Origin of the sequence: Paenibacillus xylanexedens (assembly GCF_001908275.1) — a bacterium.
In the GTDB taxonomy this organism is placed as follows: Bacteria; Bacillota; Bacilli; order Paenibacillales; family Paenibacillaceae; genus Paenibacillus; species Paenibacillus xylanexedens_A.
Genome location: NZ_CP018620.1, coordinates 6745489 through 6860831, shown reverse-complemented (window position 1 = coordinate 6860831; position 115343 = coordinate 6745489). Strand labels below are relative to the sequence as shown.

At 47.3% G+C, this 115343-nt stretch carries 91 protein-coding genes, 1 pseudogene and 1 riboswitch (2 of these 93 only partly in view); of the genes and pseudogenes, 67 read left to right on the top strand and 25 right to left on the bottom strand.

The genetic code is table 11. From position 1 onward, the window contains the following. A protein-coding gene (locus tag BS614_RS29915; protein WP_074096548.1) for a non-ribosomal peptide synthetase crosses the window boundary here: on the top strand, window positions 1-16735 show its 3' portion. The gene continues 2168 nt to the left of window position 1, outside the view; 16735 of the gene's 18903 nt are visible here — the last part of the coding sequence; the start codon falls outside the window, past its left edge; its stop codon occupies window positions 16733-16735. A gap of 112 nt (window positions 16736-16847) precedes the next feature. On the opposite strand, the gene BS614_RS29910 is transcribed toward BS614_RS29915, so the two are convergent. Beyond that, on the bottom strand, window positions 16848-17522 hold the full coding sequence (locus BS614_RS29910) for a VOC family protein (RefSeq protein ID WP_074096547.1): 675 nt from the start codon (window positions 17520-17522) through the stop codon (window positions 16848-16850). Between the two features lie 21 nt (window positions 17523-17543). Then, window positions 17544-18425 carry a LysR family transcriptional regulator gene (locus BS614_RS29905; RefSeq protein WP_083684888.1) on the bottom strand — a complete coding sequence of 294 codons (882 nt, stop codon included), beginning with the start codon at window positions 18423-18425 and terminating at the stop codon, window positions 17544-17546. 168 nt (window positions 18426-18593) lie between these two features. On the opposite strand from BS614_RS29905, the gene BS614_RS29900 reads away from it, so the two are divergent. Next, on the top strand, window positions 18594-19775 hold the full coding sequence (locus BS614_RS29900; RefSeq protein ID WP_074096546.1) for an MFS transporter: 1182 nt from the start codon (window positions 18594-18596) through the stop codon (window positions 19773-19775). Window positions 19776-19813: 38 nt separating this feature from the next. On the opposite strand, the gene BS614_RS29895 is transcribed toward BS614_RS29900, so the two are convergent. After that, window positions 19814-20782 carry a helix-turn-helix transcriptional regulator gene (locus tag BS614_RS29895; RefSeq protein WP_074096545.1) on the bottom strand — a complete coding sequence of 323 codons (969 nt, stop codon included), beginning with the start codon at window positions 20780-20782 and terminating at the stop codon, window positions 19814-19816. An 87-nt stretch (window positions 20783-20869) separates the two neighbouring features. Between BS614_RS29895 and BS614_RS29890 the strand changes: the two genes are divergently transcribed. The 8 genes from BS614_RS29890 (at window position 20870) to mmuM (ending at window position 30383) form a co-directional block, all read left to right on the top strand. Continuing rightward, complete coding sequence (locus tag BS614_RS29890; protein ID WP_074096544.1) at window positions 20870-21313, top strand: VOC family protein; 444 nt, start codon at window positions 20870-20872, stop codon at window positions 21311-21313. 229 nt (window positions 21314-21542) lie between these two features. Beyond that, window positions 21543-22067, top strand: coding sequence for a VOC family protein (locus tag BS614_RS29885; protein ID WP_210436956.1), 525 nt, complete (start codon window positions 21543-21545; stop codon window positions 22065-22067). 471 nt (window positions 22068-22538) lie between these two features. After that, on the top strand, window positions 22539-23459 hold the full coding sequence (locus tag BS614_RS29880) for a methyl-accepting chemotaxis protein (RefSeq protein WP_244898234.1): 921 nt from the start codon (window positions 22539-22541) through the stop codon (window positions 23457-23459). Between the two features lie 151 nt (window positions 23460-23610). After that, window positions 23611-25323 (top strand): spore germination protein, encoded by a 1713-nt coding sequence (locus tag BS614_RS29875; protein ID WP_074096543.1) that lies wholly within the window; start codon window positions 23611-23613, stop codon window positions 25321-25323. A gap of 38 nt (window positions 25324-25361) precedes the next feature. Next, window positions 25362-26462 (top strand): spore germination protein, encoded by a 1101-nt coding sequence (locus BS614_RS29870; protein ID WP_074096542.1) that lies wholly within the window; start codon window positions 25362-25364, stop codon window positions 26460-26462. Beyond that, window positions 26459-27661, top strand: a complete 1203-nt coding sequence (locus BS614_RS29865; RefSeq protein WP_084174841.1) for a Ger(x)C family spore germination protein — start codon at window positions 26459-26461, stop codon at window positions 27659-27661. The genes BS614_RS29870 and BS614_RS29865 overlap by 4 nt, the downstream gene beginning before the upstream one ends. Window positions 27662-27731: 70 nt before the next feature. Beyond that, a riboswitch (SAM riboswitch) is annotated at window positions 27732-27833 on the top strand. Window positions 27834-27925: 92 nt separating this feature from the next. After that, window positions 27926-29338 carry an S-methylmethionine permease gene (mmuP, locus tag BS614_RS29860; protein WP_074096541.1) on the top strand — a complete coding sequence of 471 codons (1413 nt, stop codon included), beginning with the start codon at window positions 27926-27928 and terminating at the stop codon, window positions 29336-29338. Beyond that, window positions 29316-30383: a homocysteine S-methyltransferase gene (gene mmuM / locus BS614_RS29855; RefSeq protein ID WP_074096540.1), complete on the top strand. Its 1068-nt coding sequence runs from the start codon at window positions 29316-29318 to the stop codon at window positions 30381-30383. Before mmuP ends, mmuM begins: the two co-directional genes overlap by 23 nt. Before the next feature lie 83 nt (window positions 30384-30466). Here mmuM and BS614_RS29850 read toward each other — a convergent pair whose 3' ends face one another. From BS614_RS29850 to BS614_RS29835, 4 genes are all read right to left on the bottom strand, one after another. Next, window positions 30467-32869, bottom strand: a complete 2403-nt coding sequence (locus tag BS614_RS29850; protein WP_074096539.1) for an ABC transporter permease — start codon at window positions 32867-32869, stop codon at window positions 30467-30469. A gap of 2 nt (window positions 32870-32871) precedes the next feature. Next, the gene (locus BS614_RS29845; RefSeq protein ID WP_074096538.1) at window positions 32872-33630 is read right to left on the bottom strand and encodes an ABC transporter ATP-binding protein; all 759 of its coding nucleotides are present in this window, start codon (window positions 33628-33630) and stop codon (window positions 32872-32874) included. 103 nt (window positions 33631-33733) lie between these two features. Further along, complete coding sequence (locus tag BS614_RS29840) at window positions 33734-35176, bottom strand: sensor histidine kinase (protein ID WP_074096537.1); 1443 nt, start codon at window positions 35174-35176, stop codon at window positions 33734-33736. 20 nt (window positions 35177-35196) lie between these two features. Beyond that, window positions 35197-35895: a response regulator transcription factor gene (locus BS614_RS29835; RefSeq protein ID WP_047841644.1), complete on the bottom strand. Its 699-nt coding sequence runs from the start codon at window positions 35893-35895 to the stop codon at window positions 35197-35199. 410 nt (window positions 35896-36305) lie between these two features. Here BS614_RS29835 and BS614_RS29830 point away from each other — a divergent pair, with 410 nt between their 5' ends. Genes BS614_RS29830 through BS614_RS29815 form a run of 4 tightly spaced genes read left to right on the top strand, consistent with a single transcriptional unit; the run spans window position 36306 to window position 40058 of the window. Next, window positions 36306-37148, top strand: a complete 843-nt coding sequence (locus BS614_RS29830; RefSeq protein ID WP_074096536.1) for a transporter substrate-binding domain-containing protein — start codon at window positions 36306-36308, stop codon at window positions 37146-37148. A 14-nt stretch (window positions 37149-37162) separates the two neighbouring features. After that, a complete protein-coding gene (locus tag BS614_RS29825) occupies window positions 37163-38497 on the top strand; it encodes a CapA family protein (protein ID WP_074096535.1) in 1335 nt (444 codons plus the stop codon). Between the two features lie 50 nt (window positions 38498-38547). Next, window positions 38548-39306: an amino acid ABC transporter permease gene (locus BS614_RS29820; protein WP_074096534.1), complete on the top strand. Its 759-nt coding sequence runs from the start codon at window positions 38548-38550 to the stop codon at window positions 39304-39306. After that, entirely contained in the window at window positions 39306-40058 is a 753-nt protein-coding gene (locus tag BS614_RS29815; protein WP_074096533.1) for an amino acid ABC transporter ATP-binding protein, read from the top strand. Before BS614_RS29820 ends, BS614_RS29815 begins: the two co-directional genes overlap by 1 nt. Window positions 40059-40236: 178 nt before the next feature. Here the strand turns inward: BS614_RS29815 and BS614_RS29810 are convergent, their stop codons facing one another. Next, a complete protein-coding gene (locus BS614_RS29810; RefSeq protein ID WP_074096532.1) occupies window positions 40237-41067 on the bottom strand; it encodes a helix-turn-helix domain-containing protein in 831 nt (276 codons plus the stop codon). A 413-nt stretch (window positions 41068-41480) separates the two neighbouring features. Here BS614_RS29810 and BS614_RS29805 point away from each other — a divergent pair, with 413 nt between their 5' ends. Together BS614_RS29805 and BS614_RS29800 are read left to right on the top strand one after the other, a co-directional pair. Next, window positions 41481-42257: a sugar phosphate isomerase/epimerase family protein gene (locus BS614_RS29805; protein WP_074096531.1), complete on the top strand. Its 777-nt coding sequence runs from the start codon at window positions 41481-41483 to the stop codon at window positions 42255-42257. 55 nt (window positions 42258-42312) lie between these two features. After that, window positions 42313-43332: a Gfo/Idh/MocA family protein gene (locus tag BS614_RS29800; protein WP_036668128.1), complete on the top strand. Its 1020-nt coding sequence runs from the start codon at window positions 42313-42315 to the stop codon at window positions 43330-43332. A gap of 269 nt (window positions 43333-43601) precedes the next feature. On the opposite strand, the gene BS614_RS29795 is transcribed toward BS614_RS29800, so the two are convergent. Both BS614_RS29795 and BS614_RS29790 read right to left on the bottom strand, forming a co-directional pair. Then, window positions 43602-44549, bottom strand: coding sequence for an aldo/keto reductase (locus BS614_RS29795; RefSeq protein WP_074096530.1), 948 nt, complete (start codon window positions 44547-44549; stop codon window positions 43602-43604). Between the two features lie 20 nt (window positions 44550-44569). Further along, window positions 44570-45574 carry a Gfo/Idh/MocA family protein gene (locus BS614_RS29790; protein WP_074096529.1) on the bottom strand — a complete coding sequence of 335 codons (1005 nt, stop codon included), beginning with the start codon at window positions 45572-45574 and terminating at the stop codon, window positions 44570-44572. A gap of 118 nt (window positions 45575-45692) precedes the next feature. Here BS614_RS29790 and BS614_RS29785 point away from each other — a divergent pair, with 118 nt between their 5' ends. The 3 genes from BS614_RS29785 to BS614_RS29775 all read left to right on the top strand — a co-directional run bounded on the left by BS614_RS29785 (window position 45693) and on the right by BS614_RS29775 (window position 47707). Further along, the gene (locus tag BS614_RS29785) at window positions 45693-46532 is read left to right on the top strand and encodes an AraC family transcriptional regulator (protein ID WP_074096528.1); all 840 of its coding nucleotides are present in this window, start codon (window positions 45693-45695) and stop codon (window positions 46530-46532) included. A gap of 106 nt (window positions 46533-46638) precedes the next feature. Then, on the top strand, window positions 46639-47046 hold the full coding sequence (locus BS614_RS29780) for an RrF2 family transcriptional regulator (RefSeq protein WP_074096527.1): 408 nt from the start codon (window positions 46639-46641) through the stop codon (window positions 47044-47046). A 211-nt stretch (window positions 47047-47257) separates the two neighbouring features. Next, entirely contained in the window at window positions 47258-47707 is a 450-nt protein-coding gene (locus BS614_RS29775; protein WP_074096526.1) for a nuclear transport factor 2 family protein, read from the top strand. Between the two features lie 202 nt (window positions 47708-47909). Here the strand turns inward: BS614_RS29775 and BS614_RS29770 are convergent, their stop codons facing one another. Continuing rightward, window positions 47910-49289, bottom strand: coding sequence for an MFS transporter (locus tag BS614_RS29770; RefSeq protein WP_074096525.1), 1380 nt, complete (start codon window positions 49287-49289; stop codon window positions 47910-47912). A gap of 205 nt (window positions 49290-49494) precedes the next feature. Between BS614_RS29770 and BS614_RS29765 the strand changes: the two genes are divergently transcribed. The 5 genes from BS614_RS29765 to BS614_RS29745 all read left to right on the top strand — a co-directional run bounded on the left by BS614_RS29765 (window position 49495) and on the right by BS614_RS29745 (window position 53334). After that, a complete protein-coding gene (locus BS614_RS29765) occupies window positions 49495-49818 on the top strand; it encodes an ArsR/SmtB family transcription factor (protein WP_036606795.1) in 324 nt (107 codons plus the stop codon). Between the two features lie 249 nt (window positions 49819-50067). After that, the gene (locus BS614_RS32290) at window positions 50068-50256 is read left to right on the top strand and encodes a hypothetical protein (RefSeq protein WP_074096524.1); all 189 of its coding nucleotides are present in this window, start codon (window positions 50068-50070) and stop codon (window positions 50254-50256) included. Window positions 50257-50339: 83 nt separating this feature from the next. After that, window positions 50340-51260 (top strand): helix-turn-helix transcriptional regulator, encoded by a 921-nt coding sequence (locus BS614_RS29755; RefSeq protein ID WP_074096523.1) that lies wholly within the window; start codon window positions 50340-50342, stop codon window positions 51258-51260. Window positions 51261-51288: 28 nt separating this feature from the next. Further along, window positions 51289-52287, top strand: coding sequence for a hypothetical protein (locus BS614_RS29750; protein ID WP_244898233.1), 999 nt, complete (start codon window positions 51289-51291; stop codon window positions 52285-52287). Between the two features lie 27 nt (window positions 52288-52314). Further along, on the top strand, window positions 52315-53334 hold the full coding sequence (locus BS614_RS29745) for a hypothetical protein (RefSeq protein WP_074096522.1): 1020 nt from the start codon (window positions 52315-52317) through the stop codon (window positions 53332-53334). A 76-nt stretch (window positions 53335-53410) separates the two neighbouring features. Here the strand turns inward: BS614_RS29745 and BS614_RS29740 are convergent, their stop codons facing one another. Further along, entirely contained in the window at window positions 53411-54991 is a 1581-nt protein-coding gene (locus BS614_RS29740; RefSeq protein ID WP_084174839.1) for an FAD-dependent monooxygenase, read from the bottom strand. A 412-nt stretch (window positions 54992-55403) separates the two neighbouring features. Here BS614_RS29740 and BS614_RS29735 point away from each other — a divergent pair, with 412 nt between their 5' ends. Together BS614_RS29735 and BS614_RS29730 are read left to right on the top strand one after the other, a co-directional pair. Further along, entirely contained in the window at window positions 55404-56120 is a 717-nt protein-coding gene (locus BS614_RS29735; protein WP_074096521.1) for a MarR family transcriptional regulator, read from the top strand. A gap of 282 nt (window positions 56121-56402) precedes the next feature. Next, entirely contained in the window at window positions 56403-56591 is a 189-nt protein-coding gene (locus BS614_RS29730; RefSeq protein WP_074096520.1) for an aspartyl-phosphate phosphatase Spo0E family protein, read from the top strand. 64 nt (window positions 56592-56655) lie between these two features. Here the strand turns inward: BS614_RS29730 and BS614_RS29725 are convergent, their stop codons facing one another. The 3 genes from BS614_RS29725 to BS614_RS29715 all read right to left on the bottom strand — a co-directional run bounded on the left by BS614_RS29725 (window position 56656) and on the right by BS614_RS29715 (window position 59171). Further along, on the bottom strand, window positions 56656-57534 hold the full coding sequence (locus BS614_RS29725; RefSeq protein WP_017692164.1) for a carbohydrate ABC transporter permease: 879 nt from the start codon (window positions 57532-57534) through the stop codon (window positions 56656-56658). Window positions 57535-57666: 132 nt separating this feature from the next. After that, entirely contained in the window at window positions 57667-58632 is a 966-nt protein-coding gene (locus BS614_RS29720; RefSeq protein WP_084174838.1) for an ABC transporter permease, read from the bottom strand. A gap of 260 nt (window positions 58633-58892) precedes the next feature. Beyond that, window positions 58893-59171, bottom strand: coding sequence for a hypothetical protein (locus BS614_RS29715; RefSeq protein ID WP_074096519.1), 279 nt, complete (start codon window positions 59169-59171; stop codon window positions 58893-58895). Between the two features lie 162 nt (window positions 59172-59333). Between BS614_RS29715 and BS614_RS29710 the strand changes: the two genes are divergently transcribed. The 3 genes from BS614_RS29710 to BS614_RS29700 all read left to right on the top strand — a co-directional run bounded on the left by BS614_RS29710 (window position 59334) and on the right by BS614_RS29700 (window position 64455). Further along, window positions 59334-61094: a sensor histidine kinase gene (locus tag BS614_RS29710; RefSeq protein WP_074096518.1), complete on the top strand. Its 1761-nt coding sequence runs from the start codon at window positions 59334-59336 to the stop codon at window positions 61092-61094. After that, the gene (locus BS614_RS29705) at window positions 61069-62661 is read left to right on the top strand and encodes a response regulator transcription factor (RefSeq protein ID WP_074096517.1); all 1593 of its coding nucleotides are present in this window, start codon (window positions 61069-61071) and stop codon (window positions 62659-62661) included. Before BS614_RS29710 ends, BS614_RS29705 begins: the two co-directional genes overlap by 26 nt. 141 nt (window positions 62662-62802) lie before the next feature. Further along, window positions 62803-64455 (top strand): extracellular solute-binding protein, encoded by a 1653-nt coding sequence (locus tag BS614_RS29700; protein WP_074096516.1) that lies wholly within the window; start codon window positions 62803-62805, stop codon window positions 64453-64455. Window positions 64456-64578: 123 nt separating this feature from the next. On the opposite strand, the gene BS614_RS29695 is transcribed toward BS614_RS29700, so the two are convergent. After that, on the bottom strand, window positions 64579-64821 hold the full coding sequence (locus tag BS614_RS29695) for a DUF7662 domain-containing protein (protein WP_036606815.1): 243 nt from the start codon (window positions 64819-64821) through the stop codon (window positions 64579-64581). 341 nt (window positions 64822-65162) lie between these two features. Here BS614_RS29695 and BS614_RS29690 point away from each other — a divergent pair, with 341 nt between their 5' ends. The 3 genes from BS614_RS29690 (at window position 65163) to BS614_RS29680 (ending at window position 70162) form a co-directional block, all read left to right on the top strand. Further along, window positions 65163-66878 carry a DUF6138 family protein gene (locus BS614_RS29690; RefSeq protein ID WP_074097052.1) on the top strand — a complete coding sequence of 572 codons (1716 nt, stop codon included), beginning with the start codon at window positions 65163-65165 and terminating at the stop codon, window positions 66876-66878. Window positions 66879-66967: 89 nt separating this feature from the next. After that, the gene (locus BS614_RS29685; protein ID WP_074096515.1) at window positions 66968-68020 is read left to right on the top strand and encodes a hypothetical protein; all 1053 of its coding nucleotides are present in this window, start codon (window positions 66968-66970) and stop codon (window positions 68018-68020) included. A gap of 183 nt (window positions 68021-68203) precedes the next feature. Continuing rightward, window positions 68204-70162, top strand: a complete 1959-nt coding sequence (locus BS614_RS29680; RefSeq protein ID WP_074096514.1) for a hypothetical protein — start codon at window positions 68204-68206, stop codon at window positions 70160-70162. Window positions 70163-70237: 75 nt separating this feature from the next. On the opposite strand, the gene BS614_RS29675 is transcribed toward BS614_RS29680, so the two are convergent. Both BS614_RS29675 and BS614_RS29670 read right to left on the bottom strand, forming a co-directional pair. After that, window positions 70238-71347: a stalk domain-containing protein gene (locus tag BS614_RS29675; RefSeq protein WP_244898232.1), complete on the bottom strand. Its 1110-nt coding sequence runs from the start codon at window positions 71345-71347 to the stop codon at window positions 70238-70240. A gap of 200 nt (window positions 71348-71547) precedes the next feature. Further along, window positions 71548-71754: a hypothetical protein gene (locus BS614_RS29670; protein WP_017692174.1), complete on the bottom strand. Its 207-nt coding sequence runs from the start codon at window positions 71752-71754 to the stop codon at window positions 71548-71550. Window positions 71755-72090: 336 nt separating this feature from the next. On the opposite strand from BS614_RS29670, the gene BS614_RS29665 reads away from it, so the two are divergent. The 11 genes from BS614_RS29665 (at window position 72091) to BS614_RS29615 (ending at window position 84062) form a co-directional block, all read left to right on the top strand. Continuing rightward, window positions 72091-73713, top strand: a complete 1623-nt coding sequence (locus BS614_RS29665; RefSeq protein ID WP_074097051.1) for a copper amine oxidase N-terminal domain-containing protein — start codon at window positions 72091-72093, stop codon at window positions 73711-73713. A 188-nt stretch (window positions 73714-73901) separates the two neighbouring features. Beyond that, window positions 73902-74351, top strand: coding sequence for a disulfide oxidoreductase (locus BS614_RS29660; RefSeq protein ID WP_047841622.1), 450 nt, complete (start codon window positions 73902-73904; stop codon window positions 74349-74351). Window positions 74352-74370: 19 nt separating this feature from the next. After that, window positions 74371-74814 carry a FixH family protein gene (locus BS614_RS29655; RefSeq protein ID WP_074096512.1) on the top strand — a complete coding sequence of 148 codons (444 nt, stop codon included), beginning with the start codon at window positions 74371-74373 and terminating at the stop codon, window positions 74812-74814. Between the two features lie 92 nt (window positions 74815-74906). Then, window positions 74907-75887, top strand: a complete 981-nt coding sequence (locus tag BS614_RS29650; protein ID WP_074096511.1) for a LacI family DNA-binding transcriptional regulator — start codon at window positions 74907-74909, stop codon at window positions 75885-75887. 162 nt (window positions 75888-76049) lie between these two features. Then, complete coding sequence (locus tag BS614_RS29645; protein ID WP_074096510.1) at window positions 76050-77375, top strand: ABC transporter substrate-binding protein; 1326 nt, start codon at window positions 76050-76052, stop codon at window positions 77373-77375. Between the two features lie 148 nt (window positions 77376-77523). Further along, window positions 77524-78408: a carbohydrate ABC transporter permease gene (locus BS614_RS29640; protein WP_074096509.1), complete on the top strand. Its 885-nt coding sequence runs from the start codon at window positions 77524-77526 to the stop codon at window positions 78406-78408. After that, a complete protein-coding gene (locus BS614_RS29635; RefSeq protein WP_026081462.1) occupies window positions 78408-79235 on the top strand; it encodes a carbohydrate ABC transporter permease in 828 nt (275 codons plus the stop codon). Before BS614_RS29640 ends, BS614_RS29635 begins: the two co-directional genes overlap by 1 nt. Window positions 79236-79277: 42 nt before the next feature. Continuing rightward, complete coding sequence (locus BS614_RS29630; RefSeq protein ID WP_084174834.1) at window positions 79278-80840, top strand: glycoside hydrolase family 32 protein; 1563 nt, start codon at window positions 79278-79280, stop codon at window positions 80838-80840. 84 nt (window positions 80841-80924) lie between these two features. Next, window positions 80925-82412: an alpha/beta hydrolase family protein gene (locus BS614_RS29625; protein ID WP_074096508.1), complete on the top strand. Its 1488-nt coding sequence runs from the start codon at window positions 80925-80927 to the stop codon at window positions 82410-82412. Between the two features lie 26 nt (window positions 82413-82438). Beyond that, window positions 82439-82840 (top strand): MerR family transcriptional regulator, encoded by a 402-nt coding sequence (locus tag BS614_RS29620; protein ID WP_074096507.1) that lies wholly within the window; start codon window positions 82439-82441, stop codon window positions 82838-82840. 166 nt (window positions 82841-83006) lie between these two features. Then, window positions 83007-84062, top strand: coding sequence for a serine hydrolase domain-containing protein (locus tag BS614_RS29615; protein ID WP_074096506.1), 1056 nt, complete (start codon window positions 83007-83009; stop codon window positions 84060-84062). A 128-nt stretch (window positions 84063-84190) separates the two neighbouring features. Here BS614_RS29615 and BS614_RS29610 read toward each other — a convergent pair whose 3' ends face one another. The 4 genes from BS614_RS29610 to BS614_RS29595 all read right to left on the bottom strand — a co-directional run bounded on the left by BS614_RS29610 (window position 84191) and on the right by BS614_RS29595 (window position 87529). Then, the gene (locus BS614_RS29610) at window positions 84191-84868 is read right to left on the bottom strand and encodes a succinylglutamate desuccinylase/aspartoacylase family protein (RefSeq protein ID WP_074096505.1); all 678 of its coding nucleotides are present in this window, start codon (window positions 84866-84868) and stop codon (window positions 84191-84193) included. A 96-nt stretch (window positions 84869-84964) separates the two neighbouring features. Further along, on the bottom strand, window positions 84965-85933 hold the full coding sequence (locus BS614_RS29605) for an ABC transporter ATP-binding protein (RefSeq protein WP_074097049.1): 969 nt from the start codon (window positions 85931-85933) through the stop codon (window positions 84965-84967). A 22-nt stretch (window positions 85934-85955) separates the two neighbouring features. After that, window positions 85956-86756 (bottom strand): ABC transporter permease, encoded by an 801-nt coding sequence (locus tag BS614_RS29600; RefSeq protein ID WP_036668086.1) that lies wholly within the window; start codon window positions 86754-86756, stop codon window positions 85956-85958. Further along, complete coding sequence (locus BS614_RS29595; RefSeq protein ID WP_074096504.1) at window positions 86753-87529, bottom strand: ABC transporter permease; 777 nt, start codon at window positions 87527-87529, stop codon at window positions 86753-86755. The genes BS614_RS29600 and BS614_RS29595 overlap by 4 nt, the downstream gene beginning before the upstream one ends. Window positions 87530-87834: 305 nt before the next feature. Here BS614_RS29595 and BS614_RS29590 point away from each other — a divergent pair, with 305 nt between their 5' ends. From BS614_RS29590 to BS614_RS29545, 10 genes are all read left to right on the top strand, one after another. Continuing rightward, window positions 87835-88686, top strand: a complete 852-nt coding sequence (locus tag BS614_RS29590) for a DegV family protein (RefSeq protein ID WP_074096503.1) — start codon at window positions 87835-87837, stop codon at window positions 88684-88686. A 204-nt stretch (window positions 88687-88890) separates the two neighbouring features. Next, a complete protein-coding gene (locus tag BS614_RS29585) occupies window positions 88891-89556 on the top strand; it encodes a response regulator transcription factor (protein ID WP_425320287.1) in 666 nt (221 codons plus the stop codon). After that, on the top strand, window positions 89553-90485 hold the full coding sequence (locus tag BS614_RS29580; protein ID WP_074096501.1) for a sensor histidine kinase: 933 nt from the start codon (window positions 89553-89555) through the stop codon (window positions 90483-90485). Before BS614_RS29585 ends, BS614_RS29580 begins: the two co-directional genes overlap by 4 nt. Before the next feature lie 127 nt (window positions 90486-90612). Next, window positions 90613-91536: an ABC transporter ATP-binding protein gene (locus tag BS614_RS29575; protein ID WP_074096500.1), complete on the top strand. Its 924-nt coding sequence runs from the start codon at window positions 90613-90615 to the stop codon at window positions 91534-91536. Then, window positions 91529-92227, top strand: a complete 699-nt coding sequence (locus BS614_RS29570; protein ID WP_074096499.1) for an ABC transporter permease — start codon at window positions 91529-91531, stop codon at window positions 92225-92227. The genes BS614_RS29575 and BS614_RS29570 overlap by 8 nt, the downstream gene beginning before the upstream one ends. 105 nt (window positions 92228-92332) lie before the next feature. Then, window positions 92333-93145, top strand: a complete 813-nt coding sequence (gene thiD / locus BS614_RS29565; RefSeq protein ID WP_017692191.1) for a bifunctional hydroxymethylpyrimidine kinase/phosphomethylpyrimidine kinase — start codon at window positions 92333-92335, stop codon at window positions 93143-93145. 250 nt (window positions 93146-93395) lie between these two features. Then, window positions 93396-94076 (top strand): response regulator transcription factor, encoded by a 681-nt coding sequence (locus BS614_RS29560; protein WP_074096498.1) that lies wholly within the window; start codon window positions 93396-93398, stop codon window positions 94074-94076. Further along, the gene (locus tag BS614_RS29555; protein WP_074096497.1) at window positions 94073-95821 is read left to right on the top strand and encodes a sensor histidine kinase; all 1749 of its coding nucleotides are present in this window, start codon (window positions 94073-94075) and stop codon (window positions 95819-95821) included. Before BS614_RS29560 ends, BS614_RS29555 begins: the two co-directional genes overlap by 4 nt. 21 nt (window positions 95822-95842) lie before the next feature. Continuing rightward, window positions 95843-96388, top strand: coding sequence for a CDP-diacylglycerol--serine O-phosphatidyltransferase (gene pssA, locus BS614_RS29550; protein WP_074096496.1), 546 nt, complete (start codon window positions 95843-95845; stop codon window positions 96386-96388). A gap of 13 nt (window positions 96389-96401) precedes the next feature. Further along, window positions 96402-96887 (top strand): DedA family protein, encoded by a 486-nt coding sequence (locus BS614_RS29545; RefSeq protein ID WP_036606861.1) that lies wholly within the window; start codon window positions 96402-96404, stop codon window positions 96885-96887. A 495-nt stretch (window positions 96888-97382) separates the two neighbouring features. Here BS614_RS29545 and BS614_RS29540 read toward each other — a convergent pair whose 3' ends face one another. Both BS614_RS29540 and BS614_RS29535 read right to left on the bottom strand, forming a co-directional pair. Beyond that, window positions 97383-98036 (bottom strand): transcriptional regulator, encoded by a 654-nt coding sequence (locus BS614_RS29540; RefSeq protein ID WP_074096495.1) that lies wholly within the window; start codon window positions 98034-98036, stop codon window positions 97383-97385. Between the two features lie 902 nt (window positions 98037-98938). Beyond that, the gene (locus BS614_RS29535; protein WP_074096494.1) at window positions 98939-100129 is read right to left on the bottom strand and encodes a cation:proton antiporter; all 1191 of its coding nucleotides are present in this window, start codon (window positions 100127-100129) and stop codon (window positions 98939-98941) included. A 375-nt stretch (window positions 100130-100504) separates the two neighbouring features. On the opposite strand from BS614_RS29535, the gene BS614_RS29530 reads away from it, so the two are divergent. The 6 genes from BS614_RS29530 to BS614_RS29510 all read left to right on the top strand — a co-directional run bounded on the left by BS614_RS29530 (window position 100505) and on the right by BS614_RS29510 (window position 104196). After that, entirely contained in the window at window positions 100505-101077 is a 573-nt protein-coding gene (locus BS614_RS29530) for a DUF420 domain-containing protein (protein ID WP_074096493.1), read from the top strand. Between the two features lie 73 nt (window positions 101078-101150). Further along, window positions 101151-101894 (top strand): 2,3-diphosphoglycerate-dependent phosphoglycerate mutase, encoded by a 744-nt coding sequence (gene gpmA, locus BS614_RS29525; RefSeq protein WP_074096492.1) that lies wholly within the window; start codon window positions 101151-101153, stop codon window positions 101892-101894. Window positions 101895-102117: 223 nt separating this feature from the next. Beyond that, window positions 102118-102291, top strand: a complete 174-nt coding sequence (locus BS614_RS31895) for a hypothetical protein (RefSeq protein WP_167544434.1) — start codon at window positions 102118-102120, stop codon at window positions 102289-102291. Window positions 102292-102470: 179 nt separating this feature from the next. Continuing rightward, on the top strand, window positions 102471-103379 hold the full coding sequence (locus BS614_RS29520; protein ID WP_074096491.1) for an aldo/keto reductase: 909 nt from the start codon (window positions 102471-102473) through the stop codon (window positions 103377-103379). Window positions 103380-103464: 85 nt separating this feature from the next. Further along, window positions 103465-103791, top strand: a complete 327-nt coding sequence (locus tag BS614_RS29515; protein WP_017692202.1) for a thioredoxin family protein — start codon at window positions 103465-103467, stop codon at window positions 103789-103791. Between the two features lie 222 nt (window positions 103792-104013). Continuing rightward, the gene (locus BS614_RS29510) at window positions 104014-104196 is read left to right on the top strand and encodes a hypothetical protein (RefSeq protein WP_074096490.1); all 183 of its coding nucleotides are present in this window, start codon (window positions 104014-104016) and stop codon (window positions 104194-104196) included. A 281-nt stretch (window positions 104197-104477) separates the two neighbouring features. Here BS614_RS29510 and BS614_RS29505 read toward each other — a convergent pair whose 3' ends face one another. Then, window positions 104478-105263 (bottom strand): undecaprenyl-diphosphate phosphatase, encoded by a 786-nt coding sequence (locus tag BS614_RS29505; RefSeq protein WP_047841678.1) that lies wholly within the window; start codon window positions 105261-105263, stop codon window positions 104478-104480. Between the two features lie 237 nt (window positions 105264-105500). Here BS614_RS29505 and BS614_RS29500 point away from each other — a divergent pair, with 237 nt between their 5' ends. From BS614_RS29500 to BS614_RS29460, 8 genes and pseudogenes are all read left to right on the top strand, one after another. After that, entirely contained in the window at window positions 105501-106133 is a 633-nt protein-coding gene (locus tag BS614_RS29500; protein ID WP_074096489.1) for a TetR/AcrR family transcriptional regulator, read from the top strand. A 114-nt stretch (window positions 106134-106247) separates the two neighbouring features. Further along, complete coding sequence (locus tag BS614_RS29495) at window positions 106248-107099, top strand: substrate-binding periplasmic protein (RefSeq protein WP_074096488.1); 852 nt, start codon at window positions 106248-106250, stop codon at window positions 107097-107099. Window positions 107100-107131: 32 nt separating this feature from the next. After that, entirely contained in the window at window positions 107132-107776 is a 645-nt protein-coding gene (locus tag BS614_RS29490) for an amino acid ABC transporter permease (protein ID WP_074096487.1), read from the top strand. Window positions 107777-107792: 16 nt separating this feature from the next. Further along, window positions 107793-108539: an amino acid ABC transporter ATP-binding protein gene (locus BS614_RS29485; protein WP_074096486.1), complete on the top strand. Its 747-nt coding sequence runs from the start codon at window positions 107793-107795 to the stop codon at window positions 108537-108539. 278 nt (window positions 108540-108817) lie between these two features. Then, window positions 108818-109240: an OsmC family protein gene (locus BS614_RS29475; protein WP_036606882.1), complete on the top strand. Its 423-nt coding sequence runs from the start codon at window positions 108818-108820 to the stop codon at window positions 109238-109240. 326 nt (window positions 109241-109566) lie between these two features. Then, a pseudogene (locus BS614_RS29470) lies at window positions 109567-111356 on the top strand (sensor histidine kinase). Then, on the top strand, window positions 111349-112947 hold the full coding sequence (locus BS614_RS29465) for a response regulator transcription factor (protein WP_074096484.1): 1599 nt from the start codon (window positions 111349-111351) through the stop codon (window positions 112945-112947). The pseudogene BS614_RS29470 and the gene BS614_RS29465 overlap by 8 nt, the downstream one beginning before the upstream one ends. A gap of 175 nt (window positions 112948-113122) precedes the next feature. After that, window positions 113123-115343, top strand: the 5' portion of a protein-coding gene (locus tag BS614_RS29460; RefSeq protein WP_074096483.1) for a glycoside hydrolase family 2 protein. Its footprint extends 689 nt past the window's final position; only the first 2221 of its 2910 coding nucleotides appear in the window; its start codon is at window positions 113123-113125; its stop codon lies beyond the right edge, outside the window.

The window sequence follows — 115343 nt, the reverse complement described above, 5'->3', positions numbered from 1 at the left end:
AGAAGGGCTGGACGTCAGCTCCATGCATTTGCTGATTACCAGCTCGGATGCTTGCAGTGTCACCGATTACCGATTGCTGCAGGAAAGATTCGGCGGACAATTCCGCATCATCAACAGCTACGGCGTTACCGAAGCGGCCATTGACAGCAGCTTTTACGATGAGCCGCTGGACAAGCTGCCATCGTTGGGTCATGTGCCGATCGGCAAAGCCTGGCTGAACGCCCGGTTTTACATTGTAGATGCCGGGTTAAAGCCGGTTCCTATAGGGATTCCGGGGGAGCTTGTCATCGGCGGCGCCGGGGTGGCGCGCGGGTATTGGAACCGTCCGGACCTGACCACCGAGAAGTTTGCAGACAGCCCGTTTGTGCCTGGAGAACGTCTGTATCGGACAGGAGATTTGGCCCGCTGGCTGGAAGACGGCAACGTTGACTTCATCGGCCGGATCGACTATCAGGTGAAAATTCGCGGGTTCCGGATCGAACTCGGCGAAATTGAAACGGCCCTGCTCAGTTTCCCGGGGGTCAAGCAGGCTGTGGTGACTGACCGTACGGATGAGCAGGGGCAAAAGTATTTGTGCGGTTACGTGGCGGGGGATGTTTCCTTGCAACTGAGCGATCTGCTGTCCCAATTGAAACAAGAGCTGCCTGCGCATATGGTTCCGGCCCGGTTGGTGTCTCTTGATCAGCTTCCGCTCACACCGAACGGCAAGATTGACCGTAAAGCGCTACCTGAGCCGACCGGAGAGATAGAAGCCGGCCGTGAGTATGTGGCTCCTCGCACAACGCTGGAAACAAGACTTGCTCTTATTTGGCAGCAGGTGCTGGGTATTGCACGAGTTGGAGTCCAAGACGATTTCTTTGACCTGGGTGGTCATTCCTTGCGGGCCTCCGCGCTTGTTTCCAAGATTCGAAAAGAGCTACAAGTCGAAGTTCCGCTGCGGGACGTTTTCCGCTACACCACGATCGAACAGCTTGCCCAAAGAATTAGCGGTTTAAAGCAGCAGGAAACCTATGAGATTACAAAGGCGGCAGAGACCGAGTACTATCCGGTTTCATCCGAGCAAAAGCGTCTGTACGTCCTGCGCCAGCTTGACGCGGCCGAGCGTAGCTACAATATGTCGGCGGCGCTTCTTCTCGAAGGCAAGCTGGACCGCACGCGCGTAGAGTACGCATTCCGGGCGTTGATTCAGCGCCATGAGACGCTGCGTACCGGGATCGAGCAGGTTCAAGGCGAGCTTGTGCAGCGCATCTATGACGAGGTGGAGTTTGCTGTAGACTATTTCCAGGCGAGCGAGGGAGAAGTGGACCATGTGGTGGAAGCATACTATCACCCGTTTGATCTGACTAAGCCGCCACTTCTTCGCATCGGCCTGATCGAAGTCGCCGAGGATCGCCACATCCTGTTGTTCGATATGCATCACATCGTCTCGGATGGCATCTCGACAGCATTGCTTTTCGACGAGTTCAGCCGCCTGTATCGTGGTGAGGAGCTGGCTCCGTTGCGTATTCAATACAAAGATTATGCCGTTTGGCAGCATTCCGAAGCCTACGGGCAGTTGATCCAGCCGCAGAAGGAGTATTGGCTGGAACAGCTGTCGGGCGAGCTGCCTGTATTGGAACTTCCGACGGACTTCCCGCGGCCTGCGGTGCAAAGTTTTGACGGCCGGACCGTGAAGTTTGATATTGGGAATGAACGGACGGAAAAGCTGAAAGAACTGGCCGCACGGACGGGCACGACCCTGTACATGGTGCTGTTGTCTGCTTACTCGATCCTTATGCATAAATATTCGGGTCAGGAAGAACTGATCGTGGGAACGCCGATTGCCGGAAGAACGCAAGAAGAAGTGCAGCCAATCGTAGGTATGTTTATCAACACGCTTGCCATTCGCAGCCATCCGGAGCGTTCCAAGCCGTACCTTAAGTACCTGGAAGAAATGAAGGAAATCACACTCGGGGCTTTTGAACACCAAAATTATTTGTTCGAAGATTTGGTGGAAAGTCTTCATATTCCGCGCGCGACCGGCCGGAATCCGATCTTTGATACGTTCTTCTCCCTGCAAAATACGGAGAATGAGCAAATTGTCATCGAGGGGCTGGAGCAATCGTTTTATCCGTTGGAAAACCGAACGTCTAAGTTCGAGCTGCTTCTGGACATTTCGGAACTGGATGGCCAGCTCGAATGCCGGTTGGAGTACGCTACGGCTCTGTATAAACAGGAGACTGCGGAGCGGTTCGCCAGACATTATGACAACCTACTCGAAACTATCGCAGCAGCGCCGGAAGGGGATATTGCTTCGCTGGAAATGCTAACCGAGCAGGAAATCCGTGAACTGGTGCGCGGTTTTAATGATTCGGATGCAGACTACCCGCGTCAGCAGACGATTCATGGCTTGTTCGAAGAGCAGGCGAAGCTTTACCCGGATAACGTGGCCGCCGTCATGAATGAGCGGCAGCTGAGCTACCATGAACTGAACGAGCGATCCAACCGCCTTGCGCGTAAGCTGCGGGAGACAGGAGTCGAAGCGGATCAGTTGGTAGCGATTCTGGCCGAACGTTCACTTGATATGGTTGTCGGCATTCTGGCGATTCTCAAAGCGGGCGGAGCCTACGTGCCTGTCGATCCCGACTACCCGGAGGAACGCATCCGCTTCATGATTGAGGATTCGGGCGCACCGTTATTGCTGATTCAAAAGCATTTGCATGAGAAGACCGACTTCGCAGGAACGCGCCTTGAATTGGACGATTTCGTTTGGGGCGACAAAGGGGCGGGCTCCGCTGATGCACTGGACGCTTCGAATCTGGAACCAATTTCTGGCCCGGGTAACTTGGCTTATGTCATCTACACATCGGGAACGACCGGCAAACCCAAAGGCACGTTGATTGAGCATAAAAACGTCGTGCGCCTTTTGTTCAACGACAAGAACCTGTTCGACTTTGGGCCGTCCGACACGTGGACGTTATTCCACTCGTTCTGCTTCGATTTCTCCGTCTGGGAGATGTACGGAGCACTTCTGAATGGAGGAAAGCTGGTTATCGTACCGCCACTTACGGCGAAAAATCCAGCCGAGTTCTTGGCACTGCTGAGCCGCGAACGGGTCACGATTTTGAACCAGACGCCAACATATTTCTACCAACTGCTGCGTGAGGTTTTAGCGGACCATCCGTACAATCTGCGGATTCGCAACGTCATCTTCGGCGGCGAAGCACTCAGCCCGCTGTTGCTCAAGGGTTTCAAGACGAAGTACCCGGAGACAAAGCTGATCAATATGTACGGTATTACCGAGACGACGGTTCACGTGACGTATAAGGAAATTACATGGATCGAGATGGAGGCGGCAAAGAGTAATATCGGCAAGCCGATCCCGACGCTGAGCGTGTATGTTCTGGATGAAAACCGTCGTCCTGTTCCGATCGGCGTAGCAGGCGAAATGTACGTGGCCGGTGAAGGCCTGGCAAGAGGATACCTGAATCGACCGGATTTGACGGCGGAAAAGTTCGTTGATTCCCCATTTGCGGAGGGGGAAAAACTTTATCGCTCAGGCGACTTGGCGGCCTGGCTGCCGGACGGCAACATTGAATACCTCGGCCGGATCGACCATCAGGTCAAAATCCGCGGGTACCGGATCGAGCTGGACGAAATCGAGACGCAACTTCTGAACGTGGAGGGCGTGGAAGAAGCGGTGGTGCTCGCCCGTCAGGACAACGAGGGAGAGAAGGCACTTGTTGCCTACTTTGTTGCAGACCGGACGCTGACAGTCAGCGAAATGAGAACCTCGCTGGCACAGGGAATGCCGGGATACATGATCCCGTCGTATTTCGTGCAGCTGGAGCGCATGCCGCTGACGTCCAACGGCAAAGTGGACCGCAAAGCGCTGCCGGAGCCGCAAGGTAGCCTGCAAACGGGCGTCGAATACGTAGCCCCTCGTAACCTTACGGAGTCCCAGCTTGTGAAGATCTGGGAGGAAGTGCTGGGCAACTCCGGCATTGGAGTCCTGGACAATTTCTTTGAGCTCGGAGGGCATTCCTTGCGGGCGACAAACCTTGTCAGCAAGATTCGGAAGGAAATGAACGTTGAACTTCCGCTGCGCGATGTGTTCCGCTATATGACGGTAGAATCGATGGCAGAGGCTATTGCCAGCTTGAAAGAATCGCAGCACAGCTCGATTCCAAAAGCGGAAGAGAAAGCGTACTATCCAGTTTCCTCTGCGCAAAAAAGGCTGTATGTCCTGCACCAGCTAGATAGCTCGGAGCTGAATTACAACATTCCGAGCGCCTTGCAATTGAAAGGGACTTTGAACGAGGCCAAAGTGGAAAAGGCGCTGACTACTTTGGTGGCCCGGCACGATATGCTGCGCACTGGTTTTGAAATCGTGAATGGAGAGCCAGTTCAGCGTATTCATCCGCTCGTAGATTTCAAGGTCGAGAAGCTTCAAGCAAGCAAAGATCAGGTCGCGGCCATTCTGGAAGGCTTCATTCAGCCTTTTGACTTGACCCAGCCGCCTTTGCTGCGCGCCCTGCTGATCATACTTGAGAAAGAGAAATTCCTGCTTGCGCTGGATATGCATCATATTGGTTCCGACGGTCTTTCCATGGACGTGCTACTACGCGAATTTGTGGGGCTTTACAATGGGGAAGAATTGCCAGAGCTGCGGATTCAATACAAGGATTACGCCGTTTGGCAGCAATCCGACGAGCAATGTCAGCGTATCAAACGGCAGGAGGAATACTGGCGCGGGGTATTCAGCTCCGAGCTTCCGGTTCTTGAGCTGCCTCTTGACTACTCCCGTCCAGCCGTCCGGCAGTTTGACGGTCAAACGCTCACGTTTGCGCTGGATGCGGAGAAAAGCGAAGCTCTAAAACGGCTTGCCGGAGATTCGGGGGCGACGCTGTACATGCTTCTGCTGGCTTGCTACTCCGTATTGCTTCATAAATACGCGGGACAAGAAGATATCGTAGTCGGCACTCCGATTGCCGCTCGTTCTCACGCCGACCTGCAACCGATTATCGGCATGTTTGTCAATACGCTGGCCCTTCGCTTGGGTCCGACGGCAGAGCAGACGTTCCTGGATTACTTGCAGGATGTGAAGGAAACGACGCTTGGAGCCTACGAGCACCAGGACTATCCGTTCGAGGAGCTGGTGGAAGCTCTTCAGGTGAGCCGGAATTTAAGCCGGAATCCGCTGTTTGACACCATGTTTTCTTTGCAAAAGCACGAAAGCCTGGATTTAGCCCTGGAAGGCTTGCAATGGTCGCTGTTTGACATCGAGGAAAAGAGAGCAAAGTTTGATCTTAGCCTGGATATCGTGGAAGAGGGTAACGAGTTGGTTTGCAAGATCGAGTACGCTACCTCGTTGTTTAGACAGGAAACGATGGTACGGCTGGCGGGTCATTACGAGCAGCTTTTGGCATCGATCCTGGCTCAGCCGGGTGCGATGATCTCGGATTTGAATATCTTGAAGGACAGCGAAAAGCATGATTTGCTGGTCGGGTTTGCCGTGTCGTCTTCGGCTCTGGCGAAGCAATCCGCCTCAGAGGGTCCAGGCTTGGAAGCGGATGAGTCGTGGAGAGAGAGAACGATCCACGAGCTGTTCGAGGAGCAAGCAGAGCGAACGCCGGAGCAGGTGGCCGTTGTCTATGAGGACAGCCGCCTGACTTACCGGGAGTTGAACGAGCGGGCGAACCGGCTGGCGCGATCCTTGCGTGCCTCTGGCGCGCAGGCTGATCAGCCGATCGCGATCATGGCCGAGCGCTCGCTGGAGATGATTGTCGGCATCTATGCGATCTTGAAGGCCGGGGGCGCCTACGTGCCGATCGACCCGCAATTCCCGCAGGAGCGTATCCGCTACATGCTCGAAGATTCGTGCGCTAGGTTGCTGCTGATTCAGAGCCATTTGCGGGAAAGCGCGTCATTTGCTGGGACCGAGCCACTTGGTGGTCTATCGCTCGTCGATCTGAACGATCCATCCGCGTATGACGAAGACGGCTCGAATCTGGAGCTGGCCAGCGGACCGGAGCATCTGGCCTACGTCATTTACACATCGGGCTCGACAGGCAAGCCCAAAGGCGTCATGGTGGAGCACCGTCCGGTGATCAACCGGCTGCTGTGGATGCAGAATGCATACCCGATCGACTCCAGGGATACGATTCTGCAAAAGACGGCGATCACCTTCGACGTTTCCGTGTGGGAGCTGTTTTGGTGGGCTTGGACGGGGGCCAAAGTTTGCTTGCTGCCGCCGGGCGGAGAGAAGAATCCCGAGACGATTCTGGACACGATCGAACGGCAATCCGTCACCACGATGCACTTTGTGCCGTCGATGCTGCACGCCTTCCTCGAATATGTCGAGCGTCAGCCAAGCGAAGATCTGGGTAACAAGCTGTCTTCGCTGAAACGGGTGTTTGCAAGCGGGGAAGCGCTGGCGACATCGCATGTGAGCCGGTTCTGGCAGTGGATTTCGTCATCCGTGAATCAAGCGCAGCTGATCAACCTTTATGGGCCTACGGAAGCGACGGTTGATGTCTCGTACTACGATTGCGGACCGGAAGAGGCGTATGTATCGGTGCCGATCGGCAAGCCGATCTCGAACATCAGGCTGCATATTGTCAAGGAAGGGACGACAGCGCTGCAGCCTGTCGGCGTGCCGGGCGAGCTGTGCATCGCGGGCGAAGGTCTGGCTAGAGGCTACTTGAACCGTCCCGAGCTGACCGCGGAGAAATTCGTAGAGTGTCCGTTTGCGCCGGGCGGGCGGATGTACCGGACGGGCGATCTGGCCAGATGGCTGCCGGACGGCAACATCGAGTATATGGGCCGGATCGACCATCAGGTGAAAATCCGCGGGTACCGGATCGAACTCGGCGAGGTGGAGGCGCAGGTCCTGAAAGCGGCGTCCGTACAAGAGGGGGTTGTCATCGCCAGAGAGGACGAAGCCGGTCAGAAGCAGCTCTGCGCGTATTTCGTGGCGGACAAGCCGCTTGCGGGGAGCGAGCTGCGAAGCGCGCTGGCGGAGGATCTGCCTGCGTACATGATTCCGTCCTACTTCGTGCAGCTGGAGCGGATGCCACTCACACACAGCGGGAAGCTCGACCGCAAGGCGCTGCCCGCACCGGAAAGCAGTATGCTCGTTGGAACGGAATACGTGGCGCCCCGGACGGCGGCGGAGCATACGTTGGTTGCGGTGTGGCAAAAGGTGCTACTAACGGGTCGTCCGATCGGCGTGATGGACAATTTCTTCGAGCTCGGCGGGGATTCAATTAAATCGATCCAGGTGTCGTCCAGGCTACACCAGGCCGGGTACAAGCTGGAAATTAAGCATTTGTTCAAATATCCGACCGTAGCGGAATTAAGCCCGTATCTCCAGTCGGTCTTAAGACGCGCCGATCAGGCGGCAGCTACGGGAGAGTCGGGGCTGACGCCGATTCAGCGCTGGTTCTTCGAGCAGTCGTTCGCCGAGCTGCACCACTTTAACCAGGCGGTGATGCTGTACCGGGAGGAAGGCTATGACGAAGCGGCGCTTCGTCAGGCCGTGCGGAAGCTGGCCGAGCATCACGATGCGCTGCGCCTCGTCTTCAGCCGGACCGAGAGCGGGTATGCGGCATGGAACCGGGCCATCGAGGAAAGTGACGGCGAGCTCTACAGCCTGGAAGTGATCGATTTACGCAAAATGAAGGACTGCGCGCAGGAGATCGAAGCCAAGGCGAACGAGCTTCAGCGCAGCATTAACCTGCAGACAGGGCCTTTGCTGAAGCTCGGCTTGTTCCGCTGTGCAGATGGAGATCATCTGCTGATCGCGATACACCACTTGGTCGTAGACGGCGTATCCTGGCGGATTCTGCTCGAGGATTTTGCTGCCGGCTATGAGCAGGCGCTGCAAGGGCAGCTGATCCGTCTGCCGCTCAAAACGGATTCATTCCAAACGTGGGCGAAACAGCTCGCTGATTATGCAAACGGTCCGGCGATGGAAAGCGAGAGAGCGTATTGGCAGCATATCGAGCAATTGACCTATGAGCCGCTTCCGAAAGATTTTGAACAAGGCACATCCAAACTGAAGGACAGCAGGCTCGTGACCGTCCGCTGGACGGCGGAGGAAACCGAACAGCTGCTGAAGCAGGCACACCGTGCTTACCATACGGAAATGAACGATTTGCTGCTTGCCGCGCTTGGCCTCGCTGTACAAGCTTGGAGCGGTCGGGAACGCGTGCTGGTGAATCTTGAAGGCCACGGTCGGGAAGAACTTTTGCCAGATGTGGACATTACACGCACGGTAGGCTGGTTTACAAGCCAATTCCCTGTCGTTCTGGAGCCGGGTCACGTCCAGGCGCTCGGTCATCAGGTGAAACAGGTGAAAGAAAACTTGCGCCGCATTCCGAACAAAGGAATTGGCTACGGCATCCTGCGTTATTTGTCGGCGCCGCATGACGGCGAGCGCTTTGCTTTGGAGCCGGAGATCAGCTTTAACTATTTGGGTCAATTCGACCAGGATTACGAAAGTAGTGGCTCGCAGCCGTCTCCGTTCAGCCCGGGGTCCGATTCAAGCCCGAATGCTGTGATGGATTATGTCCTCGATATCAACGGTATGGTGTCGGAAGGCGTGTTGGAACTTACGATCCGTTATGGGGAAACCCAGTATCAACGGGAGACGGTTGAGCGCTTGGGCACCCTGCTTCAATCGAGCTTGCGTGAAGTCATCAGCCATTGCGTATCGAAAGAGCGGCCGGAACTTACGCCTAGTGACGTATTGCTTCCAGATGTGACGGTGGAGGAACTGGAGCGGCTGTCCGAACATACGGCGGCACTCGGCGAACTGGAGAATGTATACACCCTGACTCCGCTGCAAAAAGGGATGTTGTTCCACAGCTTGCTGGATGCCGATTCGGAAGCCTACTTCGAACAGGTGACCTTCGATCTGTATGGAAGCCTAAATGTGGAAGCCTTCACCCGCGGATTGGATACGCTGGTACAGCGAAATGAGGCGCTGCGGACCAATTTTATTACCGGCTGGAGAGACGAGCCGATTCAAGTGGTATTCCTCGAGCGGAAGTGTGAAGTGTACTTTGAAGATATTCGCTTGGTAAGCGATGAAGACCCGGAGAAGACGATAGCCGATTTTGTCAGCGCGGATAAAGCGAACAAGTTCGATTTGGCTCAAGGCTCTCTGATGCGCGTTACAGTTTTGCGTACGGGCGACGAGTCCTACCAAGTGATCTGGAGTCACCATCACATTTTGTTGGACGGCTGGTGCATGTCCTTAATGATCAAGGAAGTGTTCGACACCTACTTCGCGTTCCAGGAGCAGCGGACGCTGGAGCTTCCTCCGGTTACCTCGTACTCCCGATATATCGAATGGCTGGAAGCTCAAGATGTAGCGAAAGCCTCGGGTTACTGGTCGGAGTATTTGGCGGGTTACGATCAGCAGACCAAGCTGCCGCAGGAGAGAACGCAGCTGAAACAGCATACTTTTGAAATGGCTGAAATCGATGTGGAACTCAGCAAGGAACTGACTGGGCAAATCGAGCGGGTGGCGCGCCAGCATCAGGTGACGCTTAATACATTCATGCAGACCGTATGGGGACTGGTTCTGCAGGTATACAACAACAGCGAAGATGTTGTATTTGGCTCCGTCGTATCCGGGCGTCCAGCGGAGATTCCGGGTATCGAAAGCATGATCGGTCTGTTTATTAATACGATCCCCGTCCGTATTCAAGGCAAAGCCGAGGAGACGGTAGCCGATATTTTGAGAAAAACCCAGGATCAAGCGCTGACATCGGGAGCTTACGAAACATTCCCACTGTTCGAAATTCAGTCGCTGAGCGAGCAAAAGCGTGATTTGATTAGCCATATTATGGTCTTTGAAAATTATCCGATGGAAGAACAGATTGAGCAGGTTGTCGGCGGAGGACAAGAAGCGCTGAAAATCGCTAATATCCAATCGCCGGAACAAACGAACTACGATCTGGACATTACCGTCATTCCGGAAGAGCATATTTTGCTGCGGTTTACGTACAATGCACTGACATTCAGAGAGCAAGACATCAGGCAGATCCACGGTCATTTTGCCCGTGCATTGGAGCAGGTTGCGGCTAATCCGAATGTTCGTGTACATGAGTTAGAGCTTTTGACGGCGGCGGAAAAAGAAGAAATTGTCGGCGTGTTTAATCCGGTGCAGCCGGAAGTGGCTCCTGTGGCCGCGTTCCATCGACTGTTCGAGCAACAGGCGGAACGCACGCCGGAAGCGGAGGCCATCGTATACGAGAACGATCGGCTGACGTATGCGGAGCTGAACGAGCGGGCGAACCGCCTGTCGACCACGCTATGTGCAAGCGGAATAGGCCGGGAGACCATCGTTGGCATTCTCGCCGAGCGTTCGGTCGATTTGCTGGTGGCCGTGATGGCCGTCTGGAAAGCGGGAGGGGCGTATGTACCGCTTGACCCGGATTATCCGGCGGACCGCGTGCGGTTCATGCTGGAAGACAGCGGAGCGAAGGTACTGCTGACACAAACGCTGCTGCGAGAGCGTGCCGAATCCTGGCTCGGCGAAGAGGAACTAGCACTGGAGACGGTGCTGTATCTCGATGACGAAACGTCATACAGCGAAGATCGAGCGAATGCACCAATGGTCTTCGGCCACGGCTCCAGCATGGTTTCAGGTCTGGTCTCCGGCGAGCTGACGGGTGCTGTGAACGACCGTAATGAGAGTCACCCAAATGATGTTGATGTTGTCGGTATGGGCAGCTTCCATGAAGCCCGTCCGGAGGATCTGGCGTACGTCATCTACACGTCGGGAACGACGGGCAAGCCAAAAGGCGTGATGATCGAGCACCGCAGCTTGGTGAACACGGCAGCGGGCTACCGGCGGGAATACCGGTTGGATCAGTTCCCAGTCCGGCTACTGCAACTCGCCAGCTTCTCGTTTGACGTGTTCGTGGGTGATATCGCACGCACGTTGTATAACGGAGGCACCATGGTCATTGTACCGAAGGACGATCGGATTGATCCGTCTCGCCTGCACCACTGGATAGAGCGGGAACAAGTGACGATCTTTGAATCAACACCAGCACTGATCGTACCGTTCATGGAGCATATGCATGAGCAGGGGTTGGAATTAAGCGGTATGGAGCTGTTGATCACAAGCTCGGACAGCTGCAGTGTGGCGGATTACCGGACCTTGCAGGAGCGGTTTGGCTCGTTGTTCCGCATCATCAACGCCTACGGCGTGACGGAAGCGGCAATTGACTCCAGTTTCTATGACGAGGAGTTGGCGAAGCTGCCGCAGACAGGCCATGTGCCGATTGGAAAAGCGTGGTTGAATGCGAAGTTCTACATCGTGGATGCGTACCTGAACCCGGTGCCGGTCGGTGTGTTGGGCGAATTGGTTATCGGCGGAGTCAGTGTGGCGCGCGGGTACTTGAACCGTCCAGAACTGACGGAAGAGAAGTTTGTAGACAGTCCTTTCACCGCTGGTGAGCGGTTGTATCGCACGGGAGATTTGGCGCGGTGGATGGAGGACGGCAACGTGGACTTCATCGGCCGGATCGATAACCAGGCGAAAATCCGGGGGTACCGGATCGAGACGGGCGAAGTCGAAGCAAAGCTGCTGAGTGCTGGTGGCGTGAAGGAAGCGGTCGTTGTTGTCAGGGAAGATCAAGAAGGGCAGAAAGCGTTGTGCGCTTATTATACAGTGGAAGAAGGATTGACGGCGGCAGATTTGAAACGGGCGATCTCCAGCGAGCTACCGGGATACATGATTCCGTCGTATTTCGTCGAACTGGAGCAATTGCCTCTAACGCCGAATGGGAAAATTGACCGGAAGGCGCTGCCAGCGCCGGAAGGGGGAGCAGGCGGAGGCCGCGAATACGTGGCGCCGCGCACCGAAATGGAGGCGAAGCTGGCCGCCATTTGGCAGGAGGTACTTGTTCGGGATAAGGCGGTAGGCGTAACGGACAACTTCTTCGACCTCGGAGGACACTCCCTGCGGGCGACAACACTTGTCAGCAAAATGCATAAGGAGCTGGGCGCCCAATTCCCGCTTCGCGACGTATTCCGCTACTCGACAGTTGAGGAAATGGCTGTGGCTATGGAGCATTTGGAGATCGGCTCGTTTATGGCTATTCCGGCTGCGGAACCTAGCGAGTACTATCCGCTCTCTTCTGCGCAGAAACGTCTCTATATCTTGAACCAGCTGGAAGGAGGCGAGCTGAGCTACAACATACCAGGAGCTATGCTGCTCGAAGGGCAGCTCAACCGGCAGCGGTTTGAAGAAGCATTCCGCGGGCTTGTAGCTCGTCATGAAACGCTGCGTACCGGCTTTGAGATGGTTGAGGGCGAAGCGGTTCAGCGGATTTACGAAGAAGTCACCTTCCAAGTGGAATATGTGCAGATCAGCGGGGAGCAGGCGGAAGAAACGGTGCGCCAATTCGTTCGTGCGTTTGATCTAGCGAAGCCGCCACTTCTGCGGGTGGGCATTGCCGAACTCGCGCCGGACCGGCACATCCTGATGTTCGATACACATCATATCGTATCGGACGGCGTTTCAATGGACGTACTGATCGAAGAGTTCGTGCACTTGTACAGCGGGGAGCCGCTCAAGCCACTCCGCATTCAGTACAAAGATTATGCAGTATGGCAGCAATCGGACGAGCAGAAAACGCAGCTTGCCAAGCAGGAAGCCTACTGGATTGACATGTTCCGCGGAGAACTGCCAGTTCTGGAAATGCCGACGGACTATCCGCGCCCGGCTATGCAGAGCTATGAGGGCCGCACGCTGCAATTGTTTATGAATATTGAGAAAAGCGAAGGTCTGAAACGGCTTGCAGCTGAAAACGGCGCAACGCTTTACATGGTTCTGCTTGCGGCATATAACGTGCTTCTGCATAAATATTCAGGTCAGGAAGACATGGTGGTTGGTACTCCGATTGCGGGCAGAAATCATAGCGACGTTCAACCGCTGATCGGGATGTTCGTTAATACATTGGCCATCCGCAGTTACCCGGCTGCCGGTAAAACGTTCCTTGACTACTTGAAGGAGATCAAGGAGACAACGCTGGGTGCTTTTGAACATCAGAATTATCCGTTTGAGGAACTGGTGGATAAGGTAAACGTGGCTCGTGATCTACGCCGTCATCCACTGTTCGATACGATGTTTGCTTTGCAGAATACAGAAAATGTGGAAATTCAGCTTCCGGGACTGAATCTATCGACGTATGCCAGCGAAGAAATTGTTTCCAAATTTGATCTCAGCTTGGACGTTACGGAGATTGAGGACGGCTTGGAATATTTGTTTGAATACGCCACGGCTCTATATAAAACCGAAACGGTGGAGAAGTTGGCTGCCCACTACTTGCAGTTGCTTGAATCCATTCTCCGCAACCCTTCAGCGACGATTTCCGAGTTGGATATTTTGACACTAGCGGAAAAAGAAGAAATTGTCGGCGCGTTTAACCCTGCGCAACCGGAAGAGGCTCCTATGGCAGCGTTCCATCGACTGTTCGAGGAACAGGTGGAACACACGCCGGAAGCTGAAGCTGTCGTTTACGAAAACGATCGACTGACGTATGTGGAGCTGAACGAGCGGGCGAACCGTCTGTCGGCCACGCTGCGCGCAAGCGGCATCGGTCGGGAGGAGATTGTTGGCATTCTCGCTGAGCGTTCGGTGGACCTGTTGGTGGCCGTGATGGCCGTCTGGAAAGCAGGCGGGGCGTATGTGCCGCTTGACCCGGATTATCCGGTGGACCGTGTGCGGTTCATGCTGGAAGACAGCGGAGCGAAGGTGCTGCTGACGCAAACGCTGCTGCGAGAGCGTGCCGAAGCCTGGCTCGGTGAAGAGGAACTGGCACTGGCGACGGTGCTGTATCTCGACGACGAAACGTCATACAGCGAGGAACGAAGCAATGTGCCAATGGACTTTGACCAAGGCTCCAACAGTGCTCCCGATCCAGTCAACGGCAAGCTAACGGGGGCTGTGAACGGTGCGGATCGGAACCATCTGGATGTTGTGGATGATGTTTATGTTGTCGGTATGGACAGCTTCCATGAAGCCCGTCCGGAGGATCTGGCGTACGTCATCTACACGTCGGGAACGACGGGCAAGCCAAAAGGCGTGATGATCGAGCATCGCAGCCTGGTGAACACGGCAGCGGGCTACCGACGGGAATACGGGTTGGATCAGTTCCCGGTGCGACTGCTGCAGCTCGCAAGCTTCTCGTTTGATGTTTTCGTGGGTGACATTGCGCGGACGTTGTACAACGGCGGTACCATGGTCATTGTACCGAAGGACGATCGGATTGATCCGTCTCGTCTGCACTACTGGATAGAGCGGGAGCAAGTGACGATTTTTGAATCAACACCAGCACTGATCGTGCCGTTTATGGAATACGTGCATGAGCAGGGGCTAGAGTTAAGCGGTATGAAGCTATTGATCACAAGCTCGGACAGTTGCAGTGTGGCGGATTACCGGACCATGCAGGACCGGTTTGGCCCATCGTTCCGCATCATTAACGCCTACGGCGTGACGGAAGCGGCAATTGACTCCAGTTTCTATGACGAGGAGTTGGCGAAACTGCCGCAGACAGGCCATGTGCCGATTGGCAAAGCGTGGTTGAATGCGAAGTTTTACATCGTGGATGCACATCTGAATCCCGTACCCGTCGGTGTGCTGGGAGAGCTGGTCATCGGCGGCGTTGGCGTAGCACGGGGGTACTTGAACCGTCCAGAGCTGACGGAAGAGAAGTTTGTAGACAGCCCTTTCACCGCGGGTGAGCGGTTATATCGCACGGGAGATTTGGCGCGGTGGATGGAGGATGGCAACGTGGACTTCATCGGCCGGATCGACAATCAGGCGAAAATCCGGGGTTACCGAATCGAAACGGGTGAGATTGAGTCGCAGCTGCTGCGGGTGGTAGGTATACGCGAAGCGGTGGTGCTGGTTCGAAGTGATGCGAACGGGCAAAAGGCGCTGTGCGCATATTACACAACGGATATCGATCTGACGGCGGCCGACCTGAAACGAGCGATCTCCAGCGAGCTACCGGGTTACATGATCCCATCGTACTTCGTGGAGCTGGAGCATTTACCACTGACACCAAACGGGAAAATCGACCGGAAAGCGCTGCCGGCGCCGGAAGAGGGAGCAAGTGCAGGGCGCGAATACCTGGCGCCGCGCACCGATCTGGAGACGAAACTGGTCTCCATCTGGCAGGACGTGCTTGGGTCAGTTACGATTGGTGTGACGGACAACTTCTTCGACCTTGGCGGTCACTCGCTGCGGGCGACGACGCTGGTCAGCAAGGTGCACAAGGAGCTGCACGTGGACCTGCCACTGCGCGATGTATTCCGGTACTCGACTATTGAAGCGATGGCTGAAGTGATTAGCCGATTGGAACAGCAGGAATTCCTTTCCATTCCGGTTCTGGATAAAAGGGAGTATTATCCGCTTTCCTCTGTGCAAAAGCGGCTGTACATCCAGCAGCAGATGGAAGGCGCCGAGCTTAGTTACAACATGTCCGGCATGACGGTTCTCGTCGGGCGCTTGGAGCGGAATCAATTCGAGGCGGCGCTGAAAGGATTAATCGCTCGTCACGAAGTTTTGCGAACTGGCTTCGAAATGGTCGACGGTGAACCGGTACAACGGGTTTATTCGGACTTGGAGTTTGCCGTCGAGTATACAAAAGCGACGGAAAGTGAAACAAAAAGCATTGCAGATGCCTTTGTACGTGTCTTTGATTTGGAGCGGCCGCCGCTGCTGCGTGTGGGCCTAGTTGAATGGGAAGCGGAACGTCATCTGCTTATGCTGGACATTCATCATATCGTCACGGATGGCATGTCCATGGGTATCTTCATCGAAGAGCTGCTGCGCCTGTATAACGGTGAGACGTTGGAACCGCTTCGGATTCAATATAAGGAATTTGCCACTTGGCAGCAGTCCGAACCTGTAAAAGAACGGCTGAAACGCCAGGAAGCCTACTGGCTGGACATGTTGGAAGGTGAACTGCCAACGCTTGAGTTGCCTACGGACTTTGTCAGACCTGCCACTCGCAGCTTTGAGGGAGATGTGCTGCCTTTCAGTATCGACAAGCAGATGACTGACAACTTGCAGCGCATTGCCGATGAGAACGGTGCTACCCTATATATGGTGTTATCGGCGGCCTATTCAATCCTGCTCAGCAAGTACTCGGGACAAGAAGACTTCATTGTAGGCACACCGGTTTCAGGCCGCACACATGCCGACCTGGAGCCGCTCATCGGAATGTTTGTCAACACGTTGGCGATTCGTCATTATCCATCCGGGGAGAAGACGTTCCTTGCTTACTTGAACGAAGTCAAAGAAACGATGCTGGGGGCCTACGACCACCAGGATTATCCGATTGAAGAACTTGTGAAAAAGCTGCAGGTGCCGCGCGATCAAAGCCGCAATCCTGTATTCGATGTCATGTTTGCGCTGGAAACGAAGGAAGATAACGTTCAAAGCTTCGGGGATATGCAGATCGAATCTTATCCGGAAACGCATGCGGTTTCACAATTTGACCTTACCTTGGTCATCTCGTTGCTGGATGAGGGAATGAACGGGCAGTTTGAATATGCAACCAAGTTGTTTACGCGCAATCTGATCGACAATTTCGCTCAGGACCTGCTCGTAATCTTCAACCAAATTGGCGAACAGCCTTCGGTGCTGTTAAAGGATATTTCCCTGAACGGCCAAACTGAACAGGAGCAAGATGAGCTAGAGGCTATTGATATTATTTTCTAATTCTTAGAAGTAATTTCCAATCGTTGCAGACGAGTTTAAAGTCAAGTCATAGAAGCCGAGTGAAGTCAGGATCATATTCCTGAGTTCATTCGGCTTTTTTAGTTGTTCTCCTTTAATTAGATACAATCGAGTACATATCGTCCTGTATACGCAGACTACCGGGCTGCCCAGTTTCCACCTTCACCTCTGTAGCAAATACACCAGGCATGCGTCCGTCTGGGAACCAGGGCATCTGTTTATCAATGACAATAAACATGCCTTCTGCATCACCCGTGGGGGAGAATTGTTTTCCGTCTCCGGCAAATGGTTCAAGTTGATAATGCTCATTCAATGTGTTCATTGTCTCAGGAACATCATCGACAGGCAGACCGATTTCACTAATACATAATAGATGCTTCGCTTCAAAAGCTTCATCAACTGCATTATCGAGTGAATGGTGAGCGATAAATTCCATCAAGTTGCCGCTTGGATCATAAAAATAGAAGGCTGTTGCATCCCAGTAGGGGAAATAAAATTCATCCTGTCCATCTTTCGAGAGCAATGGAATGTTACGGTCTTGAGCCCACCTTTTTGCATCAGCAAGTTTATTCGTTGGAATCGTAAACGCTACATGATAGTATGGGTTCTCTTGCTCTGGCGTCTTCTTGAAAGATAGGACCGAGTTCCCCGCACGAAATGAAACGAATGTTGTACCATCCTCCACAAGCTCCAATTCCAGTAGTGTACCGTAAAACTCCTTTATGGCCTCAATCTGATGTGTCAACAAACCAACTTCTCTTATTTTCATTTGAATATCCTCCTTTTAATCTCACCTTTGATTGAAATACTCGATTGTCTTCTCAATAAATGCCTTGGCCGATTGCGTCAGGTAACGGTCGGACCGATGGATGATCTCAAAGTGCCGGTATGGCGGATCGTCTGTAATTCGGATGCAACGTAGCGTGGGCTCATTCATGGCTTTGATCAGAGGATAAGGCAGCAGTGTTCCTCCGACGTTGGCTTTGACCAGGCTAATGATGGAGGTTGCCGAACTGGTCTCCATGATGGTATTTAGGGTAAATCCATATTTACGGCAATAGCCATCGACCAATTCTCTGCCTGTGAATCCTTCGGGGAACATCACCGTTTGGATATCACGTAACTCCTGAATTTCAATTGTGCTTCGTTCAGCCCAATCATGATTCTCGGAAACGACGAGTACATATTCTTCACTGCACAAAGGAATGCGTACAAGCCGCCTATCCGGGGCAGACGTGATCTCGATGCCGATGTCGACTTCATTTTCCAACACTTGATTTACGACATAGATCGAAGAGATAACCTTCAATTGTACCTTGGGGAATCGGGCATGAAAATCAACGAGCAATGGAGTGATACGGTAATCCAAATCCGACGGAAGAACACCAATAACCAATCGTCCCCGCTGATCATTCCGAAATTCAGCCAGCGCATCCTGGGTATTCTGTAAATGCCGGATCATCTGTACACAGTGCTCCAGAAACAGAGTACCTGCCTGGGTCATCACTATTTTTTTGCCGACACGGTCAAACAAAGGAACACCAAGTTCATCCTCCAACCCACGTATCTGTTGACTCAACGTAGGTTGAGATATGCCAAGTTTCTCAGCTGCCCGTGTAAAATGAAGCTCCTCACACACTGTAATAAAGTTTTCCATTTGACGAATCTCCATGAATTCACCTCTGATCATTGGTTTTAGTAATCATTTTAATAGAAACAATAGTATTGTTCAATCATTATAATGAATCTATACTTAATCGTGCAACACTCAAAGATCCTGACATTAACAAATAGGATCTTTGGTGAAGGCAAGAATACTACTCCCATGAGGTGATCCATAATGAAACTTTTTTATATTGTATTGGCGCTTATTCTGGCTTCACTGAACTTAAGACCACCGATTACTTCCATTTCTCCTCTGATGAGTACCATACAGAATGATCTGGGTTTGAGCGGCATGACCGCCAGTCTGTTAACTACACTACCGGTATTATGTATGGGCATATTCGCTCCATTCTCTGTAAGACTAAGTAGAAGGTGGGGGAACGAAGGAGCCATTGTGCTGGCTTTAATCCTTATTGGGATAGGTACGGGATTACGATTGTTCGTAGGCGCAACTCCGTTGATGATGTTCACTTCTTTTCTGTCAGGTGTAGGGATTGCATTGGCAGGGCCGCTGTTGTCCAGCTTCATTAAGCAGTATTTCCCTAACCGAGTGGCAGCCATGGTCGGCATCTACTCTACAGCAATGGTGATGGGGGCCAGCATTAGTGTGGGATTATCGGTTCCGCTTCAGCAGACGTTGGGGGGATCTTGGAGAGGTTCTTTGGCTACGTGGGCATTACTCGCTGCCATTGCATTGCCGATCTGGTTAAAATTAGCTTGGTCTGCGCGTACAGAGCGGCAATCCGGACAAACTTCGGCTGTAGTCCACGCATCACTTCCGGTGAAGAACAGGCGTGCATGGGTGCTGACACTGTTCTTTGGACTGATGGCCGCGATCTTCTATTCATTAACCGCCTGGCTTGCGCCAGCCATTCAGAGCCATGGATATAGCCAAGAGACTGCTGGCAACATCCAAACGTTATTTACATTGATATCATTGCCCTCAACGTTATTCATTCCCATGCTTGTACATCGGTACCAAAGACGTGTCTTCTGGCTTGTTGGATGTGCGATGTTGGAGTTAATAGGTGTCCTGATGCTGAATCTCTCTGTCAGTCCGTGGCTCGCGGCGATTCCGCTCGGTATTGGTGCAGGTGGACTGTTCCCAATTGCACTCATGTTGCCGATTGATGAGACAAACAATGCTCAGGAAGCGAGTAGCTGGTCGGCTATGACTCAATCTGGTGGCTACATTCTTGGAGCACTTGGACCGCTGGCGATTGGTTGGCTCCGCGATCTAACAGGCAGCTTCGTGCAAGCATTTTATGGTTTGGCTATCATCATCGTGTTGCAGATTATCGTTCAAGTCGCTATTGGTAATAAAAAAATGTTAAAAGTTAGCCAGGAGCAGAGCTAAAAGGCATGTGAAGTAAAATGAATAAAGAAATATGATCTTTATACATGATCCAACAAGTCCAGATAGTACTGCCTTAATGCTTTCTGTAAGATGACGGGCTCCATAATCTTAATCGAGTTACCATAGCCTGCAAGATATCTCACTATAAAATCAAGCTCGTGAGGTTCATACGAACCGACAAGATACATGTGTCCCATCTGCTCGATGATCTGCATTGATGGGAAATGTTCTTGCTGGAATAGCTCCATCCCGGCTTCATCAATCAGGCATTTGAATGGAATTGCTTGTTCCGATGGTTTCCTTAGAGATTGGGCATCCTGTGAATATAGTTCCTTTACATGAGCCAAAGGTTCAATCTCCGTTGTTTCGGCTGAAATGATACGGTCGCAGCGAAATACACGATACGCTTGTTTATGCAGATCATAGGCCTGGCAATACCAATAGCCTTTCCTGGCATAGAGTGCGATGGGTTGAATGGTACGGATATGGGTGTGTGCAGAAGATGGCCTTTGATCAGAGGATCTACGCTGATTAGCGTACGTAATCTGGATCACTATATTCTGAACAGCAGCCATCAACAGAAACTCCAAATGTGCACTGTCGCGGATCTGCTCGGTATGTTGGAAGTAAACCCGGTGTTGGATGTTCTCAATATCCTGTCGTTGCTTGTCGGATAACGCCCTCATAAATTTCTCATGAATGGTCCGGAAAGAGACTTGAAAGGGTAAGCTGGAGAAGCTGCGGAGAGCCTGCAACGCAAAATAAAGGGCATGAAGCTCCCCCGTATTAAACGAAATGGGAGGCAGCTGCATCTGTTGCAGCAGTCGATATCCGCCGTAGCGTCCATATTCGACATAGATGGGCGCACCTAACTCTTCCAATGAAGCGATATCTCTTAACGCGGTTCGTTTGGAGATCTGGAACTCCTGCATAAGATCTTGCAGGGTGAACTGTTGTTTTTGATTAATAAAGCGCAGCATCTGGTTCATACGTTCTGATTTTTTCATATCAAACCCTCTTAATGGTGCCATGGATTGGCACCTTTCGTTGTTATAGTGATAAGTGTAATCCAATAGGAACAAGGAGGCAATATAATGAATTTTGAAGTGATACCATTTTTGTCGATGAACGGGGATGCGGCGGCAGCCATTGCTTTTTATGAGGAGTTTCTGGGCGCCAAGGTGATATTCAAGAAAAGTTATAAAGAGATGAAGGAAATGAACCCGGGTTTTGAGTACCCTGCCGGTCAAGATGAGTATATTACACATTCGGTGCTGGAGATCGGGGTTAACAAGGTCATGATTGCGGAAGAAGCAATGGACACGGAGAGAGCATGGCAGCTGGGGAACAGCACGTCACTATGTATTCAATCCAAGGATAAAAATACAATCGATCAACTGTATCATTCTTTGATGCAACATGAGGGCGTGAAGATACTGGTACCGTATGAACAAAATGAATTCAGCCCAGGATACGGTATTGTAAGGGACCCATTTGGCATTGCGATTCAGCTGTGTGTCACTGTGCACGATTTTTAAAATGAGTTCAGTCCCCGGTTTTGCACTTGGTATGTAAGCCTGTAACTAACTTAGAAACATCAAAAAAAGAAGAGCCATGGATATCATGCGCTCTTCTTTTTTCGGTTTCTATACACAGGTCGTTCGAGCAACCGATGGTTATAGCGGACCTCTTTTCGTGTAAATCATATAGGTACGGATGTCGCTGTGTACAAGCAAGTTCAATGGATAAAAGGAAAGAAGGGATAATATGATTACGAGAGGACTCGACCACATTGGAATAACTGTACCGAATATGGAGCAGGCGACACTATTTCTACAACAGGCGTTTGGAGCTGAGCTTGCCTATGACCATATAACGCCGGATGATCCCCCACAGGAAGGACCTGAGGCAGAGCGTAAATTAGGACTGCGTTCAGGAGCAAAGGTTATTCATATTCGGATGTTATCGCTCGGGGAGAGCGCCAGTATAGAGTTATTTCAGTACGTAAATACAGCGCAATCAGAACCAGTTAGGGCATCGGATTACGGATTGCAGCATATGTCGTTGTATGTGGACGATATGCAAGAAGCTGCACGACACTTCGAAGAAGCGGGCGGGGTGTTGCTAACAGAGCCTGGGGCGTTAAACGGTCATATTGAAGGCGGAGAAGGAAATCAGTTTGTGTATGGAAGGGCACCTTGGGGGATGCTGATCGAGCTGATCTCCTATCCTGCGGGCATTCAGTATCCGAATCATAGTGAAACGAAGCGCTGGACACCACGAAAAAAATAAAAAGATGAGACTGGATAAGAAACAGGACGATGCATGACAAATCGTTCTGTTTTTCTTGTATATAGGGGTTAAACGGTTACTAAAAAACAGAAATTATGTTACAAATACGTTACAAATACAGAAGTGTATACCTCTTTGCCTTATGTTACGATACGTACTAGTAGATACAGAGATATTTTACGGATAAGATAAGTTATAACGTCTCTTTTCTGGACGATGAACATGTTCCGAAAGTATGTTGATGGAAGCCTTTTATCCAGGATATTGAAGAAACATTGAAACGAAGGAACAACTATATATTTTGACTGAAAAGGGTTGCAATAAAAATAAATAACAACAGGTGATCCAAAATGCTGCAAATCGGGTATCAATAGTAGAGTCATTTAGAACCTGATGGATACATATGTTGTTATGATCGTTTTTTGCTAGTTAAAGGCTGTCTATTATGGAATGAACTGTGGGGGTTATCAAGTGTCTATATTAGATATGGAAAAGAAAGATGTTGTCACCGATGCAATGGTCATCAAGGCGATGGAGAAAAGTCTTGCTATCATTCGATTCGATCTGGATCGCCGGGTAACCTACGTGAATGAAGTCTTTGCCCAGACGATGGGATATACGGTAGATGAGATGTACGGCATGAAGCATCAGCAACTGTGCTTCGGTCAATTTGCAAATACTCCGGAATATGATGCTTTTTGGAATAGCATATTTAATGGTGTCAGCTTCCAGGACAAGGTTGAACGCAAGGATGCAAAGGGGAATTCCGTATGGCTTGAGGCGACATATATGCCGGTGTACGATGAGACGAATCAGAAGATACTGGGTGTCTCCAAAATCGCCACCAACATTACCAACCGTCAGAACAACATTTCGGTCGTAGTGAACGAGCTGAAAACGATGTCCCATGAACTGAATGGGCAGGCAGATGTAGGCATTGAACGGAGCCAGGAGTTGATGTCAAGTATTTCCTTTATCTCTGAGGTGTCGACTTCTAACCGTGCAACGTTGACTCATTTGCAGGAACAGGCCGGATCGATTCAGGGCGTGGTACGAACGATACGCGAGATTTCGTCTCAGACGCAACTGCTCGCGTTGAATGCTGCCATTGAGGCTGCACATGCAGGAGAATACGGACGAGGATTTGATATCGTGGCCAAGGAAGTTAAGAAACTATCCGCAATGGTAGAGAGTTCGATTAATGAGATTCGTGATAGCGTGACTGGAATAACGAAGGAGATTGGTAATATCACAGGAGGTACCAAAAAAGTAGAAGAATATGTGGAGCAGAGCCAGAAGCAGATTGAGATTGCATTGAATGATTTTACAGCAATTGCTGCTTCAGCCCACTTGTTGGATGCCAAAGCGGAGCATGTGACCAGAATCGTATAATTATAGAGCGAATAGTGGTTCCTAATACAGGAACCGCTTTTTTTTTTGCTGTTCTGTACACAAAAAAACGGGAATTATTGTGATCAAACGGGGACACAATACTTGGGAATACCTGCAGCTATGTCATGCAGAGAAATGTTGGGGTGGGAACATGTGGTCAACAATTGTATCCTACGTGCCGGAATGGCCCATATGGATTCAGGCATTCTTGGTCTTCATCATTCCAATTGGTATTACCTTGAGCATACGCTGGATCAATGCTGCCATTAAGCGTGGAAGCTTCTCTCGTTCGAAGCCATCGTCCGTATCCTCGAAGGATATCTCGCCAGCAGCCAAAGGGCAGGGTGAAGGGACCGAAACAGGCCAATATGCCAATATTAAATTAACCGAGAAGTACAGCATAAATCTGACGAGTGTGAAAGAAAGCTTTGGACTCAATGCAGACGTGCATATTCGGGAATTTATTATTAGAGGAACGAATACACGGGCTGCGGTCATTTATACCGAAGGCCTGGTAGATCAGGACTTAGTTGATGATCACTTGATTACACCGTTGATGTTAGAAGGTGTTCCTCTACTTAAGCAGGAAGGTTTCCTTCATCCGGACAATGCACACTTACTGTCGGCATATCTGCAAGATCAATTACTTCCTGTCAGTTTGGTTGAGGAGACGAAGTCTCTTCAAGAGCTCGCAGTTGGTGTGCTTTTCGGGAAAAATGCACTATTGGTTGATGGCTTGCCAGGTGCTTTATTAATTGGAGCCCATAATATCAAAACACGAGGTATAAATGAACCTTTATCCGAGGGGTTGCTTCGCGGACCACGTATTGGTTTTACAGAGCAATTAAGCGATAATACAGGCATTTTGCGTCGTTATGGAAGTGATCAGAGCCTGTTTATTAAGAAGTATGAAGTGGGTTCACGGATCAAAAAAGATTTGGCGATAGCCTATATTCAGGATATTGCCGATCCAAATCTCGTGGTTGAAGTATGCAAGCGAATTGAAGAGATGGATATGGATTCGATGCTGGAATCAGGTTATGTGGAACAACTCATCGAAGACAGTACGCTGAGTCCTTTTCAACAGGTACTGAATACGGAAAGACCTGACCGGGTGATGGGTGCCCTTCTGGAAGGCCGAGTGGCAATTTTGTTGGATGGAACGCCATTTGTATTAATTGTACCGGTTACCTTTAGCATGTTGCTTCAGTCTCCCGAGGACTATTATGAACGCTGGATTCCCGGAACATTTTTGCGAGTGCTGCGTTTTATGGCCGCGATGCTGGCATTGCTTGCTCCTGCGCTCTATATTTCGTTTATATCGTTCCATCCGGGTCTTATTCCAACCAAGCTGGTATTGACGATTATTGAAACGCGGACAGGAGTGCCTTTTCCTTCAATCATTGAAGTACTGATCATGGAACTTTCGATTGAGATTCTGAGGGAGGCAGGGATACGGCTGCCTAAACCAATTGCGCCAGCGATGGGTATCGTAGGAGGTCTGATTATCGGCCAAGCAGCAGTGCAGGCGGGAATTATAAGCCAATTCTTGGTTATTGTCGTTGCGGTTACGGCCATTTCTTCCTTTACGATTCCCGTCTATAGTGCAGGGTTAACGCTGCGGATTCTGCGATTTGCTGCCATGTTTAGTGCAGCTATACTTGGACTATATGGTGTTGTAATGTTCTTCCTGCTTGTGTGTACACATCTGGCACGACTCTCAAGCTTTGGCGTACCATATGTAGCTCCAGCCGTTCCTTATCACATGAATGAATGGAAGGATTTCGTTATTCGTGCTCCGTTAAATATGATGAGAATGCGTCCCAAGATGACTAATCCGATAGATGATGATCGAAAAAAATAGTGGAATTCCATCTACTGAAGGTCTGGAGGTGAACTAAAGTGAATGGCTCCCAAGGAAAGCTAACCACGACACAGGCCGTTGTAATTATTGTCAATTACATGCTTGGTGCCGGGATATTGACGTTGCCTCGAACGATCAGCAAGGCTGTAGGAACACCAGATGTCTGGATTTCCATTATGCTGTCTGGGCTGATTATTACAGGTATCGGAATAATTATGGTTACCCTGTGTCGCAGATTTCCGGGGAAAACCGTGTTCCAGTTCACCCGTGAAATTACGGGGAACTGGATTGCCTACATACTGGGATTTGCTATGATTATGTATTTCACGGTCATTGCAGCTTTTGAAGTAAGAGTCATGGCTGATGTGACAGGAATGTATCTACTCGAACGCACCCCCACCTGGGCAATTGTGATGGTCTTCATGTGGATCGGTATATATATGATCTCGGGTGGGCTTGGTGTCATTGTACGCGTGTTCGAGATTATTCTACCGATTACGATCATTATATTTGTCATCGAAATTCTACTTAGTAATCAGCTATTTGAGATTGGGAATCTAAGACCTGTGCTTGGGGATGGGTTTATGCCCGTTTTCAAAGGACTGAAGCCCTCACTACTGTCATACACGGGATATGAGGTGATGTTAATCATGACTGCCTATATGAAAAATCCGAAGAAGAGTAATAAGGCAATGAGCTGGGGGATATTCATATCCACCACTATCTACTTGATCACGGTTGTAATGGTCATAGGCAGTTTATCCCTTGATGGGATCAAAACGCGCACCTGGCCAACGCTGGATTTGGTAAGAAGCTTTGAGATACAAGGTTTAATATTCGAAAGATTCGAATCCTTATTGCTGGTCATCTGGATTATGCAAATTTTCTCGACTACAGCGATCACACACTACTGCGCTTCGGTGGGCATTCGTGATTTGTTTCGTACCAAAAAAATCAAGGGCATTATGTATGGTCTGCTTCCGTTCATTTATGTGACAGCCATGATGCCCAAAACGGTGGATGATACCTTTGCACTCGGGGATATGCTCGGCAATGTATCTGTGATTCTATTCGCCATTTTACCTCTGGTCCTACTGTTGTTAAGTCTGATTCGCAAAAAAGGAGGCAAGCATGCATGATGCCATTCCGTATGCTATTACGTGTAGCTTCTGTCTTGTGCATTCTGTTGACGCTGTCTGGATGCTGGAGCAGTCGGGAAATAGAGGATCTAAGTCTCTATGTCGGTCTTGGAATTGATGTCGGTAAAGAGACTGAATTCGAGAAAGACATCGCTGCTCAGGGAGGAACATACCCAAAGAAGAACTATGTGACCGCTACTGTGCAGATTGCTCCAGGATTTTCCGATAGTAAAACGAGTCAACAATCTGGTTCACCTTCTTCTGGCAAAACATCCTATTCCAATGAACAGCTTACCGGGGATTCCTTGCTGCAAATATTCCGTCAGTTTGCGCTAAGAAGAGATAAGCCTCTTATCGGACATCATCTGAAAGTTATCGTTGTCTCCAAGGATATTGCCAAAAAATATGGTTTAGACCAATTGCTTGATTTTGTACTACGGGATAATGATATTCGACCGAACTGCCTGGTGCTGATCAGTCATCATCGTGCATTAGATGTGTTGACTTCACAGGACCCGTCTCGGATTCCGGCATTTTATCTCACAGGAATTACGAACAATTCGTATTTGTCCAACAAAATATTGGATCCTGTATTACTGTCTAAGTTAGATGCTCAAATGCAGTCCGGTTCCAGCTTTCTGCTTCAAAATGTGTTGAACTCCCATGGAGAGGACAAGTTCTCTGGAGGCAGCATCTTTGATGGAAAAACAACCAAATTCATCGGAGAACTTAGTCAAACAGATCTTGAAGGTTTGTCATGGCTCAATTCCAAAAAAAAAGGAGGTGTCTTAAAAACACATAACAAGGAAGGATTCACCGTGGTATATGAAATCAAGAAGAAAAAAGTGAAAATTATTCCCAAGGTTGTTGGCAATGATATTTCATTCCATGTAAAGACCGAATCCGAAGGCTGGTTGATGGAAGATTGGCGTGCTCCCGAAGAAGAAGAAAAAGGGGCATACCTTAGAGAGTTGGAAAAAGATTTTGCTGAACTGGCCGAACAACAGATTCGCCAGGTGTTATACAAGCTGCAGCATACCTATAAAGTAGATGTTGCGGATTTTCGGGATAGCTTGCGTATCAAAGAACCTAAAACATGGAAAAAAGTCAAAGACGATTGGGATAAAATTTTTAGCACCGTGCCGATCACGTATGAGGTAAAGACCACCATCACCAATCCGGGGTCTTCCACCGAATAGCGAGGTGAGCCATTAATTTTTTAAGTGTTGACACATTCATGATAGATCGCTATATTAGTAAAAAATCATTTTCTTATCCAGAGAGGTGGAGGGACTGGCCCTTAGAAACCTCAGCAACAGATCTGAAGGATACTGTGCTAATTCCAGCGGGTGAAAGCCTGATAGATAGGAGCGTTTGTTTTTATTTGTCAGTAACGGCGCACTCTTTAGGCAGAGTGGGTCTTTTTTGTTTTTTCTGGATGAAGAAGTAGGGGAGCAGCAGGTATGGAGAACAACAACGACAAAGGGCATTTTCAGCGGAAAATGCAGGCACGGCATGTGGTCATGCTCTCTCTCGGAGGAGTCATTGGAACGGGATTATTCCTCAGCTCAGGTTACACCATTCAGCAGGCGGGACCACTGGGAACCATTCTGTCCTATCTGATCGGAGCCATCGTTGTATATCTGGTGATGCTCTGTCTTGGTGAACTGTCTATACATATGCCAGAGACGGGAGCATTTCATAGTTATGCAGCCAAATATATCGGACCAGCAACAGGCTACACGGTGGCTTGGTTATACTGGTTAACCTGGACTGTTGCGCTTGGCTCTGAATTCACAGCCGCCGGATTGCTGATGCAGCGCTGGTTCCCATCGGTGAACGTATGGATATGGAGCGCGATTTTTGCACTGATGATCTTTCTGTTCAACGCTCTAACGGTGAAATTATTTGCGGAATCCGAGTTCTGGTTCTCATCTGTAAAAGTAGTGACTATCGTAATTTTCATTATTATCGGTGGCGCAGCCATGTTTGGGTTCATTCCCATGGCGGATTCTGAACCGGCTCCATTTCTATCAAATATTACCGCATCCGGGTGGTTCCCTCATGGGGCTACAGCGATATTGATGACCATGCTTGCTGTAAACTTTGCCTTCTCAGGCACCGAGTTAATCGGCATTGCCGCCGGTGAGACGGAGAACCCTGAAAAGACGATACCAAAGGCTATTCATACAACGCTGTGGCGTTTGGTTATTTTCTTCATCGGAACGATTATTATCTTGTCAGCCTTGCTGCCCATGTCGGATGCCAGTGTACTGGAAAGTCCGTTTGTAGCGGTAATGGAGCGGGTGGGTGTACCCTATGCAGCAGACATTATGAACTTTGTTATTCTGACGGCGATTCTCTCTGCTGCCAATTCAGGCCTGTATGCATCTTCACGGATGCTCTGGTCTCTGGCTGACAAAAGAACGATCTCTCCGTGGTTTGCCAAATTGACCAAAAGCGGGGTACCACTGAATGCACTTCTGATTAGTATGGTGGGTGGTGCGTTGGCATTGCTGTCCAGTATTATTGCGCCAGGTACGGTGTATATTACGCTGGTTTCCATTTCAGGTCTCGCTGTCGTTGCGGTATGGATGAGCATCAGCGCTTCCCAATACATGTTCCGCAGACAATATATCCGGGAAGGACATGCGGTCAAAGATCTGGTCTACCGCACACCACTGTATCCGGTGGTACCAATTGTTTCATTTATATTATGCCTGGCTTCATGCATAGGTATTGCCTTTGACCCGACACAGCGAATTGCGCTGTATTGTGGGGTTCCATTTATCGCAGTATGTTACGCTGCTTATTATCTGACAGAACGTGTGAATAAGAAAAGAGGACAAGTACATGACGCAAGCACAACAGACTAACCCCATAGAACAGATCCTTCGTGAACATCCGGTCATGATTCTGGATGGAGCGTTGGCTACGGAACTCGAACAGCATGGATGTGATCTCGATGATCCACTATGGTCTGCTCGTGTGTTGCTTGAGAATCCGGATGTTATTGTTCAGGTCCATGCAGATTATTTTCGAGCAGGAGCCGATTGTGCGATTACATCCAGTTATCAGGCGACGGTGGATGGTTTCCGCAAGAGAGGGATTGGTGAACAGGAAGCACTAGAGCTGATCCGCAAGACGGTTGAACTGGCTGCACAGGCGAGAGATGACGTGTGGGCAGAAGTGCAGAGTGATTTAGTGGGAAGAGAAAGCTCGACAGGTCAGCTTGTAGAAGCTCCTTCGGTACGTTCCGAAACTGAGGAGAATGAGGAGCATATAACAAATCGTAGAGTGGATCGGAAAGCAGACAGTCTTCGTCCACGTCCAATTATTGCCGGGTCCGTTGGACCGTACGGCGCCTATCTGGCGGATGGTTCAGAGTATGTGGGACATTATGGCGTGTCGGATGAGACGCTGGCCGCATTTCACCGTCCGCGTATGGCGGCGTTGATTGAAGCGGGTGCAGATATTCTGGCGTTTGAGACAATTCCTTCCTTGCAGGAAGCACAGGTGCTGATTGATTTACTGAAGGAGTTTCCTCATGCGTATGCCTGGTTATCTTTTTCTTTAAAAGATGGGACAAGCATCAGCGAAGGCACACCGCTTGAAGTATGTGCACAGACGTTTGGCTCCGAGCCGCAGATTGCGGCAATTGGCCTGAACTGTGCTCCGATGGAAGTGGTGACGGAAGCCGTAGGTATTCTGAGTCGTGCCAGCGACAAACCTGTCATTGTGTATCCGAACTCGGGAGAAGTATATGATGCAGTGACGAAGACGTGGAGTGGACAGGGTACTTGTGGCAGTATGAGTGATGCTTCGGAGCAGTGGGTTGCTGCGGGCGCGAAAATTATTGGCGGCTGTTGCCGAACAACGCCACATCAGATTGGTGCACTTGCGAAGAAGTGGCGGAAATAGTTCATATCATGATAATAAGCCCTTCCACATCCTATAGAGGTATGGAAGGGCTTGTTTTATTGTGTTAAGGCATTCTGATTACATTATTCGATAACCAGCATACGTGGCGATGCTTCCCGAATGATTCTCGAAGAGAACCACGAGCCAAGACTGGCTGCAATGATGCTTAGACAGGTGAACAGTACCATTCCACCCCAATGCAGGATCAGTGGAAGTTGTACGATACCATAACCGGAAAGGACCATTTCGAGTAGAAGAGGCAGCAGATATACGCCGACGAAAATACCCAGTATGGCTCCCACGGAGGATAGTATGAACATTCCCATGGTGAGCGACAACCGGATTTGGCGGGATGTCATTCCCAGCGATTTGTATATTCCGTACGTTCTGCTTTCTTTACGAATATTGATTCTACAGGTACTGAAAATAATGATGAACGTCACAGTGATAAACAGCAATCCAATCAGGCTCATCGGATAGATCAGGATGTTCGCGGCTTCCGCGTAAACCGAATCAAGCAATGTCTTCTGAGTGACTACCGAAGCAAAATCTTTAAATTGCTCATTTAATTCCGAGGCAACCTTACCCGCTTGTGCCATATCGTTCACATTGATGAAGATAACATCAAATTCACTATAATCCGGGTTCACACTTCTCATGGCATCAATGGTGATTCTGCCTGAAACAGACATGTTGGCGAACGCCTGATAGATGCCTGTGATGAGGAATGTACGCTTTTCTCCTTCAATATAGATATCGATAAGATCACCGAGATCTTTATCTGATGTTTTGGCTACACTTACACCAATGGCAATTTCGTTTGCATGTTGTGGGTTAACCCCTTTTAACGTTTCGAATCCAAGTTCCTGATAACTCCCGTCCAGTACACTCAAGTTGAGACTGATGGATTGGCCCTCTACTGTTGCCAAAGACTCCGGGCTAATTACACCCGTTGTGTTCCCTTGCCAGCCTGCATTACTAATCCGTGTATCCTCTTCTAACGTTTGTTTCAATTCAGTCTTTGGAAAGTTACCTTTGTTCACGACTACTGCTGCGACATTGGCATTGTCATATCCCCATTTAGCTGCGGTCTGTTCAATTCCGGTTATACTGGTCAGCAGAACATAACTTAGAACAAGTACGGAGGAAGCTATTGTGGTTAGCAGGAGTGTTAGAACAGAGCTTTTGGTATTTTTGAACACATGTCGGAATCCAAGCACGGCGGTCACAGGCAGTCGTGCGAACCCGATCCAGTGCGCCAATGGCGAATTCATTTTCCCAGCCATCCGGCTGTGATCTGTCTCCGACATACCATAACGAATAGCCTGCACGGGCTGTATGCTGCGTGCCTTTTTGGCATATAACACAGTGAACAGAATCACTAGAGCAAATAGAAGTACGCCGGCCAGTATGGCCGCGTCCAATCCTTGGACTGGAATGTTCTGATTCGCCACTCGAAGAGAGGATACAGAAATATTAATGATCCATTTGGATATCCATATACTGAGTGCAAGTCCGGGGATAATAGCTACGATGGATAACAATGCATATTGAATAACATAGGTGCCTATCGTTTTTCGGGAAGTCAGACCTAGTGATTTGAGGATTCCTATCGTTCTGTAATTGGCCAGAATGGCATCCGCAATCGTAAACCCGATGGTCACCAGGGCGATGGAGAGCATGACAACACCCATGAATATCATGATGAATCCAATAACCTGATTGATGATCAGATAAAAAGAGGCAATGGCCTCGAACTCCATTTTGGATTCCAGAAACGGAATACCTGTCTCACGATTGTATCGTTCCCAATACACCGAATTCATGCTGTAATCGTTAAAATGGATGCCCATCATACGATTCTCGTTGCCAGCAAGTGTCGCGAGATCATGTTGATAATCGGTAGGATTCATCCAGACCCGTGCTGTATTGGAGAAGGGTGCCCCATATGGTACATCGATGACAATGCCCGATACATTTAATTCGATTGTGCTTGAGCCGGTTTTGAAGCCAATGGTATCACCTACGGAAATATGATAAGCATTCGCCATGGACGTTGGAATCCAGACGGAGCCTTGTTCGGGAACTGTGTCGGGCGTCCCGCTTGAGAAAATTAGTTCATCCACACCCCAAGGCGGCGGAGGCGTATTAAACATGTACAGGTAGATGTTAGGGATGTGAGTTTCATTCAATATGATGCCTGACAATGTACGATACGTTAGCAAAGGGGACACCTGAACTCCATCCTGAGAAGCCCACCAGTTGTGCACAGCGTCAGGGTCATTGAGCCCTTTTTCAAACGTCAGGATCTGATGAGATCCATGGGTGCGGGTATGCATTTCATAAAACTGATTGCCTGTGTTCGTCAGAATGACAATAGCTGTAGATACAAGAAGTGTTGAGAGTAGCAGGAGCAGCGCAATCAACGCATTTTGTATTTTGTTCCTACTCAGATACGACAAGCTAAGTTTAAACATGACAGCCATCGTTATTCCTTCCCCGTAACTAAAGCGAAGATAATCGCTTCACGATCCTGAATTTGATGTTCGTCATAAGTGTCAAACTCAAGGATTCCGCCAATCTTGCCGTCCAAAATGTAGATCAGGCGATCTGCCCGGCAGGCTGCTTTTATATCATGCGTAACCATAACAACAGACTGTCCTTTCCGATGGATAGCGGTAAGGATATCGAGAACGGCTGTGCCATGTTCCAGGTTCAGGCTTCCGGTCGGTTCATCCGCAAAAATGATATCCGGCGAATTGATCAAAGCCCGTGCAATGGCAGCTCGCTGCTGCTGTCCTCCGGAAGTTTGGGATGGGAGGCGGTTACGCTGTCCATCAATATCCATGGCATTCATCAGCTCAGCAACGCGGGATAGGATATCCTTCTTTTTGTTTCCTGCAATATATCCTGGTAAAGCAATGTTCTCTTTGATGGAAAGGTCCGGGACCAGATTGATGCTCTGATAGATATAACCGATCCGGCGGGTGCGGAAGTTGGCCATTTCCCGTTCACTGTAAGCGTCAATCCGCTGGTCGCGAAAATAGACCTCACCTGCTGTAATCTGATCCAGTCCGCTTAGCAGATATAAGAGGGTTGATTTGCCAGAGCCAGAGTTACCCATGATGACCGTGAATTCCCCTTCATAGATATCGAGATCAACATTACGGATGGCATGATGTTGTTCACTTCCGCTGTTGTATGTTTTGCACAGATTCTGTGCACGGATAATCACCTTTTTGGACAAGTTGAATCACTCCCGAGTGCAATATAGGATTCATTCTAGAGGAGGGATGTTGAGGAAGCCTTATCAAATTATGAATAAAGTATTACAGCTGTGGAGTGTGGGCTCAGCAGATCGGCAGATAGAACCGGAAGGTTGTACCTTGGCCTTCTTTACTAGTAAAGGAAATATGACCTCCGTGTGCTTCAATAATGCTTTGGCAGATGGAGAGACCCAGCCCTGTACCTTCCTGAACACGTTGTTCTGCATGACTCGCCTGGCCTCTGAAGTAACGCTGGAAAACAAACGGCATGTCCTGTACACGTATTCCCTGACCCGAATCGGCAATCGTCACATTCAAATGCCCGGATTCCAGTTCCATATCTATACGTATCGTGTCTCCCGGAGCTGTATGCTTGAGGGCGTTGGCGACAAGATTAGAAACCACTTGTTCAATTCGAGTGGGGTCGATAGCGATTAACACATTGGGGATGTAGTTGGGTCCTTTATAGATAAGCCCCTTTGTTAGGACAACATGTTCAATAGGTTTCAACATCGTCTCAAGTATAGGGCCACTGTACATTTCACGGGGTTCCACTGATATCTGCCCCAATTCCTGAAGCGCATGAACCAGCAGATCCTCCACAAGGCGGGCCGTTTTATCCGTATGGGTCCGCATGACTCCCATATATTCCATCAGCGTCTCCTGATCGTTGCATAGTCCTTCCTCAATAGCTTCTATGTATGCTTTTATTGTGGTAATTGGTGTTTTAATATCATGAGATATATTGGTAATGAGTTCTTTTTGTGCTTGTTCCTGCTGAATACGCTGCTCGCTCATATGTTTAATCTCCGTACGCATGAGATCAAACATGGCATATACTTCGAGCAATTCATCGTTCCGGTTGTACTGGATTTTTTCTTCATAATTGCCTTTAAGCATGGATTCCGCATGTTGCTTCAATTGATGGATGGGAGAGAGCAGGTGTTTATCCAGTTTTCGTTTCATCCAGAATAGAAATAAGCTCAGAATCAGTGACAGGAGCATGAGTGCGCTAATCAATATAACCGGAAAAGTCATCGATTGCTGAACCGTAACCATGGCTTGGGGGATGGAAAAGATGGCATTGCCGATCTGACTTCCCACCGGTCCCTCCATCACGGGAAAAGCAATATCAAGCATATCGTTACCGTCCGCGGCCTGCGTGGCATGATGCAGATCATAATGGAGAGCTAAACGCAGATTAACTTGCGTTCCTTCAGAGGTGGGGTCGGAGGACAGAATGACTTTTCCGTCCAAGTTTAGATAGGTAAGCAGAACCCCGGTATCTCTGGCGGTGGAACGTATGTCTTCACGAATAATTTGTTCATTGAGATGCTGATGATTTTGCCCCAAAGCGAGTAAGATCGGATTGACCTTGAGTCGAACCTGATTCAGGGACAGATTGGATTCGCCTGAATTTCGATCTTGTAACAGCATCATCGACAGTGCAAGGATACTTGAAACGATAATAATGAGAAGCCCAAGTGTTGTTAACAACCAGCGTTTGGACCAGCTGTTCAATGACATGTGGGAGCCTCCAATCTCACTTATTCGTAATTGAATTTGTAACCGACACCCCATACGGTCTTCAGAACGGTCGGATGCGAGGCATCTGCCTCGATTTTTTCACGCAGTCTGCGAATGTATACGGTTACGGTATTTTCATCGCCGTAGGTTGCATATCCCCAGATGGCGTCGAGCAACTGGGCTTTGGAGAACACCTGATTTTTATGGCTTGCCAGGTAATGAAGTAATTCGAATTCCTTGGCAGACAGAGAAACTTCGGATCCGTTTAATGTAACTTTATAGGCTTTTTTATCAATCACCAGGTTTCCAAGATGCAGCAGATCTGTTCTGTCTCCAACGGATGTCATGCTGTCATAACGCCTGAAGTGGGCATTAATCCGTGCTAACAGTTCGCTCAGCGAGAAGGGCTTGGTCATATAGTCGTCTGCTCCAAAGCCAAGTCCAAGTACCTTATCGGTATCACTGCCTCTGGCACTTAGAATGAGGATGGGGATATTATTGCGCCGTCTAATCTCTCGGCAAACTTCAATCCCGTCCATGTCCGGAAGCATAATATCTAGAATGATGTAGTCTGGTTGAATAAGCTCCATAATCTGAAGTCCATCTTGTCCAGTGGCTGCCACGGCGGCTTCATATTGATTTTTGGTTAAATAATCTCGCAGAATGCGCGAAATATCTGATTCATCCTCAATGATGAGGACTTTGCGTTTAGAGTTCATTCTGATCGCGCTCCAGTAAAAGGATAATAAGCTAGGGCAATGACTGTAATTATGTATATCCTTAGTTTATGTCATTTTTAGTCATAGAGGAATCAAGTTATTGGTTTAGCTATTTATTTTGTTCAGGAAAGTATGATAACTTCTCATTAAATTAATAATACCAATGTATTGTTCCGATATTTGATAAAACATCACATTTGGAATGACAAAATGACAAAGATCAGCAAGGAAAATATAAATGATCAGAAGGGTGATCTCTTGTTCCTTGATCGGCATTGGCAGTTTCAGTAATACAGTAACGGTTTACCTTGACACAGTATATATAGCGTGACATAATACATTTCATACTAAATTACTATGTTAAGTTGGACATCGTATTTTTTCCGTTGATAAACGAGGGGGTAGTTAAAATGAAAAAGAAATTTTTGCCGGTTGTTTTTGTATTATTGTTAGGGGTTGTCATTGCAGGTTGTGGAAACAAAAATGAGACAGGCTCAGGAACAGAATCTGGTGCAACACCAGGCCAAAAGACGATTGTAGCTGGCACGAGCGGAGTTAGCAATCCGTTCAGTTATGATAAGGACGGCCAATTGACGGGATACGATGTGGAAGTCATGAAAGCTGTTTTTGAAGGTCTTCCTGAATATAAGTTGGAAGTACAAGCTATTGAATTTGAAGGCATTTTGACAGGCCTTGATAATGGACGTTTCCAATTGGGCGCGAATAATTTCAGTTCCAACGCAGAAAGACGCAATAAATATGATTTCTCTTTGCCCATCATTGAAAATGCAAATGTGTTTGTTGTTCGCAAGGACGATAATACACTTAAATCGATAGAAGATCTCAAGGGCTACAAAGCCGTGACTGAAGTAGGGAATTCCGGCGCTACGTTACTTGAAAATTATAATGCGGAACACGCGGATGCCAAAGCGGAAATTATGTACACCGAAGAAAACTTCGTCAAGCAGTTTGAAGGTATTGAAGCAGGACGATACGATGTAAGAATCATTTCTCGCGTTTCTGCTGAAAAGGCAATTAAAGAGCATGGCTTTACCAATTTGAAAGTCGTTCCTTTCTCTACTGAAAATAGCGATCCAGGCTCCTATATCCTGTTCTCCAAATCTGCTGACAGCACACTATTGGATGCAGTTAATAAGAGAATCAAAGAAATGTACAACGATGGAACGTTGCTGAAAATTAGCGAAGAACAACTTGGTGGCGATTATTTGCCTAAGAAAGAACTAATGGAATAGGAAAAGGTGATGGCATGAAATTTATCGTTACAGGGGATGCGTTATTTTCCAGTCGTAATGTAGATAAAACCATGGACCCGAATTTGTTGTCCCTGTTAAAGGGAGCAGATGAGGTCTTTACCAATGCGGAATTTGTCACCCCGCGAAAACATACAGCTCCGGCGGCAGGCCGGGGTTATCAGACGAGTGTACGTCCCAATACACTGGATGAATTCGGACGTTTGAACATTCGTTATGTCGGCTTTGCCAACAATCATACCGGTGACTATGGAATAGAAGGACTTACGGACACCCTTGAGGAAGCGGAGCAACGCGGGCTGATTCCTCTTGGGGTCGGCATGAGTCTGCATGATGCACGCAAGCCGGTTTTTATTGATACAGCAGATGGACGAATTGCTATCATTACGATAGGAGTGACGCGAAGCGAAGTTTTCGCCGCATCCAATCCGGGGAATGGCGTTCCTGCACGTCCAGGTCTGAATCCGCTACGGTGGTCACGAACGTACGTGGTTAACGATCAGGACTTCGAGGCTCTGAAGGGTATCAGTGAACGAATCGGTATCGCCGCAAGCATGGAAGTAGGCAAACGGATTGAGACGTTTAAGAGCAAGTCCGAGAATCATTATGAGTTTGGATCGTTATTTGAAGGGTATCTGACCTTTGAAAAAGGCGAGAACCCGCGTGTCAAAACGACAGCGCATGAACAGGATCAACAGGACATCTTTGAGACCATTCGTGACGCTAAAGAGCGCAGTGATTTTGTTTTTGTCAACTTGCATACACATGAGGGAGAGAATGAAGACTGGTATTCCGATTATCCTGCTGCATTTATCGAAAGTTTTGCTCGTGGAGCTGTGGATGCAGGAGCTCATTGTGTATTCGGGCATGGTGCCCACTTCACAAGAGGTGTAGAACTTTACCAGGGACAGCCGATTTTCTACAACATTGGCAGTTTGCTCATGGAATTTGAGGCCGGAGAATCCATCATTTCTCCCGAGATGTTCACCGCGTATGGATATGACGAGAATGAATCGCCATCGACCCTGCACAAAAACAGAACAAAAGACAGTGAAGGAAACTGGCAGGGCTTCTACAGTGATCGGAAGTTCTCGGAGAACTTTGTAATCTCATTTGATCTGGATGTGGAGCAGCAGAGGTTTGATTATGAATTGATCCCGATTGATCTCCAGCTGACTCATTCAACCGTGACCAAGCGGGGGTTACCTGTGCTCGCATCGGAAGAGGCTACAGCGTCTTTGCTTGATAGGCTGAATACAGTGAGTAAGGACCGATATAATACCGAAATTGTACGCCAAGGCGAACGTATAACCGTTAAAGAGTGGAAGTAATTCCACTTTGACGGTCTGTGGAAAATGAACGTGGAAGGAATGTAAACTTCATGGGAGAGATTTTTGATATCAACGCGGTGTTCACATCAATTCCTCGTCTGTTAGAGGTTCTTCCTGTGAGTCTGCAAATCACTGCTATTTCAATGATCGTTGGTCTTGTTTTTGCTTTGTTATTTGCGATTATTCGCATGAAAAAAGTCCCTGTCCTGAGTCAGCTGGTCACTGTCTTTATCTCGTTTATACGGGGAACACCAATTATTGTACAGTTATACCTGACCTATAACGGGATTCCGTTGTTATTAAAATTCATTAATCAACAGTACGGGACAGACTACAATATTAATGCTGTGCCTGCTATGCTTTTTGTTTTGGTTACTTTTGCGTTTAATGAAGCAGCCTACAATTCGGAAACGATTCGTGCTGCTCTACAATCGGTGAATAAAGGGCAGATCGAGGCTGCTGAATCGCTGGGGATGACCTATCTTCAGGTTTTGAGAAGAGTCATCGTTCCTGAAGCGCTTGTCGTTGCGATACCACCGCTGGGAAATGCATTGATTGGTTTGTTAAAGGGAACGTCCTTGGCGTTTGTTGCCGGGGTTATTGAAATGACAGCACAAGGGAAAATTATTGCCGGAAGCACGTTTAGATTTTTTGAAGTCTATCTCGCTCTTGCCATTATCTATTGGGTCATGACGATTATCATTGAACAACTTCTTAGATATCTGGAGAAGAGATTCTCCATTCCGGACCCGGTTCAACAAACGATCAACGGAGGCGGTTGGTTTAATTGGGGAAGGAGGGGCATCTGATGATCAAGGTAAACCATTTGTCCAAGTCCTTTCACAACAATTTAATCCTTGATGATATTTCGGTTGAGATTGAAAAGGGAGATGTTGTGGCTCTAATCGGTTCGTCTGGCGCGGGTAAATCTACCTTTTTGCGTGCGTTGAACTGTCTGGAAACAGCAGATCGAGGTACGCTGGATCTCGAAGGGTTCAAGATTGATTTTAGTACGATCACCAATAAACAGCGGCTGGAACTCCGGAAGCAAACGGCGATGGTTTTTCAGCACTTCAATCTATTTCAACATCGAACTGCGCTGGATAATGTCAAAGAAGGCTTAAAGATCGTCAAAAAAATGAATGATCGTGAAGCTACGCAACTTGCCAAAGAGCAGTTGGAACAAGTTGGGCTTTCCGAACGGAGTCATTATTATCCGAAGCACTTATCTGGAGGCCAACAGCAACGTGTTGGGATCGCTCGTGCTCTTGCGATGAAACCTAAACTGTTGTTGCTGGACGAGCCAACCTCTGCTCTCGATCCCGAACTCGTGGGTGAGGTGCTGCAAACCATTAAAAGAACAGCGGCTACGGGTCAAACGATGCTCCTTGTTTCACACGAGATGAGTTTTGTATATGAAGTAGCAAATAAGGTTCTCTTTTTGGATAAAGGGAAAATTGTTGAAGAAGGGACTCCGGATGAGGTATTTAATCACCCTAAATCGGAGCGGGCAAAAGAATTCCTTCACAACTATTTCCGTAACAAAGGTGATAATCGCTGATGCGAGCCTTAATCTGCAAGCCATGATTGGACGCTCAAACGTTATTTGTGGATAGCGAACCAATAGGCATTCTTTAAATATAAATAACACCTTGGGCAGACACGATATACGTGTATTGACCAAGGTGTTATTTATATCTATCGTTTCCTGGAGTGTGAGAGTATCTTAAATAGCATCCTCATACATGCTCCAGATCATCGATAGGCTCATGCTGTCTGGATTTGAGATACTCCGCCGGAGACACACCGAAGTGCGCCCGGAATACCCGGTGGAAATAGGAGTAACTTGCAAAACCGCAGGATTCCGCAATATGCTCCAGTGTCATTTCACTGTATTTCATTCGTTCCAGCGCCGCATTCAGACGGATCTCAATCGCATATTGAATCATGGTCTGATTGTAGTGCTCCTTAAATAAACGGACTGCACGTGACAGGCTGAGGCCCGCATAACGAGCCGCTTCATCAAGCTTGAACGTAACCGTGGCATGCTCCTCAATAAAACGCTTTAACTTCAACGCAGAGGAAACTGCCCGATCGGTCTGAATATTCTCTTTAATTGCCCGGTCGATATACAGACATAATCCGCGCAGTAAGGCATCCTTTAGCTCCGCATTTTCCTCAAGAGGGCCGCGACGTTTCTCCAGTAACATATTTCTCCACAGGCTGATGAGTTTATCATCAAGTCCAATTCGGCTCACGGTAGATCGATGCTGCCTTTTCCACCAGTTCTCGATCCAGCTGCCCTCGCAGAACAGATAATAATCTCCGCTGGACAAGCGTCCTTCCTTATGTGGTTCATCTACAACGAGATGGTAGTCGTCACCAGGCTTTAAGAGCAGCAAATCCCCGCTAGTCATCCTGAACTCTTTATCCTGTACATACACTTTGCACGAGCCTTCGGTCTGCAGGCGGAACAGATAGGTTTGCAGCTCGCCCTTCATATTATGAGTAAACGCCTTATAGTGGTATGAGTAGTCACAGATCAGTACAGATGTCTCTAACGTATCCAAAGATAAAATCCCCCAATATGTACATCCTTTTACATCATAAGTTTAACTTAACATTTACACGAAAACGGAGAGGACAGAAAGAACCTGAAGAAACGAAGTTAAAAGCTTTCTGAAAGAAAGCTGCATCGGAAGCATAAACTTGCCTTTATCACCGGATTTTATCCTTTTGAAAAGGAAATTAAAAAAATCTGGGGATAACAGCGGTCGGAAGGTTGTTCTGTCATCGGAGTGCCAGTGTAAATATCTTCAGTTGAAATTAGCTACATTCAATTGATGCAAAATGATGGAAATAAAATTTGATCAGATAGTTCATGTTCTGACTATATTGTATATGTTCATTCTAGCCTGTTTTGCGTTAGGATGATACCAGATAGAGCAATGAAAGCAAATTTGAGAACAGAGGTGTATCCTACATGAAAAAACTTAATATTGGTTTGCAATTGTTTACACTCCGTGATGAAACTGCAGCAGATTTTCGTGTTACGTTGCGTAAGGTAGCGGCCCTTGGATATGAAGGTGTGGAGTTTGCCGGATATGGCGATATTCCAGCTGAGGAAATGAAAGCGCTACTAGATGAACTTGGACTGAAAGGATTCAGCAGTCACGTTTCACTACATGCGATGCGCGAAGACTTGCAAAAACAAATCGATTACCTGAAAACAATTGGTGCACAATATATCATCTGCCCTTACCTGATGCCAGAAGATCGTCCTGAGAATGCAGAAGGTTGGACCAAGCTATTCGCTGAGTTACAACAATATGGAGCTGAAGCAGCGAAACAAGGGTTGATCTTTGGATACCATAACCATGACTTTGAATTCCATGGGCAGGTTGGTGATGCCAATGCCTTTGATGCCATGTTCGCTCAAACATCACCGGAAGCGGTAAAAGTGGAAATGGACGTATGTTGGGTACAATTTGCGGGACAAAATCCGATCGAGTATATTAATAAATATGCGGGTCGCTTGCCGCTGCTTCATCTGAAGGACTTCAGCAAAGACGAACAAGGCCAGATGAAAACACTGGAATTGGGACAAGGTTCGGTTGACCTGCCAGCGGTTATTGAAGGCGCTACGAATGCAGGCGTGGAATGGCTGATCGTGGAACAAGACGTATGTCAGAACCCTCCGCTTGAGAGCGTATCCAACAGCTACAACTGGTTGAAAGAAAACTACCTGAACCAATTCTAATGGACCATCGAACCATGAAAAATGCTAATCTATTTGTCAAAGGAGACTTATGTACATGAGTAAAATTAAAGTTGCTGTATTCGGCTGTGGAGCCATTGCCGAGCGCAGACATATTCCAGAGTACGCTGCCAATGAGAACGTAGAACTTGTCGCTTTTGCCGATCCGGTTGTGGAGCGTGCGGAAAAGATGGCCGAGACTTACGGCGGTAAAGCGTATTCCAGTTACGAAGAATTGCTTGCAAACGAAACGGTGGATGCCGTTAGTGTGTGTACACCAAACTATCTGCATGCGCCAATGGCGATTGCTGCTGCAAATGCAGGCAAGCATGTATTGGTTGAGAAACCAATGGCAGTATCCACTGAAGAAGGCGAGCAAATGATCGAAGCTGCCAAGAAAAATGGCGTGTATTTGATGGTTGGACACAACCAGCGTTTGATGCCTCCTCACGTGAAAGCAAAAGAAATTCTCGAATCCGGCAAACTCGGTAAAGTCCTGAATTTCCGTACATCATTTGGTCACCCGGGTCCGGAAGGATGGAGTGTGGACGGAGCTGAAAGCTGGTTCTTCCGTAAAGAAGAAGCGATTATGGGCGCTATGGGCGACCTGGGCGTGCACAAATCCGACTTCATCCGTTACTTGCTGAATGATGAAGTATCTGAAGTGGCTGGTTTCATCAGCACACTGCACAAGGAAGGCACTAAAGTTGACGATAACGCAACTTGTTTGCTGCGTATGAAGAGCGGAGCGATCGGAACGCTCGTAGCGAGCTGGACACAATACAGAGCTGGAGACAACAGTACAGTGCTGTGGTGCGAGAATGGTGTTATGAAGATCGGAACAGTGGAAGGCGATGAAGTTATCGTTGAGCTGACCAATGGTACAGTTGAGACGTACAAAGTTGGTGCCATGGCTACCAACGAGAAACAAGTACCGAGTGGTGTCATTGACGCATTTGTAGAGTCGATTGTAACCCAAACACCTCCAGCGATTTCCGGGGAAGAGGGCTTGCGCTCCCTGCAAGTGATCTTGGCAGCATTTGAATCCGAGAAAACAGGTCAGATCGTTAAACTGTAATCCAACCGAATGACAGTGCAATTTCTAACATTCTATACGGCTTAATCTATGATATAAGGGACTTATCTTCAGAGAAGTGTTCTGGGGTAAGTCCTTCTTTATTTGTTCCCGGGCAAGTGGGGAAAAGTGAACAGGGATACGGTAATTGTGCAATAGGTTTTACAATAGTGGATCACTTTTACACAACAGAAAAGGCTGATATTACGCCCTATCGCGGAATATCAGCCCCTTAGAGTCATCAAAATTAATGATGGAATGATTAATTTTCTTTAGATGCCAGCCGGTACATCACTGCCCAGATCCAACCATGCGATTTCAGCAGGAGTAAGCGTGATGCGTGATCCTTCGTCACAGGAGAGCAGTTCTGCCTGATTCTGGGCTCCGATCAGCGCACAGGTTGGGAACGTCTGATTCAATACATAAGCAAGTGCAATCTGGATTGGTGTTGTTTTCTTGGAATTAGCCAATTGTTCAGCCCGATGCAACCGTTTCCAGTTATCATCACTGTAGAATACACGCACCAGATCTTCGTTATCCCGAACTTCAGGTGTGAATCTTCCAGTGAAGAAACCACGTGCTTGGGAGGACCAGGATAGCAATGGTAGTTTGGTTTGCTCATGCCATGCCAGCGTCTCTGCATCTGCTGACACACAGCCTTCCCAGAAAGGTTCGTTTGCTTTGGCGAGACTGAGATTTGGACTGCTGAATGTGAAGCCCTTCAGGCCATTTGCCGCAGCGTATGCATTGGCTTCCTCGAGCCGCTGCCAGGTCCAGTTGGATGCGCCAATTGCGCCGATTTTGCCGGATTCAATATGTTCGTTCAGTGCTTCAAGAATAACACTGACAGGGGTATTGGGATCATCGCGGTGCAAGGCATACATCTCTACGTGATCTGTCTGAAGACGCTCCAGACTTTCCATCAAGTCACTGCGGATGGCATCAGCGTTCACACGTGGCCCATTCTGGTCATGATGCGCGCCTTTGGTGAGAATGACGATCTGGTCGCGGTTACCACGTTCCTTCATGTAACGACCAAGGACTTCTTCACTCTGTCCACCACAATAAATATGTGCTGTATCTACAGTGTTACCGCCAATCGACAGAAAAGCATCCATGTTCGTAGCTGCTTTATCGTAGGCATTATGCACGAAATAATCGGTTCCTTTAATCAATCTGGAGACACGTTTACCTGTACCAGCAATTTCGATATATTCCATAAGTCAGTTCATCCTCTCAATTATAGTGTAATTCGTGTACGTTCTTCCGCTGAACGAAGGCAAGCTTCCAGTACTTTCATATTAGCTACCGCATCGGAAGGGGCGAAGCGCAGATCCTTGCCCTGAAGTACAGCACGTGCCATATCATCTCCCTGTAGAGAGTAGTGGTTCACTTGCGGGACTTCAATCTCTCTGCGTTCACCACCAGCCGTTACATAGAAGTTGGAACTGCGGTCCTGTCCGCTGATAAATGCCGAAGGGACTTCAATAATACCGTCGGATCCCAATACCTCCAATGTGTTGCGGAAGGCTGCCCACATGCTGCTGTCAAACGTCACGCCGATGTGATTATCGAATTCCAGCAGTCCGGAAGCCATCATATCGACTTGATCATGCTGTGGGGAGAACATGCCAATAACAGTGGCTGCACTTGGTTCTTGACCAAGCAGCAGACGTGCTACACTGATGGAATAACATCCGATATCATACAGTGCACCTCCGCCCCAATCCCGCCGAAAGCGGACATTGCCGGATGCATTGGAGTTGTTAAATGAAAATGTGCTGTGCATACCACGAATCTCACCAATCTCACCGCTGGCAATGATATCCCTGATCTGCTCATAACGTGGATGATGGCGGTACATGAATGCTTCCGCGAGATGCACACCTGCATCTGCACATGCTTGAACCATCTCCTGAGCTTCCTGCTCTGTCAGAGCCAGTGGTTTTTCGCACAAAATATGTTTGCCTGCTTCAGCAGCCCGGATCGTCCATTCCCGATGAAGATGATTCGGCAGTGGGATATATACGGCATCAATGGAATCATCAGCGAGCAAAGCTTCATAACTGCCATAAGCCTTGTCGATCCCAAGTTTCTCGGCCGTCTGTTTGGCTTTATCTTCGTCTCGACTGGCAATCGCGGTTACTTCATTTAACTCGGATTGCTGCAGGCCTGGAATGACGGATTCCACAGCAATGCTAGCGCTACCAAGAATGCCCCAACGCAATTTTTGAACTGAATTCATGTGTTGTATCCTCCCGTTTATGAATGTATATTGTGATTATAAAGAATAGATCAATGAATTAAAATGATAATATATTGAAGTTAGTTAACACAATATTGTTGATCAAGGAGAACCGGCTATGATGAGACAAACCGTATTGCTTACCCTGCAGGATATTCCATATTTTTGTTATCCCGAGTCCGTTGGACATTATATGGACCACGTCCAGCATTCCGTGTTGCGTGAGGCCGGCGCACTGAACAACTTTAATATTCACTACGTGGCTTCGGGCAAGGGATATGTGGAAGTGGACGGGGTGGTACATGAGCTTCGCGCAGGTCAGGCGTTTCTCTATTTCCCGCAGCAGCGGCAGCATTATTATAGTAGTGAAGATGATCCATGGGATGTACGATGGGTTCATTTTTACGGTGAACGTCTGCATGATTATATGATCGAGCGGGGGTTACATCGCAATCTATTGTGGACACTGCGGCAACGCAACTCTTGGGAAGAGGCTCATCTGGCCTTGCTCACTGAAGCGGAACAGAACACCATGCTGCGTCCAGCTCAGCTATCCACACTGACCTATGCCGTACTTGCCGAGTTCGTGCAGCATGCAGTACCTTTAAAGAGCACACGTACCACAAGTAAGGCGGAGAATCGGGTTCTTGCACTTCTTCCACAGATGCAACAGGAGGCCTGTCAACCTTTCCTGTTGCAGGACTGGGCGGATCTCGCAGGTGTGAGTTCGTATTACTTTTGCAAAATGTTCAAGAGTGCTGTGGAGATGACGCCCATGGAATTTATCACTCGTTCACGACTACAGATGGCGAAGCAATGGTTACTCGAACGGCCTACGGCCAACATTGGACAAATCGCGGAGGAAGCGGGGTATCCCAATGCCAGTTATTTTAACCGCCAGTTCATGGCTCATGAGGGGATGACACCTACGGATTACCGCGGATTGTATCACAATTAACCCGTATCCTTTCGATGTTGCCAGCGCTTGAGGTATAGTGGTTTGACACAGAGCTCAATCAAGTCTATTATGGATAAATTAAATCCGTATATAATGAGGTGCCCTCATGAAATATTCAAAAGCGACAAATTATGCTTTGCATACGATGCTTCATCTTGTAAGTACTGCCCCTGAACAGCTGGTTAGTGTACACCAACTTGCAGAATTGCAGAAGGTATCACCAACCTATCTGTCCAAAATATTGACCAAATTGGTTAAGGCGGGCATGATCGAATCAACTTCTGGCGCCAATGGTGGCTACCGGCTTAGTCGTAAAAATCCGGATCCTTCTTTCCTGGAGATCATTCATGCGATTGAAGGTCAGGCGTCCCTGTTCGAATGTTCCCAGAATCATAACGCAGGCTGTTTGATCCAGCAGGTGATGGTGCAGGCGGAAGAAGAGATGGAAGGTTTTTTGAGCAATAAAAAAATGTCGGAACTGGCTTCCCAGATGAAGGGTGCACACTCCCTGTAACTTGCACTAGAAGTGAAGCTTCAATCGACGTGGTTAACTCGTCTGCCACATAGGTATATCCAGATCTTTCCCCAACCTCGCGAGAGGTAAGGAAAGATTTTTTGTATCGTTGTACCTAATAGAAGGCGAATGGTACAATAAGGAAGGTATAGTATGCATACATACATGACCTAATCTTACATCACATTTTACATCTCTGGAGGGACAACACATGAGCCAATCAACGATCACAGGACTGGAACAATTGCTCGCGCTGGAAAACATTCGGAATACCAAGGCACGTTATTGCCGCTATATTGATACGAAACAGTGGGATACCTTGGGTGATGTGTTTGCTCCGGATGCAGTGGCCGATTTCAGCACAGAAGGCAATCCAATTCCGGTATTAACAGGCCGTGATACGATCGTACAAGTATTCCGTGATCTGGTGGATGTTGCCGTAACCGTACATCATGTTCATAGCGCCGAAGTTGAATTCGTATCTGAGAACGAAGCAAAGGTTATCTCCCCAATGGAAGATTGGGTTACGTTCCCGGAGGGCAATGAGAACAAATCGTTCCACGGATTTGGGCACTACCACGAAACTTTTGTCAAAATCGACGGCCAGTGGTACATCAAACATACAAGTTTGAAACGTCTTCGTTTGGACCTGTTTGAATAGTATACTCAGTTTAGAAGAATAGAGAAGTTGGTCAACCATAAAATAATAGCCCCGAGGAGCGTGATGAACGCATCCTTGGGGCTTTTTTGTGTTAGTGGAAGAGGGCAGTTGACACATGCATCATGCATAGAAAATAGGTAGAAAAAAAGCCAGGTTCAGAACCCGAGGGTCCCTTCCTGACTTCTTTTGGTTAAATGAGATATTAGATCTGATGACTTGTTTTCGTGACTTTCCGTGACTGCATTCTCAGATACACCTGAGAGAAAATAACGGATGCCAGTGCAACTACGGTCATGCCCCAGAAAATATTGGTGTACGCTGAGGACAGTGGCAAGTTTTGCATCGCCGTCAATGCTACACCAGTAACAGCAACACTGAAAGCACCGCTGAAGAACTGACTAAGTTGGAACAGTCCCATACCTGCGCCAACCTGATCCATGGTCAGATTGCCAGACAATTCATTGGACACGCTGGTGGTTAGGGAAGAGAAGCCTACGCTGAGCAAGACATAGACAGCCATGATGGCGTAGATACTATTGTCTGCGAATAAGGCGAATAGCCCGGCAGCGGCCAGTAGCAACCATGGTGCAAATTTCAACAGTAACGTATTGCCATGTCGGTCAATCATGCGGCCAATCCGGTTGGACAGCAGCATGGACACAACTGCACCAGGGAAGATGACGAGTCCGGATTGAGCAGGTGTCAGTCCATACAGATGCGCCAAAATTTGCGGCAGTAGGAACAGCGTTGAGAAGTTATTGATGTACGATACAATCCCCAGCGAGCTGAGCATCATATATTTTTTGTCTTTGAATAAAGCAGGTTGAACAAACGGATCTGCCGCGCGCCGAATTCGGAGCCAGAACAGAAGCAGTGCCGCAGCACCGATAACAAGCGTGTACCACTGACGGGAAGTCAGGAATAACAGCACACCGGTAGTACCGATGGCAAGAAGCACGGCACCCAGCAGGTCAAATGAACCTTTTTGCGGTGTTTCCCGCGGAAGCAGTTTGAAGAATACAGGAATCAAGAATAACGTTAATCCCGTAACGATAAACAGATCATGCCATCCCAGAAACTGAGTAATACTTCCGCCGATGACGGGACCAAGTCCAAGCCCCAGTGAACTCGCGGACATGATGACAGCCATCGATTTACCCCGGCGATCATGTGGAATGTACCGGGTAATCAGCACAATGGCAAGCCCCGGAACCGATGCTGCACCCGCAGCCTGGATCAGACGTGCAATGAGCAAAATGATGAAATGATTACTGAAGAACCCGAGAACGGATGCCGCACCAAGTAACGTAAGCCCGGTCGTGAATAATGTACGAATAGGTATGAAATCCGATAGACGTGAGAACGTAATCGAGGAAATGGCAAATACAATGGAATACCCTGTAACAATCCATGAGGAAGCGACGGATGTAAGCATAAATTCGGATGCAATTTTGGGCAGGGCCAGATTAAACATCATTGTATTCATAACAACGAGTACAACGGTGAAGCCAAGCAAGCTTACAATTAATCCTTCCTGTATTCCGGTCCGTTCCCCTGATGATGCGGTTGCGGTGTTGTTCATAAAAACCTCCTAAAGTGATGTGTATTTCGCAACATTTCAGAAACGGTGTGTAACATTTGCAAAATGTAATATGATGTCAATCCCGTGCCTAACAGCAGGGGTTACATAACGAAATCATTAAAGTTCGATTGGTGTCGAACATTAGAAATATATCATGGATCTGTGTTAAAATACAATGGATAGTCTGAGAAAAGGGGACTACAGTATGAAAATTTTACATCATCCACAGGTGTCAGATATTGAACTTTCCTCCGTATTGTATGCGTTAAGCGACCCGACCCGTCTTGGGATTGTTGCGGAAGCAGCGAGAAGCGGAGAGCAGCCGTGCAGTCATTTTCATGCACCTGTTGTGAAGTCAACGATGTCGCACCACATTCGTACTCTGCGGGAAGCTGGAGTTATTCGGGTCAGAGTGCAGGGCACTCAGCATTTTCTCACCCTGCGATCCGATGATCTGGAAACGCGCTTTCCAGGACTTCTGCAACCGTTATTGCAGGCCGCAGCTCAGTCGAGCACAGATCCTTCCTAAATGTTGTCCTTTCTTCAGGTCGAAGAGGGGACATTTTTATTTTCTGATACTGCATGTTCAAAAAGTTAACGATTCAGCACCGAGAAGGTGAACGCAAGATTCGATGTCGAGTTCGCTTCTTGGGCTACTTCGTGATCAATTGGGGACTTTTTGAACAACCTCTAATACTGATGCGACATTCTGTGTCGTACCATGCCCTATATAATAACGGTGAACACACAAACCATATCGAAAAGAGGTTCACAACCATTGGCAAAAACTAAAAGAGGACGCGTCTTGTGGAGTCTTCCTTCCAGAGGCCGGGGAACATGCCCGGTGTGTAGCAGTACCCGAATTAAATTGTTGTATACGCAAACAAAAACGGACGGTACAAGTCTGAAAGTATGTAAGAAATGCTTCAAAGCCGTGCAATCCAGAGTGGATAAGGCACATGTATAACATAACTGGCCTGTTCTTCGGAACGGGCCATGTCTTTTGATATAATCGAATATATTAAGAATGGATGAGATGGGGGCGGGAAGATGAGTAACATGCATCGGATTCACTGGTTTGACGAACAGATTCGGGGTGGACGTTTTCCGAATAGCAGCTGGCTTGCCCGTGAATTTGAAATCTCCCGTCGTCAGGCTCAGCGTGATATTGAATATATGGCAAGTTCCTTGCGAGCCCCTTTGGTGTATATGGCGAAATATCGGGGCTATTGTTATGAGGATCAGACTTTTCGGTTGCCTCATTTGTATATGACCGAAGAAGAGCAGCGTGTGCTGAAATATTTGGCCCATCGTTATCGACATTACGATTATGATCAATCGGACGCGGTGAAACGTGTAGCGCATTTGCTGGAGCGTTTTACGTTGGAGGAACAACAGATGGGAAGTAGTGAGCTCCCAGTGTTTTCGGCCCAACCGAAGCAACTGCAATTCTTTGAATTGTTGTCCCACGCCATAACTGACATGCGCAGAGTACATATTCATTACAGGGATCACGATGGAGAACGGCAGTTTTCCTTGTGTCCATTAAAGATGATATCCCAGTTTAACGCCGATTACGTGGTGGGTTATGAAGTAGACCCTGTACAGCAAGTGGCGATTCGCTTGGAGGGCATTGTTCATGTATCGATCTTGGATGAGAGATTTGAGTACAGGTCAGATGCCCTCCTAGGTGGATGGGAAGAACCACTGTCTGTGCGTAAACCGTTTGTAGCTGAGATTCGCTTGAAGGAATTGCAGCAAATGGACCTATGGCAAGGGTATCGTATCCAGGCTAGGCACGATCAGATTTATTCAATTGAATTTTATGACACGGATGCTTTCTTGCAGCATTTGTTTGTTAGCGAATGGGAGGAACTCTTGTCTCCTGGGTGGCTTAGACGCAAGCTTCAGCAAAGCGCAGAAGGATTAATTGACAGGCTCGCGATACAACGTAAGCAAAACGTGGAATAAAGCAGCATAGAGAGGAGAAGATCCGTCCTTGGCTGAGAATATTTTAGATAACCTCATCATGAAGCGGGAGTCCAAATCGTACGTGGATAGTCTGCATGCGATACTAACCCATACAGGCCAGTTTCAAGGTTCCAAGGTTATACTTGCCGGATATACGGGCATGGCTTTCAAGCTGTCGGTGCATCGCAGACTACTTCCCATGTCGGTTACAGCATATGGACAATGGGGGGAAGCACATCGTCCTGGAGTCGATAACCTGGGGATATTCACGATCTGGGATGGGGGACGTACACGTCATTCTACGTTCAGTTATTATCAGCAGGATGCCGTGAATTGGGCGAGACGGAGTATTGATGAAGGCACTGGTGTGATTTACTGGATTCCTGAGTTCGGTGTTATCCATGGATATGATGACAGTGACCGCATCTTTTATGTGCAAGACGGATGGAGCAAGGAACCGCAGATTTTGTTGTATGACAATTTCGGCTTAAACTTTACCGGATTTTGGTATTGTCAGGTGTTTGGTGATCAGGTCCGCATTCCTGAACAGCAGATGCTGCTGGAATCCCTGCGACTGGCAATTGAGGATTGGGATATTCCCTATCGTCTGTTACCTGATCAGAATATTACTTCAGGTAGAAAGGCATATGATGTGTGGGTGGAGGCCCTGCGGAGTGGGGATTTCGATGAAACCGGTGCAGGTTATATTTTGGAATCCTTCTGCCATTCGCGAACCGAAATAAGGATGTATTTGCAGGGTGTTCGAGGGATATGGAACGAACTGGATCAGGCTTGTGCATGTTATGAACAGCTTGGGACGTTAATTGACCAAATGAAAGGATATATGGTTCAGCAGGAGAATAGACGTGTCTTGCGACCAGACACCACAGAAGATTTAGCACAAGTACTCGTGAAGGCGAAAGCACTGGAAGAGCAGGCTATTGATTATTTTCGAGTGATATCCAGGAAGTATCCTGACCGTAAAAGGTCCACTATACCACGGTGGGGAGCACATTCCGCACGATAGGATGAGAGAGGAAGGGAGTGAAGGATAATGGCGACAAAAGTAGTATTGCAGGACTGGATTCAATCCCCGCAAGCTGCGAGTTTTGCTGATGAATATAGATCATGGAGCGGTGTGAGCGCATATACAGATGCGTTGTTTCGCATTTTATTACATAAACAGTGGACGGTTTTCCCACACCACATGATTGCAGGTATGACAGCAAGTGCATTCCGATTAGTGGTGGATCGGCGTCTGACGTCAGAATCAATTTCGACATACAATTGGATGGCAGAGAACTTTGTCGCAGCTGACTTCATTGGTGTGACAACGGGACAACATGGTGGATTTTCATTTGACCCGACTTTTCCGCTCTATCAGAAGCAGGCTCTGCTGGATATCAAAGCTTCCATTGACCGGGGCGTAGGTGCGATTCTCTGGCACGATCAATTTGTCATTGTTACTGGATATGATGATGCGGAACGAGTGTTATTCATCTGTAAAAGTAAAGGTGATGAAATCATTCGTCTGCCCTATGATTCGTTTGGGAGGAACAGTACACCCTACTGGTATTATCAGGTTCTGGAAGCCTGTGCACCTATCGATTTATGGGAAGTCTGCAAGGAATCGTTAATCCAAGCCGTGTACAAATGGGAAACCCATGACTATATGCTACCGCCCCAAGACTATGCCTGTGGGGCGGCTGCGTATGCCGCTATTGCTGCTGCTTTGCAGTCAGGAACATATGACGCTGAACAAGCGGCAACTGTACTTCGCTATTATGCCAAATCAAGATTGGATATTGCCACTTATGTTGCAGGACTTAAGCATCTGTCCATTCAAATGGACCGGGTCATAGACGAGTATGAGCTACTCGCAAACCTGTACACAATGATCATTGAGGAAATAGACAACTCCATCTCTTGGGATTCGAGAGAACGGGAATGTGTGCAAAGGGTAATTGAGCTTATCCGGAAGGCAGGAGCTACGGAACAACGTGCCATTGATGCCATTAAACGTGCCTTTCCAGAGACGATCGGAAATCGTTTTGATGACGTCGGTTTAAGATGAATGGAGCATGCAGTTCCTCTGATGTGGCACCCGGCCCGGAGTGTGCATTTGTTGCTTAAAGCGCAGTTTAAATATTTTACACTGAACGTGGCTGGGTAACCATGCTGATCACATTCTCAAATTCCGTCTGCCAATCACTCTTGATGATACTGCCGATGTAACCATCAGGTCGAATAAGTATCAGCGTGTCGCTGTTAATGCCATAGATTTCGGTCAGTTTTTTGGTGGTATCGTTGATAACATTCTGTTCGGCTTCATTGCCGGTACTAACGATGTATCTGTGCAATTCGACACCGCTGGTTGGCCAGATCAACTCTGGGAGAATATGAGCAGTATTGGCTCCAAAGGCAAGCAATGTGAATTGTGGTCCACGAAGGATCTCAAATAGTCGTCTTACACCGCCTGGGCCGATGCATGGAGCATCAGGTGCTCGATCTCCGACCTGAAGTGACTTAGTCGCTGATGCATGATCAGAGCTAAGTGGTCCAACATGATAAGATAGTGCGAGCTGTCGTTCTTCGTCTCCGCGTTTGAGACTGGAGAGACGTTTATTATCGAGCTTGGCGTACAACTCGCTGGATTTGCCAAGAACGCGTGCGGCAACAGGTTGACGTTCAGCTTCATAGGTGTCAAGCAGGCGATCGGGTGCGCCAGCAATGACCTGACCTATCTTCCAGCCGAGGTTGTAAGCGTCCTGTACACCGGTATTGAGTCCTTGTGCACCGGCTGGGGTATGGACATGGGCTGCGTCGCCTGCAAGGAAGACCCGGCCCGACCGATAATGCTCAGCAAGTCGCACGTTGGGACGGAATACGGAACTCCAGGTAATGTCGTAGAGTCGTAAACCAGTGAGCTTGTAGAACTGAGCGGCAAGTACAGCCTCGTCCAGATCTGGGTTCTCGTCTGCTCCCAACCTGATCATGACCTGAAACTGGTCGGAGTGTGGCAATGGGCATGCTCCTACAAATTTACCTTTTGTGCGGGGCCACATATGCCAACGATTGCGAGACAAGCCATCGATTGTGCCATCAATGATAAGCATACGATCTGATTCGTTGGTCTCTCCGACAAATCGAATACCTGTACCTTTACGAACGTTGCTGGAACCTCCGTCTGCCCCCACCAGATATCTGCTGCGAATCTTTTCCCCTGAAGAGAGCGTCACCGTCACCCCATCGGCATCCTGTTTAAAAGAATCCACCGCGTTGTTAAATTCAATATTCAGCCCCTGACGTTCGAGCAGGCGGTGCAGGATGGCATCCGTGCGGTGTTGAGCCAGCAGAAGAATATCCGGATAGGGCACATCTGGTGTAGGTTTATTTCGCTGCTGCATGCGCCACGGCACAGTGATCGGCCCGAGATGAATACCTGCGAGCGGGTAAGAACTTCCCTCTGTGTGAGCATCACTCAGCACGCCTAGATCTTCAAAAACCTCCTGGGTTCGCGGCTGTACTCCCTTGGCACGAGAACCCTTAAAGGCATGTGGAGCCTTGTCAACCAGCCGGACACGAAGACCGCGGCGCAAAAGATCTGCTGTTAATGTAGATCCGGTCGGACCGGCGCCTGCAACCAATACGTCAATATCGTAATCTCCCCTCGATGGACTCACACGCGGTTGTTGCTTCTCTTGCGATGGCTTGAATCGTATATCTGTCATTTGTAATGTTCCTCTCTGAATTATATAAATTGAACTAAAAATTATTTACACAGGCACTACGATGACAGAACAACCTTCCAATCGCTGTTATCCCCAGATTTTTTCGATTCCCTTTCTCAAGGGGAAATCCGGTGATAAAGGCGAACGCTTCTCTTTTTCAGGTTCTTTCTGTCCTCTTCGTTATCGTGTAAATGATTAGTTCAACTTATATGGCTATAAAATAAAGTTCTGTTTCTCATCACTAACGGACTATGACGTCCACAACTTATTGTTTCTAAGAAACAATAAGTTTCCTTGAAACAATATTAGTTTAAATTTTGTTCTTTTGTCAACATTGTTTCCTTGGAAACTTTAATTGTGGACCTGTCCTTGATATACTGAGATGAAGTTCATTAGTGTTGGGGGAAAAAGGATGATCAAGCCATCAAACAATCACAATAAAGAGCACTTGATTAATGAAGTGCTGGAAGCTGTGAGAGACATACAGATTAAATTCCAAGCGGAAGATGACGAAGAGAAGGAATGGCTGCTCCAGAACAGCCCTAATCCGGAAATTCAAGAGTTAGTCCAAGAAATGACGGTTACCATGCTGCATGTGCTGGATGCTATTGGAACACTTGAGCCTGTTAATGGCATAACCATTTCGAAGCAATTCGGCTTTTCCAAAGGCACGGTTTCCAAGATCACCAAAAGGCTGGTACAGAAAAATTTCATCTTGCCTGAATATCTGCCGGATAATAAAAAAGAAGTATTGTTTCGCATGACAGAACTGGGTCAAGACATCTATCGTTTGCATCAAGCCATGCATCAACAAATTGATCTTGGCGCGAATCGTTTTTTGCAGCGATATACCGAAGATGAATTGCAGTTCTTAGTGCATGCTCTCCGTGACACCGCGCATACCTCCTGGTTTCATTCGGAAAAAGACGATCCATCCATGGTTACTAGTGAAGGGGGACCATATCCCGACGAAACTTCAAACGATAATGATAATGAGAATACGGAAGCAGTGACCATTAACGAGGAAATGAATGAAATTATGGGGATGCTTCATACGCTGAATTCCCGTGATCTGAAGAAGGCCAAGGCCGTTCTTGAGGATGTTTTTTTTACGAAATATGAGGATTAGCGTACGTAAGCTGCTGAGAATGCTCATATTCATCTCGGCATGTGACGTCGTTTTGGAAAATATATAAACGCTATAAAACCGGACAGGCCGCAGCCGATCCGGTTTATTTGCTTTGAACATATACGTACATCAGGTTATGTGATCCACGCTAATAATAAAAATTTCAAGAAAAAATAACCAAAATTTTAATTTTGGGGTAATCCAAATCCCCTCTTGTTCCGAATATTATATTAGATGGTCTTTTTTGGATGATGATATTCAAGGACAACAGGGGGCGGGAGTATGGTACATAATCCGGAAACCATTCAGGAATGTATCGAACATGCACGGCAAAGGCTCTACCAGATTGCAGCTCAATATGCGGAACTGTGGCATCCGGAGGTTATTCGCCAATCCATGGTGCTGGATGAGTTAATTAATGAATATAACAACGCAACTCGCGGAAGAACGAATTCGAATCAACTGAAATAATGAACGTATAGAATGCACTTATAAAATGAAGAAGAATTCCAAGAGGGGATTCCGTGTGTTTGCCTTACTCTTTTACCGCCCCGAGCACAATCCCCTTCACGAAGAAACGCTGCAAGAACGGATACACGAGCAGGATCGGCAGAGCGCCAATAAAGATCTGTGCCGCGTTCACCGTACGCTGGGACATGTTCTGGAGCTGCGTTGCATCCACGTTCATGTTGGAAAAATCCTGCTGTACGATAATGGTCTGCATTAACGTGGCGAGTGGATATTTGGAAGCATCATTCATATAGATCAGCCCGTCGAACCAGGAATTCCATTGACCTACCATGGTGAACAAGGAGATCGTGGCAATGGCGGGCATGGATACAGGCAGATAGATTTTGAACAGGGTCGTGATATGGTTGGCTCCATCAATGAATGCGGCTTCTTCCAGCTCTTTTGGCACGTTACGGAAAAAGTTCATCATCAGAATCAGGTTCCAGACAGCCACCGCTCCTGGCAAAATCAGAGCCCACATCGTATTAATCAGTCCAAGCTTCTGGATCAAGATATAAGATGGAATTAATCCCCCGCTGAACAGCATTGTGAAGATGAAAAACCACGCGTATAACGAGCGCCCCTTGAAGTGCAGACTCTCCTTGGATAGCGGATAAGCCGTCAGGAAGACAAGTGTCATACTGAGCAGTGTACCCAGAACCGTACGTTGGACTGAAATCCAGAGTGCACTTAGAAAGTTACTGTTACCAAATGTTTTGGTGTAGGCGTCCACCGTAAAATCAATCGGCCAAAGTGTCACCAGATTGGCGGATGCTGCCGCTTTACCACTGAAGGAAACCGCCAGAATATGGACCAGCGGCAGGATACACAGGATCGAGACGGCCGCGATGAATATCAGGTTGAAGCCATTAAATATACGGTACCCGGTTGTTTTGTGATACACCTTAATTCCTCCTTTGCATTTTGCATAATTCGATTTGAATCGCTCGCGTGTACAAGATATAGACGAACTAAACCATTTCGATCTATATCTCGCTGATTGAAAGTCGCTGTCTGGATGTATGCAAAATGCCCCTTAAAAAATACGGTAATTGGCGATTTTGTACGCCATCCGGTACGCAGAGATGACCAGGAACATCGCGACAAATGATTTGAATAGTCCAACGGCGGTCGCAAAGCTCATTTTGCCGTTCAGAATCCCCATCCGGTAGACAAAGGTATCGATAATATCACCTTTTTCATATACCAGCGGATTGTACAGGTTAAAGATCTGGTCAAAGCCTGCATTCAGGATATTGCCCAGCGATAACGTACCTACCACGATTATCATCGGCACGAGTGCAGGCAGGGTAATATGTAATGTCTGTCTAAGTCGTGTTGCCCCATCCACCTCGGAAGCCTCATACAATGCGGGATTAATACCCGCAAGTGCTGCCAGAAATACAATCGTTCCGAACCCAAATTCCTTCCACACATCACTGACAACCACCGTTACACGGAACCAGTCGCCATCTCCCAGAAAGAAGATCGGTTCAACGCCAGCCGCCGCCAACACCTGGTTTACCAGCCCGCCTTCCGGTGATAACATGTCGAGCAATATACCACCCAGGACAACCCAGGACAGGAAATGGGGCAGATACACCAAGGTCTGTGAGAAACGTTTAAACGTGGAGTTCCGAACCTCATTCAGCAAAATGGCGAATACCACGGGGGCCACAAGTCCGGCCACAATTTTCATCGAAGCGATCAGTACCGTGTTCCAGATGACCTGAACGCTGTCGGGATATTCGAACATGAACCTGAAGTTGTCCCAGCCCACCCATTTGGAGCCAGTGAATCCCAGCCACGGTTTGAAGTCTTGAAAAGCAATAATAATGCCGCCCATGGGCACATAGGCGAACAGCAAAGTGAGCAGTACAGCAGGCAGCAGCATCAGATGCAGCGGCCACGTGCGTTTGAAATTCCAGCGGGTACGTTTGCGTGGATGGGGTGTGATTTTTCGCACCGGCGTATTGGTTGTTAACGGTTGTTCGATAGCCATCAGGGTCCCTCCTTTATCTCGTCCAACCCGGCCAACATGAGGCGAGCAAGCCTCTGCACAGAGTGGAGCAACTGAATTATAGCAATGGAAAAGGGCGGACTATAGAACAACATTTCAATGCGGATGTTGAAATATTAACTTGTTGATGGAAACGACAAAAAGGAGCATCCGACTGTAAAGTCCAATGCCCTGTCTTCAGGTTGTGCTCCGGCCATATGTTATTTGCTTCCGATATGCCCTTCGTGCTGAACGCACCTATATCATTTCACAATGGAGCCATCATACTGCGCATCAACGGTACGAACCGCTGACTGTACCTCGGCCACCAGACGTTCCCGTTCTTCATAGAGGGGGGCTTCCTCTTCCTCAAAACCAAACTGAATTGCCCGAACGCTGCCTTGTGTCAACGTTAAGCCCTGAAGCTGCAATTCAAACAGGAAGGAAGCTTCAAAACCCATGCCATCCTGATCCCGGTAACAATACAAGCTGGAGATATCGTCTTCTTCAATGTGCAAAATGCCTTGTTCTGTCAGTTGCATCACAGAGCCCCCTCACGAAATGTTGATTCATTCCCAGTATAAGAGGATTTCCAGTCACAGGAAAGCGGAAGAACAAAAAATCATATAGAATTGTAAGGGCTTTCAATATAAAATAGGACTTCGGTATAGAAAGACTTCAAAATTCAGGGACAGGGTGAAACGATGAAATTCACAGTATTTGCGAAGACGGTCATTCTCTTAATCTGCCTGCTGGTACCCATTCTGCTGCTGTATACATACGCGAACCAGGCAAATGTGGACATGGTCGTTGAAGAGAAACAACAGTCGAGTCTGAACCAGTTCAATTATTTCAGTTCCCAGGTGGATAAAAATATCGAGCAGCTTTCGCTGTATGGCCTGACATTGCTGCGAGATCCCAGTATCCTGCACTACCGTTACATGACGGACTCCACCAGCCAATATGAGAAAAACAGTATCTATCTGGATATCCTCGACAAATTATCATTGTACCAGTCCACCAGCCGCTGGAAGAATGATATTACCATTGTGCTGCCACAAGCGGAACTTGTGTTGTCCACCATGTCCAGCCGGACGGTCTACGATGAGAAGATGTTGACGTTTCCGCAACCGGGCCAATGGCAGCTGGAGCAGGGGAGTTTCACCTACTTTTTCACGGATAACTATGAGTGGAATGAAAAACCGGTGAACACAGGCGTGCGAACAGTGATGGAGATTAATTTTGACCCGATGAACGTGGTTGCCATGTTGGATGATTTCAAAGAAACGCAGGGAGGAGATCCTTTCTTGCTCGTACCAGGTAAAGATCCGTTGCTGAACCGTACGGCGGACCCCGAACTGGTCGAAGCGATTATGCGAGATATCCCCTTTGACGGACCGGAGCGGGAAGGTAATCATCAGCTGGAGGTGGGTGACAAACAGTATCTGGTCAGTTACGTACACTCGAAACAACTGCAAGCGGTATACGTGAACCCGGTGGTATTGGATGATTTACTAACCCCAATGGACAAGAGCCGGAATATGTTTATTACCTCCATTCTGTTACTGCTCGTGCTGAGTATCGGGGCTGCACTGCTTTTGTATCGAAAAGTCCAGGTGCCCATCCATCGTTTGATGAGAGGGCTGCAACAGATTCGCAAAGGCCAGTTGTCCACTCGGATTCCAGTCGATCACTCCCGTGATGAATTCGCGTACCTGACCCAGAGCTTCAACCATATGGCGGAACAGATTCAGGAATTGATCGAGAAGGTATACGAGGAACGTATCCGCTCACGGGAAGCCACACTGAAACATCTGCAATCACAGATCAATCCGCATTTCCTGTACAACTGCCTGTTTTATATTAAAAATATGACCCAGCTTGGCAACCGTGAAGCGGTTATTGCCATGTCGCTAAGTCTGGGAGACTACTATCGCTACATTACGCGGGGCGAGAATGACATGACAACAGTGGAAGAAGAGATTCGGCTGCTGGACCATTATCTGTCCATTCAACAGATGCGGACCAACCGGCTGACCTACGAGATTGCCGTACCGCAGCAACTGATCTTGCTTCACATTCCGCGACTGCTCATTCAACCCATCGTAGAGAATGCGGTGATCCATGGCATTGAGCCGATGGAAGGTAGTGGGCATGTCGTCGTAACGGGGATGGCGGTACCCGAACATATTGAGGGTCGGAAATATACAAGATATAGCCTGTTTGTTGACAATGATGGTGTCACGCTGACAGCGGAAGAGATTGCGGAATTGGAACGGGAGATCAATGAACCAATGGGTGAGGAGATTGGAACAGGCACGTGGAATGTGCACCAGCGTCTCGTTACGCGATATGGGCTGTCGTCCGGGCTGCATTTTGGAGCGATTCCCTATGGTGGACTTAGTGTAGAAATTCGATGGTTTGAGGAGGAACAACCGCATGATGAATCTGATGGTCGTGGATGATGAACATTCCGCAGTAGAGTCGATCGCTGTCTCGATACCGTGGAGAGAACACGGGATTGGTCAGGTATTCAAAGCCTATTCTGTCAAAGAAGCCTTGGAACATATGGCATCACATCAGGTCCATATTATTATCACGGATATCCGAATGCCGGGTATGTCTGGTCTGGATCTGGTCAGTCACATCAGGCAAAAGTGGGAACAGACCAAATGTATTATTTTATCGGGGCATGCTTCCTTCGATTATGCGAAGCAGGCGCTCAAACATGGGACAGTCAGTTATCTGCTCAAGCCGGTTCGGGATGAAGAACTGATTGAATCCGTGCAACAGGCTGTAGTGCAGATTCGCCTGGAGGGTGAGAAACAAATGCTGCATCAGCGGGCCATGTATTCGGTGAGGGAACATCTGCCCGAGAAGCGGGCGGAGCTGATGAAGGATGTACTGTTAGGGCATAAATTTGCGGATGCTGAACTCGAAGGGAAGCTGGAGCAACTGGAGATCGGGTTCCGTCCACAGGATAAAATGCAACTGTTGCTCATCCGGTATGATGACCATCAACCTACACATAAAGCGTTTCGACTGATGAAGTATGCTATCTCAAATGTGGTGGAAGAGATTTACGGCAGTACCTATCATCTCTGCCATACGGATGACGCCTATGATGATCTGGTCTTCATGGCCAGTCCCAAACAAACTCAGGCCGAACCTGAAATGCTAATGGGACGGCTTGGAGAACGGTTAATCCACAGTGTGAGGCAGTATCTGAACGCGACCATTTCCCTATCCGTTAGTCGTATGGGGCGTTTCCCAGATCAGGTGCCGCAGCTATATCATCAAGCCGTCAGTGCGCTTCGCAAGCAGGCCGAGGCAGGCAAAGGACTACATCTGAATGCGGCGGCAGGAACCAATGGGGCCACGTTGAAGTCTCTTGCAGCGCTGTATGAACCGCCCGGTCTGACGACGTTACTGGAAGCCGGGCGTATGGAGGATGCACACCGTAAGATTGATCAGATCTTTGCCGAACTGTCGAACAGTGTGTTCCCGGAGCATGTGTATGTGGCTTTTCATTATTTGGCGGCGGCATTCTCCTATATGGCTCATCGGGAAGGAAGACAGTTAGCTGAAGTGCTTGGGGAGCAGTACCAGCAGTTGCTCAAGGATGGTTATGGCATTTCGCTGCGTAGTCTGGAAACGTGGACTCGGTCTGTAATGCAGCAGTGGGAAGAGAGTGCGAACGATACGGGACAGGATGCGGGATCAACGCTGATCCGGCAGGTGCAGCAATGGATTGACCATCATCTGGGTGAGGATCTATCGTTGCAGGTCATTGCCGGAGAGGTGCATTTGCACCCCGTATATCTGTCGAAAATGTACAAACAATCCACAGGTGAAGGCATTAGTGATTATATTATCCGTTCCAGAATGGAACGTGCGGTTCATTTGCTCAAACATACGGCGATGAAGATCTATGAAGTCGGTCAGGAAGTAGGGTACAACAACACACCTTATTTCATTCAGGTGTTCCGTAAACATTATGGACTGACCCCGCAGGATTTTCGGAACGGTTAACAAATCAATATGAACATTGAAATTGTGATATATGTTTGCCTCCCCGGCTGCACTATCCTTTTCATGTAAGGTGCATAATGCCACATGCAGAGGTGCATTTGGCACTAAGGGTATCCAAGTTACCTGAGGAGGGGTTAGTTCATGTATAGAAAAATGATGACGGCATTGCTCGCAATCACGATGGTTGCCGTAACGGCATGTAGTTCGGGGGCCAAGGAAGAACCGGCGAAGGAAGCCGCTGCACCACTTGCTCTGCAAGATGGGAAGTATGAACCGGCGGTACAGATGAGTTATTTGCGGGCCTGGAATGATGATACGAAATTCAAGAACGGGGAAACGGCACAGAACAATGTGCATACCAAATGGGCCAAGGAACGACTGGGCATCGATCTGACCACACCGTGGGCTGTATCGGTGACCAATGATGCATTTTATACGAAATTACGCTTGTCCCTGTCCGCTAACGAAGAACTGCCGGATATTGTCTCCATTCGGGGTGATTACAATCTGGTAAGGGAATTAATTGAGTCTGGCAAGTTTGCCAATGCAGGCGAGTTGTTTGACAAGTATGCTTCGGACACATGGAAACAGGCATCTGAATCGGCGCTGGAGGAATGGTATCCGTACATGTATGAGGGAGAGCGTTATGGCATTCCAATCTTCGATTATGCGTACAACGGCGATTCGGTCATGTTCATTCGGGAGGACTGGCTGAAAAAACTGGGGCTGGAAGAACCAAAAACTATGGATGAGCTGGTTACGGTCATGGATGCTTTTACGAATCAGGACCCCGATGGGAACGGTAAGAAAGATACGTATGGTCTGACCGTGGGCATGAAAAATGCGCTCAATACCTGGATGACGGAATCCGGCTGGATTTTCGGCATGTACAACACGATGCCTGGACAGTGGAATGATGCCGGAGATGGAACACTGCAATATGGCTCCATTCAGCCAGGTGTGAAGGAAGGGCTTGCAACGATGAAAGATTGGTTGTCCAAAGGTTATCTGCCCAAAGAAGCAGGCGTATATGACGAGATCAAAGCAGCAGAATTGTTCACCGCAGGTAAAGCAGGCATTATCGTTGGGCCACACTGGATGCCAAACTGGCCGATTGATGATGTGAAGAAAAATGTGGATGGTGCCACGTACAAGGCCATTGCCTTACCTACAGGGCCAACAGGCGAGAGCCACCAACATGGTTCTGGTGCAAGTAACGGCGTTGTGCTGATTAACAAAGACATGGCGAACCCGGAGATTTTCTTCACGTATCAGAATTATCTGTTCGACAACTTTGCCAATCCAGAAGTGGGCAGCGAATTCGAACATGGCTTCGCGCAAGGATATGACTATGACATCGTGGATGGCAAAGTCGTTGGTGAAGCTGAAGTGAAGGACGGCGTATCACCACTCAAATATACGATTACGTATGACGGTGCACGGATTCCAAATCTGATGATGGATACGCTGGCGGAACTTGCGAAGGGTAAGGAACCGGAGACTCCTTTTGAGAAAAATACGGAAATTGCCAACAAACCGGAAGTGTTTGTAGCCGCTGAGGTGGTCGTTGCGAATAAAGATAACGCGATCAAGAGCAAGTTCACGGGAGCACCGACCGAGACGATGAAAATGAAACAGGATGCGATCGACAAGCTGGAGAAGGATACGTTCAGCAAGATCATCTATGGTCAGGTGGGCATTGAGGAATTTGATACATTTGTGACGAAGTGGAAGTCCATGGGCGGCGATGATATTACCGCCGAAGTGAACGAGTGGTATAAGACAGTCAATTAATTTACAAAGCAGGGGAGAACTGATGAATTCATCAGTCTACCCTGCTTTTTTTGTCTCGAATAACATTTATGGAAAAATAGAACCTTTGGAGTTATAACTATTAATCTATATCGTACAGATCGATTATGACTCGCAGCGGACAAAAGTTACTTGTTTTCCTAGAATCACATTCTCAACCTTCCATCCGGCATTTAACCAGGATAGTGCCTGTGTATGATTATTAGAATTATTCACCCACCATTGTTCGCGATTATACGCTGTAGGGGGTAACGTAAATCCGAGAATCTCCTCAAGCTCTGCGTATGTAAGGGTGATTGAAACTTGATTCAAATAGTTTTCCAAGGGGAAGTATTTGCTGTAGCTCATTTAGTCGGACCTCCTGAAAAGGAATACAATGATTATACAACGTGGGGATGATGATAGCGAGGGCAAGCCGAGAGTGTACATAGATATGAAAAAAAGGAATCCGTATCCGCAGATCTCTTTGACTAGGGCATGTCTTAAATACCACTTATGGGCATCTTTCACCACCTTTTCTCCCCCTGCTGCCTTATTGTTCCGGGTGTACTGGAGAGAGTAAAATAATAGGTAATATAAGAACGTTAATACGTATTTATAACATAGATACCTCGGACTAATCCGGGATGAATAGAGGTTCAAGTGTGGTTGATGAACATCATAAGATGCATGGGAAGGCAGGAGATCAGATGAGTACACTTTATGATCAGGCGATGGAAGAGATGATTACGACGATCCATGAATGGTTTGATGAACAGGAAAAGCGGGATGACTTGGAAAGTGTTGTGAAGCGAACCACGCTGCAAATGGGTATTTTTAATGATATTGTACTGGATTACAAACCTGGACGGACCACGGTAGACAGCCTGGATCTGGGTTTGGATGATGATGTGAAATCAAAGCAGGCAGGAGTCTTTACCGAGGAACAGGTACGGAACGATATCGGGCCTAAGCTTGTAGAGGTTGTTCAGGAAAGATTGGACAAGCTGGCAGATACTCCGTTGATTGACTACCGCTTCACCTTGCGAGGGAAATTCCCAACAACCGAAGGCAAGCTGCAACTGACTTTATTGGAATGGATAAACGAAGAGAAAAGAAAGCTGCTCTTTGAGCGTATTCATACCTATATAGACAAGAATCTGGAGAACAGTACATATCCAACGAAGCCATTAGAATCCTTCTTTTTGACGAGTCATCTGCTCGATCCAAAGCTGTTCCCGGAGTTGGATGTAGCATGGACCATCAGGCAGTATGACCGGATTCAAGAGTTGAATCAGGGGCGTCCGGAGGCACTTGCGGAACATCGTGGTGAGATTACTCGTGCGTTGACGGCATGGTCGGAGAATCAGTTTTTGCCACAGTATTATGATGTTCAGTCTTCGCCTTATCGTACCAATGAGTATTCACTAAAGCCCGGAGCAACGCTTCAATCGAACATTGAAACAAAGACAGGCCAACATTTAGACGAGCATGGGAAGCAGCAAACATCCGGGATTCAACCAATCGATCTGCTGTTATACGCGGCGGTCATGATTCTACGTTTTGAGCCCAGTTATAGCAAACCCAAAGGTGTGACTTTTCTGGAACTCGCGAAGCAACTCGGTAGCAAACGTGCGGCACGTATGATGACAGAAGGTAGCGGAACGTATGCGAAGGACGATATTGATGTGAAAACGGAAGAAGTGGAATGCAAAGCAAATGATGTATTTGCTCTGACGACCATTCACATTCGTAAGGAAGAGGCTGTTGCCTATCAACAGGCACTTACCTTTATCACTCATTTATTGAAACAGGGCTTTCCGAAAAGTTATAAAATCAAGCTCAAGTCCAGCGTAAAGCAGTATTTGCCGATCAAAGGACTCGCGAAGTCGGATACCCACCGATTCTTTGCCAATGCACTGGAGTACCCGGAGTTGCATCCACTCCTGGAAGAGTATGCGCGTGAGGCTATCCAGGAGTTTGAGTTCTACGAGGATACCGAGGGAGAGAAAAGCTGTATGCCGGGCAGTTATGCAACTTTTGGGCTGGGGCTCGTGGATGAGCGGTATTTCCCGCTGGTTGAATATTACATGGGCGATGTGGATGATGAGCATCAGTTAATTCAGGACAAGTTTATTGCGGCATTTGTAGAAAAACAGGGTGTAACGGTTCAATCCATACCTGCGTTAGTCGCCAGCTTGCGTCGTTCGACTGATAGTCTGAAGCTTAAGATTCAGCCCGAGCTGGAGAATGAGGAAATACTCGAACAGTTGGTTAGACAGATTCAAGGACTCGAAAGTTATGAGGCAGAACATGTGCTTTATCCGATCTTCGGTAAAGTGGAGAAGCTCACAACGCTCGCTCGCAAAGCGGAGGGAAGACGGAAGGAATTATTGCTGGAACTGTTGCAGGCCGCAGGGAAATAAAAATGTAAACAAGACAAGTAAGATTGTGCTGTGCCAGCCAGTAAAACATTTTGAGAAGTGAAAATGCATAAGGAAAGGTGGGGAGAGTTGTGGAAACATTAAGACGAGACATGTGGCAGGCGTTGAACGCTCAGGACAAAGAGGCTTGGATGCGTAAGCTCGTTCGTCAGTTACCAGACGGTATGGTATATGAGGGTCTCGAGACATTTGAACGATTCGGTCAGCGGATGGAGACGGGTGTATTTACTGAGGATGGGCTGAGATTTGTGTTTGTCCCTGGGGATCGGGTAACGCTCGGCTGGGATCGTTGGCAGCATGGTATGAACGAAGAGACATCAGCCGACCTGCATGAAACGGTCAGTGAGTATGGTGTGGAGGACGTAGATTCGTTTCTGGCGAGTCAAATGTCACCTGTAAGAACGATCAACATTGCGCCGATGCTTGTGGAATGCGAACTGATTTCACTTGGTTGGATTGAAGTATCTGAGGAGGAAGCATTTGCACAGGAAAATCCTGATTTCCCGTCAGCACTGGAGCAGTTCAAGCAATCGGAAATACGTGAATATGAATTGCATCAACAATTCCGTCTGATTCGCCAAAGTGAGAATGAAGTCCGAATCCTATGGTTCAACGAAGGAATAGAGTTGGAAGACGTTGTGAGGGAGGAAGCTGCGGCGGGTTTTGGTTTGCTGACCGAAGACGAATGGGAGTATATCTATGGCGGCGGTTGTCGCACGTTATTTCCCTGGGGTGACAGCTTCGACTATACGATGAGATTGAAGCACTTTGGAAGTCTGGAAGGCATTGATGAGATTGTGGATGGATCGGCAGAGACGGCCTCTTCACGGGTTGAAGAAAAGGATGATCGTCCTTATGATCTGGAAATGCCAAATTTCTTCGGAGTGCAATTTGCCGGAGACCCCTACAAGTATGAGCTTACGCTCGATTCGTCTGGGGATGTGATGCCTAAAGGCGGAGACGGCGGTAGCCTGATATGTGGTGGTACAGGGCCTCTGGTTGGTTTCTTGCCTGCTGCTGCGGTCTATTATCGAGACGTTAATGCCAGTGAGCTCGATTGGGAGGATTTGATGGATGCGATGGTCTATCGCAGGGTTGTTCGTTTGGCTGATCTAAAGGTTTGATGGATTAAGAGATTTAGTAGATTCTGAAGTGGCAGCTGACAGATAAACGAATATATCCGTCTCTGTCCTTTGGAATGTTTCATTAGGACCGAAAGGTGGAAGAAAAAGTAATGAATATTTAGATTAAAAGTTCTATACTTAACGAATCTCAACCAAATCCATTACACAGAAAAGGAGTTAAGTATGTCCAGAGTATCCAAATGGCTCATCGTCAGTTTAGTTTCAATCTTTATACTTAGCATGTCGGAATTCAGAGTCTCAGCGTCTACTTCAATAACTCAAACGGCTCAGAACGCAGAGCGATCCATTTCATCCACAGATCGGGTGCAACATAACATTCGTTTTGCAATCAGAGGCACGGAGGTGACCGTGACTACGCTTCGAACGAGTTTTGATACTGGTGAACTCAAAGAAAATGAGTACCATTTTACCGATCCAGCTATTCTCCCTAGAATACATACCGGTCTGACGACAACTTCCCATCAGTATGATCCTATCGTTAGTGACACACCAGCAGGGTTAAAAGGATACATAACTTATTATGCCACGGATGATAAGCAGCATTATTACGTTTTGTATGAGTATGACTATAGCTCGAACACACTTCGCAAAGTCCATGAGGACGAAAACCGCATCCACTTGGAACCTCAAATCGGAATATATTATACGATCTATGAGAAAAACGTACCTAAATCCAACTACTATTCCATGGTCACAGGAAAAAAAGTATACACTCGCGGAAAGCTTTTGCTGGAAAGGGATTTTACAGATACCAAATATGTGGTATCACCGATTCCACAAACCCGTAATTTTGGGGTATATTGCACAAATACTTTAGATTGTCACTATCTTGAATATGGCGGTATAAAGGGGAAGAAGGCCAAAGTAAGCGACTTGTGGATGAAGCCTGACCAGAAGACAGGGTTGTCTACTAAAGCTTTTCAGGTAAGTGCAGATGTTCATCTAAATGTTTCTCAAGGTAACACGAGGGATCGGAAATCAGACTGGACTGTGGTTGTAACCAAAAATGGCAAAAAAACCACACTGATTAAAGAGCGAGTAGGCTATGTGCATTCATTTATCTCGCCCGAAAGAAAAACATTGGTTCTGGTCACAGAGAACGGTCTGGATAGTAAAATGGAGTCGTCCAAGGTACAAGTCTATGATTTGAAGACCCTTAAACGGATTCGTTCCTATGATTCTCCTTATCGCGCTCGTACCCAAAGTATTCAGTGGATTACTGAGGATGAGTATATTATTGAACAGTACTTTTCCAATCCGGGCTCATACCCGCCATCCTTATATGTTATTTCAGAAAATAAACATCTTAAATTGAATTATAGTACGTACAGTGACTGGAAAAAATATTGGAATTCTTTTCAGTTCTCTAATGTGTTTTTCCCGATGGAACCTGTAGCTATTAAGTCTGATCAGGGTGTATTGGAGTATAAAGGGCAGCCCACCTTCTATATGGAAGGTCAGCATTATGTTCCTTTAGAAGAATTCACTAAAGCATTTCATATTCAATATAATCTTGGGAAGGATCGGCTCGCCTTCACTCGTGGACAGCGTTCTTCCAGTGTGAATCAACCTTCAAAACAATTGTTGACGCTATACAATCAGACCTTTATTCCTTTAGGTCAGTGGAGTAAGGACTTGGGGCTCAAAGTGTCGGAAACAAAAGCAACTGGTTACAACAAACAATTAAGCATGAGCGATGAAGAAAAGGGAACTGATCTAGCCATGGATCCCAAAATTCTTCCTTTTCATGCAAGAGCACGATGGATGGATCGGGTAGGGGACAGTTACCAATTAGATCCGGTAAATACAAGGCCGATGGAATCAGCTGTGCCAGACCGAATTGATGGTGTGGTGCTGAATTTTGATCGAACATTGACCATTTCCTCCTCTAAAGATTCAATTACAGAGTTGCTGTTCACCAATCCAGACTACACTTCGGTGCTCGGGAAAGTATCTTTAACGGACATACCTGAGAGGAAGTGGGGATTTAGCACAGCCAAGATTCCAGAAAACATGTTACAAGATGGTGTGCTTAATATGATTTTTCCCGTGAAAGAAGGAAAATCAACGATGGTGTACTCCTTAAAGCTTCCAGAACCATTTGATAAAAATAAATTCTAAAGATTCAAAATAAACACACATCAAATCAGCCCCAGCTCATAGAGAGGGGCCGAAATGATGTGTGTTTATTTTTGTTTATTTCACTTTTTGTACGGATACCGCCATTTGCTCCAGTTGAGTGTGAGTCAATTGGTTTTTCGGTGAGCTGATGGTTACATAACGATCATCCAGCTTGAACGTGAGCATATCCATTTGGTCTGGTGTATACCATTTGGCTGATACGCCATTAGGCAGTTTTACCATTTTACCATCATAGCTGAACGAGTAATCTTTAGGGGATACCGTTACATTCATAAGATTGAAAACAAAGTTTACACCATCACCGCCTGCACCTACGCTTTTGAACGTATCTCCAGCAACCATATGTTGTGGGGCATAGGCTGTTGTGAACCCGTCAAACTTCGCAAATGCTTTGCGAATGTTATCCAATTGTTGTTTGCTATAGTTCACATCAGCGAATGCAGTGATCCCTTGATCATTGTTGCTGTTAGACTTTTGAACAGAGACAGCGACTTGTTGCAACTGAGCTTGGCTTAGCTTATGATCCGGCGAGCTAAGGGTAACGTAGCGATCATCCAGTTGGAACGTGAGCATGCCCGTTTGATCTGGTGTGTACCATTTGGCAATAACACCATTGGACAGTTTCACGTCTTTGCTCGTATAACCGTCCGAATAATCTCTTGGAGACACGTCCACTTTCATATGGTTGAAAACAAAGCTGACGCCGTCGCCACCCGCACCTACACTTTTGAACGTGTCACCTGCGATCATCTGCTGAGGTGCATAAGCGGTCTCGAACCCATCGAATTGTGCAAAAGCCTTTTGAATCGCCTCTTTTTGTGCTGCGCTATACGTTACATTTGTCAAAGCTGATGGGTTGCTTGTCGCTTGGCCGATAATGACCTGTCCTTTTTTGCCGTCATAGGATACAGGCACATGCAGTGCATCAGCAAGCGCACGTACGGGCAGATAAGTGGAGTTGTTATAGGTAATTGGAGCAAGTTTGTTTCCATTGCCATCCGTTGGTGAGTAAGCCGCGCCATCAACATTAAAGCTGATTCCATGGTTAAGGTATGCAGAGATTTTCTCCAGTTGCGTTCCGGCAAATACACCCGTCGCTCCTGTTAATGTCATGCCCAGTACCATCATCGTTGCTACGGATTTCTTCATGTTTTTTTTCATCATATATCTCTCCTTCAAGTTGGGGTTTAGTTTTGTTTAATGGGCTCGCTGTCCCTTATGACTTTATATTAAACCCCGAACATATCCAGAATAATTCTGAATTATCTCCAACTTGTAAACATGTGTATCTATACGGAGAATGTAGAACAAAAACTGAAGCTGCTTGGTGTGTTTGAACGTATTCTTTGCCGAATTGAAACATTTTAGTTAAAAAGATAGAGGATTAGTCCGCCAAAACCAAGTACAATCGCACCAACATATACATAGGAAAGTTTGCTTAGGTTTTGCTTTGTGCGGCGGTCATATTCGGGGTTGCTGGTCTGATTGGCTTTGGAATTACCGATGATCATGGTAGCAATACCTCCAAACAAGGCGATACCCACAATTAAAACATAAGGCAACCAGGTCATGAATGGACCTCCTTCGCGGATAATATGATATGTCCTTATTGTACTTCAGGATAACCTTTGATGTAAGCTTTAGTTGAGAAATAAAGGAAAATGAAGTATCTATATTACAGTATGTATGTAGTCTTGGATCGGAAAGATCACTACAATTTTATATTTTTTTAATTCAAAAAAACCTTGATACAACAAGCGTTCGCAGCTTTCTTCGCTGAAGGCTGTGAATTTTTTTTGCCCACAGAGTGATCCAGAATAGAGAACCCTGCGTTACACCTTATGAAGACGACGACAAGGAAAGAAATTATAAACAAAACATAATCGAGGAGTGAACACGTAATGAAAATGAAGATGAAGAAGTTTATTGCACCTGTACTTAGCTTGACACTGTTGATGCCGGGGATCGCTGGAGCAGCTTCCGCACCACAGACACCAATGACAATGATGAAAGCATCCGTGAACACACCTGCGGCTGACCTGAGAGCAAACCTGGACCACCTGTTGTCCGAGCACTTTGCACTCGCAGTAACGGCAATGGCAAAAGCCTATGACGGAGCAAAAGATGCAGATGCAGCCTACAAAGCACTCGACCAAAATGCACTGGATATGCAACCGGCGATCGCTTCCCTATATGGTGACGCAGGTGCCAAAGAATTCGAACGCATCTTCCGCGCTCATAACAAATACACAGATGATCTGGTGAAAGCAACCAAAATGGGCAACCAGGCTGGAATCAAACAAGCACAAGCAAACATCAACGGTTTTGTGGATGAGTTCTCCACATTCCTGAGCACAGCTACTGAAGGCAAGTTGCCAAAAGCAGCAGCCAAACAGGCGCTGAAAGTACATGAAGATCTTGTGCAAAAAGTATTTGATGAGTATGTAGCTGGAGATTACGCTGATGCATACAAGGCTTACCGTGAGGGTTTCAAAGAAATGTTCGACGTAAGTAAGGCACTCTCCACAGCAATTACTACACAAATGCCTGAGAAATTCGAAAACACCAAAGCGGATACCAAAGCAGCTGATCTGAGATCTGCACTTAACCACTTGGCTTCCGAGCACTTTGCACTTTCGGCACTGCAAATGCAAGAGGAATTTGATGGACGTACAGCCGCTTCCAACGCACTGATTACAGCTGAAGCTGGAAACACAGCTGACTTCAAAGCAGCGATTGCTTCCGTTTACGGTAACGATGGTGCCAATGCTTTCGAGAAAATTTGGGTAACGAACCACGTTAATGCACAAAGCGACTATGTAAAAGCTGTTAAAAACAACGATGCTGCGGCTCGTGCGGCAGTAGAGAAACGTATTGATGGATTTACAACAGAGTTCGCTACATTCCTGGATTCAGCAACAGCTGGCAATCTGCCAAAAGCAGCAGGACAACAAGCGCTGACAACGCATGAAAATCAAGTACAAAACGTATTGAATCAATATGCAGCAGGTAACTATGATGCTTCTTACACAACAAATCGTGAAGGCTTCAAAGTGATGTTTGGTGTAGGTCAAGCCCTTGGTAATGCCATCGTGACTCAATTCAACGACAAATTCCAAGAGCCAGCAACACCTGCACCAGCGCCAGATATGACAACGGTGTGGATGCAACTGAACAGCAAAATGCTGAAAATTAACAACAAAACAACCAACATGGATACTACACCAGTGCTTTGGAAAAACACAACATACATTCCACTGCGTTTCTTGAGTGAAGGTATTGGCGCAACCGTGAAATGGGACAAAAAAGCACAACAAGTAACGGTAATGGCTGGCGATGATACCCTAGAATTCTGGGTGAACAACAACGTTATGGAAGTGAACGGTGTGAAGAAAAACGTGGGTGCAACGGTATTTGTAAATAAAGATGGACGTACACAAGTCCCTCTGCGCTTCATTGCTGAACTTCTGAACTGGGACGTGAAATGGGCACAAAAAGATGGTTCCATTACACTGACTAAATCGATGTAATCCAACGTTTTATATACGATTCAAACAAAAGAGCTGCCCCATACGGCAGCTTTTTTGTATTCACCCAAAAGTTCAAATATTTGGTATAATCATCGAGTAATGACCTACATAACAGCTTGAATAGCCGATGGAGTCTAGAATGATGTATGATAATTTGGTATAAGCAAAATGAAGAGGGGGACAGAGGAATGAGTACATCATCAAAATCGGAGCGTCCAGCGAGAAATGTGGATACCCGGTTATTTGTTGCTTGGGCCGTTTCCGTTATTGCAACAGGGGGGAGTCTCTATTTCAGTGAGATCAAGGGCTTTCTTCCATGTGATCTGTGCTGGTACCAGCGTATATTCATGTATCCACTAACGATTTTGCTGGGCATTGCCTACTTTAAGGATGACGTGGGCATCACCAAATACGTACTCCCACTGAGTTTCGTCGGTGGCGGCATTTCGTTATATCATGTAACGATCCAGCGTATTTTTTCGGCTACAGGTAATGCCGTCGCGTGCGGTAAGGTTCCATGTTATACCGACTATTTGAACTGGTTTGGTTTCATCACGATTCCATTACTGGCACTGATCGCCTTTATCATCATCATCGTGATGCTGTGGGGTATCGGCAAAACACCAAAATCTTCTTAATAAGAAAGGATAGATGGTGATGAGCGGACAAGCTCGTTGGTTCATGCCCTTCATTATTCTGCTCCTCCTGACGGTGGGATGCTCTTATGAAGAACAGTCACAATCGGGCGAGATGCCAGAGATGATTAAAGTGAAACTTGACGTTCCAGAGAAGGCTTCTCTTCATAAACCAACACGGTTGCAGGTGAAGCTTGCACAGGGAGATGCACCGTTAAGTCAGGCTGACCATGTGCAATTCCAGATATGGAATGAGCTTGATGATCCGCCTTCTGTATCTCCGGAACAAGGTATGATGACAGCCGATGAACTGGAGAATCAGGGGGCTATTACTGCTACTGAGGCAGAGGAAGGGCTGTATGAAATCCAGCATACCTTTGAAGAACCAGGTACGTATGTGGTACAGGTCCATGTTACGCACGGAGCGATGCATAGCATGCCGAGAGCGAGAATTGTAGCGGAATGAAGCAGCAGGCGGGTTCCAAGGGTTTGGTTCAGGGTTAGCAATAGGTTTATAATGTTAAAGGTATGAAGAATGTTGTAGGAAAAGAGGGTGTTATGGCAACTATTCATGATGTTGCACTCAGGGCAGGAGTTTCTGTAACTACCGTCTCGCGTGTATTAAACAACCGGGGATATATCAGTCAGAAGACTCGGGACAAAGTGTATCAAACCATGAACGAACTGAACTATCGACCCAACGAAATTGCCCGGTCTCTTCTGCGTAAGCAATCCAATGTGATAGGCTTAATTATTCCTGATGTATCCCATCCGTTTTTTGGAGAACTGGCTAGCTATGTTGAGTATCATGCTTACCAGAATGGGTTTAAAATTATGTTATGCAATTCCCACATGGACCCTTCCAAAGAGCGTGAATATGTGGAAATGCTTAAGGGTAATCGCGTGGATGGCATTATTATGGGAAGTCATACACTGGAAGTTGATGAGTATATGAATCTGCATTCCCCAATCGTGACCTTTGATCGTAAGATCGGTGAAGACATCCCGTTTATCTCATCTGATAACTATCAGGGAGGGGTTATGGCTGCTGAATTGCTGCTGGCGAAGAACAGACGACATTTGGCACATATCTGTGGTAATTTGGAATTGCAAATGCTGTCCAATCGCCGGACGATAGGTTTCGTTGATACATTGCAGGCTCATGGAGTCAAACCGGTCATGATTCATGAAACCGATCTGAATGTGTTTGATCAGCATCAGTATACGGAATTGGTGGATAAGCTGCTTGCACAACACCCCGAGGTGGACGGGCTCTTTGTAACGAGTGATCTGATGGCGGTGCATGCGCTGAAGCAGATCGTGTTAGGTGGGCGCAAGGTACCCGACGATATCGCAATTATAGGTTATGATGACAGTCGTGCGGCAGCGTATACGGTGCCTGGCATTACAACCATCAGGCAGCCGGTGGAGGCCATGGCTAAGCTGGCGATTGATCTGATTCGGCGCCAACTCGCGGAAGAGAAGATCGAAATGGAGCATATTTTGCCGGTTACCATCGTGGAGAGAGAGACGACCTGATACAGGTCGTTTTTTCCTATTCGTCCTTTTGCTACGAAGAAATGAAGTCGAGAAAAAATTTTTTTGAATGATATGTCAAACGATTGACATGTTAAACCTTTGACATTATAATTCTTTATGTAAGCGTTTCCTTTTAAACTATTGATCGGGGGCCATAACAAGATGAAAAGAGAACGGAAATGGATGAAATTATCGGTATTGTCATTGATTATAATGCTTGTATTGTCAGCATGTGGAGGTAAAGCAGCGACGGAGTCCGACTCCTCTTCTGAGGGCAGCAGCAGTGAGAGTGTCAAAATTACCATGCTCAATTCCAAATCGGAAATTAACAGTCAGCTGGAGCAAGCGGCTAAAGACTTCCATGCCGAAAATCCAAATATCACACTCGAAATTGTACCTGTAGGCAGTGGACAGTCTCCGTTTGAAAAAGCGTCTGCCTTGTATGCCTCCGGCAGCCCTACAACGATGATGATGCTGGATACAGGAGATGTCGAGAAATTCAAGGATCGTGTTCTGGATCTCACATCCGAGTCTTGGATGAAGGATGCTGTGGAGAACAGCACAGCGGCTACAACGTTTGATGGCAAAAACTATGCCTTCCCGTTCTCTATTGAAGGATATGGATTCATCTATAACCAGAATGTTTTGGATCAGGCAGTAGGTGGGACATTCGATCCGAATTCTGTACAGACCACTGTACAGCTCGATGAGCTCTTCCAAAAGATCGCAGCTACTGGAAAATCACCTTTGATTGTATCTCCGATGGATTGGTCGCTTGGTGCGCACTATCTGGGGCTTGCATATGGTGGCCAGTCGGCGGACCGTGCGAAGGTGGATCAATTCATTACGGACCTGAAGGCAGGTCAAGTGGACCTTGCATCCAATGCCGTGTTTAATGGCTTGTTAGATACATTTGACCTGATGAAAACCTACAATATCGACAAGGCTTCTCCACTGTCCGGAACCTATGAGCGTGGACCTGAGGTCCTTGGCAAGGGTGAGGTAGGCATCTGGTTCCAGGGCAACTGGGCATGGCCACAAATTTCAAGCTTTGATACAGCAGATGGAAAATATGGCTTCCTCCCGGTACCTGTGAGCAATAATCCAGATGATTTCGGTAATACGCAAATCTCTGCTGCCGTATCCAAACGAATATTGCTGGATAAGGAAAAGAGCACACCAGCGCAGCAGGAAGCAGCGAAGAAATTTTTGGACTGGATCGTTTATAACGAAAAAGGTCAGGATTTCCTGGTGAATCAAGCCAGTATTATTCCGGCATTCAGCAACATTACACTGGAGCCAACCAATCCGCTTGGCAAATCCATTAGTGAATACATCAAGGCAGGAAAAATCGAGGAATCAATGAGCACACTTCCTGCGGATCACTGGTCCAAACTGGGTGCATCCATGCAGAAATATTTGGCTGACGTCATTGACCGTGCCGGACTTGCCAGTGAAATTCAGGCATACTGGAGCAACGTGAAATAAAGCAATTAATCTTAGCCCTGTGCAGCACTTAGAGAGAGACTTGCGGTACGCCGGAGATGATGAACGTACAGCTTCCACATGTGGTCTGTTCGACTTGTTTCCGGCATAACCGTTAAGGCTAATCATTTGGATAGAGTGGAGGTTGACAATGCTGACCGAAAAAGGATTATGGACACGTCTGCTCACCCGTCTGATCTTTACGGGCCCGACATTATTTGCGTTTGCTACAGTGATGATTATTCCATTTTTGTATGGTATTTATTTGACGTTTACGAACTGGGATGGCATTGCCATCGATCAAAACTTTGTTGGCTGGGATAATTACATCGGTGTGTTCAAGGACACCGTGTTCTGGAAATCATTCGGGATGACGCTGGAGTACGTATTTATTACCGTTGTGCTGACCAATGCGGTTGCTTTCCTGCTTGCTTATGCTGTAACCCGGGGAATGAAGGCACAGGGCTGGTTTCGGGCCGGATTTTTCCTACCGAATCTGGTGGGCGGAATCGTGCTTGGTTTCATCTGGCAGTTTATCTTTAATCAGGTACTCGTCTTTGCAGGACAAAAAATGAATCTCACGCTGTTTTCCACCTCCTGGCTGGCTGACCCTGATAAAGCGTTCTGGGCACTCATTGTGGTGACCGTTTGGCAGTATGCCGGCTATATGATGGTTATCTACATTGCAGGACTGATGAATGTGCCGAAGGATGTTATGGAAGCAGCCAGCATTGATGGGGCAAGTAATCGCAAAATGCTGGCGCGCATTGTATTGCCACTGATGGTTCCTTCGTTTATTGTATGCATCTTTTTGTCACTGCAACGGGGATTCATGGTGTATGATCTGAACGTCTCTTTGACCAGTGGCGGGCCCTTCAAGAGCACAGAGATGGTATCCATGCATGTTTATGAGCAGGCCTTTCTTGCTCGTGACTACGGATTGGGTCAGGCAGAAGCCTTTGTTCTGTTTATCCTTGTAGCCGCCATTACATTGCTCCAGGTCTATTTCAGCAAAAAACTGGAGGTCGAGGCATGATGGCTGGACAATCGCGCATTCTCAACTGGATGAAGTTTATTGCATTAATCATTGTGATGATTTTGTTTGTATTTCCGTTTGTGCTTCTAATCGTCAATTCGTTCAAGGCTAACCAGGCAATTACCTCCGATCCGCTGGGCTTGCCAAGCTCCTTTCAATTCGATAATTACGTCAATGCGTTTGACAAAATGGGATATGTATCGGCCTTCAGCAATTCGTTGCTCATTACCATTGCAGGTGTATTACTGATTGCTCTTTTTGCGGCGATGACAGCACATTACTTTGTTCGTCACAAAAGCAAGCTGAATCAGTATCTCTTTTTCCTGATGGTAGCTGCAATGATTATTCCGTTCCAGGCCATTATGATTCCACTGGTTAAAATATACGGCTCGCTTAGCCTGCTGGATAACAAGTGGTCGCTGATCTACATGTATATTGGCTTTGGCAGTCCACTCGCCGTATTTATCTACCATGGCTTTATCAAAAGTATTCCTCTGGAGCTTGAAGAAGCGGCTCTCATGGATGGCTGCGGCAGAGTGCAAACCTTTTTCCGTATCGTACTGCCGGTGTTACTACCAACAACCGTAACGATTAGCGTGCTGAATGTATTGTGGATATGGAATGATTTTTTACTGCCTTCCTTGGTGCTGACTTCATCCGAGCAGCGTACGCTGCCGCTGTCCACGTTTTATTTTTATGGGACATATACCGTGGATTACGGTCCATTGATGGCTGGTCTGGTGTTGACCCTGCTGCCTGTCCTGATCGTTTATCTGTTTGCGCAGAAGTACATTATTCAGGGGGTCATGCAAGGGGCAATCAAATAAGTTCAGTTGGGTGATATAGAGAGAGACAGGAGTGAAGGACATATGAACCAGGAACGATACGAGAAGCAGGATATAGACACAAGGCAAGAGACAGATCTTGGACTGACGAGTTCTTCGACTCAAACAAAGGAGAGTTATACACTCGCCCGGGCCAACGCATATATCAAGGCGCATCGACATCAGGTTGATCCAACCTATCGAATGGCCTATCATTTGATGCCAGAGGTGGGCTGGATGAATGATCCCAACGGCTTCATATACTTCGGTGGGATGTATCATATGTTCTATCAGCATTATCCCTACGAACCGGTATGGGGGCCGATGCACTGGGGCCATGCGGTGAGCCGTGATTTGGTTACGTGGTCTTATCTGCCTGTTGCACTGGCGCCCGATCAGAGCTACGACAGTGGAGGCTGTTTCTCCGGAAGTGCAATCGTGCAGGATGGCAAATTGGTGCTGATGTACACGGGACATATCGTGACTGGACCCGACAAGGATAACGATTACTTGCAGACACAGAATATCGCTGTCTCGGACAATGGGATTGATTTTGTCAAAAGCGCGATGAATCCGGTCATTCGGCTGGATCAGATCCCAGAGCATACCAGTCCGAAGGACTTCCGTGATCCAAAAGTGTTTGAACGAAACGGTGTGTACTATTGCGTCCTTGGATCGAATGATGCTGCGGGCAAAGGTGTCATTCTGTTATACCGCTCAACAGACTTGCTGGATTGGAGTTATGTAAACATTATGGCCCAGAGTGACGGGACGCTTGGCGACAATTGGGAATGTCCAGATCTGTTCACACTGGATGGCCGAGATGTGCTGATCATGTCTCCGCAGCGCATGCCTGCACAGGGAGACAACTATCGCAACTTGCATTCGACCGTTTATATGATGGGAACGCTGGATGAAGATCAGGGTGTGCTGAAGTACGAGCAGTACGTTCCGCTGGACTGTGGCTTCGACTTTTACGCACCTCAGACGATGGAGGATGCACAGGGACGACGAATCATGGTGGCCTGGATGGATACGTGGGAAACGGAAATCCCGACACAACAGTCCCATGCGTGGGCTGGAGCGATGACGTTGCCGAGACAACTAATTCGTAGGGGAGAACGCTTGATATTCCAGCCGCTTCCCGAACTTATACAGTACAGATCGGAAGGCAACGAGCAGTATGGTATACATTTAAGTGGTGACGGACATGATCTTGATCTTGGAATCAGTGGAGACCGTTACGAACTGTATGCTGTATTCGAAGCGGAACAGGCACGACACTTCGGGTTGAAGCTGCGCACGGGTGAGGATGAAGAAACCGTGATTTCCTATGATGTAGAGCAGCGTCGTTTATGCTTGAATCGCGAGCAGGCCGGACAAGGACCGGGCGGAGAACGAGCTGCGACAGTGGAACTGCTTGACGGGAAACTGGAACTTCATATTTTTATGGATGTCAGCTCCGTTGAGGTGTTCATTCAGCAGGGAGAGCAGGTCATGACAGGGCGGATATATCCGGGGCCGAACTCAACAGGTATTAAAGCATTCTCGTCTGGAACGTGTACGTTGACCGAACTTCGCAAATGGGATATACGAATTCCACGATAAAATTCTATCTAAAATTCAGCCTTGACCTTGAAGTATACTTCAAGGTTTATTCTTTTTTTATCAAGAAATATTGGAGGCTGAATAATGAGAATTTTAGAATGGATTTTGGTATTGGTAACCGTAGCTGCTACGGTACTCATACTGGTGTTTCCGAAGCGCCGAGCAATGACAATGGGGACACTCACAGCTCTGATTCTGGCAGTGCTTCTGCATGGCTTGATCAATTCATTTCGCGTGCAGATGATACCAACCTATATCGTCACACTTGTATTATTCATTACGTTAATCATTCAACTCATGAAATCATACCGCGGTGGCCGTTATGTTCAGAGTGCGCGGAGACCCAACCGTCCTTCAAGAATAAAGATGACGCTGGTATCGATTCTGGTTCTGGCTTTCAGTGCAGGTTCAATCATACTGACCTGGCTGTTACCTGCTTTTACGATGCCTGAACCAACCGGCACATATGCCATTGGCACGTTCTCACAACACCTGGTGGATGAATCTCGTGAAGAGACTAAAACACCTGAGGCCGGAGACAAACGTGAACTTATGATTAATGTATGGTATCCGGTGGATCAGAAAACCGCCCAAGGGCTGCCGCTGGAGCACTACCCTAGTGAACTGGGAGAAGCGATTAGTCTGGTGTTTGGCATTCCGTCTCAGGTGTTCAGTTATCTGGATACCATTCCAACACATGTGGTGCAAGGAGCTGAGATGTCAGCCGTCCAAAGCAAGTATCCGGTTTTGCTATTCTCGCCGGGTATCCGTTCAGCCCGTTTTCAGAGCATGACGATGATTGAGGAACTGGTTAGCCACGGTTACATTGTCGTGGGGATAGATCACCCTTATACGTCAGCACAAGTGACATTTCCCGATGAACGTGCAGTTTCCTATCAGGCTGACCCTGAATTTGCAACGTCAGCGGAATTATATCAATATAATGTAGAAGGCATAGGCATACGTGCAGATGATGCAAGCTTTGTTCTCGATATGCTTACCCAGTGGAATTCACATGATCCGAATCAACTGCTCCAAGGAAAACTTGATCTGGATCACGTTGGCATCATGGGACATTCGTATGGTGGGGCAACAACAGCGGAAGCACTGGCGCAGGATGAAAGATTCCAGGCAGGACTTAGCCTGGAGGGAGGATTCTGGGGAAAAGTATCCACGACAGCCCTGAAACAGCCGTTTATGTATATCATGTCGGGTGGAACCACCAAAAGTCTGGAACCGGATGCCACCGAAACGGAAAAAGTAGCCTATCCAGAGTTTAAGCCTGATCTGGATCGAGTGATGACAAGTAGTCTGAATGATACCTATTATCTGACGGTGGATAATTTCTTCCATCAAAGCTTTACGGATATATCGTTGATTTCACCGAAACTATTCGCCAGAGGCATGACGCCAGAACATAATGTGGATATAACCAGATCCTATGCGCTGGCATTCTTTGACCGTTATCTGAAAGGGGAAGAGCAGTCATTGCTGCAAGGAGCTTCAGCACAATTTCCCGAGGTCACCTATGATGCCACGTATACCAAGATACGCAACAAACAAACGCAATAAGTCCGCAGAAAGGTGGAGGCGTAGGCATGGAAACCATGACAAGAGGAATGTTGGCAAAGCGTACCGGTGTAAGTATGGCAACCCTCCGTTATTACGAAGATAGTGGAATTCTGCCTGCTCCCCGTCGTTCCTCCAACGGATATCGGGTGTATACCGAGGATTATCTGGTCAAAATGAAGTTCATTAAGGATGCCCAGTTGCTGGGTTACTCCTTAAAGGAGATACAAGAGACCCTGCAACTACTCAGCCAGGAAGACATGGAAAAGGATACGTTAAAAACCCTTGTACGCGAACGCATCGCTGACATTCAGAAACATATTGACCATCTGGAACAGATGCAGATTCATCTGGCACGACTGCTGCATACACCGGAGGACGATATAGACAATTATATTCAATCGTTCAGGGTGCAGAAGAAAGAGCCGTAATCGCGGCTCTTTTCCTGTTTAGGAGAAAACAGGCGTGGACTACTGAGCAGGGAATCGGAGATTTAAAACGAATACATAGTGTAGTTTGCTAATACATAATGGTGTTTAACGTGATTTCAATAATTTCAATAATGAAACTCACACTACAAAAGGAGTAACATTTTCTATGAGGGATTTACAAGGTTTTGTATCCGATTACATCAAAGGAAAGAAACATCTGCATCTTGAGATTGGCGTTATTACAAAGGGAGATATCGAATATCATTCATTAGGCAATCCCCAAAAGAAGAGCGTGGCTGCTCCTGAACATAGGTTGTTCGAAATCGGCTCTGTAACCAAACTTTTTACATCTATCCTTCTATTAAAATTGGAACGTCAACAGCAGCTTTCCACGGATGACACGGTTGGCAAGTACATACACAATGGCAAAAACGATTATTTGAATAAGCTTACCTTAAAAAGTCTTGCTACGCATACCTCTGGATTACCTAGACTTGCCACAAATCTGAACCCCACGAAAAACCGATTGAATCCGTATTCAGATTATACCGAGGATGATTTACTTGCTTTTTTATCGGATGCTGACTATACGGATCAGATGGGTTCATTTGAGTACTCCAATACCGGTGTGGGCTTACTAGGTTATATCCTATGTAAAGTATCAGGCAGTACATATGACGATCTGCTGAAAAAATATATCACAGGTCCATTAAACATGACGGAGACAGCAGCTATGCTGAATGCAGAACAGAATGGCAGATTTGTAGATGGACATACGTCAACGGGGAAAAAGATGCCTCACTGGGATACGGGTGTACATGAAGGCGCAGGGGCGATCAAGTCATCTCTTCACGATATGAGTTTATTTGTACAGGCCAATCTGAATGAAGATCATCCGCTAGCCTCTGCAATACAACAAAGTCATATGTCTGTGATGATTGGAGATTCAACCCATCATTACGCCTGGTTTAGTGATAACATCTCGGATCAGAATATACTCTGGCATAACGGTGGCACATTTGGTTTCTCCAGTTATTTGGCTATAAATAAGGAACAGAGTATAGGTGTTGTATTATTGTCCAATTATTGTTTTGGATCAGCCTCTATTGTGGATGAGTATCTGGATGCGATATTCAAGTTTATAACTAAAAAAGACCTTTATCCACTCATGCCGCTGGATCCCGTGGGTAATAAAATACTGGAAGCCATGATGCAGAGATAAACGCAGAAGTGTCATTAGAGTAATGGGAAATGAGGAACAAAATTTAACACCTCCAATAGAGATCACCTGAGGATGTACTTCGGCGCTCTCTGTTGGAGGTTTTTTTCGTTCTATCTTAATAGTCTTGATCATGACATACTCGCTTCACGCAGAAAATGGTGCACAATCTTCGTCTGATACTTGATACGGGTCGAGCGTTTCAGACTCCAACAGGTCTCCACTGTGACGGAACGGGCTTGTAATAGTCTTGAAGCCGCTGTACGGGCAGATCCCGGCAATTCATGCTGCTTGAGGTTAAAATGACGATCACGAATGGCAATCGACCGATTCATCCGTTCGATAACTCTTCTGCAAGCTGGAATCGTCCGACTACCGGGATTGGTGATCAACGTCTGTCCAAGCACTCGTGAACTCAGTTGAGAAAGGCCGTTGGCTTCATGCAGATCGAGCCACCAGTCGGCCCGATGTTCACGGGCCAACTGAAAAACCGCCGCAGCGAGCGGATGCTTGGCCTTGCCTGACTTACGGCGTGGAAACGTACGATTCAGATCTGGCTTGCCTCTGATTTTCTTTGCGTAGGCTTGCTGGTTCACGCGTGGCACGATAATTAACAGCCCTCGCTGAATGGCGTGACGACCTGTCGCAATATCATCGGCGAGTTTTTGCGCAGCGGCCATACTCGCCGTTTCATTCCCGTGAACCCCGGATGTAATGAACATCACGGGTCCCGGCATCATGCCACGTACAATGAAGTAGGGAGTAGCGTGTACGGTGGATGCTAGAAGGACATGTTTGGTCACAAGCATGACGCTTCACCTCCGTTATTACAGTACGCCATGTCCCTCTTTCATGTAACGGCGTAAGAACAGGTCTTCATCCTATTTCCTCACAAAATGGGCCGACTAATACACCCGATGAATGATATCTTCAAAATCGGGTTCTTTCATCTCAACATCTTCAATCTCACCCCAGTGCTCCAACTGTTTCAGAATGTTCATTGTGCTCCATTCCTTCCGGTTCACTTCCACGGTGACAATTTGCCCTTCCACTCCTGTAATATGTATCGCGGACGACACAACATCCGGGATGTGAAACGCTCCTCGGAACGTTACCCGAATCAGCGTAGGTAGTCCGATGGTTTCCCGAAGTGACGAGATCGTGCCGTCATATGTCAGTTGACCATGGTTAATCACCATGACCCGGCTGCATAACTGCTCAATGTCGTCCATATCATGTGTGGTCAGCAAAATCGTTTTGCCAAACGTTTCATTTAATGTACGTAGAAATTGACGAATGTTCCGCTTTGCGTTTACATCCAGTCCGATCGTCGGTTCATCGAGAAAAAGCAGTTCGGGATCATGCAGCATGGAAGCTGCGAGATCCGCACGCATGCGCTGTCCAAGCGAGAGCTTGCGGACAGGCGTGGCCCAGAACGATTCAAGGTCCAGTAGCTCGGCGAACTGGGACAGCCGTTTCTTTTTATCCTCGGCACGGACGCCGTACATCTCGGCTAGAATATCATATGAATCTTTCACGGGCAGATCCCACCAGAGCTGACTGCGCTGTCCAAACACAACGCCCAGTCGACCAACGGTCCTGCGCCTGTCCTGATGCGGGTTCATACCGTCAAGCCTTACCTCACCCGAGGTTGGGTGCAGGATACCTGTCAGCATTTTGATCGTGGTAGACTTTCCAGCCCCGTTCGGACCGATGTAACCCACAAATTCCCCTGGGCCGATATCAAAACTGATATCGCGTACCGCTTCCTTGGACACATATTCACGTGAAAATAACGTACGTAGACCTGAGAAACGTCCTTCGCGAATAACAGGAGTTTTGAATTCCTTTTGCAGATGCCGTGCTGTGATCATGTTCATGATTCGTTACGCCTCCTTAGCTACCTGTACTTTGATATTTGGTCATGCCGAATTGCCAGAAACGCAGACTTGCAGCCAAACTCAGTACGGCAACCGCCGCAACAGCAACAAGAATCCACGCTCCTCCTTCACCCCGTAGCAGGTAAAGTGACGGAATGTAGTTGACGAATCCCACCGGAATCACCGTTAGCAGAATGCCAGACATCCATTTGGGATATAACGTTAGCGGATATTGGGCAGCCGTTCGCGCGGCATCCTCAGTGATCGTCTGTAATTCTTCAATACGTGTGGTCCAGAATCCGAGTGTGGCGGTAGCAAGTCCGATGGAAAAGAGAATGACTGCGCCCGTCAGGATAATGAGCAGGGAGAAGGGAATGGCTACCCAGCCAATCTGTCCGCTATGCATCATGCCTGCCACTGACCAGCAGAGAATGAACCCGCCTTGCAGGACTTCTCCAGCCATGATGCGGAAATTTTGCGGCAACAGTGCCAGCAATACGGGCATGGGACGAGTTAACAGTTGATCAAGCTCACCATTAACCAGATATTTTTCCAGATGGTGAACCTCATTGCCGAACGTTCGATACAGTGTTTTGGATAACGTCATGATGGCAAAGAGATAACCGATCTCATGGAGGGACCAGCCTTTAATTGCACCGAATTTGTGCAGCACGAGAGCAACCATCAGAAACTCGGAGATCTGGATTAAAGCGGCCAGTACGGACGCCATGATGAAATTGAACTTGTATTGCATCCGGCTGCGGATGCTTGTTCGAATGAGCATTTTATATAAATTGAACCAGGAAGTTCGCTTCATCCGCCCTGCACCTCCACTTTACGACGTAACACTTGGGTGATCGCAAGACAGATCAACGTCATAAAGACACACCAAAGCAAGGTTCCCCATAACAAGGAGCCATCTTCGAAACCAAGATAGATTCGGGTAGGTACATAGAGTAGGAAAGGGTAGGGTGATATCCAGGCAAGTTGTTCAAGCCAGTTCGGTAGCCATTCCAGCGGAATGAAAAAACCAGCCAGCAGATTCATCATCGCGTGATTGCCCCAGTGAAGCCAAGAGGACTCCGTGGTCCACATCGACGTGGCACCAATGATGTAGTTCATACAGATGGATAAGTATGCGGCGCCGGCAAGACCAAGTGCGGCATAGAATAGTGTTGAAACGTCTGAGGGCCAATGCAGGGAAAAGACAATGGAGAAGAGCAGGTAGATCGGAATACTTTTGTACACGAACTGGTAGGCAATCTGCCCCCATTCGCGTGCCATCAGGTGGGTGAATAGATGAACAGGCCTCATCAGATCCAGTGCGATCTGCCCTGTCCTGACGGATAAGGGAATACCCAATCCGTTCGTGAGAAAACCCGAGATCCAGAGAGAGGATTGCGTGAACGCAATGTAACTGATCATCCCCTGTGTCCCGTATTCTCCGAGATTATGGTCGGCCCCGATGCCGATCCAGAGGCAGGCATACATGTAACCAAACATGGCGCTTGCCAAGTTATGTACCATGTGTGCCCCGCGGTATTGCAGATTCCGGGAGTAGGCTTTGGAAGCCAGAGTGAAATAAAGCATGTGACACCTCCGATAAGTGGATTGAACGGCGTTTCCGTTCACTTCAGTCAAGGCGAAAAAGAGAGAAGGACAACAGCATACCAATTTATTCCTTCACAGGCAAGACATTTTTTTAGCTAATAATGGTATTAACAGGGGTGTTCATGATTGCGCCACAAGACAACGGTCTGTCCGTTCATTTATAATTGAGAGGTAGTATCGCAAACGTTTACAATGTGAAATATTCAAATTTTAAATAAACCGCCGGGCTTGTGCTTGACGATTGAGGATACAGAACGAACAATCCGGCAAGAGAGAAGGATGTCATGAAGAAAATTGCATGGGTCACCGATAGTACCAGTACACTGGATCCCGTTTTTGCGGAGCAAAATCATATCTATATCGTACCGCTGCGCATCGTATTTGGAGAGGAATGTTACCGGGAAACCGATGACATTACATCTGAAATGTTCTATGAGAAACTTGCGGAGGCTTCACGTGCGAGCAGTTCGCAGCCACCCATTGGCGAATTCATTGAACTGTATGAGTCGCTCAAAGACAAGTACGATGAGATTATTACGATTCATTGCTCTACAGAGCTTAGCGGAACGCTGCATACGTCCATGCAGGCTGCAGAGATTGCAGGAGTGACGGTGACCGCAATTGATTCGAAGGCAGGTGCCTATCCTCACCGTGAGATGATTATGCAAGGACTGGAATGGCAGAAGCAGGGATGTTCAGCTGCCGAGATCAAAGTAAACATTGAACAGATGATTGATAACATGTCCTTTTACCTCATACCGGCCAGTCTTCAGCATCTTCATGGCAGTGGACGGGTGTCGGGCACACAGCTGATCATCAGTCAACTGCTCAAGATCCATCTGCTGCTCCGATTTGAAGAGGGCAAAGTGGTTGTGAATGAGAAGATTCGCACGTTCAAGCGGACGAAAGATCGCATGCTGGATATGCTCAAGCTGGATATGGAGAAAGTAAAACATGTGTGCATTATGCATGCGAACAATCAGGAAGAAGCCGTTACAATCAAAAAACAGATTGCAGCTCTGCTGCCTAGATTAAAGACTGAAATCATGCCGTTTATCCCTGTGGTGAGTATTCATGCAGGTGCAGGAACCATTGGACTGTGCTGGATCCACAGCGAGAACGGATATAGAGACTAGACGTATAAGCACTCATCTATAAACTCTCATAGACCTGGCAGGAAACACACTTGATGTCAAAGTGTTGCTCCTGTCAGGTTTTTTCGTATGTCATTGCCAATTCAAACAAACTGTGAGGTAATAAAGAAAACTGTTCATGTTGGAGGGAAGCATGTGTTAAGTCACCGCTTGTTGCTTGTTGAAGATGATCGTTCAATTAGTGAGATGGTCGGGCCGTACTTGGAAAAAGAGGGCTACGACGTCACTTATGCATATGACGGCTTAGAGGCAGAACGTCAGTTTAGCCAGTCACAACCCGGGTATGATCTGGTTATTCTGGATCTGATGCTGCCCCGCAAAAGTGGGATGGATGTGCTGCAAACCATTCGGGCAGTCAGTCTGGTACCTGTGCTCATTCTGTCTGCGAAGGATGGGGAGGTGGACAAAGCATTAGGACTGGGCTTCGGTGCAGATGATTACTTGAGCAAACCTTTCTCGTTAATTGAACTGACTGCCCGCATCAAAGCTGCGATTCGCCGCGCCAATTATATCACTCCGCCTGTGGCTGAAGTGGCTAAAGATCAACGTATTCACATTGGAGGACTTGTAGTTGACATGGAGACGTACGAGGTGGAACGTGAAGGTAGACCCGTCAAGCTGACGTCCAAGGAATTTGGCATTCTGAAGCTGTTGGTTACCCATCCTGGCAAAGTGTTCACCAAGGCTCAGATCTACGCTTCCTTCTGGAACGATCATTATTATGGAGACGAAAATATCATTAACGTACATATGCGTCGTCTGCGTGAGAAACTGGAGGCAGTCCCTTCGGCTCCCCAGTATATCAAGACACTCTGGGGCATCGGGTATAAGCTGGAGGCGGAGCAGGGATGACACTGATTTTTGCCAGTACAACAGCTATTTTGGCCATTGCCGTCATTGGATTGTGGATGAGCTTGCGGAAACGCACCCAACACCTGTCTTATATTCATCAGAAAATATCCGCTATTCTGGATCAAGGCACCTTTGAGCGTTTACTTGTATTCAATAGTGATGACCAAGTCAGTCAGCTTTTGAAAGACATGAACCAGCTGCTGGATCATGCGCACCGTGCTAAGGCCGGTTATGCTAACCAGGAGAAGGAGATGCGTAATATGCTCTCCAACATTTCACATGATCTGAAAACGCCACTCACCGTTGTGCTGGGATATAGTGAGACCTTGCTGCACAGTCCATCACTGACCGATCAGGAACGGAAGATGATGACGGAGAAAATACAAGATAAGGCGCAGGAAGTGCTGAGTTTGATCCATTCCTTTTTTGATCTGGCGAAGCTGGAATCTGGAGACACGGAGCTAGTGCTTAGTCGAGTGAATATAAGCGAATTATGCCGGTTGAAGATGCTTTCCTTTTATGAAATGTTGACGAATCTGGGGTTGCACGTGGAGCTGGAGATACCTGATGGTGATCTCTTCGTGCAAGCGAATGAAGAATCATTGGACCGTGTGCTGGATAATCTCATTACCAATGGAATGAAATATGGAGCAGAGGGTAAGGTACTGGGACTTTCACTTGATCATTCGATAGGTGGACCTGTGACGTTACAGATCTGGGACCAGGGAAAAGGGATTCCTGAGAGCGAGCATAGTCGTGTGTTCGAACGCATGTATACACTGGAGGATTCCCGCAATCGACTCTATCAAGGCAGCGGCCTGGGTCTGACCATTACGAAACGGCTAGTTGAGCGGATGGGTGGAAGTATTCACTTGCATAGTGTGCCACATCAACGGACTGTATTCTCGGTTACCTTAAAGGCTTGGTAGACCCTGCGTTGGCGTGTCCGGTCAGACTTAAGGTTTTTGTAAGATTTGATTAATAAAAAAGAAGACTTTTCTCTTTACAATATAGATATAGGAACCCGGACAGGGGATGTAAAGGAGAACAAGGACGATGAATTATATCGCACGAACAATAGATGTGACCAAAGTATATGAAGGGGTGGAGGCTGTATCCAACGTCAATATGAATATTAAGCAAGGTGAGATCTATGGATTCCTCGGTCCGAATGGTGCTGGTAAAACAACCATCATGAAGATGCTCACCAATCTCGTCAAACCAACCACAGGGGAGATAGAACTGTTTGGGGAGAAGCTTACGCCGACCTCTTATGAAGTGCTGAAGCGAATGGGCAGCATTATTGAATATCCTTTTTTCTACGATAGACTGTCTGCTCGCGAGAATCTGGAACTTCACTGTGAATACATGGGGTTTCACAACAAAAAGATCATCGACAATACGATGGAAACGGTAGGGCTGAAGGATACGGGCAAGAAACCGGTCAAAGACTTCTCCTTGGGCATGAAGCAGAGGCTGGGACTGGCTCGTGCACTTATAACCACACCTGAACTGCTCATTCTGGATGAACCGATCAACGGATTGGACCCAGTAGGGATCCGAGAAATGCGAGATTTGTTCAAGCGCCTTAGCAATGAGTATCGCATTACCCTGTTGGTCTCCAGTCACATTCTTGGCGAGATAGAGCAGATTGCGGACACAGTTGGTGTCATTCGCGGTGGTCGTTTGGTGGAAGAAGTATCAATGGAAAGTATTCGTGGAAGTCAAAATGAGTACATCGAGTTACAAGCGGTGGATATCCGCAAAGCGACCTATGTCATTGAACACCAGCTTGGTTTGAGTAATTATAAACTGGTTGATGACCAAACGTTACGCATCTATGATCCGGGAATCATTCCATCGGAACTGAACACCAAGCTGATCCAACACGGTATTGAGATCGAATCGATATCCAAACGGGCTCATTCCCTGGAAGAACACTTCATGAAGCTTGTGAAAGGGGATGAAGACGTTGCTTAAACTAATCAGACTTGAGATGCGGAAGCACCGTTTTGCACGTAATTTTGCAGGTGCAGGTATTGCCAATATAGCCGTTCTTCTTTTCCTGATCATGATTGGATTCGTGGATGTGGGAGCAAAAGATTATGCCTATGCCGATTACCAGACCGCCTTTATGATTATCGATACGTTTGTGAGAGCGACCTTTATCATATTTGCAGGAGCTTTATTATCCAAGCTGGTGATCAGTGAGTATAGAAATAAAACGATGAACGTCATGTTCACCTATCCCATCCAGCGTCATAAAATCATTGCTGCCAAATTGATTATTGTGTTTGGTTTTACATTTGTGATGATTATGGTTACCGATCTGTTGATGGGTTCACTGCTGTTGATTGTTAATCAATTCTACTCCTTCATTCCCGGATCATTGACGAATCAGGATATATGGGGACTTCTGGTGAAGTACAGTATGAGTTCTTTATCGGCTGCGTGTATGGTACTCATTCCCCTATTCTTCGGTATGCGTAAGCATTCTGTCACAACTACAATGGTCTCGTCCATTTTGCTGGTTTTGATTGTCTGCTCCGGATTCAACGGGTCGGAAGTTTCCATTCATTCGCTTATTATTATCCCTCTGACCCTTGGAGCAATAGGGATATGGATTGCTTCGATGTCCATGGTTCGTCTGGAGATAAAAGATGTGAACTGAATCATTCGGAAAACCATGCTCTGTATGGCTTCAGATGCCATTGACATCCGCTCGTACAAGGGATAGGATAATGTCAACTGAGACACGAAGGAGAATGCAACTACCATGACGATTCCAAAAACATTAACAATAGCTGGTTCGGACACGAGCGGCGGTGCAGGTATTCAAGCTGATTTGAAAACTTTTCAGGAGCTGGGTGTGTATGGCATGACCGTACTGACTACGGTTGTTGCAATGGAGCCCGAAACATGGGATCACCAGGTCTTTCCTGTTGAATTAAATGTAGTTGAAGCGCAGCTTCGCACTGTTCTGGACGGCATCGGTTTTGATGCAATGAAGACAGGTATGCTCGGTTCTGTAGATATTATTGAATTGGTAGCAAAACATATTCGCCGCAGCGGTCTGCCACAGATCGTTATCGATCCGGTAATGGTCTGCAAAGGTACAGACGAAGTTCTGCAACCGGAAAATACGGAAGCGATGATCGAATTCCTGTTGCCAGGTGCCGATCTGGTTACACCTAATCTGTTCGAAGCATCCCAACTGGCGAAGAGTGGACCGATTCGTTCCAAGGAACAGATGGAAGCAGCGGCAGCAGCAATTCATGCCCATGGCTCGAAACATGTCCTGATCAAGGACAGAGGTGTCATTAGCCCGGGTAAAGCAATGGATCTACTCTATGATGGAACCAACTACGAATGGTTTGAAGCCGATGTTGTCGGCTCCGGATATACGCATGGTGCAGGCTGCACGACGTCTGCGGCGATTACCGCAGGATTGGCTCGTGGTCTTTCAGTGAAAGAGGCTGTTCGTGAAGGTAAAGCCTTCGTGACCAAAGCGATTGCCGGCGGATTCCCGCTGAACCGTTTTGTTGGCCCGACACTGCATGTGGCACACCGTCTGGAGCAACAACGTTAAGTGTTGCCAGGGAGCGCGCAGTAGCGCATCAATTCTGGATAACACACTTCGATTTCATTCAAGTAGCTGTCAATGAGCAGGAGCTTGCTCGTTGATGGCTTCTTTTTTATGCGAATTTTTATAAAAATTAGTAACTTTTGGCTTATATTAGTCGTATATATCATGGGAGCATTCCAAAACATGTGTGGACACATGAACGACACATGGAATAGGTATGTTATCATCAGAAATCTAAAAAGGAGAGTCGGCCATGATCAGAACAGTGCTTCTGGTGGAAGATGAAAGCCGCATTCGTGAGATTGTGGCCGATTATTTCATAAAAGAACAATGGAACGTCATAGAAGCAGAGCATGGAGTACAGGCACTGGAACTGTTGGCTCTGCATGAGGTGGATCTGGTTATTCTGGATGTTTTGATGCCTGAAATGGATGGATGGACGTTATGTGGGCATATTCGATCCCAATCCACCGTACCTATTATCATGCTGACTGCACGGTCCGAGGATGACGATAAAATTCATGGATTTCAGCTGGGCGTAGACGATTACGTCACCAAGCCGTTTAGTCCACGTGTGCTGGTTGCACGTGCAGAGACATTAATGAAGCGAGTTGAAGGTGCATTTGGACGAGAGCAGGGTGTGATTCGCTTCGGACAGGTAACCCTTGATCCATGGGCCAGACGCCTGGAGAAGGACGGAATTGAAGTGGAACTTGCACCAAAGGAATATGATCTGATGCTTTATTTGGTACGTAATGCAGGCATTGTGTTGTCCCGGGATGCCATATTGAATCGGATCTGGGGATTTGATTTTGAAGGGGACTCACGTGTTGTAGATACTCACATCAAGAAGTTGCGTAGCAAATTGGGTGATGAAGCGAAGTGTATCCGGACAGTGATTGGCACCGGATATCGTTTCGAGGCAGAAGCATGAGAAGAAATGGCGTAACGATGAAGCTTTTCCTGGTCATGGCAGGATGTCTGGTTCTTCTATATGGGACGACGGTTTTTGCCCAGTTGGTCTGGTTCCCCGACTTCTATCAGCATCAAAAGGTCAGCAGTATGAAGAAAAAGCTGTCAAAGTTCGAACAGCAATATTCCAATGGACATTGGAGTGATTTACAGCTAGCCAAGGAGACCGGGAAATTCATGCGTCAGAATCAGTCACACCTGGTCATTCTGACGAATAAAGGAAGACTGGTTAATGACCCGTTTCACATTACGTTGCTTCAAGAGGATGGAAGTCACGTGAAGGTGTCCTTGTCCTTGTTTATCAATAGTGAGAATGCTGGCTGGATTACATCCCATCTGAAATATGGGCAAGAACTTACGGTGCGAGGCCCGGCCAGCGAATCCATGGTCTATCCATTCAAAATCCAGGATGCCACTTCTGCCGCATGGGGAACAGAAAGCTTTCAGGAATCAATTGAACCGGTAAAGGAATGGTCAGGCGTATTGACCGAGGTCGTTCTTCCCAATCTGGCAACGTGGAGTCAGAGGCAGGGACTGCTGGTGCAAGCCCTGGATAGCCGGTTCCCGTTGTCCACCGAAGACCAACTGGCCTTGGCGAATGGCAAAATGCTCAATGAAGAATGGATGGATAGCTGGAGCGGAGTTCGCAATGTCATCACCATTGCTCCAGTGCATCGTTCTGGACCCGAGCAGCAACTGATTTTCTCGCTCACCTCTCTACAGGAGATGAGGGAAGCGAATGAGGCAACACGTTTGTTCTATGCGTATTTCGGCATTGGGGCATTTATATTGATTCTGTTGCTGGCGTTACTCCTGTCCCGAATTGTAACAAAGCCGCTTTTGGCCTTGAACCATGTCGCCAAGAAAATGTCTACGCTGGATTTCACGGTGAAATCACCCATCCGGCGTAATGATGAAATCGGCAGTCTGTCTAACAGCCTTAATGCCTTATCGGGAACCTTGGGTCAGACACTGGAAGAGCTGAGGCAGGCCAACACGCAGATGCGTACAGATATGGAAATGAAGCAGGAGATTGAACAGCGACAGCGCAAGTTTTTTGCCGATGCATCACATGAACTTAAGACACCAATCAGCATTATTAAGGGATATTCTGAAGGGCTGAAGGATGGCGTGAGTGAGAGCAAACGGGAGCGTTACATTGAGATCATTGCCGATGAGGCGATCAAAATGGAAACGATGGTTGAAGAGATGCTGGATCTGGTGCGACTGGAATCCTCAGCGGTTCAATTGAATACGGATGCTGTTGCACTGGCTGACATGATTGAAGATATCGCCGGCCGTCTGGGTCCACAACTGAAGGACAAAGGATTGGATGTGGTGCTTGTATCCACAACAGAACAGACGGTTGAGGGTGACCGAAGCAAGCTGGAGCAAGTTATTTTCAATATCATGATGAATGCTATACGTCATGCGATACCACATACCGATATAACTATTGAGATTAGCAGGCGTGAAGGTTTTGTCCATATTTCCATTGAGAACAAGGGCGAGCAGATAGCGGAAGCTGAGCGGCAGTATATATGGGAGAGGTTCTATCGGGTAGAGCGCTCGCGTAATCGTAAAATGGGGGGGACCGGGCTTGGTCTAGCCATTGCGAAGCAGATTCTTGATCTGCATGGGTGCAGTTATGGAGTGGAGAATACTCTGGATGGAGTCCGTTTTTATATTATTTTTCCTAAAGCCTAGTACGAAAGGGAGTCAAATCTTATGAAGTCTTTACCATCGATTTTAACCTTGGGGAATCTGAGTTCAGGCATGCTGGCAGTCATTATGGCTATTCATGGTGAATTTGCCCTGGCTGTGATGATGATATGGGTAGCGATGTTCTTTGATCTGTTTGACGGGTATGCGGCTCGTAAATTGCACTGTGAGGGTGAGTTCGGCAAGTCCCTGGACTCGCTGGCGGATGTAGTTTCATTCGGAACAGCGCCCGTGCTGATTCTGTACCTGAATTCCATGCTTGAAGTGAGTGTGCTGGGGATGGCACTGACTGCATTGTTTCCGATTTGCGGTGCTTTGCGTCTGGCCCGTTATAACTGTCAGAAGACACCAAGCAGTGGTTTTGTCGGAATGCCGATTACATTTGCGGGAGGTCTGATGTCCTTTTTCGCACTCTGGAGTCCTTATTTCACACATGGTGTAGCCTATCTTGTCATTATTGTATTATCCGGTCTCATGGTGAGCCAAATCCGATTCCCGTCTCTAAAACAAGTGCTAGCCTCACATGAGAAGGATATTGTGGAACCGAAATAAGGAGCGAGTCAGTATGGAATTTGCAAAAGAATTTATTGGTCAATATGGTTATTTCGCAATATACGGACTACTGGCTCTTGGCGTTATTGGCATGCCGATTCCGGATGAGGTGATGATGACTTTTGTCGGTTATCTCGCCTCCATCTCGGTATTGAATTACTCCGTATCCATCGCCGTCAGTTTCGGTGGCGCATTTACCGGAGGGCTGCTGAGCTACATGATTGGCAAGAAAGCGGGCAGGCCGCTGGTTGAAAAATACGGCAAGTGGGTCGGCGTTAATGCCAAACGATTCAGCAGGGTGGAGTCGTGGTTCCTCAAATATGGGTATTGGTCCATCATCCTGGGTTACTTCATTCCAGGCATTCGTCATCTGATGTGTTGTTTCTCCGGGATTAGCAAGATGGCAATTGGCAGGTACGTAGTTGTATCGGGCATTGGTGCATTCGTCTGGTGTGTTGTCTTTATCTCGATTGGTTTTTATGTTGGCGTGTTAACTTAAAATGGGACAGCCTGTTGTAACAACAGGCAAGGATGGAAGACCTCTTGAGTGTAAGGTGGTCTTTTTTTGTTTTTCTATATATGGTCGGAGACCTCATTCTAAGTAATTTAATCGACTACAAGTAACTTACCCTTGGAGCTGTAGGCTAGCCCGCAAGTTAATTCAAGTAAATTCAAGCTCAGAGCTATTCCTCCGTTTAAATCTCCATGTAACTCGTTATTGACGCAAGTATCTGACACTCCAGTAGCTAAAGTGGTTCGCAATTAGGTTTAATAGTAGTAACTCCAAAAGTTTCGGAGTCATTTCTAAAATTCTAACGAACTCAGGTGAGCTTATTATCGAGATAAGAGGCATGTTGGAATTCTAACGAATCTCAGCAAACTTATTTCACGAAAAGGCCCGAAAAAGTGCCCTGATTTACTCCATATCATCACAATAGGGTGTCCTGAGTTCGTTAAAAAATGGATATATACCATATCGGCGAAATAGAGTGTCTCATGTTCGTAAGATATAGGTTCGATATCGTTGAGCGCCACTAGCGACATGTAATACTTGTTGATCAATCAGGCTGTGAAGAACTCTTCGAGCATGCTGATCCGTGATTCGCAGGTGCGTTGCTAGTTCCGAGGGAGCAAATGGACGAATGATGCGTCTAGCATAACGTACAGTCTCGGCTTCAATCCAATTTAAGGATGTCTGTACGTCCGTAGCAATGAATTTTCCCATAAAAGAGAGCACAAGCTGTTGGCACCGTTTCGGTTCGTCTTTAATGGAGAGATAAGCGATCGGCAGAAAAATCCAATCATCAAGCGTTAGCAGACAATGCCGCCAGCATAAATCTTTAAAGCGCCTTACATCCAGATCACGGGCATGTGGCCCGTATCCTTGGATTTCAATACCTCCCTTAACACCGTTACCTGGCATATATGCAAGATCCAGATACCGATAGCCGTTATGAAAGTCCCGTACCTCCCATTCCGGTTGCAAATGATTAAAGTTTTTCATCACCGGAAACCAGACTGAACGCAAAAATTCCAATGTGCCATGTTCAAGTCCATTTTCTAGTCTGGACAGCACTCTGGGGTTCGTTTCCTTCTCCAGAAGGGAGTGCATCCAAACTTCGTAAGCCTCATCAAAATCAATGCTCATCGTCTTCATCTCCTCTAAAAATAAAATAAACGAACGTGAACGGGCTTCAGGTCGTCATGTCAAAATACAAAAAGCCGCTCTGACCATTTCCAACCTTCGCGTTGAAGGGGAGAATGGATCAAAGCGGCGTGTGCTTCACGACCGATATGTTACATTTCTAGATCAAGTATAGCTTTAAATATGGAATGATTTCAATACCTTTTCCAATAGAGGATATCTCAAGCCAAGGTCTGAATGCCAGAACGAGACTGGACGTATTCCGAGCTAGTAGGTGCTACACTTTGAATGTGTGAGAACGCGTCCTTAATGTGCGAGTAAGCAATATAGACGCTGTAAAAGTAGATTATTCTCCCTTTCAAGGGTTTACATTTAAATCACGTTCTTCGTACCGCGGGTATGCGTCGTCCCTCGTTCATGCTTGGAAAGAATCGTAGAGCAGCAATAAGAGTTAAAGAATCTGAGACGTCTTATTCAGGGATTTGAGCACTCGCAGAAATGTAAGGAACCTTAGAAACGCTATATCAGAATATACAGCCATCTTCGGCGTTTTGTTATGGAAATTTGGGAAAATAAGGTGTCTGATGTTTCTTACAATTGAAAAAGAGAGCCAGAGGACCAAATAAGACGTCCTGGGTTCCTTAGAAAAATTGTAAAGTCACTCTTAAGGTCCAGCCGGCCTACATTTAGGAATTTTACGCCGGTTGATGCTTTAAGACCGTGTTAGTATGTGTGACGACTGGGTACCTTGGGTGTGCCAAATGCGAAAAGTGCAGCATATCATCAGGACATAGTTTACTTGAGTTACAAGACACTTTTAGTAATTCCAGGGACACAACTGAGGTCTAGGGTTCAGAGTGCCACACTGGAATCTTTATGGTTAAGTTTTGAACGGAGACATACCCTTACCCACTCAAATGAGATTCTTCAATTCCTCTTTCGACTTGCTTTTCCCCTTTTTTACGTGCAAAGGTGATTTTGAGGAGTGGCGGAGTAACCAGTGTAGTCACAATAACCATGATCACGACGCTGGTAAAGTACTCCGAATCAAGCAAGCCCGAAGCAAGTCCGGTCGAAGCAATAATTAGAGCAACTTCCCCTCTAGAGATCATGCCTGCTCCAATAGCAATAGAAGAGGAACGGTCAAACCCGGTCAGCCGGGCACCAGCTCCACCACCGATAAGTTTGGTAACAATGGCGATGAGACTGATGACGATAATAAACCAAATCTGTGAACCCACACCATCAAAGGTGACATTTAAGCCGATACTAACAAAGAATACCGGGACAAAAATTCCGTAAGCAATCGGCTCGATTTTAGTTTCAACCTCATGTTTGAATTTGGTTTGGGAGATGGCGATACCAGCGGCAAATGCACCAATGATTCCAGCAACACCCATCCACTCTGCAAAGTATGAAAAGAGGAAACAGATAATGAGTCCTGTCGTAATCACGGTTTCCGTGACCCGCAATGGGGCCATCCATTTCATGACCCGTGGCACAAGCCACCAGCCTGCTGCAAAGATGATGACAAAGAACAGAAGTTTCTTACCAATCAACAATCCAATAGAGACATCCCCTGCACCTGTGCCGAGCAAGCTCATCATGACGGCGAGCAGAACCACGACGAGCACATCATCCACAACGGCTGCACCCAGAATGGTGGTACCCTCCCGTGAACTCAACTGATTCATATCCTTCAACGTTTGCACTGAGATGCTCACTGACGTTGCACAGAACAGTAGTCCAAAGAACAACGCGTGTGTCTGCGACATACCAAATGCTATGGCCGAACCGTATCCCCCGACAAAAGGTAAAATAACACCACCGACGGCCACAGCAAAGGCCGCCTTCCAGTTTTTCTTTAACTGCTCCAGATCCGTTTCCAGTCCGGCTATGAACATTAACAGCAATACCCCGATCTCAGCCATATAATGTACGAAATCACTTTGCTGAACCCAACCGAGCAGCGCAGGTCCTAGGATGACACCGACAATCAATTTCCCCAATACCGAAGGTTGACCCAGTCTCACGGATAGATCACCAGCGAGTTTGGTAAAGATTAAAATAAGTGCAAGAACCAAAATAAATTCCATAGGTGTTCTTCCCTCCAGTAGTAGCGTCTATAGGTTAACCAACCCAAGGGCGATCCATCCTCCGCTTCAATCAGACAAAAAGGCACAGAACGGCATTAGGAGAGTGCCGTTCTGTGCCTGAAAAAGACAAAGAGGGGCCCTTGGTGACAGGCTCCTCCAGTTTCAACGCGTATGTGATTAATTGCGTTAATTATACCACAAATGAAGGATTCGGTAAATGGGAGCCGGATTGGATTTGAGTGAAAATGGCCGCAAAGGGGCATTTTATAGGGGAGTGCAGCGGTTTTTGTTCAGAGTGTTGTCACTTAACAGCCCGGAATTGGCGAGATATAATGATATAGAACATAGAAGTTAGGATATGAGGAGGATTTTGCATTGGGCAAAAATAACAAAGGGGAACCGAACATTCAGTCCCCGACGAGTAATAAAAATTTCGCAGGCATCATTATCACGATTTCCATTCTCGCTAATGTCATTATTTTATTATTGTTCTTCGCACCGTCAATTGGTTACAAAGGTGATGTAACCTTTGATATTACGGTGTTGCCGCGGTTTAATGCCGTGTTTAACAGCTTTACCTTCATCTTCCTGCTTGCAGCGCTTATTGCGATTATCAAGCGGAATGTGAAGCTGCACAAACGATTTATTCTTGCTGCATTCTCAACAACACTGTTATTCCTCGTGACCTATCTGACGTTTCATTACCTCTCACCAGAGACGTCCAAATACGGCGGCGAGGGCATCATTCGTTCGATTTACTTCTTCATTCTGATTACCCATAGTATACTGGCAGCCCTGATTGTTCCATTGGCGTTGTTCACACTTGTGTGGGGTTGGACGAATCAATTGAAGAAACACCGCAAAATTGCACGTTGGACGATGCCAATCTGGCTGTACGTCAGTTCTACAGGTGTTGTGGTATACCTGATGATGGCGCCATATTATTAATGTGATGAACGTTTCACTGTGCTAATTAGTTTGACTTGAGGGTAATGTTTCCATGGAAGGAGGGTTCACTTTTATGTACAGAGTTGTTTTGATTCGCCATGGACAGAGCATGTGGAATGTAGAGAATCGTTTTACCGGATGGACAGATGTGGATCTGACGACGGATGGTTACGCAGAAGCACGTAAAGCAGGGAAGATCATGAAGGAACAGGGATTTGATTTTGATTACGCCTATGCATCCGTGCTGAAACGTTCTATCCGCACACTCGATATTGCGCTGGATGAAATGGACCTCATGTGGATTCCCATTACGAAGACTTGGAAGCTGAATGAACGCCATTATGGTGCGCTGCAAGGACTGAACAAACAGCAGACTGCTCTGAAGTATGGGGAAGACCAAGTAAAGGAATGGAGACGATCCGTGAACGTATCTCCCCCGGCACTGGACCAAACCGATGACCGATATGTGCAGGATCTGGACAAGTACAAGCGGCTCGGATGCACCATCCCTTTTACGGAGAACCTGATGGATACCTCGAAGCGTGTACTGGAGTACTGGAATGCGGAGATTAAACCGATGGTGTCGGCTGGCAAAAGAGTGCTGATCTCTGCGCATGGGAACACGCTCCGTTCACTCGTCATGCATCTGGACCAATTGTCCGAAGCAGACGTGATGGCGCTCAATATCCCGACAGGTATTCCGCTTGTCTACGAATTGGATGAAGATCTGCATCCCATCGGACACTTTTATCTGACCGCCGATGGTTCGACCTACAAACATGAAGAAATGACCCATGTGGCAACGCCATCTGATTAATTGGACATGGACGTTTGTCTTGATTGTACGAAAGCTTGTATGATTTATCTCGTTCGGTTAATGTTTCAACTGGACGAGTACGAGTGAAAGATGACCACTGAATTTTAATTCGGAGGTCATCCTTTTTTTCTGCGATCAAGCCTGTACTACGTTTCGTTTTGCTCTCACAGGGTAATTGTCAAACAAGACACGATGTACATTTATCCTGAAGGAGGAGAAGCACATGTCTAAAAGAAGAGGAATACTCATGACGGCTATCGGCGCAGGTGTGACTTATCTGATGAGGAACAAACAAGCAAGAGATAAGCTGTTTAGCACTGTCTCGGGTATGATGAAAAACTCCAATTCGTCGTCCAATGGAACAAGTAAAACCAGACCACGCGTGGAAGTGAAATAGATTGCGTTAGTTCGTTTATCGTTGAATTAAAATGATGATCATGAGAAACCTGGAGATGAAGTCGTTCCAGGTTTTTTTGTGCAATTAAAAGCAATTCCTTGCTTTTGTGTGTAATGCGATTTTTGCCAGCAAGAATGATACAATGGATACTTGCAGAACGTATGGAGGGAGATGCACATATGAAGAAAAATCGTCTGGGTACATCCGAACTGATGGTGTCTGAGATTGGGCTGGGATGTATGTCACTTGGAACTGAAATGGAGCACGCTATGGGCCTGATTCATGAGGCTCTAGATCATGGGGTCAATCTGCTGGATACAGCCGATCTGTACGACGCAGGGCGTAATGAAGAGATTGTAGGACAAGCTATTAAAGGACGTCGGGACCAAGTCATTGTGGCGACCAAAGTAGGTAATCGTCGTATCCCCGGCAAAGAGGGCTGGTCATGGGACCCGTCCAAAGCCTACATTAAGCAGGCTGTACATGAAAGTCTGAAGCGTCTGCAGACCGATTACATCGATCTGTATCAGCTGCATGGCGGGACCTTGGACGACCCCATCGAAGAGACGATCGAAGCATTTGAGGAACTGAAGAAGGAAGGACTTATCCGATATTACGGAATTTCCTCCATTCGTCCCAATGTGATTCGGGAGTATGTAAAGAGGGCATCCATCGTCAGTGTGATGAACCAGTACAGCATAGCTGACCGCAGAGCGGAAGAAGAAGTGCTGCCTTTATTGGAACAAAAGGGGATCAGCGTAATTGCCCGTGGGCCCGTAGCTAGCGGTGTGCTTGCCGATTCCGGATCTGCCAAGGTAGACAAAGGTTATCTAGACTACACGCCAGAGCAACTATATACCATTCGGCAAGGGCTAAGTCGTCTTGTTACGGACCAACGGAGCATGGCTCAGACAGCTATTCGCTACGCGTTATCCCATCCTGCCGTAGCAGCAGTTGTCCCTGGTGCCAGCTCAAGAGAACAGTTGCTGCATAATATTGCCGCTTCGAATTCGCCTGCGCTCACCGCTGCGGAAATTCAGGAAATACGAGAGCTCAGTCCCGCTAATCTGTACAAGCAGCATCGTTAACTCCATTAAGCCTATTTTCAATTGTAACTATACGAGGTACAATGAAGATCAGCCAAAAAAGGAACATATAAGGGAGAGAAGACATATGGAAAGAATTCAAAGTGAACAGCAATATTTGGATACAATTAACTCTGATGGTTTTACCGTCATTAAATTTGATACAACCTGGTGTCCGGATTGCAAAAACCTGGATCGTTTTATCGGGGATGTTATCGACCAACATACGGACAAAACCTTCTATGCTCTGGATGCAGAAAAGTTCCAGCCGTTTGCCGAAGAGAATGGTGTACGCGGCATTCCAAGCCTGCTCGTCTTCCAGAACGGCAAGAAAATCGCACATCTGCATAGCAAATGGGCTAAAACACCTGCTCAAATCTCCGAGTATCTGGAGACGCTTGAATCCAAAGTTTAAGCGTACGAGACTCAGCAGTTTGTCTAATTAATTTAGCTAAGGAGACCTCTTCTTGTCCTGCGACAGGAAGGGGTTTTTCTGCTTCATTCCAGCACGCATGATGTGCATTCAAATGTGCATTCGAATAACTGAAGTTGAGAAACAACGCTTGTTTAGAATTTGTTCAGTGCTCCCATGTATACTGTGAGAACAAACTGAATATTTGGAGTGAACAAGATCCGTATGAAGAATGAAATTTTTGAAGAAATGCACCAATTAAGTCACAATGATGACCGAAGATACCGATTGTTGATGATCGGGGTGAAGCAATTGCTGCAGGAACAAAAGGAGAATAGATATAATCTGCGTGAGAGATTAAAGAGTCGAAAGAAACACCGGAACATTCAAGTAAAAGAGTGGTACTAGTCAAACTGTTTTTCTGAAGTGAACATAAATATGCTTGTCCAAGATACATAGTAAACCTAGTCGGCATCACCAATGATCCAACCCACTAAAGAAGGAAGTAATGAAGAATCAGACTTCTTCTAATTACGGATGTTCCTGTCTCTGGAGCAGTAACAGAATCGTGAAGCAACAGAAACATGAAGTAACGGAAGTATAGCAATATAAAATATGGCGGCCTCGCTTCCCATGGGAACGTGAGGCCGCCATTGATTTTGCCTGTCTAATTACTTGAATTGTAATGATTACATCAAAATAATAAAGAACACGGCTGCCAAGACAAAGCGATACACAGCAAAGACGGTCAGACTCAATTTTTTCAAAATGGACAGGAACGTCTTGATCGCAAGCATGGCGACGATGAAAGCAGCGATGAATCCAATCGCAAAGATTGGGAAATCACTGCCGTTCAGGTGATCGATACTTTTGTACAGGTCATATCCCGTAGCACCAATCATAATTGGCACAGACACAAGGAATGTGAACTCCGCAGCGGCTACACGGCTTACCCCTGCAAAGAGACCGCCTGAGATCGTGGACCCAGAACGGGAGAAGCCTGGCCACAATGCCAAGATCTGAAATATACCCACCGCGAATGCCTGTTTGTAGGAAATATCATCGACATCATGGGTAGTAATCCGCCCACTCTTCCGGCTCCAGCGTTCGGCCACGATCATCAATATACCACCTATAACGAGGCTGTACAGCACTGTTTCCGGACCAAACAAATGTGCCTTGATCCAGTCGCGGAATACAAGTCCGATGACTACGGCAGGAACCATCGCCAGGAAGATATGTCCCAGATTGAGGCGGCGGGAGTAAGGTCTGCTCCCTCCGGTGAAGCGGAACATATCAATGAATTTGTTCCAGTACAGTACAACAACAGCAAGTACAGCTCCGAGTTGAACAACCACCTCAAATGTTTTGACTGACTCGTTGTCCTCCGATAAACCCAGCAAGTGGGCAGTCAGAATCATGTGTCCAGTAGAGGACACGGGCAAAAACTCAGTCAAACCTTCGATGATGCCCATAATAATGGATGATATAATGTCCAATTCTCTTCCTCCTTGAAATGCAGGTGACAGCACAGGCTGTCCTGCTTGACCATGCCTGTTCATTTGAACAGGCTATCACCTATTATGATCACAAATGCACTCAACTTCAACTTATGCTTGTAACCATTTGTTTAAAACTATATTGACAAAAACCTAGTTATCCCATAGGATATAACTTAACTGACTGACTGATCAATCGGGAGGGTTACATGGATGACCAAAATTAACGGTTTGGAACCCGGTGAAGAACGCCGGGACCAAATAATACGCATAGCGATGGAGCGTTTTGCAACCCAAGGTTACCATCAGACGAAAATTTCCGATATCGTCCGCGAGGCTGGTGTGGCGCAAGGGACATTCTACTGGCACTTCAAGAGTAAAGAAGCCATTGCTTCAGAGATTGTCTTAACGGGCAAGGAGAAGTTGCTTGAGGCGATCGGACAAGGGTACCGCAAGGATGCCGGATCGGTAGAAGATATGGTGAAAGCATCGGAAAGGCTGTTCACTGACTTGTTTTTGTTTGCCGCGCAGAATCGTTATTTTATGGAACTGTTACTCAAAGGCATCGTGACGGAAGAATCCGTACAACGCCTGGTCGAGGAGACACGTAATGCTGTCGAAACTGCGTTTCGTCACAATATGGAACGTGCCATCGAACTCGGCATGTTGCCTAAGGGCATGGATGTACCGCTTCGAGCAGCACTACTGGTAAGCATGATTGAAGGCATGATATCACGCTGGTTGTTCGGTTCCGATAAGTTACACAGCAAGTTCTCAGCTATGACAGCTTCATCGCTGGCAGCTGAGGCAGCAAGCTTTGAGTTTTACGGACTCCTAGGCACATAAGATTCACATGATTAAACAAATAGCAGGGAATAATGGGTACAACTGCGGTTTAGTCACAATAAAGTAACCAAATGTACACCTAGATTAATACACGACTGAGAGGAAGTTAACGTAATGAACAAAACATATGGATCGAAAACTCGTAAAGGCTGGTCTTTGACAGCAATTCTGCTGATGACCGTGCTGGTACTTAGTGCTTGTGGAAGTAAAGCAACAGACAATGGAAGTACAAATGGTGCACAGGCAAGCAATGAACTGGAGCAGATCAAGTCTGCTGGCGTTATCAAAGTGGGCATGATGGGCACATACGCACCGTACAACTTCCTGAACGATAAGAAAGAAATGGACGGCTACGATGCCGATATCGCACGTGAAGTTGCGAAGCGTCTTGGGGTTGAGGTTGAATTTGTATCCCAGGAGTTCTCCGGTCTGACACCAAGTCTGCAAGCGAAGAAGCTTGATGCCATTATCAGCCAGATGACGATTACCGATGATCGTAAGAAAGTACTGGATTTCAGTGATCCGTATATCACGAACCAAGTTAAAATTATTGTAAAAGAAGACAATAACGATATTACCAAGCTGGAAGATTTCAAAGGTAAAACGATTGGCGTAGGTCTGGGTACGAATGATGAATCATATCTGCGTAATGAAGTGTTGCCAAAAGTGGGAGACTTCACGATCAAAACCTATGACGATGTCATCTCTTCACTCAAAGATCTGAATGCTGGACGGATTGACGCAACAATCAACAATATGTACGCTCTGAAACCGATTGTGGATGCCAACGGATTGAATATCAAAGCTGTAGGTGAAGCTATTAAGAGTGACCAGGCAGGTATTGCTGTTCGCAAAGACAATCCGGAACTTGTAGCAGCACTGAATGATGCTCTCAAAGGCATGAAAGATGATGGCACGTACAATACCATTTTCAAAAAATGGTTTGGTGAAGAGCCTGCGCAATAATGAACCTGCAAGGCGAAGGGAAGATTTGACCCATGGAACTGGTATTTGAGAATATCCCCTTCTTTCTGAAGGGGGCTTATTATACGCTGTATGTAACTGTGATCTCCATGTTTTTTGCGTTCATCATCGGGGTGCTTGTTGCGATTGCTCGTTTGAAGGGACCGATGTGGCTTAGGTTGATCGCAAGGTTTTATGTATCCATCATGCGGGGAACCCCGCTGCTGGTGCAATTATTCGTCATTTATTACGGATTGGTCGATTATGGAGTGACCTTGGGATCACTCACGGCTGCATGTCTGGGACTGAGTCTGAATGCAGGTGCATTTCTCTCAGAGACCTTCCGTGGAGCTATTCAGGCTGTACCAAAAGGACAGACAGAAGCTTCATATGCAACGGGAATGACCCCGGCTCAAGCAATGAGACGGATTATCTTCCCGCAGGCTGTGCGCATTGCCATCCCGCCGATGGGGAACACCTTTATTGGCATGTTGAAGGAAACTTCACTTGTGGCGGCGATTGGTGTTACCGAGTTGTTGCGTTCAGCACAACTGCTGGTATCGCAATATGCATTGAATATGCCTTTTTATCTGGCTATTGGTGTGATCTACTGGATTATGAGTATCGGCTTCTCGGCCATTCTGGAACAAGTGGAGCGCCGGTTGGCCCGGGCTTACTGATGGGAGGAGAGAACCGATGATTACAACAACTGGACTTACCAAACGTTTTCAGAAAAATGAAGTACTTACGAACATCGATCTTCATGTCGATGCCAAAGATATTGTTGTGTTGCTTGGCCCAAGTGGTTCCGGCAAGAGTACCTTGCTACGCTGCCTGAATGGACTGGAAGAGTTGTCCGGAGGACAGATTGAAGTGAACGGCATTGTGGTTAACAGCGCAGATCCGCTGCGAGTCCAGCGTGCCCGGGTACTGGAGATTCGTCGCCAGACCGGCATGGTCTTCCAGCAATTCAATCTGTATCCGCACAAGACAGTGCTGGGTAATGTGATGGAAGGTCTCATGACGGTGAAAAAAATCAAACGTGACGAAGCGGCTGAACGCGGCCGGATTCTTCTGGATCGGGTCGGCTTGTCGGACAAGCAGGATGCGTATCCATCCCGATTGTCCGGTGGACAACAGCAACGGGTCGCCATTGCACGTGCACTTGCAATGGAGCCGGAAGTGATGCTGTTTGATGAGCCCACTTCAGCTCTTGACCCTGAACTGGTCGGAGAGGTACTTTCCGTCATGAAGGAGCTTGCAGAGGAAGGTATGACGATGCTGGTTGTGACGCATGAATTGAAGTTTGCCCGTAATGTGGCGAACAAAATCGTCTTTATGGCGGACGGCTCAATTGTGGAAGAAGCAAGTCCACAGGCCTTCTTTGAACAACCGAAGCAAGAGCGCACGCGTCGTTTCTTGCAACAGATTACTGAATTTTGATAAAGATAACAGTGATCGGAAGAACGAACGTACTCGGAGCGGGTATTTAAGGTCATGAACGATATCAGTTCAACTAAACTTTTTGCACAAGAACGGAGAGGACAGAAGAAACCTGAAGAAGCGGAGCGTGCGCCTTTATCCCCTGATTTTCCCCTTGAAGAAGGGAATCAAAAAAATCTGGGGATAACAGCGATCGGAAGGTTATTCTGTCATCGGAGTGGCAAGTGCAAACCTTTTTCGCTTGAACTTAAACTATTGTAAGAAAGAAGGATAACATCATGAATGTAACAACCGTATGGAAAGGCAAACGCGCGTTTACTTCCGAAGGACCCTCTGGCTACGCGGTTGGCATGGATGCCACTGCTGCTTATGGTGGTGACAGCAAGGGAGCTACCCCGATGGAATTGTTACTGGCTGGTCTCGGGGGCTGTATGGGAATCGATATTACGATGATTCTGGACGCTTTCCTGGACAAAATTGAGTCGATTGAGATTGAAGCACAAGGCACACGTAGTGAAGAGATGCCTAAAGGGTTCACATCCATTGATCTGATCTTCAAAGTCGATGGGGATATCCCGGATTATCGTATCTGGAAAGCCATCCAAATGGCTGAGGAAAAATATTGTGCAGTTTCCGCTTCGCTGAGCGCCGATATTCATCCTAAACTGATCCTCAATGGGGTAAGTACACCTCGTCCTTAATAACACACGAACAGATTCTATACTAAGCAGGCACTTCCAATCGCGGGAGTGCCTTTTTTGGCTTTTCTAACACTTCAACAGGGATTTCGCCCATCTAGGAGTCACTAAACTTCTATCAGTAGAAAATAATTCGGTAAGCCCAGTCGCCATGTTAATGGCGGCCTCTTTTACTAGAGGTAGGTTGGCTTACGGCCTGGCAATATAGTACCCATTGCAATGACAATCCGAATTCTGACGGTTATGTGGTATGATTAATTCTGAGGACAGAACATCCTGATCCTGCTGTTTATATGTAAGCGCTTATACAGATGACGGAAGGTGCAGACATGTTGAAAAGGTTGATACGAACCACTAATAATCTCAAATTAAAGCATAAATTGCTCATTTCCTATGTACTAGTTGTCATGATTCCGGTCCTGATTGTTGGTCTTGCTGTGACCAGTTATTTTCGCCAGCAAGCCCTGGACAACGCGATAGGACAGACAATCATCAATGTGGACAAGATTAAGAGCCAGACGGCAACCATGCTGCGTGTACCAACCGATATATCCAATCTTTTAATGTTTAATGCGGATCTCAAGGAGATCGTGAATAAACGGTACAAGAGCGTTGTAGAGTTAACCTCAGCGTATCTTGCATACAAAGACTTTCAGGAGTACAGGCGTTTGTACCGTGAGATAGCGGGCATTCGTTTTTACTCAACTAACCCAACATTGATCAACAACCTCGAATTCATCCCGGTAGATAAGCAGACGGAAGAGAGTTACTGGTACCAACAGGCACTGAAAACAACCAGCATCGGGTGGTTCTACATTCCGGACAAGGAAGATAATCCTGTACACAAGCTCAGCCTGGTGCGCAAAGTACCTTTTGCCGAGTATCGGACCGAGGGCGTGTTGATGATTGTGATCAATCAGGATGAGCTGAATGGATTGTTGCGTCAGGAACAGTTCGAGACGATGATTACGGACGAGCAGGGGTATGTGGTTGCAGCCAAGAATACCGAGCTGGTGGGTAAAACGCTGGATGAGCTTGATTTTGGCGTCGATCTGCAGAATCAGGCAAAAGGCACCATAGAGGGTGATTTTCGGGGGAGCCATCCAACATTGTTATTGATGAGCTGGGCCCTGGATCGAGTATGAACAGCCTGAAGGTGATTTCGGTTTTTGCCACCAAAAATATCGTCAAAGACGCCAACACGGTCAGCATGATTGGCATGATTTTCATTATCCTTGTGCTGGTTATCGCCCTATTATTCGTATATATCATCTCGTTCCTCACTTCGAACCGATTGCTCCGGCTGAGTAAACATCTCAACAAGCTGGCATTAGGAGACCTGAACGTGACTTCGCGGATTGATGGAAACGATGAGATTGGGCAACTGTCACGACAGTTCAACTATATGGTGAAAAGTATCAATGAACTCATGACGCAGGTGGTAGAAGCGACCGAACAGAACAATCAATTGGAAATCGCCCAAAAAGAGATTAAACTGAAAATGATGGCGAGCCAGATCAATCCACATTTCTTGTTTAATGCACTGGAGTCCATTCGGATGAAAGCGCATATCAAGGGAGAAGCAGAGATTGCCAACATCGTCAGGCTGTTGGGCAAGCTAATGCGCAAGAGTCTGGAGATTGGCAGTGGAAAAACAACCTTCCGGGCTGAACTTGAAATGGTACGTTCCTATTTGGAAATTCAGAAATTTCGTTACGGCGACCGCCTTGCATTCCAGATCCATATCGATCCTGAGGTGGAGAAGATGTACATTCCGCCTCTAATTATTCAACCTTTGGTTGAGAATGCGATTGTCCATGGTCTGGAGAACAAAGAGGGCACAGTCCGTGTTCATATAAGTATTCGTTTAGTAGAGAACATTGTGCAGATCCGTGTGGATGACAATGGTGCAGGCATAACGCCAGAACGACTGGCTGAGGTGATGCAGTTTATCTGTGGACCGGAGGAACAGGAGAAGAGTCGGATCGGCATGCGTAATGTACATCAACGCTTAACACTGACGTACGGCGAGCCATATGGAATACAGATTAAGAGTGTATATGGGGAAGGAACAGAGGTTTCTTTCACTTTGCCAGCAGGAGGGGACCAACATGTATAAAGTGTTTTTGGTGGATGACGAACCGAGCATACGTGAGGGACTGACAACCATTATCGAGTGGGGAAAATACGGATTCCAGGTTATCGCTACAGCTGCCAGCGGGCGTGAGGCCATCTCCCGGTTTGAGGAATTGGAGCCTGATCTGACGATTATTGATATTCGCATGCCCGGTATGACCGGGCTGGATGTGATTGAAGAAGTGCGCCGGAATCATCCGGATTCGCACTTTTTGATATTGAGTGGTTACGCGGATTTTGATTATGCCAAAAAAGCCATCAGTTTTGGTGTGGATGGTTATCTGCTCAAACCGGTGGATGAAGAAGAGATTATTGGTGAACTGGAGCGTATTGCTACAATCCTGACCCGTGAACGGGAGACAATGGCACGTCATGCTGGTGAAGATATCGTCTTTCGGGAGCATCAGATCGAGGCTTTGCTCTTTGACAGTCTGGAGGGTGCGGGCAGCATGGAAGAAGATAGTCTGGGGCTGCATTGGCCTCACTATCAGATTGTGCTGCTTGAGATGCATGTAACCCCCGACCTGCAACGGGGAAGTGTTATGAAACGCAAACTGATTGAAGCATTTGACCATAAAGACCGAGGTATTGTATTCTCGTTCCATTCCGGTCTGGGGCTGTTAAGTAAGGAAATAATCACATCCGAGTCATCTGCAAGAAATCTGTATGATGAGCTGGAAGGACTGCTAGGAGAATGGGAGGTTCACATGTATGGTGCTGCAGGAGAACCCGTACATTCCACTTCTGAAATTGCGCAGTCATACACGCAGGCAAATCGTTTACTCGGGGAACGCTTCTTGTTCACGGAGCAACGCATCATTCTGTGGACTGAAGGCAGCGAAGGCCAAAGCGTTGTTAAACCAGAAGTTGAAGCTGTGGACGGAGCACATGAGCCAGTTGAGGACGAACTCGCGGACAAGCTGTATTATGCGTTAGACATCCGCAGTAGTGAGTCCGTTATGCGGGTGCTGGGTGAGATGGAAGAGCGCCTGGTTCCATATCACCGAACAGAGCAAGCGATTAAGACGGCGTTCTCACAGGTGTTTTCCCTGGCGTTCAACAAACTTGCAGCGACGAATCAACATATGCACTCCATTATGCAGGAACATTCGGTTCTGATTAATGAAGTCTATCATCAATTTACGATGTCTGATCTCAAAGTCATGGCATCGGAACATTTGAATCGACTTATTCAACGTATGGGTGGGGGAAGCAAAGATACTGTATTGAAACAGATGATTGAATTTATCCAGCGTAACCCTGGCGAAAATCTCAAACTCGAAGTACTTGCTGAAGTGTTTAACTATAACAGCAGTTACTTGGGTAAGTTGTTCAAGAATCATACTGGAGAGTATTTCAATGCATTTCTGGACAAGGTTCGTATGGAAAAAGCCAAGGAATTGCTGGATGAAGGACTGAAGGTCCATCAGGTCGCGGCTAGAGTGGGGTATGCAAATGTGGACTACTTCCACGGTAAGTTCAAGAAATATGTAGGGGAATCCCCTTCCGCTTACAAACAGGCCAGAACCCAATCAACGTTGAAAGGAACGGCTACGGATACAAACGAGGAATAAGTACGGAGCGCTGGGCATTGCCCTTGCCTATTGTATAAAACGTTTTCGATATTTCTGAGAAATTTCCATATTCATCATATTGTCCATGCACTTCCCATGATAAGCAATGGTCACGGGATGCTTCACATCTTAGACTGGATTTACAAGAATCCAGATGAAGGGATGGCTATACGATATGAATTTGCCTGATACAAGTGCTGTACGTCATACATTGAACTTAAATGGAACATGGCAGTTTCGTTTGGATCGGGAGTCCGATGAACTCGTTGAACAAGAGATATTACCGCCATCACAGTGTGAAAATACATCATGGGAGACCATTCAAATTCCCGGTTCATGGGAAGAGCAAGGATACGGAGATGAGCCTGAATACGAAAGGCTCGATACCTGGACCAAGGTACGCGAGTATGAAGGCTCAGCCTGGTATGCTCAGGATGTGCATGTTCCATCAGACGATCCCGGATGCCACTATGTATTCAGATTGGAAGGTGTCCGATGGACAACGAATCTCTGGATCAATGGACAGTATGCCGGGCAGCAGGATAGTCTGGTGAATCAACAGAAGTGTGATGTTACCTCTCTGGTGAAGCAGGGAGAATTGAATCGTGTGGAGATCCGCGTGGATAATACGATGAAACTTCCGCTGGCGGGTAGCCATATTCATTCATTGCATACGGCCACAGCCTGGGGTGGAATCACGGGTGGTGTTTATCTGGACAGTCTGCCCCCATGCCGATTACAGACGTTACGTATTCAACCAGATGCTGAGAACGGAACCATTCTGGTTGATTGTACTGTAAGCGCTCCCTCAAATGAATCGGCTAGATCGATCCAATTACATGTGGATATCCAGCATCCGGAGGGCACATGGCTTGATCGATATAGTTGTAATGTGAATCTGAGTGATCCATCACATTTGGATATAAGCTCATCAGGTTTAACTGAAAGTAACGTTGTAATAGATCAGTGGCGATTGGAACTTGGAACCGAGAAGTCTATCGCAAGATGGTCGGATGAATCCCCTGAATTATACAAGGCAGTGATCCGTCTGCATGACGGTGAACAGGAACTGGATCGGCTGGAGCAATCGTTTGGTGTACGTTCCTTTGCAACAAACGGGAAGCAGCTTGAACTGAATGGGATACCAGTATATCTGCGTGGGTACGTCGATTGCTGTATCTTTCCACTGACGGGTTATCCCGTATGGGACAAGGAGCATTATCTTCAGCAGTTTCGAGTGGCCAGATCGTATGGCTTCAATCATGTCCGACTGCATGGGTGGAGCGCGCCAGAACCATTCTGGGACGCAGCTGATGAAGAGGGCATGCTGGTGCAAGCAGAACTTCCCCATTGGTCTCGTTTCTTTGAACAATCGGATCAGTCTGCGCCAGCTGAAGTATTGACTTATCTGACACAAGAACTGGACGGGTTGCTTCAGTCGCTGCATAGACATCCTTCATTCGTCATGTTCTCCATGGGGAATGAACTCCTTGGTCCGAATGGCCATCCTGAACTCAATGCACTGGTATCGAGGGCAAGGGATACAGACCCCACTCGCTTATATACGGACAATACAGGTTTTGGACAGCTTCCGGCGCAAGGGCGGGAAGGTGATTATTATATTCAGTCGTTGAACTGGCATCCCCCGTTGGAATCCGCATATTCTGCTGTGCCGGATACCACGCTGGACTACCATGCAGTCACCCGGCTTGCGGAGCATCCCGTCATTGGGCACGAACATGCACAGTACACCATGTATGTGCGGCCCCAAGAGCGAGCCAAGTATACTGGCGTATTGCGTCCTAGCTGGTTAGGGCCGATTGAAGAATCGTTAACAAACAAAGGCATGATCGAGGACCTAGAGCATTTTCAACAGGTCAGTGGTACCCATCTGGTACGTTCCTTAAAAGAAGCCATGGAGCGAATTCGGCGAACACCGGACGCTGCGGGTGTACAGCTTCTGGACATTCGCGATTTTCCAGGGCAGGGACATGCTACGACGGGCATTCTGGATGTATTTTGGGACGACAAAGGCATTACAACACCTGAAGAATTCATGTGGTTCAACGCAGATGTGGTGCTGTTGTTAAGCTGCAAGGAGCGTACATTTTACGCCGGAGAACCCATTCATGTCGATGTACGCATCTCTCACTACGGTAAGGAGCCGCTTGAGGACACGGTCATTCAGTGGAGGTTAATAAGCGATGATGTGATGCTTACTGAAGGGGCATGGAAGACAGGAGATATCCAATGTGGGTCTGTCATGTCACTGGGAAGCATCGTCGCTACCGCTCCTCATGAAGGGGCAGCATCTTTTCGGATCGAAGCGGAGCTGATATCAGGCGATTCGGAAAGAACTGTAGCGAATGTATGGCATGGCTGGTCGTTTCCTTTTT

Excerpts from the sequence above, each read along its gene's own strand:
- BS614_RS29775 (WP_074096526.1), top strand. The coding sequence starts at position 47,258 with ATGAGCCAATCAACGATCACAGGACTGGAACAATTGCTCGCGCTGGAA.
- BS614_RS29575 (WP_074096500.1), top strand. The coding sequence starts at position 90,613 with ATGAATTATATCGCACGAACAATAGATGTGACCAAAGTATATGAAGGG.
- BS614_RS29720 (WP_084174838.1), bottom strand. The coding sequence starts at position 58,632 with ATGGCTATCGAACAACCGTTAACAACCAATACGCCGGTGCGAAAAATC.
- BS614_RS29655 (WP_074096512.1), top strand. The coding sequence starts at position 74,371 with ATGAGCGGACAAGCTCGTTGGTTCATGCCCTTCATTATTCTGCTCCTC.
- BS614_RS29545 (WP_036606861.1), top strand. The coding sequence starts at position 96,402 with ATGGAATTTGCAAAAGAATTTATTGGTCAATATGGTTATTTCGCAATA.
- BS614_RS29490 (WP_074096487.1), top strand. The coding sequence starts at position 107,132 with ATGGAACTGGTATTTGAGAATATCCCCTTCTTTCTGAAGGGGGCTTAT.
- BS614_RS29705 (WP_074096517.1), top strand. The coding sequence starts at position 61,069 with ATGATGAATCTGATGGTCGTGGATGATGAACATTCCGCAGTAGAGTCG.
- BS614_RS29710 (WP_074096518.1), top strand. The coding sequence starts at position 59,334 with ATGAAATTCACAGTATTTGCGAAGACGGTCATTCTCTTAATCTGCCTG.
- BS614_RS31895 (WP_167544434.1), top strand. The coding sequence starts at position 102,118 with ATGTCTAAAAGAAGAGGAATACTCATGACGGCTATCGGCGCAGGTGTG.
- BS614_RS29690 (WP_074097052.1), top strand. The coding sequence starts at position 65,163 with ATGAGTACACTTTATGATCAGGCGATGGAAGAGATGATTACGACGATC.
- BS614_RS29610 (WP_074096505.1), bottom strand. The coding sequence starts at position 84,868 with ATGCTTGTGACCAAACATGTCCTTCTAGCATCCACCGTACACGCTACT.
- BS614_RS29850 (WP_074096539.1), bottom strand. The coding sequence starts at position 32,869 with ATGGCTGTCATGTTTAAACTTAGCTTGTCGTATCTGAGTAGGAACAAA.
- BS614_RS29650 (WP_074096511.1), top strand. The coding sequence starts at position 74,907 with ATGGCAACTATTCATGATGTTGCACTCAGGGCAGGAGTTTCTGTAACT.
- mmuP (WP_074096541.1), top strand. The coding sequence starts at position 27,926 with ATGGAGAACAACAACGACAAAGGGCATTTTCAGCGGAAAATGCAGGCA.
- BS614_RS29900 (WP_074096546.1), top strand. The coding sequence starts at position 18,594 with ATGAAACTTTTTTATATTGTATTGGCGCTTATTCTGGCTTCACTGAAC.
- BS614_RS29585 (WP_425320287.1), top strand. The coding sequence starts at position 88,891 with ATGGTCGGGCCGTACTTGGAAAAAGAGGGCTACGACGTCACTTATGCA.
- BS614_RS29475 (WP_036606882.1), top strand. The coding sequence starts at position 108,818 with ATGAATGTAACAACCGTATGGAAAGGCAAACGCGCGTTTACTTCCGAA.
- BS614_RS29910 (WP_074096547.1), bottom strand. The coding sequence starts at position 17,522 with ATGAAAATAAGAGAAGTTGGTTTGTTGACACATCAGATTGAGGCCATA.
- BS614_RS29630 (WP_084174834.1), top strand. The coding sequence starts at position 79,278 with ATGAACCAGGAACGATACGAGAAGCAGGATATAGACACAAGGCAAGAG.
- BS614_RS29825 (WP_074096535.1), top strand. The coding sequence starts at position 37,163 with ATGAAATTTATCGTTACAGGGGATGCGTTATTTTCCAGTCGTAATGTA.
- BS614_RS29815 (WP_074096533.1), top strand. The coding sequence starts at position 39,306 with ATGATCAAGGTAAACCATTTGTCCAAGTCCTTTCACAACAATTTAATC.
- BS614_RS29660 (WP_047841622.1), top strand. The coding sequence starts at position 73,902 with ATGAGTACATCATCAAAATCGGAGCGTCCAGCGAGAAATGTGGATACC.
- BS614_RS29700 (WP_074096516.1), top strand. The coding sequence starts at position 62,803 with ATGTATAGAAAAATGATGACGGCATTGCTCGCAATCACGATGGTTGCC.
- BS614_RS29500 (WP_074096489.1), top strand. The coding sequence starts at position 105,501 with ATGACCAAAATTAACGGTTTGGAACCCGGTGAAGAACGCCGGGACCAA.
- BS614_RS29640 (WP_074096509.1), top strand. The coding sequence starts at position 77,524 with ATGCTGACCGAAAAAGGATTATGGACACGTCTGCTCACCCGTCTGATC.
- BS614_RS29770 (WP_074096525.1), bottom strand. The coding sequence starts at position 49,289 with ATGAACAACACCGCAACCGCATCATCAGGGGAACGGACCGGAATACAG.
- BS614_RS29785 (WP_074096528.1), top strand. The coding sequence starts at position 45,693 with ATGATGAGACAAACCGTATTGCTTACCCTGCAGGATATTCCATATTTT.
- BS614_RS29780 (WP_074096527.1), top strand. The coding sequence starts at position 46,639 with ATGAAATATTCAAAAGCGACAAATTATGCTTTGCATACGATGCTTCAT.
- thiD (WP_017692191.1), top strand. The coding sequence starts at position 92,333 with ATGACGATTCCAAAAACATTAACAATAGCTGGTTCGGACACGAGCGGC.
- BS614_RS29580 (WP_074096501.1), top strand. The coding sequence starts at position 89,553 with ATGACACTGATTTTTGCCAGTACAACAGCTATTTTGGCCATTGCCGTC.
- BS614_RS29675 (WP_244898232.1), bottom strand. The coding sequence starts at position 71,347 with ATGATGAAAAAAAACATGAAGAAATCCGTAGCAACGATGATGGTACTG.
- BS614_RS29885 (WP_210436956.1), top strand. The coding sequence starts at position 21,543 with ATGATTACGAGAGGACTCGACCACATTGGAATAACTGTACCGAATATG.
- BS614_RS29495 (WP_074096488.1), top strand. The coding sequence starts at position 106,248 with ATGAACAAAACATATGGATCGAAAACTCGTAAAGGCTGGTCTTTGACA.
- BS614_RS29830 (WP_074096536.1), top strand. The coding sequence starts at position 36,306 with ATGAAAAAGAAATTTTTGCCGGTTGTTTTTGTATTATTGTTAGGGGTT.
- BS614_RS29895 (WP_074096545.1), bottom strand. The coding sequence starts at position 20,782 with ATGAAAAAATCAGAACGTATGAACCAGATGCTGCGCTTTATTAATCAA.
- BS614_RS29790 (WP_074096529.1), bottom strand. The coding sequence starts at position 45,574 with ATGAATTCAGTTCAAAAATTGCGTTGGGGCATTCTTGGTAGCGCTAGC.
- BS614_RS29865 (WP_084174841.1), top strand. The coding sequence starts at position 26,459 with ATGATGCCATTCCGTATGCTATTACGTGTAGCTTCTGTCTTGTGCATT.
- BS614_RS29745 (WP_074096522.1), top strand. The coding sequence starts at position 52,315 with ATGGCGACAAAAGTAGTATTGCAGGACTGGATTCAATCCCCGCAAGCT.
- BS614_RS29875 (WP_074096543.1), top strand. The coding sequence starts at position 23,611 with ATGTGGTCAACAATTGTATCCTACGTGCCGGAATGGCCCATATGGATT.
- pssA (WP_074096496.1), top strand. The coding sequence starts at position 95,843 with ATGAAGTCTTTACCATCGATTTTAACCTTGGGGAATCTGAGTTCAGGC.
- BS614_RS29485 (WP_074096486.1), top strand. The coding sequence starts at position 107,793 with ATGATTACAACAACTGGACTTACCAAACGTTTTCAGAAAAATGAAGTA.
- BS614_RS29625 (WP_074096508.1), top strand. The coding sequence starts at position 80,925 with ATGAGAATTTTAGAATGGATTTTGGTATTGGTAACCGTAGCTGCTACG.
- BS614_RS29555 (WP_074096497.1), top strand. The coding sequence starts at position 94,073 with ATGAGAAGAAATGGCGTAACGATGAAGCTTTTCCTGGTCATGGCAGGA.
- BS614_RS29755 (WP_074096523.1), top strand. The coding sequence starts at position 50,340 with ATGAGTAACATGCATCGGATTCACTGGTTTGACGAACAGATTCGGGGT.
- BS614_RS29820 (WP_074096534.1), top strand. The coding sequence starts at position 38,548 with ATGGGAGAGATTTTTGATATCAACGCGGTGTTCACATCAATTCCTCGT.
- BS614_RS29715 (WP_074096519.1), bottom strand. The coding sequence starts at position 59,171 with ATGCAACTGACAGAACAAGGCATTTTGCACATTGAAGAAGACGATATC.
- BS614_RS29680 (WP_074096514.1), top strand. The coding sequence starts at position 68,204 with ATGTCCAGAGTATCCAAATGGCTCATCGTCAGTTTAGTTTCAATCTTT.
- BS614_RS29740 (WP_084174839.1), bottom strand. The coding sequence starts at position 54,991 with ATGACAGATATACGATTCAAGCCATCGCAAGAGAAGCAACAACCGCGT.
- BS614_RS29805 (WP_074096531.1), top strand. The coding sequence starts at position 41,481 with ATGAAAAAACTTAATATTGGTTTGCAATTGTTTACACTCCGTGATGAA.
- BS614_RS29635 (WP_026081462.1), top strand. The coding sequence starts at position 78,408 with ATGGCTGGACAATCGCGCATTCTCAACTGGATGAAGTTTATTGCATTA.
- BS614_RS29670 (WP_017692174.1), bottom strand. The coding sequence starts at position 71,754 with ATGACCTGGTTGCCTTATGTTTTAATTGTGGGTATCGCCTTGTTTGGA.
- BS614_RS29540 (WP_074096495.1), bottom strand. The coding sequence starts at position 98,036 with ATGAGCATTGATTTTGATGAGGCTTACGAAGTTTGGATGCACTCCCTT.
- BS614_RS29620 (WP_074096507.1), top strand. The coding sequence starts at position 82,439 with ATGGAAACCATGACAAGAGGAATGTTGGCAAAGCGTACCGGTGTAAGT.
- BS614_RS29905 (WP_083684888.1), bottom strand. The coding sequence starts at position 18,425 with ATGGAGATTCGTCAAATGGAAAACTTTATTACAGTGTGTGAGGAGCTT.
- BS614_RS29535 (WP_074096494.1), bottom strand. The coding sequence starts at position 100,129 with ATGGAATTTATTTTGGTTCTTGCACTTATTTTAATCTTTACCAAACTC.
- BS614_RS29890 (WP_074096544.1), top strand. The coding sequence starts at position 20,870 with ATGAATTTTGAAGTGATACCATTTTTGTCGATGAACGGGGATGCGGCG.
- BS614_RS29600 (WP_036668086.1), bottom strand. The coding sequence starts at position 86,756 with ATGAAGCGAACTTCCTGGTTCAATTTATATAAAATGCTCATTCGAACA.
- gpmA (WP_074096492.1), top strand. The coding sequence starts at position 101,151 with ATGTACAGAGTTGTTTTGATTCGCCATGGACAGAGCATGTGGAATGTA.
- BS614_RS29615 (WP_074096506.1), top strand. The coding sequence starts at position 83,007 with ATGAGGGATTTACAAGGTTTTGTATCCGATTACATCAAAGGAAAGAAA.
- BS614_RS29735 (WP_074096521.1), top strand. The coding sequence starts at position 55,404 with ATGATCAAGCCATCAAACAATCACAATAAAGAGCACTTGATTAATGAA.
- BS614_RS29605 (WP_074097049.1), bottom strand. The coding sequence starts at position 85,933 with ATGATCACAGCACGGCATCTGCAAAAGGAATTCAAAACTCCTGTTATT.
- BS614_RS29835 (WP_047841644.1), bottom strand. The coding sequence starts at position 35,895 with ATGAACTCTAAACGCAAAGTCCTCATCATTGAGGATGAATCAGATATT.
- BS614_RS29795 (WP_074096530.1), bottom strand. The coding sequence starts at position 44,549 with ATGGAATATATCGAAATTGCTGGTACAGGTAAACGTGTCTCCAGATTG.
- BS614_RS29515 (WP_017692202.1), top strand. The coding sequence starts at position 103,465 with ATGGAAAGAATTCAAAGTGAACAGCAATATTTGGATACAATTAACTCT.
- BS614_RS29465 (WP_074096484.1), top strand. The coding sequence starts at position 111,349 with ATGTATAAAGTGTTTTTGGTGGATGACGAACCGAGCATACGTGAGGGA.
- BS614_RS29645 (WP_074096510.1), top strand. The coding sequence starts at position 76,050 with ATGAAAAGAGAACGGAAATGGATGAAATTATCGGTATTGTCATTGATT.
- BS614_RS29665 (WP_074097051.1), top strand. The coding sequence starts at position 72,091 with ATGAAGATGAAGAAGTTTATTGCACCTGTACTTAGCTTGACACTGTTG.
- BS614_RS29800 (WP_036668128.1), top strand. The coding sequence starts at position 42,313 with ATGAGTAAAATTAAAGTTGCTGTATTCGGCTGTGGAGCCATTGCCGAG.
- BS614_RS29595 (WP_074096504.1), bottom strand. The coding sequence starts at position 87,529 with ATGCTTTATTTCACTCTGGCTTCCAAAGCCTACTCCCGGAATCTGCAA.
- BS614_RS29590 (WP_074096503.1), top strand. The coding sequence starts at position 87,835 with ATGAAGAAAATTGCATGGGTCACCGATAGTACCAGTACACTGGATCCC.
- BS614_RS29520 (WP_074096491.1), top strand. The coding sequence starts at position 102,471 with ATGAAGAAAAATCGTCTGGGTACATCCGAACTGATGGTGTCTGAGATT.
- BS614_RS29765 (WP_036606795.1), top strand. The coding sequence starts at position 49,495 with ATGAAAATTTTACATCATCCACAGGTGTCAGATATTGAACTTTCCTCC.
- BS614_RS29730 (WP_074096520.1), top strand. The coding sequence starts at position 56,403 with ATGGTACATAATCCGGAAACCATTCAGGAATGTATCGAACATGCACGG.
- BS614_RS29510 (WP_074096490.1), top strand. The coding sequence starts at position 104,014 with ATGAAGAATGAAATTTTTGAAGAAATGCACCAATTAAGTCACAATGAT.
- BS614_RS29505 (WP_047841678.1), bottom strand. The coding sequence starts at position 105,263 with ATGGGCATCATCGAAGGTTTGACTGAGTTTTTGCCCGTGTCCTCTACT.
- BS614_RS29840 (WP_074096537.1), bottom strand. The coding sequence starts at position 35,176 with ATGTCATTGAACAGCTGGTCCAAACGCTGGTTGTTAACAACACTTGGG.
- BS614_RS29560 (WP_074096498.1), top strand. The coding sequence starts at position 93,396 with ATGATCAGAACAGTGCTTCTGGTGGAAGATGAAAGCCGCATTCGTGAG.
- BS614_RS29695 (WP_036606815.1), bottom strand. The coding sequence starts at position 64,821 with ATGAGCTACAGCAAATACTTCCCCTTGGAAAACTATTTGAATCAAGTT.
- mmuM (WP_074096540.1), top strand. The coding sequence starts at position 29,316 with ATGACGCAAGCACAACAGACTAACCCCATAGAACAGATCCTTCGTGAA.